Source organism: Methylomicrobium album BG8 (assembly GCF_000214275.2).
In the GTDB taxonomy this organism is placed as follows: Bacteria; Pseudomonadota; Gammaproteobacteria; order Methylococcales; family Methylomonadaceae; genus Methylomicrobium; species Methylomicrobium agile.
The window spans coordinates 3,340,452-3,454,568 of sequence record NZ_CM001475.1 but is presented as its reverse complement, the minus strand read 5'-3'; the positions used below and the strand labels follow the sequence as shown (position 1 = coordinate 3,454,568).

The following is a 114,117-nucleotide window of genomic DNA, read 5'->3' as shown; positions in this document are numbered from 1 at the left end:
TCCAGCGCTTTGGCGTCGTTGGCCGAGGTGTTCAGGGTCGGCATGCTGGCATAATTGTTGTTGCCGATGATCAAAGCGTAATAGCGGCCGAAATTGACCGACGGGTAGGTGCTTGAAATCGTGCTTTCCGGCGCTTCGTCGAACGTCTGTGCGGCTGTCTGGGTTGGGGAAAGCAGATTGAAGGCGATCAGGCTGCGGCGGTTTTGCCGGTCGGTCGCGAGGATCTTGACCGGGGTCGAGGCCGACGCGATCGCGATTTCGGATTTGAAGAGGCCGTCTTTGTCGGGCTGGACGGTCATTTGATTGATCTTCAGGCTCTTCAAACTGCCGGGTGCCGAAATCCGGCCGACAATTTCCTTGATCTTGGTCGCCGAGCGCAGACGGAAACTCGGCGCCGTGCCCCGGGTCAACTTGACCGGCGGATCGAGGATTTCGATTGCCGGCCCTCCCTGCGCGACCGTCAACGGCTGGGCCAGATTACGCTTTTCATTCGCGATCGCATTTTTCAGTTCCTTGATCTGCTGGCCTTGCGCGATCAGTTCGCTCTTCGAGCGGGACAATTTGCCGCGCCGCGCCTCGACCGCCAGCTTTTCCTGCGTCGTGCCGGCTTGTCCGGCCTTCTCCTCGATGGTACTGACTTCCATGTTGATATGCGCCGCATTGGCTTGGTACTCGGTTTCGAGCGATTTCATGCGGGCTTCCATTTCGGCCAGCCGGCTTTCCGAAGCCTGGGTTTGCGGTTCTTCGACCTGTCCGGGCTCTTCGGTATCGGGTGTGGCTACCGTTTCCTGGCGAGCGATCGTCTGGGTTTTCGGGCGGCTCTTGATTTGTCTTTCTTCTTCCTTCAACTGTTTTTCCAGTTGGGAAACCTGTTGCCGCTGGTTTTTAAGGTCTGACTGCCTGGTATCGACTTCCTGCTGCAGCGATTGGATCAGCGCCTCGTTGCGGCTGGCCTTGCCTTTTTCCTGTTTCAGTCGGCCGCGGGTTTCGTCGAGCTGCCGTTCGATCGTTCTCGACTGCTGTTTTTGCTCGGCAAGCTGCTGGCGGGTGGCATCCAGTTGGGCGCGCAGGTTTTCGGCTTCCGCTTTATAGCCTTGCGATTCTTCGCGCAGTTGGCTGAGTTGCTGCTGATAATTGGCCTCGATCACGCTCGAAAACTGCAGATCGGAACCGGCCAGCCCGGAAGCTTTGCGGTACCAGTTCAACGCGGTGGCTTTGTCCTGTTTGACGCCGAGGCCTTTTTCATACAGATAGCCCAGGTTGATCTGCGCCTGCGAATCGCCTTTCTCGGCCGCCTTCAAATACCATTCGGCGGCCAGCTTCGGATCGGCCATCCCGCCGAGGCCCTTTTCGTAGATTTCGCCGACCTTCACCATCGCTTCCGGATCGCCCTGCTGCGCCTGCGGCAGCCAGATCTTCAGCGACGTGGCCGCATTCGCGCGGTCGTAAGCGACATATTCGCCGCCGCGCATTTCGCAGTCGCCGGCGGTGGTCTGGATTGGCCGCCGCGCGGTCAGATACATCGCCTTCGCGCCAAGCTTGCGCACCTGTCCCGGCAACAGGCAGTCCACCACGAACAGCTTGTCGGTGTCTTTCGGATCGTAACCGGCCGTCGCTTTGGAGTCATTCAATTCCGAAACGCTGGTCGCCGCGCAGCCGACCAGCACCATTAGCGCCGCGGCCGGAATGAAAGGAGGAGTTTTCGAGGATTTGCGCGCCGTGGTGCCGGGTGCGCCCGGCTTATGAAAAGGTTTCATAGGGCTTGTCCTTCTTGAGATTCAGAAGCGGTTGGAGGCAGAGTTGCCTAAAGCGGGCATGTTAAACGAGCCTTTCCGGAACGGCAAGCGGGCGAGAAAAAAAGAGGGATCGTTCTTTTACGGCGCGCAACATGAACCGACGGTATCCTTAATTTAAAACTGTCTGGAAAACCCGCTTTCCGGATTCACTTTTTAGGATGTTCACTTTTGGCTGACCTGATACGGTGGTATGAGAAGGATAACGGGCGTAATGCCGTTACCTTTACCGTGGGAGCGACGACTTCGTGTCGACTTTCGAAGTTTGTCGATGTTCAAGTTTCAGCTGTGTAGGCCGGGTTGGAGCTTTGCGGAAACCCGGCATTGCCGGCGTTGGGAAAAGCCGGGTTTCGTACCTTCAGCCCAGCCTACGGCTCTGAATGCGCGGGATTTCCTTCAGGATGTCGGCGCCGTCGAAATGGTCGGCCACCTTACGAATGGCATTATTCTTCAGGCTGGCATCGATCAAATGGGCGAAGTTGCGTACGATGTTTTCAAGCGGATCGCCCAAACTGGCCGTGCCGCCTTTCAATCGCCGAATGCCGGAAGTCTGGTGCGTCAATCCGCGCCGTCCGCGCGGACCTTTCACGTTGTCCTCGATCACCCGGTAAAACGGAATGTAATCGCCGCTATCCCACATCACCCGCGACTTCGGGAGCGTAAAAGCCCTCGACGCCGCCGGCATCGATCGATTCGGCGGTTTGCGGTACGTCGGCGGCGGCTTGTTCCACGCGCAACTTGCCGGCATCGAGCAGCCGCTTGACGCGCTTGGGCAGCCAGGATTTAACGTCGGCGACGGTGCTGCCGGTGGTGGGTGGGGATTTGGAGAATAGGCGGTCGAGCCCGCCTTGTTTGACTAACTGACGCGACCCACGTAAAACGTGTTCCAGTATTCCAGATCTTTCTCCGCCCGCGCTTGATACAAGGGACTGGAGGAATGCGCCGCGACGAGTCGTTGTCGAACCTGCTCGCGCTGCTCGTCCAACTCCATACTCCTTTTGGTACTTATCGAACTTGGCCCAGTCCACGGGTTGTCCGTCAATGGATCGTACAAACTGTCTTTTTCCGAAGTCATACTGAATATCCTTATAATTCTGGAAATTGATTTTTGCAGATTAGCAAGGAAAGTCTGAATCAATGACTGTGTTTTGTCAACGTCACTGCCTTGCCACTTCAACGGCACAACGCCAATCTCTGGAATCCCACGCCTTTGCTCGATGCTTGGCTCCATAAAATCGGTCGTACCCAAACGTAAAGCCAGTGACAGCATATTAGCCGTACGCCGGATTACCGCGTCATCGCTCAGCCCTGCGGGGTCGCCAACAAACACTTTGTCAGCATTATGCGCGTAATTGCCCAGGGCGTGATAGATCGCCGCACCGCCCTCGCCCGTACTTAACCGACTGACATCAATCCAAATTTCATCACCACGTTCGTACACATAAAACGGCTTGCCTTTGTCGGTCTTAAACACAAAGCGCCGATCCGCGCCGGACTCGCTGCGTTCATCTTCCCGCGTATCCTCGCCAACAAATTCAAAGTCTGGCGCAATGTCTTTCATCACGCCATCAAGCGTGGTCTTTGGACTAACTGGAAACCGGAAGAACTCGTCAACCTCCGCCAGCTCATTCAGCACTTCTTGCGCAAAGGCGAGGTCGTCTTGGATGGCGCGGCTGAACTTGATCCCGCCCTCATTTTCGGCGCTGCTGGCAGCGTCCCTATGCAAGGGATTGCTTGGGTCTTCGGAGACCGGCGCCATCTTCTTCAACTTGTCGGCTACGGCCGCCAAATCCGGGTAGTCGTTCAACACCTCCCGCGACACCGGCTCTCCGTATTCCAATGCCCGCTTAACGTCATGATAATGCTCGCGCAGCATATGGCCCCGCAGCATATGCCTTTCGGCATCCATGGCATTGACGCCCCATTCCCCCAGCGGATTCTCCTTGATTCTTACCGCCCTGTCTCTCAGATCCTGTCAGTTGACGCCGATGAATTTCGGCGCGATGTAGCGGCGCATCCGGACTATTACCTGATGATTGCGGGACACGACTATTTAAAGGGATTTGCGAAAGACAACGTGGTCGGCGAGATGGCGAAGATCAAGATCGCGTTGAGCAAGGCCAAGTCGTCGGCGGATTTGGCGGCCGTGGCCGACAAGTTGAAGAAGATGGCGCCGGTCTCCGAAGACCCAAGCAATCCCTTGCATGGGGATGCTGTCAGCAGCGCCGAAAATAAGGGCGGGATCAAGTTCAGCCGATCTACTAAAAATACCCATCCAAAGACATTCGTTTCATCTCCTGACGGCTCTTTAGATTTTGGAGAGATCACTCAAGATATTTCGACAACAATAGGCCGGCAGCCGGCAAAAATTCGTTTACGTTATGGCGATGAAAAGGAAGGCTTGGTGCATATTGAACTTCGTCATCAGGACGACATTAAGGCGCTTGGGTTTGATAGTGCTATTGATTTCATTAATGAAATTACGCGCAATTTTACGCGCATTCACAAAAGCGATAAGCCAAACAGCAGAAGTTTGATTTTGGTTGAAGACAAAGGCAAATTAAAGTTTGCCGCTATTCAACTAGAGCCAAGCGAAGATGGGGAATTTTACGAGATTAAAAACGCAACCCCAGGAAGAGACGATCAGTTCAAAAATAAAAAACCGCTTTGGGAGCGCGCCGGGCCCAGCGCGTCATCTGATAAACAGACCCTCTTAATCCCAGAGGCCAAGGCGGATGAAACAAGTATAACGGATACAGACCAAAATACAAGCTTGTCGTCGAAAACCGATCGGCCGGTAAGCGGCAGCACCGTCGCCGACGTTAAATCCTGGCTGCCCAAGCGCGTCAAGCGGCTGCTCGATGCCGGCAAGTTGAAAGTAGTGCAATCGGTCGAAGATCTTCCGGCCTATCTACAGGAGCGCGGCACAGCGCTGTATCATGCGGCCTGGCATGGCACACCACACGATTTTGACCGGTTCAGTCTGGAACATATCGGCAAAGGTGAGGGCGCGCAGGCGTTCGGCTACGGGCTTTATTTTGCAGATAGTAAAGGGATTGCTGAGTATTACCGCAAGGGGCTCAGTGCCAGAGACTTCATTGACTTGGCGAGGGACTCATACGATGAGTATTCGACCCCCGGTGATGCAGTTGATGAAATGCTGACAAATCCCAATCTGAGTGATGCGCAGAAGGAGCTATTGATTGCCTTGCAGAATGATGATTGGCTGGGGTTTGACTACCCACACCAAGCTATTTCTGCGGCATTAAAACACCCCGATGATTATGACTTATCTGATGAGACAAAACAGGCCCTGGCCAATCAAGGTCGTCTATACCAAGTTGAACTTGCCCCCGAACAAGACGAGTATTTGCTTTGGGATAAGCCGCTGAGTGAGCAGAGCGATAAGATTAAGAAGGCTCTTAAAGTTTTGGGTATGTGGCCACGTAATCCCGATGACGTTATGGGTGGAGATGTTGCCGTCCGTCCTGGTGATGGCTCTTACGAGAAAGAGGACAGAGCCGATAGGATGCACAGAGCCGGCATTCGCGGAATCAAATACCTCGACGCCACAAGCCGATCCGGCGAAAGCGAAAATTACAACTATGTCATTTTCTCGGACGAAGATATCAGCATCACTGCGAAATATAGCAAGCTGGCCGGCGTCGAGGCGCTCTATGACGGGCGGCACGACCAGATGTATCTGGTTGCTGATATGCTCAATCAGGATAACCTGCCGTCCGTCCTGGCCCACGAACTCCTGCACCGGGCCGAAGCCGTCGACCCGCAACTGAAAGCCGCAATCAACCGCTTTGAAAACCAGCTCGACCGCAGTTTCAAACATGCGGCGGCCGGCCGTGGTAGCGCGATTGAAAAGGCCGCATACCGGCGCGTGATGGACGCTAAGACGCCAGCCGCCGACCAAGCCGAGGAATATCGCGCCTATCTGGTTTCGGAGTACAGCAAGCGTCCTGATTCACTGGGCGGCATGGTCCGGAAGGCGATCGAGGATTTCATTGCGGCAATCCGTGTGGCGCTGATTCGTTCCGGGCTCGACATGGGTTTTATCAAGTCGCTGACGCCGGCCGATCTGGCGGCGATGTCGCGATATGGGGCAAAGGTTGCAAGCTCAAACGTAAAGCAAACCGGTGAGAATGGTAAAGCGGACAGGATGGCGAGCCGCAGCCAGACGACCCGAGAGGCGTATGAGAAGCGAATCGATGAGTTGTTTGCCGATCCGCAAAACATCAATCGCAATAGTCTACGTGAAATCAAAATACTTGATCGTGGCGACGTGTTGGATTTGATTGGCTTTGGAGACCTCCCTGTTTATGTTCATGAAGCTCACGCCGTCGACGACGGCCATTACAACCATTCGCTGACCGCAGAACAATGGAAGAAGATCCCAGAATGGCTAGAAAATCCTAATCTTGTTTTGGAACGCCAGTCGGATGGACATCTGACGATTATTGCGCCAGAGAAATCGGCGGATGGTAAGGCAATTATCGTTGCACTTGAACCGCAGGCGGAAAGCAAAGGGCGTACTGAAGCCAAAAATCGCCATCTAGTGTTGACGGCTTACGCAAAAGACCGTGGCGTTATGCCAGTTGACAAATATATTGAGAGCGGCCATCACAAGCCCCTGTACGTCAACCAAAAAATAAGCCCTAAGTTTTACCTGGGGTCTGGCGTCCAATTCGCCAGCGAGCCAAGTAAAATTAGGGCTTGGAACAAAAGCTTAAAGACTGACCGTGATCTTGTCAAGTACCGGAAGCCGCCTGATTCGGACAAAAGTTCAAGCGGCATCAAATTCAGCCGGGCACAGAACGAAAATCAGTCCATTGATGAATTACTCGGTGATCACAGCGAATCATCACGACATGAGTTGAAGAATAGGGCAAAGCACTATCTTGACAACATCATTCATGCGCTGGACGGCATGGGTCCACTTAAAGACCTGCCCAATAAAGACGACTACCTCGTGAAGCGGTATTTGACGCTGGGGAAACTGGCCAAGGTCGACGAGGTGGCCAGAGGTATTTACGACGCCTTCAAAGACGCCGGAGAGGATCAGGCCAATGTGTTCGAGTACCTGACCAACAAGTATGCGAATCCCTCGATCATCAAGAACGAGGCCATACGGGCCAGTGCTGTCAAAACGAAGAAGACGATCATCGATGTGGGGCAGAAGCTGGTCGACCGCGGGCTTCTCGATGAAGAAACCTACGACCAGAACCTAGGCGGGTATTTGCCGAGGCTGTACCTCAAGCATTTACTAGACGACAACATCATTTCCGCTTTAGGAACCGGCAAGAAACCGTCCAACATGGGTTATTTGAAATCCCGCAAAGACATTCCGCCCGACGTGCGCCGGCTGATTCTTGGCGAAATTACCCATCCCGGTTATCTGGCTTCGAAAGGCTACGGCATTCAAATGCGCGATGTTGCGTTGCTCGACTGGCTGGAGCAGATTTCGGAAAACAAGGATTGGGTTTTGCAGCAATCGTTGGTTGACTGGAAAGGCCGGAAAGTGACGCCGCTTTATTTGAAGGCCGAGGCGCAGCGTATTCGCGCTCAAGCTCTTGTAGGGTGGATTCGCCGCCAGGCAATCCGCCTCGCTTTGAAGGCTGTTGGCGTTTTGCTATCGCGAAAACGCCCTACAACGCTGCTCTTCATAACGCTTGACGTGGATAACAGTATCTACGCATGGGAGGCGACGATCCCACGAATGGGGCGATCGCGTCTGGAACCAGCGAACTACTTGAATTTTGCCAGTATCTCCAACAGATATTCCATATCCTTTTCGGTATGGTGCGCGGAGATCTGCAAGCGGATTTCTTCCTCGCCTTTCGGAACCACCGGATAATTCAGGCCGGCGGCTAGAATTCCGTGCGCGAAGAAATGTTCGGCCAGCGCGGCGGTGGCGGCCGTGTCGCGGATCAGGATCGGCACGATCGGGTGTTCGCCGGGCAGGGTTTCGAAGCCCAGGCGTTTCAGGCCGGCCCGCAGGCCGAGGCTCAATCGGCGCAGTTTTTCCAGCAATTCGATGCCTTCCGGACTGTCCACGATTTGCAGGGCGGTCAGGGCCGCTGCCGCTTCGCCGGGCGTGATCGGGTTGGAATAGATATACAGCGGCGCGCTTTCGCGGAGATAGGCGATCACGGCGGCGCTGGAGACGACATAGCCGCCGTTCACTCCGAATGCCTTGCCGAGCGTGCCGACCAGCACGTCGGCCCTGCCGCCGACGACCTCTTCGGTGCCGCGGCCGGTCCGGCCGAAGGCGCCAATCCCGTGCGAATCGTCGACCAGTGTGAGGATGCCTTGTTCGTAAGCGTTTTCATGCCGTTTGCAGATCGCCTCGATCCGGTCGAGCGCTGCATGGTCGCCGCGCATGCTGAATACGCCGTCGGTGACCACGCAGACGCGTTTGAATCGGCCGCGATGGGAAGACAGAATGTCGTTCAGCGCGTCGAGGTCTCCGTGCGCAAACACTTCTTTCCGGGCCGGTTGGGCAAGGCGGATCGCGTTGATGATGCAGTTATGGTTCAGCGCATCGCTGACTACCAGCGTTTCCTGCTCGATCAGTTGCGGCAGCACGCCGAGCATCGTCGCGTAGGCCGCGCTGAACAGCATGGCGGCTTCGCGGCCGTGGAATTCGGCCAGTTTTTTTTCGAGCGCGACATGGGGTTGATACGTGCCGCTGATGAAGCGAACCGCGCCCGGCCCCGTGCCGAAGCGGTCGCACGCTTCGGATTCGCTCCGGATTACGCGCGGGTCGAGCCCGAGGCCCAGATACGCATTCGCATTCATCCTGAGATAAGCGGTATCGCCGCCGCCTTCCAGCCAATAGCGCGGCCCGAAACCGTTTGCCGCAGGCCGGATGCCGGTGATTACTTTCTCTTGCCCTTTGCCGATACCTTGCATCCGCAATTGGCGGACTTTGTCGTTCAACCGCGTTTCGATTTTTGCCAGCGACATCGTGATCTCCGATTAGTTCTTTTGCAGTTTGACCGCGATTTTTTGGAGCATATCCTCGACCATCGCGGCCAGATCGAAGCGCGGTTGCCAGTCCCATTCGGCGCGGGCGGCGCTGTCGTTCATGTGCCGCGGCCAGGAGGAGGCGATCGCCTGGCGAACCGGGTCGATCCGGTAATCGATCGTGAAATCGGGAATGCGTTTCCGGATTTCGGCCGCCAGTTCCGCCGGCGTGAAACTCATCGCGGTCACATTGAACGCATTGCGGTGGCGCAGTTTGTCGGGAGCCGTGTTCATCAGTTTGAGCGCGGCATCGATCGCATCGGGCATGTACATCATGTCGAGTTGCGTGTCGGCGCTCAAAAAACAATCGTAATGCCGGGCGGCTAGTGCGGCGTAGAAAATCTCGACCGCATAATCGGTCGAACCGCCGCCCGGCGGCGCCTCGCTCGAAATCAGTCCCGGATAGCGCAGGCCGCGCGTATCGACGCCGAAGTGGCGGTAATAATAGTCGCACAACAGCTCGCCGGACACTTTGGTGATGCCGTAGATCGTTGTCGGCCGCTGCAGAGTATCCTGCGGCGTGTCGATCGACGGCGTGCCGGGGCCGAAAGCGCCGATCGAACTCGGGAAAAATATCGCGCAACGGTGTTTCCGGGCGGTTTCGAGCACGTTGAGCAGGCCGTTCATGTTGATGTCCCAGGCTTCCTGCGGCCGGGTTTCCGCGACCGCGGACAACAGGGCGGCGAGATGGAAAATCGTATCGCAGCGGTGTTCGGCGACGAGGTGATCGAGGCGGTCGCCGGCGCGCACGTCGAGCAGGTAAAAAGGACCCGGTTCGGCAAAATCGGCGGAGGGTTTCCGGTTGGAAGCGGCAATCACGTTGTCCGCGCCGTATGATTGCCGCAAGACCCGCGTCAATTCCGAGCCGATCTGTCCGGTTGCTCCTGTGATCAATATCTTCTTCATTCCCGTCCGCCGGTGCCGTTTACGATGGTGCTTAAGTTTACAACAGGTTCCGGCAATTTCGGGCGCGCAAATTCGACCGCAACGGATTTTTCGAAGCGCAGCATTCGGAGGTAAATCTTTGCCTTTGGCAACCCTTTACGAAAACCAAGCCCGACGAAAATTCCGTCCTTACGGGGTTTACATTTGGGTTATCCGAGATTCTCGTCTAAAATCTGCCCGCTTTAAATAACCTTTCTTTTTTTGTGGGCTTGATGTTTCGTGCAATTCTTGGCATTGTAGCGGCCCATTTCGATCAACCTTATTTAACCGCATGTTTCAATTTATTCTCTCGCTGATCAATCGGCTGCACGCCAAGCAGGTTCCTGCGGCCGGCATCGGCCTGTTCCGGATTTTGTACGGCCTGGTTACCCTTCAGGAAGTCCTGTTTCTGATTTATTTCAATCATCTAATTTTCGATCCGATTCCGTTTATCGACGTCGAATTTCCGACGATTCCGTTTTTTCTGGGGCTGTGGGCGTTGGTCGCGTTTTTCGTCGTGATCGGCTACCGTTACCGATTTTCGCTGCTGGCGAATTACCTGTTCTGGATCGTGTTCGTCAATTTTACGCCGATGCAGCGCGATTTCGACGGCGGTTTCGATATGTTCATGACCGGCGCCAATTTTTTCCTGCTGTTCATGCCGGGCGACCGCGCGTTTGCGATCGATGCGTTGCGGCATAAGCTCGGCACGCCGTTCCGGCCTTACCGCAGCTATCCCGAGCCCAGGGTGTCGTCGCTGACTTATTATTTGCCGGTCCTGATCTGTCTCGGCTTTTTGTATTTCGATTCGGCGATCCATAAACTGTTTGCCGAACACTGGCGCAACGGCCTGGGCTCGTGGCTGCCTTCGACGCAGCCTTATTATGTCTCCGCGCTGGATATGTCGTTCCTGCTGAATCAGGAGTATCTGGTCAAGGCGTTCGGCTATACGATCATCGTCTTCCAGTTCACGTTTTTGTTTTTCTTCAATCGTCGGTGTTTGCGCCCTCTGTATCTGTTCATCGGTATTGGCCTGCATCTCGGGATTACGCTGTCGCTGAACATTTATCCGTTCGGGCTGGGAATGCTGAGCTTCTACACGCTGCTGGTGCCTTTCAGTTGGTGGCGCCGGATCGGCCGGTTTTTTACCGCGCGCGAGCCGTCGCTGACCGTGTTTTACGACCAGCTTTGCCCGCTCTGCAACCGGACCGTGCTGGTGCTGAACCATTTCGATATTTTCCGCCGGATCGATTTCAAAAGCGCGCAGGAATATGCCGGACAGTATTCCGCCTTGCGCGCGCTGAGCCAGGAGGAATTGCTGAAAGACCTGTATGCCCTGGACAGGGAAAACCGGCTTTATGCGGGGCTGGATACCTATATCCGGATTTTGATCGAGATGCGTTATCCGGCCCTCTTGGGCTTGATGCTGAAAGTACCCGGCATTTATCATCTGGCCGCAAGAAAATACCGGCAAATCGCCGATACCCGTGCTCGTGTGACTTGTACGGAAGCGTGCGTGATTTCGACCCCTTTACCGGACCGGACTTTCTACCATCAAATATTCGAAGAGTATGCCGGTCAGAAACCGAAGGCTTTTGCGCGGAAACTCGCGAAAGTTCTGGTTGCAATCGTGCTGCTGCAACTGAACAGCACGATCCACTATGGTTTTTTGTACCGCTTCAAATGGAACAAGCCCGAGAGCCCGGTGTTGGCGGCGATGGTCAAAGGCAGCAACGAGCTGATCTCGGTTTCCCAGCTGTTTCTCGGCATCGCGCCGCATGCCTTGTATCTGCACGATCATTTCGCCGGCTACGACCGGATCATTGGGATCACTTATACCGACGCGGAAGGCCGCGAGCACTGGCTGCCGTTCGTGAACGAGCAGGGCAGACTGCTGGCGCCGAACTGGGGACGGGTGCATTCGATGTGGGCGAATATTGCGGTGACGCCGACGATCAACGAGACGCGGCTGAAAAAATTCATCATGAAGGTGACCGCATTCTGGGGACAAAAGATCGGTTTGCCGCTCGATCGGACGGTTTTCCATCTGAAGATGAAAAAAATCGATGCGCCGACGGAGTGGGTCGAGGATCAGCTGCATAAAAATTTCGCTTCGCCCTGGTTTGAGATCGGAACGGCGAGATGGAACAACGGTGTAATCTCGATAGAGATGCCCGACAATATCAACGAACTATGAAGCATTTGTCGTGCCGGTCTATTTTTTATTGCGCGATTAGAACCGGCATGGTATAAATTACGCGCCTTTTATGGCGCACGAATAAAAATAATTTAAATTTTTTTGGAGGATATTTTATGAAAAAAGTTCTTTCAGTTCTGGCTGTAGCCCTGATGATTGTTGGCCTGACTGGCTGCCTTGATTCTCAAGATGATTTGAAACAAAGACCAGGCGCTACTTCTAGCGTTTCACTCTAATCGAGTGGCTGAAAGTTCGGTTTGTCTTATTGCATCAATTAAAAAGTCATGATATAAAGTGAACGTGCCGTTGAGCACACACTTATAAAAATAATTCAACTCTACTGTGGAGGATATTATTATGAAGAAAGCATTAGCACTTCTGGCTCTGACTCTAACAATTGTTGGTTTGACTGGCTGCCTGGATCCGCAAGACGGTGAAAAGCAAAGACCAGGAGCTTCTAGTTCAATCAGTTTGTAATAAAAACTGACCGGATATACCAAAAAACCCAGCTTAACGGCTGGGTTTTTTGTTTCTGCTCTCCATCTGCAACGCAGCGGATCTATTGCCTTTCGAAATCGAGCCGTCCCCGGGCCGTTCTGCTATCCGTCAAGCCGGTTCTTCGTTTGAGTTCAACGTAAAATTGCTCCATTCTACCGTCCCGGTTCTATTTGAAGCGGGCTTGATGCTCATGGAATCAAGGATGCGGTAAAACTGTGCGGATAAATAAAGCGGAAGACAGGCTGTAGCCTCATGCGAGGGCAGCCTGCCGAATTCATGGATTAAACGACTTTTACGTTTTCGGCTTGAGGGCCTTTGGGGCCGCGGCTTACGCTGAATTCCACCCTTTGGCCTTCATCGAGGGTTTTATAGCCGCCCGCATTGATGATGCTTCTGAAATGAACGAAAACATCGGGGCCGGATTGTTGTTGAATAAAGCCGAAGCCTTTCTCTGCATTGAACCATTTGACGGTACCGGTAGTAACTGTAGACATTAGCGAGTCCTGATAAATAATTGAGTGTAAAGCGCCCTGAACGGGCAGATGTAGCTGTAAAAGAGAACTTACTTAATGAAAAACAGGACGAGAAACTACGGGAGAGACGTCGAAATGGTAAACAGCGGGTAAATCTTTTTTCTAGCTGGGGCCAGTATGGGCTTCATATTTCACAAAGTCAAGCGATATCTGGCGATCGGGGGTAAGGCTAAAGGGCGCGATGGCCGAATCGGATTGTCAAAAGGGAAAATTTCTGTAGAAGATTTTGTCTGAGCGGCGCCCTGGCTGAACGTGCAAAGACGGTGATGAGCTTGGCTCGCATAATAAAAAGCCCGCGCTATTCATAAATAGCGCGGGCTTTCAACCTGCAAAAAATGAGAACCATTAATCTTGAACATACCGGCAAAAGCCCAGAGTTTCTGCAGTTTACGGTTTTTTCCGCTTAAAGACGCATACTCAAGCCTAAAATTACTGATTGCCGGCCTTGATGTGTTGAGCGGCTTCTTCTGCAGCTTTGGTTGCGGCTTTTGCATGTTCCTTGCCTTTCATTCTGCCGTGCTCGATCGCCGCTTCGAGCGATTTTACCGCGGCGTCCATATGCGTTTTGGATTCGCCGCTGGCCACTTCGGCAGCCGCTTTCGCATGAGTCAAGGCTTCTTTGGCATGGGTCGTCAGAATGGCGTTGTGCTCGGCCTTTCCATATTGGATGGCCATATTGGTATGCTTCAGAGCCGCATCGGCGTGCTCTTCCGCAAGAGCCGAAAAGCTTAAGAAACCCATTAAAGCGGCGCCGATCAAAGTGATTTTTTTCATAGTGTCCTCCGTCTATTTTTATTATGGATGGATGTTCCTGATCCGTAGCGATAACCAATTTGCTAAGTTCAGAAGCAGGAATCATAACACGTTCAGTAAAAAGTGAATGTTTTAATTCCGACAAGAACAATCGGAATTCATTTCGTTGACCGGAATTACCCAGTAGAGAGGCAAAAATCATGCATTCCCTTGACCCTGCAAGCATACGGCATCCAGCGTTTTATACGCATCGCTCGGCGCTTGCTCGGGTTTACCGGAATGACAGGCGCCAAAATGCTTCCGCAATCGGTTGGAGAAACGAATCGAATCGAGCAGGACGATTAAATTGCCGCACAGAGGGGATATGTCTTATAATCGGAGGTGTTTTTTGAACTTCACATGCTAAACTGCATGTCGATGATTCATTGATGTGAATGACTAAAGGCTAAGCTCGATCGCCGGCGGATTGCAGCGTCGCCTAAAATTTCAAGTCCCTTTTCTTCCTCTCCGGAGAAGGGGCGGTACGGGGATACCCTATCCCTGAGCCACTCCAGTCCGGAATTTTCGCTACGCTTGCCCAGAGGATTACAAGCAGACTGATGACTTGCTTTTTCTTGGGACGAATCCGTCAGCGCAGCGCCATCCTGTTGTATACCGGAGTAATGGGTTATGCCGGATACAACCTTTTTCACACCCCTTATTAAGGACCTCTATTGAAAAGATTATTTGTGGGAAATCTACCTAGTGACGCGACCGAAGCCAGTGTATCGGCTTTATTCTCGGAGTTTGGCAGAGTTCATTCCATTGAGATCGTTACCGATCTGTTCAGCGGCAAATGCAAGGGTTTCGGCTATATCGGCATGGAAGGTCATGAGGCCAGAGCCGCGATCGCCAAGCTTAGCGGCATGCTCTACGGCGGCAAGCCGCTCCGAGTCAACTTTGAAGAGACTTCAGGCAGAAAGGGCCGGCGTCGTTAGCAGGAAGTTCCTTTCTGCAATTTTAAACATACGGAGAGGGCCTCTGGCGTTGGAAACAAACCGCCATCAGGGTGCCCGAGATTCCTCCCCCATGCCGGGATTTTAATCCCCCTCTTATCGAGATTTTCTATGCCATTTTCTTCTCTCGGCCTGTCCGAGTCCCTGTTGCGCGCGATCGGCGATTCAGGCTATACCGTGCCCACGCCGATCCAGCAAAAGTCCATTCCGGCGGTTCTATCGGGCCGCGACCTGCTCGCCGCCGCCCAGACCGGCACCGGCAAGACCGCAGGCTTTACCTTGCCGATTCTCCAGCGGCTGGCGGATAAACATTTCGACCGCAACCGTCCGGTCAGGGCACTCATCTTGACTCCGACTCGCGAACTGGCGGCTCAGGTAGGCGAGTCGGTAACCAAATACGGTGCGCATCTCGTCCCGCTACTGAAATCGGATGTCGTATTCGGCGGCGTCAAGATCAACCCGCAGATGATCCGCCTGCGCGGCGGCGTCGATATTTTGACCGCTACGCCGGGGCGCCTGCTCGACCTGGTTGCGCAGAATGCGGTCAAATTGAATCAAGTCGAAGTTTTGGTTCTGGATGAAGCGGACCGCATGCTGGACATGGGATTTATCCGGGATATCCACAAAATTCTGGCGTTGCTGCCCAAAAAGCGGCAGAACCTGCTGTTTTCCGCGACTTATTCGCCGGAAATCCGCAAGCTGACGCAGAATCTGCTGATCGATCCGGTAAGGATCGAAGTTGCGGTTGAAAACGCGGCGGCCGATACGGTCGAACAGATTGCCTATTCGGTCAACAAGACCGCCAAGGCCGCTTTTTTGACACAACTGATCAAGCACAATGACTGGCGGCAGGTTTTGGTTTTTACCAGTACCAAACACGGCGCCAACAAGCTGACCGAGAAGCTGAATTCCGCCCAGATTTCCGCCAAGGCCATACACGGTAATAAAAGTCAGGGGGCGAGAACCAGTGCCTTGGCCGATTTCAAATCCGGAGGAATCCGGGTACTGGTGGCGACCGATGTCGCCGCGCGCGGGATCGACATCGTCCAATTGCCGCATGTGGTGAATTATGAATTGCCGCGCTCTTCCGCCGATTATGTACATCGTATCGGCCGCACCGGTCGGGCAGGCCGGGGCGGGCTTGCGGTCTCTTTGATTTCAGAGGAAGAAAGCAATGCGTTGCGGCTGGTCGAAAAGCTGATCGGCGCTAAAATCAAACGCGGCCAAGCCACGGGTTTCTAGTTCGGTAAGCCGAATTGATTCGATAAAGTCCGCTTCTTATTATCCGATATTCCCGGTTATCCGATATTCCCGGTTCAACTTAAAGGTCCTCGGGAAAAAGCGCAAAGGCGCGCGGCTTGAACGCCAAGTCGCGCGCGGCCTGGCTATGGTCGAACGCCATGTCCCGGTTCATCCGTTCGGCCATTGCGGACGACCAGTGCCGGTAGCGGGGAAACAGGCGGAATAGGGCGCAGGCTATCTGGAAAGCCAACAAAGGCACCGGCAAAAGCAGCGGAAACCGGCCCATGCAGGTGAACACGCGGATAAGCATGTCCCGGTAAGAAAGCGTCTCTCCGCCGGAAAGATTGTAGACGCGGTTGGCCGCCGCCGACGATTCCAGCGCCGCAAGACAGGCATGGGCGACGTCCTGCACATGAACGGGTTGGCGGAGCCCCTGTGCTTTACCGAACAAGGGAAAGAACCCGAATCGCCGGATGAAGCGGGCAATCTCGGCGATATTTCCGTCCCGCCCGAATCCGTAAATCAAGGTCGGCCTGAGGATCACCCATTCCACGCCGCCGCTTTCCGCCCATTGTTGCACCCTTGCCTCCGCTTCGGCCAAGCGGCGCGAAACGGCCTGCTCTTCCGGATCAGAAGAATCCTTTTTCGTAAAGCGGCTGGTTGACGACAGGGTTACCAGGCGCCGTATGCCCTGGGATTCGAGCAAGGCGAAATACTCGGGCAGAATCCAGATAGGGGCGGTGCAGATCCAGTATTTGGCCGCCGTTTCGCTTGGCGAATGGGGAGCGGCAGCGACGCCCGGTTGCGGTAGAGGCAGCCATTCTATTGCTTCGGACGCAGGCGCCGATTCGCCCCGGTAATAGGCGGTTACCTTCCATCCTGCCTTGGTTGAAAGCGCCAGCAAACATTCTCCAACCAGACCGGTCGCGCCAATGACGGCCAGATTTTTGCGGGCGGGTTCCGCATCGTTCGGCGATAAATGATGAGGAAACGATGTCATCGCATTATGCTTCACTTCCGAATCCTAACCTGCGTTCGACATTTTTGAACGAACGGTAACCGGCGATCAAACCGAATCGGGACCAGACCCCCAATGCGACCAGCCACATCAATATGCCGGGATACTGATGGCGGAAAAATTTGAGGTAAAACCGCATCATGCCCTTGTGTTTATGCCATTCGACGAAAATAGGCCGGCTGCGGCTGCACGAGCCCTGCGCGTGAATCACCCGTGCCGAAGGGACGAAGAGGATTTTCCAGCCTTTCTGACGAAAACGCATGCACCAGTCGAGGTCTTCGCAATGCAGGAAGTAGCCTTCGTCCCATAGGCCGACGTCGGCAATGGCTTCGCGTTTCACCAGCATGCAGGCGCCCGAAATCGCTTCCACTTCGGCAGGGCTTTCGGGCAGCGGCTGTTTGTGCAGATAAAAGTCGAAGAACAGCTTCGGCCAGCGCTTGTCGAAATAGTTCAAACCGAATGCCCGTACGAAGGAACGCCAGGGTGTCGGTACCGCGCGGCGGGCTCCGCCCTGCTCGGAACCGTCCGGATTGATCAGCAGGCCGCCCGCCATTCCGGCTTTGTCCTCCGCTTTCAACGCGGCCAATAATTCGGCCAGGGCGCCTTTTTCGAAACAGCAGTCGGGATTCAGAAACAGCAGATAATCGGTTGTCGCCAGGGCGGCACCCTGGTTGCAGGCGGAAGCAAAGCCGGTGTTGGCGGCGTTTCTGACGAGCGTAACCGCAGGTAAACCTTCGATTTGTTTGAGGCTTTCATCTACGGAGGCGTTGTCGATGACGATGATTTCGACAGGCAGGAAGCTAAGGGATAATAGGGACTCAACGCATGCGCGAAGTAAATTCCTCGAGTTGTGATTAACGATAACTGCAGAGAGGGTGAACGTCATTGATTACGCTCTCATCGCCGCAAGAGAAACAAATTTTTATCCAATATTCGCCAGATTTCGCGTATGGAGGCCTTTCTATATTGTGGGATATCCCTTCTCTTTTTCCACATCTTGGATACTCCCTGAATTGCATCCCATTTGGCCCGCGCAATGATTTTGCCTTTGCCCAGTCCGCTAAAATAAATAACGGAAACCGCGTTCAATAGTATATGAAAAGGGAGAAATAACCAAAACAAAATCCCCGGCATGTTTTTAACGTAAGCCCAGACCAGGTTTCGATGGCCGTAATAAATCGAGAAATCGCTATGACGGCCGCCTGTTGTCGCCGAGCCGACATGGCGTACCACCGCGCTGGGAACGTACATGGCTTTGTACCCGGCGAGTCGGAGGCGAAAACCTAAGTCGATGTCTTCGACATAGCAAAAATAATCCTCGTCGAAGCCGCCTACCGTTTGCAACGCTTCGCGTCGGTATAAAGCGGCGCAGGCGCAGGGTGAAAATATTTCATGCGGCAACTCTTCGAAATCCGATTGAGGGCACCTATGGCCACGGCGCCAGACCAAGCCCGAGCAGTGATAGACGTCGCCGATGCCGTCGATGAGGTCATCCGAACCGTAAATCAATTGCTTCGAACCGAAAGCCGAGACGTCGGGATAGGTTTTGGCCGCCGCCAACAGTTGTTCCAGCCATGCGGGTTCCGGAAATGCATCGGGATTGAGCAAGGCTAAAAATTCGGTATTGCAGACCGATAAAGCAAGGTTATTGGCAGCGGCAAATCCGATATTCTTAACGAGCTTTTGAATCGTAACCCCAGGGATAGCGGGGATAAAATCAACCGAACCGTCCGTGCTGGCATTATCAATGATCAGGATATGATCCGGTTTTAGGGATTGTTCAGCAAGTTGTGCTACACATCGATCCAACAGAACGCCGCTGTTCCAGTTGACGATAATGACTGTAACGGACGCCGGCCTGTTGAATATTTCGCCTGCCAGGGTTGCCATGTATTGAGCCGGCTTTTGAAGCTAACGGGAGATTAATGCTTACACTTTTCCATATTAAGCAATCTGGCTGCCGCTTATTGCTCTAAAGGCGTCATATAGCCTTTCATAATGGAGCGTGTCTCTATAATTATTTAGAAGTTCTTTCTGCCTCCTTCTGAGCGTGGGTAAGTATTTCAAATGCTGTTTTCTACGATCCAGTAAAACGGCCTCATTTTTGGGTATTCTGAACTCCGAGGTGGGTTTATTGAGAAAAACAAAGTCTCCCTCCGCTGTATACCTCATCCATAAGTCCCAGTCTTCAAGACAATCCAATTCCAGGCTAAAGCCGCCGTGTTTCGTATAGAGTTCTTTTCGGAATATTAACGATTGAATTGTGATGTAGTTATAGTTCCATAAGTTAGATAACGACCAGCTGGAGCATCCGAAAAGATACTTCTTCCCTTCATTATATTTTAATGGCGATAAACTCAACACTTCAGTGGGAACTTCCCATGAACCCGCATATGCGCCTACTGCGGAAGGATGTAAAAGCAAATGTCGGACCAGAGATTCAATATGATCGGGTAGAAATAAATCGTCATCATCCAGAAATCCTATCAATTGCCCGCGAGACATTTCCAGTCCGCAGTTGCCGGCATGGCAGCGCCCCCGTTTGGGCGTGGATACATAATCTATCGTAATTCCCGGCGGTGGCGTTATTGTACTCATTAAAGAGCGGGTTCTTTCGGAACCGTCTTCCACGATCACGATTTGAATCGGACGGTAGGTTTGCTGAAAAACCGAGGCCAGGGCTTGTTTTAAGAAATCTTGTCTTTCCCCATGGGTTCGCGTGATGATGGTTACCAGTGGTGAATGGGCTATGTTTCCGCTTTCGTGCCGTTTTATCCAAGGCCGGTTGACGCGGGGAGGGAATGCCAGTGCAAAGTTTTCGGAGTTTAGAGAAAGATTCGGATTGTAAGCCGGATCATCTTCGATATAGGCCTTCCATTTTATTGCAAAATAATCTTCTTCGCTTTGATGGGCCAACAAACCGCGGGTTTTCGATTCATGATGATACATTTCCGCATAAGGCGTATACAAGTTCCTATACCCTCTTTCATGGATACGCAGGCAAAGATCGACATCGTTGAAAGTTACGGAAAAATTTTCGTCAAATCCCTCAACTTCGTCAAAAACTTGTTTTCTCAATACCATACAGGCAGCGGTCACTGCCGTAAGATTTTGGATAAGAACCGAGCGCGCCCAATACCCGAGCCATTCGGGCGAAGAATGACGATGCATATGGCCGGCTTTTCCTTTATAGCCTAACAGAACGCCCGCATGCTGAACGGTGCCGTCCGGATAATACAGTCTGGCCCCTACGGCGCCGATTTCAGGGCGCATTGCATGACTGACCATTTCTCGAAGCCAATCGGCGTTAATGATTTCGATATCGTTGTTGAGTAAGGCCAGGAGAGTTCCGCTTGCCTTACCTGCCGCCATATTGTTAATTTTCGAGTAATTGAACGGCTCGTCAAAATCTATGATTTTAATTCTCGGGTCGATGGAAAGCGATTTAAGATACCGGTAGGTGGCGGGATCTTTGCTTTGGTTGTTGACTATGATTATTTCAATGTTTTTATAGATGGTCTCGTTTAACAGTCCATCTATGCATTTACTGAGTAAGTCTATACCGTCTTTGGTAGGAATGATAATACTCACTAACGGTTCTTCCGGTAATGAATAAACGACCCGGTGGATGGAAAGATGAGGGTAATGAGATGTGACTTCCGCTTGAATATCGAGTCTTTTCAGATGTTCCGCCAGGGCTTTGCGGGAAGTGGCGGGCGCATAATTCTTTGCTTCCGAGTCAGTCGCAAGCGAGCCGGGTACGGCACGCCAGTGATACAACACATAGGGAATGTGCTTGATCCGCAATGGCGATATTTGTTCGGTAACGCGCAATACCAGGTCATAATCCTGACTGCCGTCAAATTCCCTACGCCAGCCATTCAGTTTTCGAACAACGGAGGTCCGAAAAACGGCGAGATGATCTACAAAATTTTGAGACCTTAAAAGGTCCGGATTGAAGTCTGGCTTGAAATAGGGATCGTAGCGGATGTCGTGGATATCTATCTTATCCTGATCGCTATATAAAAAATCTACTTCGGGATTGCGGTTGATTTCTTCCGCAAATAAATAAAGCGCGTGCTCGGCAATCGCATCGTCATGGTCAAGCATCGCGAGAAACTCTCCTCGAGCCAAAGCCAACGCACTGTTGGACGCTTGGGAGATATGGCCGTTAGCGGTCCGGTAAACGACTTTGATCCGGGCATCTTGCCGGCAATGGCGGTCAATGATTTTGCGTATCGAGGGGTCGGTGGACGCGTCATCGGCAATGCATAGCTCCCAATGCGGGTATAGCTGATTGCGGACGGATTGAATGGCCTTTTCGAAGAAATCGAGAGGCGGATTGTAGACCGGCATTATCACCGAGAAAAGCGGCTTATATTGAAAGCCCTCGATATGAGATACAATCTTTTCCCGATCCGTATCGGTTAAAGTGTCATAAAGTTGTATCCATTGGGTATATTCGGCTTTATCCTCTTCTTCCGAGAATCGATTATGTGGATTCGTATGACTTGGGGAGCCTTTTCGTGCGGTATCCACCCAGACAATACGCCGCTTTATTCCAGCCCAGCCTTCGCGCGCATAGACTTTCCGAGTTTTATCGATAACTCCTCCGATACCGCCGCAAATATAAATTATATCGGGCAATATGCTTATTATACTTCCAAGAATTTTTGCCTTTGAAGATATCATGCGCAGAGGGTAAGTGATTCTCCAACTGGTACTGTCAAGAAGTTCATCAATGGATTGATTGAGATTACCGATCTGAGTATTGCGCTCGGTCAGAGCTTGATTCAGGCTGTCGATCCGGGCGTCGCGCTCGGCCAAAACCTGGTTCAGGCCGTCAATCCGAACATCGCGTTCGGCCAAAACCTGGTTCAGGCCGTCAATCCGAACATCGCGCTCGGCCAGAGTCTGATTCAGGTCGTCGGTCCGAGCATCGCGTTCGGCCAGAGTCTGATTCAGGCTGCCGATCCGAGCGTCGCGTTCGGCCAAAGTTTGGTTCAGGTCGTCGGTCCGAGCATCGCGTTCGGCCAGAGTCTGATTCAGGTTGTCGATCCGAGCGTCGCGTTCGGCTGAAGCTTGGTTCAGGCTGTCGATCCGGGTATCGCGCTCGGCCAGGGCCTGGTTCAGGCGGTCAGCCTCGGCAGTGCGGCCAACCAGTGTTTGATTGAGATTGGCAATCTCCTCGTTACGTGAGGCGAGTAATCGGTTAAGCGTGGATAAATGGATTTTTGCCTGATCAAATTCATAACGTTCCAACTGTTTGGCGCCTAAAGCCGAAAAGTAATTTTGAATCTGCCGTTGTTCAAAAGACGCGGGATTCAGCCAGGCAAATTTTTGTTCACTTGTCGAGGCTTCGTTTAACTGCAAAATACCTAGCCCATGCGAGTGTAAGAACTCCATGTGATTCGGATAGCGCTCTTGCAGCGCTTCCCATAATTTCCAGACGCCGAATTCATTTTCGCGCACATTGGTGTCATGCAGGAGGACGATAGCGTTGGGCGCGAGTTTGGGCAACCAGGCTTCAAAGTCGTGTTTAACTGCCTCGTAGGTATGTAGTCCGTCGATATGTAGCAGTTCAATCGATCCATCGGAAAAATAGCTCAAGGCCTCATCGAACTCCATGCGCAGCAAACGGGAAAACTGCGCATAGTGCGTTTTGTTGTGCTGATCGACTCGGTCAAATATTTCATTGCCATATAAGCCCGCATGTTTATCGCCTCTCCAGGTATCGACGGCATAACATTTTGTAGCGAGATTGTTTTCTTTTACCGACTGGCAGAAAGAAAAATAAGAGTTGCCCGAATGCGTACCCAATTCGACAAAAATTTTTGGATTAACGGTGTGTATCAACCAAGCCGCAAAAGGCATATGCCCACACCAAGCCTCTGGGGCCTGCAATGAGATAGGCGTAAATTTAGCCGATTCCAGTAAACTATCCGATAGACTCTTCATGCAATTTCTTAACTTTAAGTTTGATATTATTCATTGGAATGCCGATAAGGCCGCCCGCCACACTGGTCGATTCCGATCTGAAAAATATTGCGTCGTGCATCCAGTGGTGCTGGATATGGTCGTTCTGCGTGCCATTTGCAATCGCTACGGTAATGGAATAATCACCCGCAAACAATCGAGGCATTTGAAACGAAAAATCCGCTATTATGCACTGACCTTCGGTACAGACGACAGGGGAATCGATATAGCTGAGATAAGTATTGTCTCCAAATAAGTACTGTCCCAATTTATCTTTTATAAAAAAGCCGATAATGGGCGAATCGAGGGGCGAGTGCGCTCTGGCTTCGATTCTCAAGGCGACCTCTTCTCCACCGACAACCCAGGCCAGCGGGTTGCCTTCTTTATCGAGAAATTTGACCGAAACAATTTGAGCTTCGCCTTTTCCGAATGACGGCGCCTCCGGGTTGAATTCAAATAATCGGATGTCGTTACGCAAATTACTGGTATTGATAAACTCGCGACGCTGATCTTTGGCATGAGTCATCGAATGATCGACGGAATCGATTTTAGCGGGGATTGCGCTTTTTCCTTGCTGGGCTTCGTAGAATGCTTCCAGGTAGTTTTCACAAATTTCTTTGGGCGGACCTTGCCGTACAATAGACCCTTTTTCAAGCCAAATGGCATGGGTGCACAAATTTCTGACAGAACCGGTATCATGGCTGACAAAGAATACTGTTCCCGATTGCATGAAACGGCGTAAAAACCGCATGCACTTTTGGGTAAAGAAGGCATCCCCCACCGCGAGCGCTTCATCTATTATCAAAATATCCGCATCGATGTGGGCAATGACTGCAAACGCTAAACGCAGCATCATGCCACTGGAGTAAGTTTTGACGGGCTGCTCGATAAAGTCGCCGATATCGGCAAAAGCGATAATGTCGTCAAAGCGGGCATCGGTTTCTTTTTGGCTCAATCCCAGTACGGCGGCGTTGATATAGACGTTTTCGCGTCCGGTAAACTCCGGGTTAAAACCCGAGCCGAGTTCAAGCAAGGCCGCGATACGCCCATGAACTCGAAGGTTGCCGCTCGTCGGATTGAGCGTGCCGCAGATAAGCTGCAATAACGTCGATTTGCCGCTGCCGTTCCGGCCTATGATGCCGACCGTTTCGCCTTTTTTTATTTCGAAAGAGACGTTTCTTAGTGCCCAGAACTCGCGGAAATATTGTTTGGGCTTTTGTCCGGCCAGGTATTGCAAACGCGGATAGATCGATTGTTTGAGCCGGTCCTGCGGCTTATCGTAAATCTGGTAGCATTTGGACAGATTGTCCACTTGAATGGCGATTTCAGAGCACATCGGCAAATCCTTTGCGCGTCTTCTGGAACCAGACGAAGCCGGTCCACGCAATGATCAATCCCGCCGTTCCCATCAGGGTCCATTGCCGAATATCCGGCACTTTTCCGAAAATCAGCGTATTGCGTCCTTCTTCGATGATGAAGGTGAGCGGATTGATTTGCAGCCAGATCTGGTATTGATCGGGCAGGGCGCTGACCGGGTAAAACACCGGGGAAAGAAACATCAATATCGTCGTCACCATACCGGTGATTTGGCCGATGTCGCGCACGTAGACGCCGAGCCCGGCCAGAAACCAGGCGCAGCCCATCGTCGCGAAGACGAGCGGCAGCAAGATCAGCGGAAACAGCAGGGCCGTCCACATGATCTGCTGGCTGAGAAGCAATTGCGCGGCCAATAGGACGATCAGGCTGATCGAGCTATGGAAAAGCGCCGAACTCAAGGCGACCCAGGGCAGGATTTCCAGCGGAAAAATGACCTTTTTCACATAATTGACATTCGAGAGGATCAGGCCGGGCGCGCGGTTCAGGCATTCGGAGAACAAACCGTGGACGATCATGCCCACGAAAAGCACGATCGCGAATTCGGTTTGGCTTTCTTCCCCGCCGCTCCCCCAGCGCGACTTGAAAATCACCGAGAACACGAACGTGTAAATCAGCAGCATCAGGACCGGATTGAAAAAAGACCAGGCCATGCCCAGCAACGAACCGCGATAACGTCCTATCACTTCGCGTTTGGTCAGCGTATAGATCAGGCTGCGGTTGCGCCAGAAGCTGGCAATCATTTCGCGGGGAGAAATACTGAAGCGCAGCATCAGGCAAATGTTTCGGCTTGATGTAAAGGCAAACCGCCGGCGTCCTTGGCCGATAGAACGGGAGCATCCTGAATCAGCCAGTCGATCGCGAGCGTCGCGTCATCCCAGGCAATACAGCGTTCGTGGGTCGGCGCGTAATAATCGGTCGTCTTGTAAAGAAACTCGGCGTGGTCGGTCAGTACGACGAAACCGTGCGCGAACCCTTCGGGTACCCAAAGCTGGTGTTTATTTTCCGCGGAAAGCATGGCGCTGACCCAGCGGCCGAAAGTGGGCGAGGATCGGCGAATATCTACCGCAACATCGAGCACCTTGCCGCATGCCACGCGCACCAGCTTGCCCTGGGGCTGGTGAATTTGGTAATGCAATCCTCGCAGGACGTTTTTCGCGGAACGCGAATGGTTGTCCTGCACGAAATTCACTTTTCGGCCCACGATCTCTTCGAATTGGCGCAGATTGAAACTTTCAAAGAAAAAACCGCGCTCGTCGCCGAACATGGCGGGTTCGAGCAGGATAACGTCGGCTATCGCAAGGGGAGTCGCTTTCATCAGAATATATTCTCCTGCAGAATCCGCTGCAAATAGTGTCCATAACCGTTTTTGGCAAGCGTCCGCGCGAGCTTGTCGAGTTGATCGACACTGATCCACTGTTGTCTGAAAGCGATTTCTTCGGGGCAGGAGACTTTGAGTCCCTGGCGGTTTTCGATGGTGGCGATGAATTGACTGGCGTCCAGCAAGGACTCGTGGGTGCCGGTATCGAGCCAGGCATAGCCGCGGCCCATGATTTCGACGTTTAACTTGCGTTGCTCCAAATAAATGCGGTTCAGGTCGGTGATTTCCAGTTCGCCGCGCGCCGAAGGCTTGAGATTGCGGGCGAGTTCCACCACGTTCCGGTCATAGAAATACAGGCCGGTCACCGCGTAATTCGATTTGGGCAAGGGCGGTTTTTCTTCCAGCGAGAGGGCTTTGCCTTGCCGGTCGAATTCGACGACGCCGTAGCGTTCCGGATCGGTGACGTGGTAGGCGAATACGGTGGCGCCCTCGCCGCGCGCCATCGCATTACCGAGGAGTTCCTGCAGATCGTGGCCGTAAAAGAGGTTATCGCCCAGAATTAGGGCGGAAGGATCGCCGCCGATGAACGACTCGCCGATAATGAACGCCTGCGCCAGCCCGTCGGGGCTGGGCTGCACGGCATAGTGCAGGTCGAGTCCCCATTGTTCGCCGCTGCCCAGGAGCTGCTCGAAGCGCGGCACGTCCTGCGGCGTGGAAATGATCAGGATGTCGCGAATACCGGCCAGCATCAGGGTGCTGAGCGGGTAGTAGATCATCGGCTTGTCGAATACCGGCAATAACTGCTTGGAGATGGCGAGCGTGGCGGGATGTAAGCGGGTGCCCGAACCGCCGGCCAGGATGATTCCTTTACGTTGCATAGTTCTTTAGGAGAAAGGTGAAAGCGTCAATTGATCGATCGTGCGGTTGGCGTGCACGGTCCAGTCGGGCAACTGCAGTCCGAGCCCGGAAGACAACAGCGAAGTATCGAGCCGGGAATTTTTCGGGCGTCGGGCGGGAGCCGGATAGTCTTCGGCGGTGATTGCATTGATCTGCGACGCGTCCAGGTGCAGCGGGAGGCCGTTGGCCAGCGCGCGGTCGACGATGTGGCGGGCGAATCGGTGCCAGTTGGCTTCGCCGTTGGCGGTCAGGTGGTAAATGCCGCTGCCGATGCGGCCGGACCGATAACCTGCGATCGCCAGCGCGGTGACGTCGGCAATCAACTCGGCCGATGTCGGGGCGCCGAATTGGTCTGCGACGATATTCAGGCGATTTTTCTCTTTGGCCAGACGCAGAATCGTTTTGATGAAATTGCCGCCGTGCGCGGAAAACACCCAGCTGGTGCGAAAAATCAGCGCGTTGCACCGGCTTTGTTCAATCGCCTCCTCCCCCTTTCTCTTGGACAGGCCGTACACGCCGAGCGGGCGCGTGGCGTCGGTTTCCACGAAAGCCCCCGGTTTTTGCCCGTCGAACACGTAATCGGTCGAATAATGCACCAGTAAAATCTTTTGACGGAATGCATGGCCGGCCATCACTTCCACGGCTTCCGCATTGATCCGGAAGGCCGTTGCGGAGTCGGTTTCGGCCTTGTCCACCGCCGTGTAAGCGGCCGCGTTCACGATCAGCTCCGGTTTTACCGTCTGCAGTAGGCGGTCCAGTCCGGTAAGGTTTTGCAGGTCGGCGTCCTGCCGATTGAGCGCGAACACTTCCCCCAGCGGCAGCAATGTCCGCCGAAGTTCGCGTCCGACCTGGCCGTCTTTGCCGAATAAGAGAATTTTCATACCACGTAGTGCTTGTCGATCCAGTCCCGGTAGGCGCCGCTTGTCACATTGCGTACCCAGTCCGGATTGTCCAGATACCATTGAACCGTCTTGCGGATGCCGGATTCGAACGTTTCGGCAGGCTTCCAGCCCAGTTCTCTTTCCAGCTTCGTCGCGTCGATCGCGTAGCGGCGATCGTGTCCCGGGCGGTCTTTGACGAAAGTGATCTGCGTGCGGTACGGCCGGCCGTCAGACCGGGGCCGCAGTTCGTCCAGAATATCGCACAAGGCATGGACGACATCCAGGTTCGCTTTCTCGTTCCAGCCGCCGATATTATAGGTTTCTCCCGCTTTGCCGGCAGCCAGGACCCTTCGGATCGCGCTGCAATGGTCTTTCACATACAGCCAGTCGCGTATTTGCCGGCCGTCTCCGTAAATCGGCAGCGGCTTGCCGGCGAGCGCATGATGGATCACCAGCGGAATCAGTTTTTCGGGGAAATGGTAGGGGCCGTAATTGTTGGAACAATGGGTCGTCACTACGGGCAGCCCGTAGGTATGATGATAAGCGCGCACCAAGTGATCGCTGGCCGCCTTGCTGGCCGAATAAGGGCTGTTGGGTTCGTAGCGGTCGGTTTCGCAAAAGGCCGGATCTTCTTCGCTCAGCGATCCGTAGACCTCATCGGTGGAAACGTGCAGGAAACGAAAACCGGCTTTCCTCTCTTCCGGCAGCGTATTCCAGTAATGCCGCGCGGTTTCGAGAAGATGGAAAGTGCCGACAACATTGGTCCGGATGAAGTCTTCGGGACCGTGAATCGAACGGTCGACATGGCTTTCCGCCGCAAAATTCACGATCGCCCGCGGCCGGTGTTCCGTCAGCAAAGCATTGACCAGGTTTTTGTCGCCGATGTCTCCTCGGACGAAGCGGTGCCGCTCGTCCTCTTCAAGGCTTTGGAGATTTTCGATATTGCCGGCATAAGTCAGTTTGTCCAGGTTGATCAGCGTTTCCTCGTGCTGTTTGAACCAGTCAAGCACGAAATTGGAACCGATAAAACCTGCTCCGCCCGTTATAAGAATACTCATTTATCTGTTAGTCCTAAAAATGGGGTGACATATTCCGCTAATAAATCCTTTAGCCGTTTAATCGAATCTTTGCAAAAAGATCGATGACAGTCGCCATAATCGTCGCCGCAGAAGATCGCGGGCACTATAGGCGCCGCGTGCTCGGGCCGCTGGCGAGATAATCTCGAAACTTCATTCGGCGATTAAAGTGTATATCCGCGAGCGGTACAATGTAACGGATTAAATAATGATACCTTGCGGATAGGCAATGGTTAGTTTTCTTACCCATCCTCAAGCGCTCTTCCGTTTTCATATCCCTCATCGAAGGCTTCCGGTAAACCTAAATCGGGCCTAAATGCCGACCGACCCGGCAGGCTCTGAAAGACGCCGTCCATTTGAGTGCGCTGGCGATGCAGTACCCTGGCTAACGAACAGCAATTGGTCGGACAAGTCCGAGCTGTTTTTCAGGGCTTCGAGCAGCACCGTGTCGTGGCCGTAGATGTCGCGATAGAAAGCCACTTCGCCGTTCTGCTCGGCGAACGAGGTCGTATAAAAGAATAGAATGGGGATCGATCTTTTCAGCATCACGCGCTGCATTTTTGGGGCCTGCATCGCGAGCTGAATATTTTCTTTGGTCCATTCGGGCTGGTTTCTGAGCGCGAATTCGGCGAGTTCCTGCGGTTTTTCGATGCGCACGCAGCCATGGCTGAAGTCGCGAGTCGATCGGTTGAACAGCGATTTCGACGGCGTATCATGCAGATAGACGTCGTCCTTGTTGGGAAACATGAATTTGACTTTGCCGAGCGGATTTTTTTTACCCGGCCGCTGGCGGATCTTCAGAAGGCCCTGTTTGAGCATCAGCAGCGAATCGACGTTCAGCGGAACCGGTTTGGCCTGGTCGCTGAACGCGGCGACGATCTCCAGGTTTTCGGAATGCAGATAAGCCGGATTCGCGATCAGTTTGGGTACGATCTCGTTTTTGGTGATGCTGTAGGGGACATTCCAATAAGGCATGAAATCGATGAACCTCATTTCGGCCATCAGCACCGGGGTTTGGGTCTTCATCGCTTGGCCGACCACGACCCGCATGCTGAGAGGTGAAGGTTCGTTCTTGCTGATATCGTCATACACCCACATTTGAAACGCCGGAATGTTCACCAGAATATAAGGGCCGCCGCCGATTTCGGGGAGCCAGCGCAGTCTTTCCAGCGCCAGTTCGATTTGGGTTACCCGTTCGGACAGCGGTACGCCGAGGGCGGCGGCGGTGCCTCTGCCGAGCACGCCGTCTGCGGTCAGCCCGTGATGAGCCTGGAAATGCCTGACACCTTCGCTCAGCTCCTTGTCGTAAACCGGGCTGGCCGGCGTCTGGACCTTGTCCGCGCCGGCCTGAATTTCACCGGTTTGCACCAGGAAGCGCCGCAGTTCCTCCAACTGCGGATGCTTGTCGCCGATATGCACGGAGCGGGCGACATCGAGTTTAAGCGGCGCGACGCGCGCGGCCAATTCGCGGTAATGCGTCAATGCCTGTTTAAGTTTTCGGTATTGGTCCAGCTTCGGCTCGACCTCCGCGGGCAATGGCGCAATCCGGCCCCGGTCCCGGGCGGCGAGGATCAGCGCGGGTAAGTCGATGAGCTTCTTCTCGCGCAGTTTCAAGTTGAAGTTGATGCCTTGCGGGCTGACCCGCCCATAATGCAGGTCGTGCAGATAGCGCAGCAGGGACAAGCTGACGGCGGTATCGAACATGGCCCGTTTCCGGGCCGCAACCGGCGGGAGCTGGAGGGCCGCCGGCAGCATTTCCTTCAGCTTGCCGGCATCGTAATGTTGCGGATTCAGGCCTTCGCTGGCGGCATTCGATAACAGATCGAGCGTTTCCGCGATCAGCACTTCGGCATCGTTGCGGTTCAGCCAGACCGGTTCGTAATTCGCGGCTTTGTAAAGTGTCTGCATGTCCTCGGCGCGGCTGGCGAAACCGGTCTGGACCAAGTCAGGATGCTGTTTAGATTCGATCAGCGTAAAAATCTCTTTTCCGATGCCGGTCTGGGGAGGGGGGGCTTCTTGTGCGTGAAGCGGCGGCAACGGCCAGCCGAGAGAGAAACATAGCAGCAGGCGTGCGAGATAGTGGCGTTTGCTCGAACTGCTTGGAGCTTTCAATGTCGAAAGCGGCCGGCCGGCCGGGGCAACTCGATTTAATCCCATCGGAGTGGTCATTTTTGTTACTATAAACGGATTCATCGATTTATCGCGTTGGCAATAATTGTAAAGGCCAGGGCGGAGCTTTTTGAATGGGCTTGTCTCATACCAAATTTGTATTTAACCCTTCTTCATCAGTTACTTGCCGTAACCGATCCGGTTGTTCGTCCGCGCATTGCTTCCTGCAAATTTCGGTGTATCCGGGCCATTATAATGGATGATCGGGTTTGTGTTCAGTTCATTTCATCCTGCGGGCCGGACTGCCGGAGCCTGCCCGGAATAATCCGCTTCGGTGGTCCTTCAGGGCGGCAGTCAATTTCCAACGCGTTTTTATCATGATATTTTGCAGCTACCGATATTTTTTTACCGAAAAAATGAAAATTCATGGTGTTCTGATCATTTTTCTGCTGTTGAGTCTCGGATCCGGAGAGATGTGGGCCGGCACGGCGTTACCCGTCTCCAGCACGAACGATTCGGCGACCGAGTTCGGCAAGAAAGATCTGCAGAACAGGATTGATGCGCTGAACAAACGGCAGGGCGTCGATGAGGCCTTAAAAACCAAGGTGCTGGCGATTTACCAGGAGGCGGGAGACAATCTCGAAAATAAGGATAAATTTGCGGATCGCGAGGCGGATTACCGTGGGGCCTTAAAAACTGCGCCGCCAGAGACCCGGAGACTGCAGAAAGACATCGATGCGCTTCAGCAGAAAGCCTCCAGATCAAAGAATGAGGACTGGGACAGCATTCCGACCGAAGAGCTCGAACAGCGGTTGATCATTGAAAAAAGCAAGATGGCCGGCCTGATCGAACAGATCAAGAAGAAAGAAACAGAGTTTGTCGAGCAAAACAGCAGGCCGCAATTGATTCGGGAGGAGATCGTGGCGGCGAAACAGGCGATCGAAACCGATCAGTCGCATCTGACGGCGCCGGCAGCCGGTCTGACGTCCGCGCTGGAAAGCGATGCGAGACAGGCATTGCTGCGGACCGCCATCGCCAGACGTAATGCCGAGCTGAAAATGCTCGAAGCCGAAGCGCTCAGCAATCCGGTGCGGGTGGATTTGCTGAAAATCGAACTGCAATGGCTTGATCTCAAACAAAACGAATTGGGGGCCGTCCTCGAAACCGTAGAAGGATTGCTGGCGGAGCGCCGGCAAAAGGAAGCGCAGGAAATTCAGAATGCGCTGAGTCAGGCCGAAAAAGAGCTCGCCGGCAAGCATCCCTTGATCCAGCAGATTACGCGCGAGAATCTGCAATATACGCGCGACCTGCAGAACATCAACAGCAAAACCGAAAAATTTGCCGAGCGGAAAAACGCCATCGACGCTGCCGCCGTCAATATCGGCAACGATTTCCAATCCGCCGAAAAGAAAATCAGCCTCGCCGGGCTGAGCCCCGCGCTGGGAAGGATTTTGCGCGAGCAACGGCGTAATCTGGCTAACCAGGATCGTTACCTTTTGCTGACCGACAATCTGCAGGATGACACGGCGACGGCCAGCCTCGAGCAATTCAAGGTCGATGACCAGCTGCGGCGGCGCCTCGTGAATTTGGATGTCGAACTCAGCGAGTTGATGCGCACCCGGGTCGATGCGTCGCTGCCGGTCGATCAGCGCATGAGGGTCCAGGCGGAGCTGCGGGTGCTGCTGAACAGTAGGAAAGATCTGTTGAACCGGTTGTCTGTGGCTTATGCCGCCTATTTGCGGGCACTGGGAGACTTCGATTTCGCCCGTCAGCAGTTGGCGTCGCAGATCGATAAATTCGCCAGCTTTCTCGATCAGCGTTTGCTCTGGGTGCCCAGCTCAGAGCCGGTCAATCTGGTATTTTTCGCCGGCCTGTATGAATCGGCGCAATGGTTGCTGTCGTCTTCGCACTGGATGGAGGCAATCAAGGATCTGTGGAGTTCGGCGCTGAATCGTCCTTTCCTGGCCTTGTTGGCGGTGCTGGTTTTAAGTGGGTTGCCGTTGGGCAGAAACTGGGCGAAGCCGCGGCTGACTTTACTCCTGGAAAAGACTGAAAAGATTTATGCCGACAGTTTCAGCAACGGTCTGCAGGCCCTGGTCTATACCCTGCTGATGGTGTTGCCGGCGCCTGCCTTGATCTATTTGATCGGCTGGTTTCTGGAGAACGCCTGGCAGGCGGCCGATTTCAGCCAGGCGGTGGGGGTCGGGCTCAAAACGTCCGCCGTACCGCTCTGCCTGACGCAGTTCTTTTACCGTTTGTTTCGCGCCGACGGCGTGGCGGTCAAACATTTTCAATGGCAAAAAACCAATGCCCAACTGATGCGCAGGCATCTGGGCTGGGTGCGTTATGTGGTCGTGCCCGGCGTCTTTACGGTCTATTGCGCCAGTGCGTCGAAAAGCTCGATCTATGGCGATAGTCTGGGACGCTTGGCGCTGATTGCCGTAATGATTGCGATGGGGGTATTTTTCGGCCGGATTCTGCAGTTCGACAAGGGACTCTTGAGCAACCACATGCTGACTTATCCCGAAGGTTGGGTGGCGCGTTTGCGTTATATCTGGTATCCGGCGGTTTGCCTCTTGCCGTTGATCGTGGTCGGCTTCGCGGTGGCGGGTTACTATCTGAGCGCGGTCGAACTGCAACAAAAACTGGTCGTGACCCTGCGGTTCGCATTCGGCTTGATCGTGATTCACGAACTCGCGATGCGCTGGCTGACGCTGGCGAACCGCCAGCTGGCGATCAGGAATGCGCGACAAAAACGCAAGACGGCGATGCAGAGCGAAAAAGCGGCGGCCGCACCTGCGGGAGGCGAGGATCCGATGCTGCCGGTCGACGAACAGTTGGTCGACATTCCGAAGATCAATGCGCAGACGATTAAATTGATACACGTATCGATTGCCTTTGCCGCACTGGCCGGCGCCGGCATCGTCTGGCAGGATATTTTGCCGGCATTCTCGTTCCTGGATCGGGTCGCCTTGTGGCAGCATCTGGACAAAGTGGATGGGCAGGAGGTTTATTTGCCGATTACGCTGGCCAATTTGCTGTTGGCCGGTTTTTACGTCTTTATTACCGTGGTGGCGGTCAGAAATTTTTCCGGGGTGATGGAACTGCTGGTCTTCAGGCGTTTATCGGTCGAGGCGGGCGTGCGTTATGCAGTCAATCAGCTTGCCGGGTACGCGCTGATGGCGATCGGTTTTGTCGTTGTCGCCAATGAACTGGGCGGTAGCTGGTCGCAAGTGCAGTGGCTGGTCGCGGCGCTCGGTGTCGGCCTGGGTTTCGGCTTGCAGGAAATTTTTGCCAATTTGGTGTCCGGCATCATCTTGCTGTTCGAACGGCCGGTCCGGGTCGGCGATACGGTCACGATCGGGACGGTAACAGGCAAGGTCGCCCGTATCCAGATGCGGGCGACCACACTGATCGATTCGGATCAAAAAGAACTGATCGTGCCGAACAAGACTTTCATCACCAGTCAGCTGATCAACTGGTCGCTGACCGATACGACGACCCGGGTCGTGATTCCGGTCGGCATTGCGTACGGGTCGAATGTCGAAGAGGCGCATCAGTTGATGAGCGATACGGTCAAATCGACGCCGCTGGTGCTGGCCGAGCCGGAACCGAGCGTGCTGTTCGTCGGCTTCGGCGAGAACTCGCTCAATTTCTCGATACGGATTTTCGTCAGCGAACTGTCGCACCGCATGCAGGCGACCCACAATATCCACCTGCGGCTCGAAAAGGCTTTTCGCGAACACCGCATCAATATTCCGTTTCCGCAGCGGGAAGTGCATATTCGCTCGGCCGGCGCGGACTGCGGCGTGCCGATGCGGGAAAAGCCGGCTTGAAGCCGGCTCGCAAAACGAGAAATTCGCAACCGTTATTTATTGTTCGGACAGTCCCCGGTATTGGCTGCGGAAATACAAGAGAGGCTCGCCGTCGCGGCAGACCGTGTTCTCGACTTCTCCGATGATGATCCAGTGCGTGCCGGCGTGCACTTTTTCGACGACCCGGCAATCGAGCGACGCGATACTGTCGTTCAGCAGCGGCACGCCCTGAATGCCTGCGGTCCAGCCTGCCTGTTCGAAGCGTTCCTGCTGGCTCAGGCCGCCGGCAAAGTGACTCGAAACGTCCTGCTGCCGGCTGCTGAGTACATTCACCGAAAAACGCTCGCTTTCCTTGATGCCTTCGCCGGTGTCGGCGGATTCGTTGATGCAAACCAGAATCTGCGGCGGAGTCATCGAAACGCTTGCAAAAGCGGTTACCGTCATTCCCTGATTCCCGAGCTTCGCCGAGTGGGTGGCGACCACGGCGACGCCGCTTGCCCATTGTTGTAATGCTTTTTTGAATTCGTCGCCGGTGACAGCCATCAAGTTCTCCAGAGTGATTTGAAAAGCGCTGCGTCTTCCTGCCGATGGAGAAACAACGTCGAAAAGAGCGCCATATGTTACAACAGCGAGGCAGCCTTGTTAAATCCGCGCAGAGGGCGAAGAAATCCGGACAGACATGGCGGTTTTTACCGCAATCGTCTTGTTTTGAACTGGCCAGTCTTTATGAATCAATGCCTTAACGGTTTTGTACGAAATAATCCAGTAAATCAAGGATTTCTGTAGAATTTGCCAGGTTGAGAAAAGTGCGGTTTTGTGATGTAATGGGATGATTTTTTACCATAGTGTCTCCGGATGTTTGATTGCGGTCGGAATAAGGGGGACAATTTCGCGGCTACTTGCTTGGAGAGTAGGTTTCAACTATGCAATTTACAATAAAGAAAGGTTTGGATCTGCCGATTACCGGCGGCCCCGAACAGGTAATCGAGAAGGGCAACGAAGTCAGAACCGTCGCCGTTCTGGGAACGGACTATGTCGGCATGAAGCCGACCATGTTGGTCGGCGAAGGGGACTCCATCAAGCTGGGCCAGATCATCTTTACCGACAAAAAAAATCCCGGCGTCAACTTTACCGCGCCCGGAGCCGGCACGGTCAAGGCGATCAACCGCGGCGCGAAGCGTGCACTGCAGTCGGTCGTGATCGAACTGGCCGGCGACGAGCAGGTTGCGTTCGCGCAATATCCGGAAACCGAACTGGCGGGCCTGAGCGACGAGCAGGTCAGAGAGAACCTGCTGCAATCCGGCTTGTGGACCACGCTCCGTACCCGCCCGTACGGCAAGATTCCGGCCGTCGACACGAAGCCCCGCTCGATCTTCGTGACGGCGATCGATACCAGTCCGCTGGCGGCCGATCCGGCCGTGATCATCAAGGATCGCAGCGCCGATTTCGTGAACGGCCTCACCGTCATTTCCAAGCTGACCGACGGCAAGGTCCATGTCTGCAAGAAGACCGGCGCGGATGTGCCGGTCGGCAATACGCCTTCGGTTCAGGTCTCCGAGTTTTCCGGTCCGCATCCGGCCGGCCTGCCGAGCACGCACATCCATTTCATCGATCCGGTCAATGCCGAAAAATTCGTATGGCATCTGGATTATCAGGCGGTGATCGCGATCGGCGCGCTGTTTACGAACGGTAAATTGAATGTCGAGAAAGTCGTTTCATTGGCCGGTCCTACGGTCAAGAATCCTCGTCTGATCCGGACCCGCGTTGGCGCGAATACCGATGACCTGGTCAAGGGCGAACTCGAAGACATCGAGAATCGCGTCATTTGCGGTTCGGTGCTGTATGGCCATCAGGCTTCCGAATGGGCGGCCTACCTGGGCTGCTACAGCAACCAGGTTTCCGTACTGCAGGAAGGCCGCGCCCGCGAACTGTTCGGCTGGATCGTTCCCGGCAAGGACAAATACTCGGCGCTGGACGTCTACATCCACAGCCGTCAAGACAGAAAATCGGGCCGGCTGTTCCCGTTGACGACCAATAAAAACGGCAGTAACCGTGCGATCGTGCCGGTCGGCATTTACGAAACCGTGATGCCGCTGGATATTCTGCCGACGCCGCTGGTGAAGTCGCTGATCGTCGGCGACACCGATAATGCCCAGTTGCTCGGCTGCCTGGAACTCGATGAAGAAGACATGGCGCTGCTGACGTTTGTCGATCCCGGCAAACACGACTTCGGCCCCGTGCTCAGAGCGAATTTAACTAAGATTGAGAAGGAAGGATAATGTCGGCTAGAGAGTTTTTAGATAAGTTAGAGCCACATTTTACAAAAGGCGGCAGGTTTGAAAAGTATTACGGCCTCTACGAGATGGTCGATACTTTCATTTACACGCCACCGACAGTAACGCGCGGCACGACCCATGTTCGCGACGGCAACGACTTGAAACGCACGATGACCTTCGTCGTCATCGCCACCGCTTTCTGTATCCTGATGGCATTGTACAACACCGGCTATCAGGCGAACTTGGCGATCAATGCGCTGGGAAGAGAGGGCGCCGAAGGCTGGCGCGGCGTAATCATGAGCCTGTTCGGCTATAACACGATGAATCCGCTGTCCAATCTGCTGCACGGCGCCTTGTATTTCTTTCCGATCTACATCGTGACCCTGGCGGTCGGCGGTGTGTGGGAAGTTTTGTTCGCGACCGTGCGCGGCCATGAAGTCAACGAAGGCTTTTTGGTTTCCTCGATGCTGTATGCCCTGATCCTGCCGCCCGACATGCCGTTGTGGCAAGTCGCGCTCGGCATTTCGTTCGGTATCGTAATCGGCAAGGAAGTGTTCGGCGGTACCGGCAAGAATTTTCTGAATCCTGCATTGACCGGTCGCGCCTTCCTGTATTTCGCGTATCCGGCTTCGATCTCGGGCGATTCGGTCTGGGTTGCGGTCGACGGTTATACCGCCGCGACCCCGCTGGGTCTGGCTGCGAACGGCGGTATGGAAGCGGTCTATAAAGCCAATTATACCTGGATGCAAACGTTCTTCGGCTTTGAGCCGGGTTGTCTTGGCGAGACCTCGACGTTGGCGATCCTGATCGGCGCAGCCTTCCTGCTGTGGACGCGCGTCGCATCCTACAGGATCATGGCCGGCGTATTCCTGGGCATGGTGGCGACCTCGTCTCTGCTCAATTTTATCGGCAGCAACACCAATCCGATGTTTACTATGCCCTGGTACTGGCATTTGACCACCGGCGGCTTCGCTTTCGGCATGGTGTATATGGCGACCGATCCGGTTTCCGCGGCGATGACCGACGCCGGCCGCTGGATTTTCGGCGTATTGGTCGGCTTCATGACCGTAGTGGTGCGTGTCATCAATCCGGCTTTTCCGGAAGGCATCATGCTGGCGATTCTGTTCTCGAACATGTTTGCGCCGACGATCGACTATTTCGTAATTCAGGCCAATATCAGAAGAAGGATCAAACGCCATGCCTAATCAACAAAAGCCATGCAAACATCTGGAAAAGGTTTGCAATAAGCTGAATGAATACGAGTCTTATCGTAAGTTTTTAATTTATAAAGATAAAATTCTGGCGATGGGCAACGATAGTCTGGAGAAGACTATCGCGATCGCACTGTCGCTGTGCTTTGTCTGCGCGATTTTAGTGTCGTTCTCGGCGGTCGCGCTGAAGCCGTTCCAGATCTATAACAAGGATCTGGACATGAAGAAAAACATCCTCGACGTCGCCGGCCTGCTCGAAGAGGGCATGGATATCGACAAGGCATTCGCGGATAAGATCGAAGCGAAAGTCGTCGACCTGGAAACCGGCGATTATGTCGAAAACATCGACGCGAATGCTTACGATCAACGCAAGGCTGCGAAAGATCCGGCGCAAAGCGTCGCGATTCCGAAGGAGAAAGATATTGCGCATATCCGCGTCAAGGCAAAACTGGCCAAAGTCTTTTTGGTCAAGGAAGGCGGTACGCTGAAATCGGTCATCCTGCCGGTCAGCGGTTATGGTTTGTGGTCGACCCTGTACGGCTTCTTGTCGTTGGATCCGGACGGCCAAACGGTGCAAAGCATCAACTTTTATGACCAGGCAGAAACGCCGGGCCTGGGCGGCGAAGTGGTGAACCCGAATTGGCGCGCACTGTGGAAAGGCAAAAAGGTCTATGCGGTGACCAATCAGCCGTCGATGGAAAAAGGTCTGATTGCCGAAGCCGATGTCGGCGAGCCGGCGTTGAGCCTGATCAAAGGCACCGTCGATCCGAGCAAGCCGGGTTCCGAATATCAGGTTGACGGTTTGGCGGGGGCGACCCTGACAAGTACCGGCGTGACCAATCTGGTCAGGTACTGGATGAGCCAAGAAGGCTTTGCGAAGTACCTGAGCAAAGTGAGAGTGAATCAAGGGGCAAAATCATGAGTGCAGTATTAGATAAAGTCGGACTCAATTCCGAAACTCAAAAAGTGGTGACCACGCCGCTGGTCGAAAACAACCCGATCACTTTACAGGTCCTGGGGATCTGTTCGGCGCTGGCGGTCACTTCGAAAATGTCGACCTCGCTGATCATGGCGCTGGCCTTGACGCTGGTCACCGCGTTTTCGAGCGCGGCGATCAGCGCGATCCGGAACCATATTCCGAGCAGCATCCGGATCATCGTGCAAATGACGATCATCGCATCGCTCGTGATCGTGGTCGATCAGTTATTGAAAGCGTTTGCGTTCGATGTCAGCAAGCAGCTGTCGGTTTTCGTCGGCCTGATCATCACGAACTGTATCGTGATGGGCCGTGCCGAAGGTTATGCGATGAAGAATCCGCCGCTCGAAAGCTTTTGGGACGGCATCGGCAACGGCCTGGGCTATAGCCTGATCCTGGTCACCGTCGCGTTTTTCCGCGAAACCCTGGGTTCCGGCAAGCTGCTCGGTTTTGAAGTGCTCAAATTGACCAAAGACGGCGGCTGGTACGATCCAAACGGCCTCATGCTGCTGCCGCCCAGCGCGTTCTTCATCATCGGCCTGATCATCTGGGGCGTGCGCCAAGCGAAGCCGAACCAGCGCGAAACGGTCGATTACAAAATCATGTCGATAGCTCACGGTGAAGGAGGGCACCACTAATGGAAGCGTATATCAGTTTATTTATCAAATCGGTTTTCATTGAAAACCTGGCGCTGTCCTTCTTTCTGGGTATGTGCACCTTTATCGCGGTGTCGAAGAAAATTTCGACTGCGATAGGTCTCGGCGTCGCGGTGATGATCGTACAGGCGATCACCGTGCCGGCCAACAACCTGGTTTATCATGCGGTATTGAAGGAAAACGCCTTGGCTTCCATCGGAATCAACGGCGTTGATCTGAGCTTTTTGGCCTTATTGAGCTGTATTGGAATCATCGCGGGCCTGGTACAGATTCTCGAAATGATTCTGGATAAGTTTTTTCCGGCCCTTTACCATGCGCTGGGCGTGTTTTTGCCGTTGATTACGGTCAACTGCGCGATTCTGGGCGGCAGTTTGTTCATGATCGAGCGCGACTACAACTTCGGCGAAAGCGTGACCTACGGTGTCGGTAGCGGTCTGGGCTGGGCATTGGCGATTACGGTCATGGCCGGCGTGCGCGAAAAGCTCAAATACAGTGATATTCCCGCCGGTTTGCAGGGCCTGGGCATCACTTTCATTACTGCGGGTCTGATGTCTCTCGGCTTCATGGCTTTCTCCGGAATCCAACTGTAAGGGTAATCGAATGCTGGATATTTTATTAGGGATTTTCATCTTTACGGCGCTGGTGATTGCGCTCGTATTCATGATTCTCGGCGCAAAACGAAAACTGGTGGCCGAAGGCGATGTTGAGATCCTGATCAATGATGAAAAGAAAATTCATGTGCCGGTCGGCGCCAAATTACTGACCGCGCTGGCGGACAATGGTTTGTTCGTGTCCTCGGCCTGCGGCGGCGGCGGAACCTGCGGTCAGTGCAAGGTCATAGTCAAATCCGGTGGCGGCGAAATCCTGCCGACCGAATTGACCCATATCACCAAGCGCGAAGCGGCCTGCGGCGAACGTCTCTCCTGCCAGGTCAGCGTCAAGCACGACATGGACATCGAAGTCGAAGATTCGGTTTTTGGTGTCAAAAAATGGGAGTGTACGGTCAAATCGAACGATAACGTTGCGACTTTCATTAAGGAACTGGTGCTGGAGTTGCCGCCCGGTGAATCGATCAATTATCGCGCCGGCGGTTATATTCAGATCGAATGTCCGCCGCATGTGGTCAATTATAAGGACTACGATATCGAAGAACGTTTCCATGAAGATTGGGATAAATATAATCTGTGGCGCTATGTCTCCGACGTGAAGGAGCCGGTCCTGCGCGCCTATTCAATGGCGAGCTACCCGGAAGAAAAAGAAATCATGCTGAACGTGCGTATCGCGACCCCTCCGCCAAGAGCGGACGAAAGCGTGCCCCCGGGCAAGATGTCTTCGTACATCTTCAGTTTGGAACCGGGCGACAAATGTATCATATCGGGACCTTATGGCGAATTCTTCGCGAAGGATACCGATGCCGACATGGTCTTCGTCGGCGGCGGCGCGGGGATGGCGCCGATGCGTTCGCACATCTTCGACCAATTGCGCCGGCTGAAATCGAAACGCAAGATGACGTTCTGGTACGGCGCGCGCAGCAAGCGCGAAATGTTCTATGTGGAAGATTTCGACATGCTCGCGAGAGAAAATCCCAATTTCACCTGGCATGTCGCCTTGTCCGATCCATTGCCGGAAGACAACTGGACCGGTTATACCGGCTTCATTCATAACGTGCTGTATGAAAACTATCTGAAAAATCATCCGGCACCGGAAGACTGCGAGTTCTATATGTGCGGTCCGCCGATGATGAACGCAGCGGTGATCAAGATGCTGCTCGATATCGGTGTCGAGCCGGAAAACATCATGCTCGACGATTTCGGCGGCTAAAGACCTGCCGGCCCTCTTCCGCGCACGACCTGTCTTGCGGAGGAGGGCTTCGCTGTTTTTAACGCTTTCCCGAAAACCATCGCTACAAGAATGTATGCGTCAGCCGCTCATTCCTTTTATCCTTATCGGAGTCGTTTGGTGCTATGTTCATGACTGATTGGCTTTCCTCTGCAAATGAATCATCTCAAGCAAAACGGAAGCGATTGCGTTTGAATCTGCTCTTGATGATCTTGCTGACGTATGCCGGTACCGCATTCGGCATTTCCACGATGCGCTGCGGCCACAATCTGATCGAGCTTCAGGACGATAAATACACTGTGCTGGAAATCTGCGGCGAGCCGGAATACATCTCCTACCGGACCAAGATTGTCGGCAGTATCCTGCACCATCCCCGCCGTACTCTCGATATTCAACAGTTCGAGGAGGTCCAGGTCGAAGAATGGGTCTATAATTTCGGGAGAAACCGGATCAAACAATTACTTCGTTTCGAGAATGGGATACTGGTAGAAATATCGGATCTGCAGCGGGGGCGATAAAAAATGAAGGAGAAGCTTTCGACCGCTTTCGAAAATCTCCGCCGAGAATAAACTTTTGGGCTTGTTACCGGTCCTTTGATTGACCGATTTATTTTGATGGCGGCAAACTCCGGTAAAGGGTATTATTCGTCCAATACAATCTTGAGATTGTCCGTTCCTGAAAAACGGGATTTTTTTCTTTCTTAGAGATTTATCATGACTTATTTTTTAGTGACATTTGCGATCATGCTCGCAGTAATCGTCTTGATGGCGATCGGCGTGATGTTCGGACGGCGCGCGATTAAAGGTTCGTGCGGCGGATTGAATTCCGGCTCATGCGTCTGTGTTGAGAAATGCGATAAAAGAAAAAAACTCGAGGCCGAACAAGCGTCGCTGCAGCAGCCTTAACTCTTAATTTATACAAAGCGTCGGTATTGGTCTCGGTTCGGTAACTGCTTTAATTGATAACAATTTAATGCGTTAAGGAGTTTGTTATGCTGAATAAAATATCAACAGCAGACTATATGACCAAACACTTAGTCACATTGACGCAGGATCACAGTGTCATCGATGCGATAAAGATCATGCTCGGCCATAAGATCACGTGTGCGCCCGTTCTCGATGATAAAGGCCAACTGCTGGGCATGTTTTCCGAAATGGACGGCATGAAGGCGTTTCTGGACACGGTCTATAATCAGGGCATGAGCGGTAAAGTCTGCGATTACATGACCAGAAACCCGATTACCGTGAATGCCGATATCAGTATCGTCGATCTGGCCGAGAAATTCATGAAATTGTCGGTCAGAAGTTTTCCCGTGTACGAAGACGGCGAACTGGTCGGGATCATCAGCCGGACCGATCTGTTCAAAGCGCTTGCCGCGACGCAATAACCCAGTCGTAGGTTGTGACGGATCACTCGCTTTATTGGCACGACTACGAAACGTTCGGTACGGACGCGCGTCGGGACCGTCCCGTCCAGTTTGCGGGCGTCCGTACCGATCTGCAATTCAATCCGATCGGCGAGCCGCTGGTCGTTTATCTGAAGCCGGCGGACGATTGCCTGCCGCACCCCGATGCCTGCTTGATTACCGGCATCACCCCGCAACTGGCCGAACAGAAAGGCGTCTGCGAAGCCGAATTCATTCGTTTGATTCATCGGGAAATCTCGACGCCGAACACCTGCGCCTTGGGCTACAACACGCTGCGCTTCGATGACGAGGTCACGCGCAATTGCCTTTACCGCAATTTTTACGATCCCTATGCGCGCGAGTGGCAACACGGGAACAGCCGCTGGGATCTGATCGATGTGGTCAGGGCGGCGCGCGCGTTGCGTCCGGACGGGCTCGCATGGCCGTTCAATGACGACGGCACGCCGACGTTGCGCCTCGACCGCCTGACCGTAGCCAACGGGCTTGTGCATGAAGCTGCGCACGACGCCTTGTCCGATGTCAAGGCGACGATTGCGCTCGCGCAGCTGCTCAGCCGGGCGCAGCCGAAACTGTACCCGTTCCTGTTTCGGCATCGCGTCAAGGCCGAAGCGCTGAAACTGCTGCAAATCGGCAGCTTCGAGCCGGTCGTCCATGTTTCGGGGAAATATCCTGCTTCTCGCCATTGTCTGGCGGTCGTGCTGCCGGTTGCCTGGCACCCCTCTAACGGCAACGGTGTGATCGTTTACGACGTATCGATCGATCCCGGACCGATGCTCGAATTGTCTGCCGCGGAAATCCGCCGGCGTATTTTTACCGCGGCGGAAGATTTACCCGAAGGGGAGACAAGAATTCCGCTCAAGACCGTTCATTTGAACAAATGTCCGGTGCTGGCGCCGGTGTCGGTCATTCGCGGGCAGGACGCCGAGCGCTTGGCGATCGATCTGGCCGCGTGCCGAGCGCATATTGCCAAAATCAAAGCCGCCGCCGGGCTGGCGGAAAAAATCGTGCAGGTGTTCGATGCGGAGAACGATTTCGAGACCGAGACCGACCCCGATCTGGCGATTTACCAGGGCGGTTTTTTTACGGATGAAGACAAGCGCAAAATGGCCAAGCTTCGTTCGATGTCGCCCGGCCAACTCGCCGAGACGACATTGACGTTTACCGACAGGCGCCTCTCCGAAATGCTGTTCCGTTACCGCGCGAGAAATTATCCGGACTCGCTGAACGCCGAAGAAACGGCGCGCTGGCAGCAGTTCTGCGCCGACCGCCTGAGCGGCCGCATACCGGGCGCCGGGATCACGTTCGACCGGTATTTTGCCCGTCTCGAAGCGCTGAGAAATGACGTGTCGGCCGATCGATCGATCGTCGCCGCCCTCCAATCCTATGCGCTTCAAAAAATGCGGCGTTTGGGCATCGAGCGCAGTCGGGCCGATCTGCCGGCCGCTTTGCCGGTTTAGCGGTCCGCCGGTTTGCCGAAGAGTTTACAGCGTGCTTTTCAATTCCTATGCGTTTATTTTCGGATTTCTTCCGATCACGTTGATTTTATTTTTCCTGATCGGAAAGCGCAGTCAATTTCTGGCCGCCGCCTGGCTGACGCTCGCTTCCCTGGCGTTTTACGGCTGGTGGAACCCGAACTACCTTTTGCTGTTGTTGCTTTCGATCGGCTTCAACTTCCGGATCGGCAAACAGATCGCCCTGATGAAACTCCGTTCTTCCAGATGGACCAAAGCGGTCTTCATACTCGGCGTTGCGGTTAACCTCGGCTTGCTCGGCTACTATAAATATCTTGGGTTTCTGATCGGCAACCTGAATCATTTCGTCGAGCGGTCGTTGCCGGTTCCCGAGATCGTGCTGCCGCTCGGCATCTCGTTCTTCACGTTCACCCAGTTGGCTTTTCTCGCCGACGCTTACCAGGGCCATGCGAAAGAATTCCGCCCTGTGCATTACGCTTTGTTCGTGACTTATTTCCCGCATTTGATCGCCGGGCCGGTGCTGCACCACAAGGAGATGATGTCGCAATTCGCCAAGCCCGCCATCTACCGGATCGATTGGGAAAATCTGGCGGTCGGCTTGTCGGTTTTTTTCATCGGCCTGTTCAAGAAGATGTTGCTTGCGGACGAGATGGCGCAGTATGCCCGGCCCGCGTTCGATGCGGCGGCCGAAGGAGAGGCATTGGGAATGCTCGACGCCTGGGGCGGGGCCTTGGCGTACAGTTTCCAGCTTTATTTCGATTTTTCCGCCTATTCGGACATGGCGATCGGCATCTCGCTCCTGTTCGGGATCAAGCTGCCGCTGAATTTCGATTCGCCGTACAAGGCCGCCAGCATCATCGATTTCTGGCGGCGCTGGCATATGACCCTGTCGCGCTTCCTGCGCGATTACCTTTACATTCCGCTGGGCGGAAACCGGCGCGGGCCGTTCCGACGGTATCTGAACCTGTTGGTCACGATGGTGCTCGGCGGCGCTTGGCATGGGGCGAACTGGACCTACATTCTGTGGGGCGCTCTGCACGGCCTGTACCTGGTCGTCAACCACCAGTGGCAGAGCAGCGTCTTGCGCCGGTGGGTGACGGCTTGCGTGCCCGCGCCGGTGTACCACAAAATCGCATTGCTGACGACTTTTCTCGCCGTCGTGGTGGCGTGGGTGTTTTTCCGCGCCGAGAATGTCGATGCGGCGCGGCTCCTGCTGGAAGGCATGGCCGGACAGCACGGCGTCGCACTGCCTTTGAAATGGCGGCAGGGGATGGGGGGAGCGGCCGAAATCCTGGCTCGGCACGGCATCGAGTTCCGCAACACCGACACCTTCAACGCCGCCAAGGCGCCGGTCCGGATTCTGATTTGCCTGGGCATCGTCTGGTTTCTTCCGAATACCCAGCAAATCATGGCGCGCTATCGTCCCGCGCTGGGCCTGGACGTTCCCGGCGAAATCCCGCAAGTCTGGTGGCATTGGCGGCCCAGCGGCGCATGGCTGGGCTTCGCCGTGACCGCCGCGACGCTCGGCATCCTGTCGCTGAACGAGATCAGCGAGTTCATCTATTTCCAATTCTGATAATGCGGCCGAAACGTTTTGCCCTGTCGCTGCTGATCGGCATCGGCCTGATTCTCGCCGCGGTCGCCGCACTCAACCGGATGGTGGATCCTTTCTGGTATTACCGCGATTTCGAGATCGACGGCCTGAACAAGGTCAAAACCAAAATGCGGCGTTTCGAACGCCATGTGAAGCCGATGGTCGTCGCGCGGGAGCAGCCGGAGGCGTTGATTTTCGGCAGTTCGTTCGCGGAAATCGGTTTCGACCCGACCCATGCCGGATTTACCGGCGGCGGCAAATTGGCCGGCTACAATTTCGGGATTGCCGGCGCGGATTGGGGGCGGGTGCTTTGCTATTTCGATTATGCGGTTGCTGCGACCGGAATGAAGCGGGCCTTCATCGGAATCACGCCGGGCGCCATGCCGCGCGTCGACTGCAAAGGCCGGTTGCCCGAAATCGACGGGTTTTCGGAAAGCAAATTGCTGTTGTCCCTGAAAGCGGTCTCCGCCTCGATCGGCACGATCAGGGAGCAGCGCAAGAACAGCCCGAGCCATACCCGCGAAGGCATGTATTATTACATCCGGGGCTTGCCGGGCGTGGAAGGCCAATTCCGCCAGTTTTTCGGCGAGCGGCTGAAAAAACAGCATTGCGACCTGACCTCCTTGCAACAGTCCGTGCCCGCGCCGCCCATACTGGACGCGGCCTTGCCCGGTGCCGATCCGGGACTCGATCTGGAAGGCTTGCGGCATATCGTCCGCCTCGCAAAACGGAAAGGCATCGAACTGACTTTGCTCGCCTACCCAAAACATGCGCTTTGGCTGGAGTTCGACGCGGTGTGCGGCGCCTACAAAGCTTATTGGTCGGGGCTCACCGCGGTCGCCGCGCTTCTCGAAGAGGAGGGCGGCCGTGCGGCGCTGTGGGAGTTTAGCCGCTACAACGGGATTACCGGCGAGCCAATCACTCAAAACAGCGCCGTTTATTGGCAGGATCCCGAACATTTCAATTACGAGTTCGGGAATCGGATTTTCGATGCGATTTATAAGCATCGGGACGAGGATCATCTCGGCAGCCGGATCACCTCAGGGAATATCTCGCGGGTTTACCGAAGCTATCTTGACAACAGAATTTCTTATCTCGGCTCCCATCCGGAGATTCTGGCGGCGCTGCGGAAGCAGCTGCTGTTGCCGGGGCGCGATTGACGGCGGTTTGCAAGCCGGGGCCTGGATTCCTCCATGCTGGCTCGTAGGCCGGATAAGCGAAGCGCATCCGGCGATCATAGAGTGGATGCGCTTCGCTTATCCGGCCTACGAGATATCTTGACTTGACGGCAAGAGGGGGACTTATTCGGAGTTTCCTTAAGCGCAAAATAGGCTGACGAGGGGCGTTCCGGCGGATTGGTCGTGACTGCGATTTTTTCGCTTCGAGAATGCCTCGGCCGTTATTTCGCTCCCAGATGGTCGGAAATCTTCAGGGTGAAACAGCTTCCGGTCCCCGGCGTGCTGACGACGCTGACATCTCCCGAGAGCAAATCGACCGCAATTTTTCGCGTCAGATACAATCCCAAGCCGGTACCCGAGGTTCTTAAGCGCAAAAAAGAGTCCAGGCGCTCGAAAGGAATGAATAGCTTCTGCATCTGCTCCGTTTCGATGCCGATGCCGGTATCCCTGATCTCGATCGATACCTTTCCGTCGGCCGCGCGCGCGGAAATCGCGACACTGCCTTGTTCGGTGTATTTGATCGCGTTGCTCAACAAGTTGATGACGCACTGCAGCACCCGTTTTTGGTCGGAATGGACAGGAAAAGGCTCGGCATCCATCGTCAGCACTAAGCCTTTTTCCTGCGCCTGAGCCTTTACCGTATCGGTTGCCTGGGAGACGAGGGCGTGCAGGTCGAAATCGCTCGGAAAGACATCGATGCGTCCGGCTTCGATCTTGGAAATATCGATGATGTCGGTGATCAGGTCGAGCAGATGCCGTGCAGACCGGGCGACGCGGCTCAATTGATCGCGCTGGCGTTCGTTCAGGTCGCCGGACAAGCCTTGCAATAAAATGCCGGTGAAGCCGATGATCGCATTGAGCGGCGTGCGCAGTTCATGCGACATGGTGGCGATGAACATCGATTTGGTGCGGTCGGCCGATACGGCGGCTTCCTTGGCTTGAAGCAGTTGCCTTTCTATTTCCTTTTGCTGGGACATGTCGGTAACGATATTGGCGACGTATTGTGGGTTGCCGCCTTCATCGCATACCGCAAAGAAGTTGTCGAGCGTCGGGATGCGTTTTCCGTGGCTCTTGCCCAGTTCGAGTTCGCCGATCCATTGGCCGTGGCCGAGCAGTTTCGGCAGGACTTCGGAGCTGAGCCTGCGGGCGGCCTCTTCGGTGTAATAGTCGGTCAATACTTTGGAAGGATCGAAAGGAATCCCGAGCGAAGCCAGCGTTTTTTTCAGGGCAGGATTCATATAGATGACTTCGCCCTGCATTTTGGCCATCCCCATGCCCTGGCCGGCGCTTTCCGAAAACCAGCGGAATGCCCGCAGCGTTTCTTCGGTTTGTTTCAGTTGGGTAATGTCGACATGGCAGCCCAGAATGCGGGTGGGCCGCCCCTCCTGATCCCAGGCGACCGCTTCGCCGCGCGAACGGATCCAGAGATAGGAACCGTTTTTGTGCCGTAAACGGAATTCCGATTCATAGGCGGATTTTTTCCTTTCGATATATTCGAAGTTGTCCGCAATGGCGCGATCCTTGTCCTCCGGGTGCAGCCGGCTTTCCCATTCCAGATAATGCCCTGCTATTTCATGGTCTTCGTAGCCGATCTGGCGTTTGTATTCGGGAGTAAACATGACGCTGTCATCCACGATATTCCAGTCCCATACGCCGATATCCGCCGCTTTCGTCGCCAGGCGCAAACGCAGTTCGCTTTCCCTCAAAGTGGCTTCGGCCTGCCGGCGGTCGGCCGCTTCCGCAAGCAACTCGGCGTTCAATTTGATCAGTTCGACAGTGCGTTCCCTGACCTTGGCTTCCAGTTCCAGATTGGCGGCGCGCAGTTTGTCTTCGGCTTCTTTTCTTTTGACGACTTCGAAGGCGAGGGAGGCGAGGTCGGCAATCGAACCGGCGAAGTTTTGTTCGTCCAGCGTCCAATGCCTTTTTGTCCCTACATGCTCATGACAGATGACGCCGATCATTTCGTTGCCGAACTGGATGGGGGCGTCCAGCAGGGAGGTAATGCTGAATTGAGGCAGGTAATGGTCGCGGAACTCCTGCGTGACCGGATCTGCGAACGTATCGTCGACCGCGATATTGCGGGCGCCCAGCAAGGCGGCGAAATAGGAAGGATAGTCGGCGGTCGACAGCTTCCCGCCGGAAAGGTGGCGGTTGCTGCCCAGTTCGTAAAGGTCGGCGCAGCAAAGCGCGGTACGGTCGTCGTTGAACAGCCAGATGCTCGCCCGTTCGACTTCCAGCGTCGCCGCGGACGTTTCGGTCATGATTTTCAGCGTGGCGTAAAGATCGCCGGAACTGATCGAATCGCCGAGCGCGATGCGGGACAGTGCGAGATTTTGCCTTTTCAGCCGTTTTTCGTTGCTCCGCAGGGCATTTTGCTCGCGGCGGTGCACTTCCAGATAGTCGGCCAGAATCAACGTCAGCGTTATTCCTGCCAGCAATACGTTCCAGGACAACCAGTTGCGGGACAGCCCGGAATAAGCCGCAACGGATGCCTTGACCGGCGCGGAATGGCTCTGCGTCAGGCGGGTTTCGAATTGATGGACGATAAAAAATCCGCACATTGTCAGGCCGATGCAGGGCGCGACGAGCGGAAACAGCAGTCCTCTGCGGCTTTCCTTCCGGTTCCAGACCAGCAGCAGCGGCGTCATGACAAGCATGCCCGCCGCATCCCCAACCCACCAGGTGAACGCCGCTTCGGAATAATGCCCGAAGTCCATTTGCCGCGACAGCAACAGGCCGAGGCAACCGGCGGCGGCGCCGACGGTCCCGGAGCCGAAGCAGATCAGAGTAAAACGTTTGATATCCCGCAACGTTTCCGGCGCCAGTCCGGAAAAGCTGAGTTTGAACAGATAGCCGGCAAGGGCGAATTCAAGCATCGAGCCGAACGCCATGATGGCCGCTCCCGAAACGGCCGGCATCGCCATGCCGCCCTGCTGGCTTAAATAGAGCAGGTTATAGGCGAACGATCCGAGCCCTGCGCCGATGACGAGCCGGTAACCGCAAACCAGCACGGCGGCAAGCGAAATTCCCGACGCCGGCCAAATAGCCATCGCGTTGCCGGCAAATTCGGAGGCATTGAAAGCGGCAAGCCGGGCGGCCAGATAATAAACCAGCGCCATCAGCAAAATGGCGCCCGTCTCTCTGACTAAAGGCTGGGTCGGCAAAACTTTGCGAAGAGACAACATGATCGGCTTTTAGCGGGTTCCGGCGGAAAGGGGGCACGTTGAAAGCAAATGCCTCGACAGGAAAGCGGGTTTCTCCGAAGCCTTGAACAAACCCTGCTGGATTCTATTCTTGAATCGGCAAAACTACAAGGCGGGAATCGGGCGATAATAAGGCATAATCCGACAAGACGAGGCGGATAAACCACTATCCTTCCGGTTAATTCGCAATTTTTGAGGGCAGGTGCTACACTTGCCGCATATTCAGTATTGCGGCGGCGGGAGATGGGAATGGCCTCGGTTCTGGTTATTGAGGACAATGAAGATAATCTGGAATTGATCCGGTTCATTCTTGAGGCGCACGGTTACCGTGTCGACCATGCCGCTTCCGGCCTTGAAGGCGTTGCACGCGCGTTGACGCTGATTCCAGACTTCATTCTGCTCGATATTCAGCTTCCCGACATCGACGGCGAGGAAGTGCTCAGGCGCATTCGCGAGCAGGAGGCCGGCCGGCACATTCCGATCATCGCGGTGACTTCCTATGCCATGTCCGGCGACCGGGAACGTTTGCTGGCGGCCGGATGCAACGGTTATATCGAGAAACCCATCGATCCTTATACGATCATCGGGCAGATCATGATGGTTGTTAGCCAGTCCTATGATAAATCATGAATCGATTGTATTGATCGCGGAAGACGAGGAGAACTCCCGCGTATTGCTGGAGAATACCCTGTCGGCGGTCGGTTATCGGGTGCTTTCCGCGTCGAATGGGCAAGAGGCGATCGCTCTGGCGAAAACCTGCACGCCCGACATTATCGTGTCCGACATTCTGATGCCGGTCATGGACGGCTACGCGCTTTGCCGTTGCATCAAAAAGGATGAGGCCCTCAAACAGGTGCCGTTCATTTTCTATACGGCCACTTATACGGATCGCGAAGACGAAGTCCTGGCGCTGTCGCTGGGAGCCGACCGGTTTATCGTAAAACCGGTCGAAATGCAGGAACTGCTCCGGATCATGGAAGAAACGATCGAATCTTCTTCCAAAGGCAAAGCGTCGGTGCGCGAGCCCCAGCTGCCGGACGAGCAACTCGAACAGATGCATAACGAACGGTTGCAGTCCAAACTCAATAATAAACTGGCCGAACTGGATAGCGAGCGCAAGCGCCTGCTGGAGAGCGAACAACGCTTCCGCGATTATGCGGAAGCCTCTTCGGACTGGTTTTGGGAGTCGGATCGCGATATGGTGATCACCAAGATAACCAGCGGCCCGCCGGAGCTTTTGTTTTTCGGATTGTCCGGGCTGGCGAAGCGGATCGAATGCGCTACGGACCCGGTCGACGATCCCCATCAGGGCTATCTGGAGTCCTTGCGGCAGAAGAAAGCGTTTCAGGATGTGATCCTGGAATTCGAAGGCAGCAATCAGCGCTTGCTGACCATCCGTTTTTCGGGAAAACCGTATTATGACAGTCACGGCGAATTTCAAGGCTACCGCGGCGTGGGCCGCGACATGACCGAAACGGTCGCGCTGATCCATCAAATCGAATATCTCGCCACTCACGACGAACTGACCGGCCTGCCGAACCGCTCGCATTTCTGGGAGTGTTTGAACCTGGCCTTGAGCCGCGCCCGGCTCAACGTGTGCCGGCTGAGCCTGCTGTTCATCGATGTCGATCATTTTAAACGCATCAACGACACGTTGGGACACGATGCCGGCGATCAGTTGCTGCAGGAGATCGCGGCCCGGATTCGGCGAACGATCCGGGAGCATGACACCATTGCCCGCATCGGCAGCGACGAGTTCGTTCTGCTGATCGAAGAAGAATATCCCAGCGGCGCCCACCGGGTGGCGCTCGATATTCTGAAGCAATTCGAAGCGCCGATACTGGTGCGCGAACAGCGAATTTTCGTGACGGTCAGCATCGGGCTCAGCGTCTATCCCGACGATACGCAGCAGGCGAAGATGCTGCTTTCCTACGCGGATCTCGCCATGTACCGCGCCAAGGAACAAGGCCGCAACAGCTTCCAGTACTTTACCGACGAACTGAATCTGGCGGCGCACGAATGGCTGTCGATCGAAAACGGTTTGCATCAGGCGCTGGAACGGAACGAGCTGTTCCTGCTTTACCAGCCGCAAATCGACCTCAAGAGCCGGCGTCTCATCGGCGTGGAAGCATTGATCCGGTGGCGGCATCCGGAGCGGGGGCTGATCATGCCGGATAAATTCATTCCGATTGCTGAACAATCCGGCCTGATCGTGAACCTCGGGCGATGGTGTCTGGACACCGCATGCCGGCAAATACGCGCTTGGGACAGCGAAAATTTTTACGTGCCGCGCGTAGCGGTCAATATTTCCGCCCGGCATGTGCGCAACAGCCGAATTTCCGAAGATGTGTGTGCGGCGCTAGCCGCTCACGGCGTCGAACCGGGCAGGATCGGCATCGAAATCACCGAGCATACCCTGCTTGAGAATGTCGATACCATCAGCCATACGCTGAACGACATGCATCGGCGCGGCACCTATCTGGCGCTGGACGATTTCGGTACCGGTTATTCCTCGCTGGGCTATCTCAAACTTTTACCCGTGGACGAACTCAAGATCGATCGCAGCTTCATCCGCGGCGTTGCTGAGCGGGACGACGACATCGCCATCGTCAAGGCCGTGATAGCGCTCGGCAAAACCCTCGGCAAGAAAGTGCTTGCCGAGGGCGTGGAAAATTTCGAGCAAGCCGGCGTACTGGAGGCACTGGGCTGCGACGCCATTCAGGGTTATCTGGTCGCCAAGCCTCTGTCCTCGGTAGAGGTGAAGTCGTGGACTGCACCGCCGCTGCCTTTCGAAGAACCCGGGCAAGCCGGCACTGTCATCGATACGGCCTGAGGCCGGCAGCGTACACCACGCGCTGACGCCGCCGCTGTCTTTTCAATAAAATCCGCTTCGTCCTGACTGATTCGATATAATGGGCGCCTTTCGAATCAATCTGATGCTGAAGGGCGGCCATGGCGGAGAGGAATAACGAAAAACACAAGATCGTGATCGTCGGCGGCGGCGCATCCGGACTGGAGTTGGCGACCCGACTGGGCCGCAAGCTCGGCAAAAAAGGGCTGGCGGAAGTGACGCTGTTCGACGCCGCTTCGACCCATATCTGGAAGCCTTTATTGCACGAAGTCGCGGCCGGCACGCTGGACGAATCCGAACAGGTCGAATATCTGGCCCAGGGTTATCGGAACCGTTTCCGCTTCCGGCTCGGCCGGATGGAAGGGCTGAATCGCGCCAAAAAGGAAATCACGATCGCGCCGACCTTGAGCGACAGTGGCGAGGAACTGATTCCGCGGCGGACGTTCGGTTACGACACGCTGGTGATGGCGGTCGGCAGCGTCAGCAATTCTTTCAATATCCGGGGCGTTACCGAGCATTGCCTGTTCCTCGACACGACGCAGCAGGCTTTCCGCTTTCAACGGCAGTTGGTCGAGACTTATATCAAGACCTTTGCGGATGAGCGACGCATCCATGAGAAGCCGCTGTCGATCGTGATCATCGGCGCCGGGGCAACCGGCGTGGAACTGGTCGCGCAACTGCACGAAGTGACCAATCTGCTGGCGGTGTACGGGCTTCGCGAATCCACCAACGTCCGGCTGACGATTATCGAGGCCGCGCCGCAGCTCTTGCCGGCGCTGCCGGGCAAACTTGCCGAGGCGACCAAGCAGCAGTTGCTCAAGCTGGGCGTCGACCTTAAACTCGGCTGCCGGGTCACCGAAGTGACCGAGGAACACATCAAGACCCACGACGGCGAAATCATCCCGGCCGATCTGAAGGTCTGGGCCGCCGGCATCAAGGGGCCGGACTGGCTGAAGCAAGTGGACGGTCTCGAAACCAATCATCTGAACCAGCTGGTCGTCGACGAATGCCTGCAGACCTCCGATCCGTCGATCTTCGCGATGGGCGACTGCGCGGCCTGCGCCTGGCCGGGGCATCCCGGCAATATCCCGCCGCGCGCGCAGGCCGCGCACCAGCAGGCGTCGGCATTGTACAAAACGCTGCGTAACCGGCTGGCCGGCAAGCCGCCGGTCAAGTTCGTCTACTACGATTACGGTTCGCTGGTGTCGCTCGGCAAATATACGACCGTCGGCAATCTGATGGGCAACCTGATGGGCACGGTCAGCGTCGGCGGGTTCATTGCCCGGGTCGTGTACCTGTCCTTATACAAGATGCACCAGGTCGCGATCCACGGCTATTTCCGGACCGCCATGCTGACGCTCTCCAATTTATTCAGACGCACGGTGCACGCGATGATCAAGCTGCACTGATTTTTTCTTCAATATTATTAAAACAAGAACATGCTGGAAATAGAATACGAGTTCAGAGAAGAAGATCTGGTCAATTTCAACGAAGCGCAATACCTGAATTCGAAAGACGTTCAAAACCAAATCAACAAAAATCGCTGGATCGTGCCGAGCATCATGGTGCTGATCGGCATGTTTTATTATTACTATTACGGAGACGCCAAGTCGGCGGGTTACGTCGGGCTGGTCGCGGCGCTGTGGGCGCTGCTGTCGCCGAAAGTGATGATGTACGACATGCGCCGGCAAATTCTGAAGCATTACACGCCGCAGGAAAAGAAAGCGATGTTCGGCACCTATACGTTGACGATCGATCCGGCCAATCCGGCTTATCTGTTCGAGCAATCGCCGAGCGGCAAGAACAAAATGCTTTGGAAAGACCTGGTTCGGGTCGAATACGGCAAGCGCTATGTCTACATCTACATTACCCTGAATACCGCGCTGGTGATACCGGTCGAGACGGTCAAGAAAGGGGAGCTGGAGAAATTCGCCGAGCAGGCCGAGAAAATGATCGAGCGCTATGCAGGCTAGAGCAGCTAGGGAATCATCCTGATGAATATGCGATCGACCAATCCCCGCATCGTGGTGCTCGACACCGAAACGACCGGCCTGAGCCCGGAACAGGGCCACCGGGTCATCGAAATCGGCTGCGTCGAACTGGTTAACCGGCGCCTGACCGGCAACCGGTTTCATGTTTACATCAACCCGGAACGGGTGATCGACGCCGGAGCGATCGAAGTGCACGGGATCACCAACGAGTTTCTGGAAGACAAGCCGCGCTTCGCCGGCGTTGCGGAGGATTTTCTGGCGTTTGTGCAGGGCGCCGAACTGGTCATTCACAATGCGCCGTTCGATGTCGGCTTCATCAACCACGAATTCGCTCTGCTCGACGATCCGCTGGCGTCGATAACCGAGTACTGCCAAGTCTTCGACACGCTCGCCTTCGCGCGCCAGAAACATCCGGGCCAGCGTAACAGCCTGGATGCGCTCTGCAAGCGTTACGGCGTCGACAACAGCCAGCGCGAACTGCACGGCGCATTGCTCGACGCGGAAATTCTCGCCGACGTTTATCTGTTGATGACCGGCGGGCAGTTTTCGCTGCTCGATGAAGCCTCCGAGGTCCAGGCGGCGGTAGCGGTCGAATCCGGCCTGGTCCAGCGCATTGCGTCCGACCGGCCGCGTTTGAAGGTGATTGCCTGCGATCCGGGGGAACTGGAAGCGCACCGGCAGCGTCTGGCCGCGATCGAGAAAGCGGGCGGCGTGTGTTTATGGAACCGTTGATTCGATTGCAACCCACGCCGCCTGGTAGCCCTGTAGGTCGGGCAACCGCTTTATCGTTGCCCGACGTTCATGTGGCGATCCTGCTTCGGAATATGGCGCGGGTCTGAAACCCTGCCACCTTTCAAGGCATTGGAAATGTCGGGCGCAAAAAGCGCGTGCCCGACCTACGCGACTGATGAAAAACATGAGATTATGCCTCAATCCGCTGTATTTCTTTTGCCATTTTAACCAATTCAAAAGATTCTCCATTTGACAAGCCCTGCCTGAATCTCTCCAATTCAGAAAAGCCGCATTTTTTGTAAAAAGGCTCGCCAGAAAGTGTAGCGGTCAGATATAAAGTCTGAATACCTTTATGCAAACATTCATTTTCGCAGGCCGCAAGGAGGCGCGTGGCAACACCTCTTCGGGCACAATCCGGATGTACGAAAAAGCCCCTTATTTCCGCTTTCTGAGCGTCGGAAGCGTCGATTGTCCAACCTCCACAGCCGATGAAGCTATTTTGATACTCGGCGACAAAAAAACTGCCGGCGGAAATCAATTCTTCGATGCCGCTTACTAACTCCAATGCTGTTTCAATCTCCGACTGTTTATAGTATGGCGATTGAAGTATTCGGGCTGATTTTGAAATTAACGCCCGAATACGAGCAAGATTTTTCAAACTGGCTTTATAGATATTTGGATCCATAATCTAACGCTGCAAATCAACGGTAGACAAAGCGCAGCGAAGCGACGCTTTTGACTGTCCCGGTGCATTTCCCTTGTTAGACATCATTTTCCACCCGCCAAATCGATAAATGTGCCGGTTGTATAGGATGCCTCTTCAGATAGCAGCCAGAGGATTGCATTCGCGACTTCGGCTGGCTGCCCGCCCCGCTTCATCGGCAACGATTCTTTTATACGATCTACCCGCCCTGGCTCACCGCCATCAGCATGCATGTCCGTATAGATAAATGCAGGACGTACCGCGTTAACGCGAATTCCTTCTTCCGCAACCTCTTGGGACAAACCTATAGTAAGCGTGTCGATCGCGCCCTTTGATGCCGCATAGTCAACATATTCGCCCGCTGAACCGAGTCTCGATGCGGCAGACGATACATTTACGATGGCTCCGCCATGGCCCCCATGTTTTGTTGACATGCGCCTCACTGCCTCCCTTGCACATAGAAAAGAGCCGACCACGTTCGCCGCGAAAATCCGATGTAGTCGCGCCGCATCGATATCCTCGACTCGCATTTGCTTCTCAAGAATACCGGCATTATTAACTAGCGCCGATATTGGCCCGAGTTGCTCATCTATGACTTTAAACAGATTTTTGACTTCCGATTCCAGTGAAACATCTGCCGCGACAGCAATGGCATTGCCGCCTTTCGATTTGATCTCATCAACGACTGCTTCAGCGGCTGCCTGATTCTTTCGATAGTTGATGCAAACGGTATATTCGCGCGCTGCCGCAAGCAGTGCGGTTGCAGCGCCAATTCCACGACTGCCGCCAGTAATGACTAGCACTTTATTCATAAGTAATGCTCATAGACGTATCTGTTCCTTCGAACTGTGGTTCTTGCCGCTCAACGCCAAGCTAAGGGCCGTAGGGCGTTTTCGCGATAGCAGAACGCCAACCGGCTTCAAAGCGATGGCGGATTGCCTATCGGCGAATCCGCCTTACCGGGTTTTCGCTGCGATGACTGCGGGCATACGCAATGCCGCGACCTGAACGCGGCAATCAATATCGAGTGGGAAGGCCTTCGCCTTGCCGCCGAAGGGGCGGGTAACGCCCTGTGTGGCACTATAAAACCGAAGGTTAATCCGCGGATAGTTGAACTTTTACGACGCCTTGGACGGAACAAGCCGAGGAAAAGTAAGGGATCATTCCAATCAACCGAGCACACACCCAAGAAACCGCCGAACAACAGCCATCTGGCTCGGTTTTTCCAACGAACTTAATCGAAGGCAACGCTTTTCACTTGACATTATGCCAAAAGAAACCATAATGAAACCTTATTGGTTCTCAGCGAGATTATAATATGGCTACTTTGACACTTAAAAACATACCAGACAATCTTTATAACCAATTAAAGGAAGCGGCCAAATTACATCACAGAAGCATTAACAGTGAAATTCTGTATTGCGTGGAACGCACCATCAACCCTCACAAAATTAATGTTAACGAACATTTGGCAATGGCGAAGCAGTTGAGGGCTAAAACCGCAAATTACTTATTAACAGACGAAAAAATCGATAAAGCTAAGTCTGAAGGCAGACCATGATTGTTGCCGATACTAACACAATTGCCTATCTCTACTTCAACAGCGAGAAATCCGCTCAAGCGGAACAACTGTTGATACTTGAACCGAAATGGATTGCCCCCAATCTTTGGAAAAGTGAGTTTCGTAACGTGTTAACGCTCTATTTGCGAAAAAACATTTTAACTTTTGATGAAATTCTGTTGATTACCCAACAGGCTGAAAACTTGATGCTTGAAAATGAGTACGAGGTTTCATCCGCTCACATTTTACAATTGGTAAACGCCAGTAATTGCTCTGCATACGACTGTGAATTTGTTGCTTTGGCAAAGCTCTTAAGTATTCCGCTAATCACGGCGGATAAAAAAATTATTAACGAGTTTCCCGATATTGCTAGAACGATTGATAGCTTTATTGCCTAACGTTGGAGGTAACCGGACTGCCGTTTGCGGCAGGTCCGGTTAACCGAGTTGTTAGCCTGATGACAGCGAAGTGGTGTTTTATTTTTTGTCATTTTTCTCGAAAGTTAATGGGGCTGGAGCCTTAATTCCACCGCGTTTACTCCAAACCGAAGACGAGTCGGCACGACTGGCATTTACACAATTGGGTTTAGCTGCCAACTCACCAGGATTTGAGTTGCATTTGGCAAGCTGAGCTTTGCGCTCAGCAGGATGCTCTTTAAACCATTCGACAGTTTGGACAACCTCTTGTGCATTTCCTTCCTTGCAGCCTACCAAGACTGCAACCAACGCGAGCATCATTACTACATCTTGCTTCATGTGGAACTTCCCTTCTAACAAGGATAACGTAAAGGTAAGGCGCGCGCCGTGGACAAGCCTTAAACGAAACCGCCGAACCCGATTAAAAAGCAATCCTTCAAAACCGCCTTAGGGCGGCGCGTCCCTTTGACCGTTTTGTTAGGCTGTAGAGAACGGTTAAAGCCAAGAACTCATAAATCGCTCGGATTAAGCCCAGTATGTTTGGCTATTCGAGTCAGCATACGAGGCCCGATTTCTTCGCCGTCATGAAAGGCGAACACAAAATCAGGCCAACCATCACGGGATAAGGTACGATGAGAGCCGGATTGACGCTTAATGCTCCAGCCAATGTAAAGTAGAGCAGCAAGAACACGTTTAGCCTTTGTAGAAGGCCATTGGCTCATGCCGCTACGAACTCAATACTGATTGGCACAGGCTGACTTTCCCCTATTTCAATTCGTTCTGCGAGCACTCGCAGAGCCAATGTTTCCGCCTTAGCCATTGCTTCATTGGCGGAAACACCGTAAGTAAGCACGCCAGGAAGTTCTGGCACTTCGGCTAACCAGCGACCATCAGCTTCGCGTTCATACTCAATATGAAAATTCATGCTGCCCCCATTGTAAGGAAATTAGTGGCTTATTGTACGCCTGCTATGCAAAGAAACCTAGCAACGCCTAACGTTACGGTAAGGGGCGCGCCGTTCACAGAGCTTAAACGAAGCCGCCGAACCTTGATAAAAAACCAAACTTCAAAACCGCCAACGGGCGGCGCGTCGCCTTGACCGACTTGTTGGGCCGAATTATGAAAACCAGACCAACAAGTAACTAACCAAAAAACACAAATATGACTATTGAAACTGAAAACTATGTTATTGAAACACCAGAAACGTACTTTGAAATAAGCACAGATGCCGGAAAACTAGCCTTGCTCGAATAGCTTGAAAAACTTAAGGCACAAAATAAAGAGCTTGTTTGTATGCTACCAGAAGGTAGTGCCTTATTAAAAAAGATTTACTATTACACAAGTACACCAAGAGCTTGAAATAATAACCCAAGAGCAATTAAAAACATACCGCGCTTAAAGCTTTCATGTTCAGCTTTTTGACGCTTGAACTCAATTGCTCCGCCGTCACAAAACAACCCGTAGTATGGCGGTTTTAATGATGCGATTGTAACACCGACAATATCAATGTTGAGACCGAGCAAGGATAGAAATTTGTTAAATGCAGTTTCGCCAGAAAATCCGTGACTAACAAAGAACCAAACCCATATAAGCAATGTTGTGAATATGAGTATCATTTTATGAAAAGTTGTCCACTCAACTTTAATCTCGTTGTCAGGAGGGTATTTTGGGTTTTCTAGATCACTCATATTTGGCCGCCCAACGTTAAGTAGACACCTATACAGGTGTATATTAATCTACGATTATCGGTGTATAACGCCACTCTGATAATCTGCTAAACTGGATACTACAATATTTAATTATTGATAGCAACCTCTTTATGCTAACGAAAAATACACCTCCAAAGCTCCTAGATCAAGTCCGTGACCGGATTCGCGTCAAGCACTATAGTATCCGTACCGAGAAGCTTTACGTGCAGTGGATCAAGCGGTTTATTTTGTTTCACGGTAAACGCCATCCGTTAGAAATGGGTGCAATGGAAATTGAAACTTTTTTGACGCATCTCGCAGTGGAAGGCCAGGTATCGGCTTCAACACAAAACCAAGCATTGTCCGCTTTACTATTTTTGTACAAAGAAATCCTTTTAATCGATTTGCCCTGGCTGGATAATATCGTGCGTGCCAAGCAACCGCAATGTTTACCCAGTGTGTTGACGCGAACCGAGGTGAGCACCGTGCTGGCGCGGATGAGCGGAGTCTATGGATTGATGGCAAATCTCCTTTACGGCACGGGCATGCGCTTGATGGAGTGTGTACGCCTCAGAGTGAATGTTCTCAACAAGGGCGGAAGAGGAGTTGTAAGCCCATTAGATCGGTTATGACGCTGTTTTTCCTAAAAAAACGATCGAATGCAGCCCTTCGCCGGACGGGTTTGGTAAACCCGTCCGGATCTTTTCTCCGAAGTTCAGGCAATGACTGAAACGTTGAAGACGGAACTACAAACTCCGTTTTGCCGTAATACTGCCGGAGCGGATTTCTTCCGGGTGTTGCTATAATGGGCCGGTTGAGTTTTCAATCGGAAAGCGATTCCCTTCCCGTAGCCGAAACAGTAGCCTTTGATGCGTGCGCTCTATACCGTTCTGTTCTATCTTTTAACGCCGTTTATTTTGCTGCGGTTACTCTGGCGCAGCCTTAAGGCTTCGGCCTACCGCCGCCGCTGGAACGAGCGTTTCGGCTTTTACGATAAAATCTATTCCCAAAACGTTGTCTGGTTCCATGCGGTGTCGGTCGGCGAGGCCGAGGCGCTGTTTCCGCTGCTGAAGGTGTTGCAGGCGCGGCGGCCCGAATGGCGCCTGCTGATCACGACCACCACTCCGACCGGTTCGGCCAGGGTGCAGGCGGTGTTCGGCGGCAAAGCGGAGCATGCGTATCTACCCTACGACATGCCGTTCGTGATCGGACGGTTTCTGAGTACCTTCAAGCCGTGCTTTGCGGTAATCATGGAAACCGAGATCTGGCCGAACCTGTACGCGGCCTGCGGCCGGCAGCAAATTCCACTGTTTTTGATCAACGCCCGCCTGTCCGAAAAATCCGCGCGCGGCTATCGAAAGATTCCTTCGCTGATTCGTCCGGCGCTGAAACACGTCAGCCTGATCGCCGCGCAAACCGCGGATGATGCGGAACGGTTTGTGCAGATCGGCGCGAAGCCGGATTCGGTCAAGGTAATGGGCAACATGAAGTTCGACATCGAGATCGCCGAAGAGACGCTGGCGCAGGGCAGGCGGCTCAAAGCTTCGATCTTTGGCGACCGTTTCGTCTGGATTCTCGCCAGCACGCACAAAAACGAGGAAGCGCCGTTTCTGGACCTTTATCCTGAAATCAAGGCAAAAATCCCGAATCTGCTGCTGGCGATCGTGCCCCGGCATCCCGAGCGTTTCAGCGAGGTCAAGAATCTGTGCGAGGAACGCGGGCTGAAAGCCGTGATGCGCACGTCGGGGAGTCACTGTACGGCCGAAACCGATGGGTATATCGCCGATACGATGGGCGAGCTCAAGATGCTTTACGCGGCGGCTGACGTGGCTTTCATCGGCGGCAGCCTGGTGCCGGTCGGGGGGCACAATCTGCTGGAAGCGGCTGCGGCCGGGGTGCCGCTGATGTTCGGACCCTACATGGCCAACTTCAAGGAGATTGCCGCCGGCGTATTGGCGCGCCAGGCCGCGCTGCAGTGCCGGTCTCCGGAAGAAATTACCGCGATACTCCTTTCGTTATATGCCGACCCGGAGCGGCGGGAGGAGCTGGCTGATCGGGCCAGGGCGTTTTTAAACGAAAACCGGGGCGCGATCGCGGCGATTGCCGAGCTGATAGAAGCTGCGATGCTGAAAGGCCGGTAATTCAGCAATATGTATTTGGGCGTTACTCTGGGGAATGAAAATGTAGGGCGGAACGCGATAGCGGTTCCGCCATATGCAATTCCCAATTGGCGGAACCGCTATCGCGTTCCGCCCTACGGGTTTTATCAATCCGACATTTTTTCCGAAAACCCGACCTCCGCATTATAATTTTCTTTTCTCCACTTACACATGCCAAGGAACATCCCCCCGCATGGATAAACCGCGTCAAAGCAAAGTGATCATCATCGGCGCAGGCCCTTCCGGCAGTATCGCGGGGGCCTTGCTCAGAAAACAAGGCTATCAGGTGATCATCCTGGAGCGCCAGCGTTTTCCCCGCTTCAGCATCGGCGAAAGCCTGCTGCCGCAGTGCATGGAGTTCATTAAGGAAGCCGGGATGCTCGACGCGGTCAAGGGCGCCGGCTTCCAGTTCAAGGACGGCGCCGCGTTCGCCTTCGGCGACCATTACACCGAATTCGATTTCGAAGACAAGTTTACCCCCGGCATCGGCACGACCTTTCAGGTCCAGCGCGGCCGCTTCGACGCGCTGCTGGCCGACGAAGCGGCGCGGATGGGCGTCGACATCCACTGGGAGATGGAGGTGAAGTCGGTCGATTTTTCCGGCGATCAGGCCTGTCTGACTGTCGCCGACACGGACGGCCGGATTTACGATTACGCGGCCGACTTCGTGCTCGATGCGAGCGGTTTCGGGCGGATACTGCCGCGCCTGCTCGGTCTGGAGTCTCCGTCGGGATTTCCGGTCCGGCAGGCCCTGTTCGGGCATATCGAAGACCGGATCGACGATCCTGCGTTCGACCGGAACAAAATCCGGATCACCGTGCATCCGGAGCACAAGGACGTCTGGTTCTGGCTGATCCCGTTCAGCAACGGACGCAGCAGCGTCGGCGTAGTGGCCGAACGAACTTTTTATGCGCCGGGCGAGGATTACGGCGCGCAATTGCAGGCATTGATCCATCAGGATGAGGGGCTCGGCCGGATTTTGAAAAACGCGGTATTCGATGACAAGATCAATACATTGGTCGGTTATTCGGCCAACGTCAAAAGCCTTTACGGTCAGAGCTACGCGCTGCTCGGCAACGCGGGCGAGTTTCTCGACCCGATTTTTTCCTCGGGCGTGACGATTGCGATGAAGTCCGCAATGCTGGCCACGGCGGCGCTGGACCGGCAATTCAGGGGCGAGCCGGTCGATTGGGAGCAGGATTATGCGCAGCCGTTGAAACGCGGCGTCGATACGTTCCGGGTATTTGTCGATGCGTGGTACGACGGCCGTTTTCAGGACGTGATCTTCCATTCGCACCAGCAGCCCGAGGTCAAGGCGATGATCTGCTCGATTTTGGCCGGTTACGCCTGGGACGAAAACAATCCTTACGTGAAGAACGCCCGCTCGCGGCTGGATACGCTCGCCGAATTATGCCGCGACGACAGTTAAGCTTGGTTGCCTTGATCATTGGTTTGGCCGGTTGCGCGTCGATTCATCCTCAAGACGGAAGCCTGCCCGAAGCGGCCCGGCAAGCCGGGGTGCGCCCGCAGCCTTTGTTTCCGCTCGCGCCGCCTTTGGGTCCGGAGCGGCGCATCGTGCAGCAGTTGACCGCGCACTGGCCGGAAAGCGAGGAAACGCTGCTCTGCGTGCTGGAACTGGACAGCCGGCGTATCGCGATGGCCGGCCTTACCCAGGATGGGCTGAGCCTGTTCAACTTGACCTATGACGGGAAGACCCTGGAAGCGGACAAAAATCCTCTGGTTCCCGAGACGCTCGTTCCCGAGCTGATCGTTGCGGATTTGCAACTGGTTTACTGGCCGCTCGACAGCGTGCGGAAGCAGTTGCCGAAAGGCTTGACGCTGGAGGCCGGACCGGGCTTCCGCCGCTTATCCGTGGATGGCAAGCCTCTGGTCGAAATACACTATCCGAACACCGACGGCACATGGCCGGAAGCGGCCGAACTGGTCAACCTGCAGTATCATTACCGGCTTGCGATCCGGACGGTCAGCTATGAAGTTGTATCTGAATGACGTCGGCATGCTTTGCGCGGCCGGAAACGGTAAGCGAGAGGTACTGGCGAGGCTGCTGGCCGGAGACCGTTCGGGCCTGGTCTTTACCGACCGGTTCAGCCCCGGCCGGCCGTTCGCGGTGGGCCGGATCGATGCCGAACTGCCGGAAATCGGCGACCGTTTCGGGTATTACCGCTGCCGCAATAACCGCCTGTTGCTGGCCGCACTGGAACAAATCCGCGATACGGTCGAGCGAATGGTCGCCTGCTTTGGGAAGGACCGTATCGGTTGCGTGTTGGGCACGAGTACGTCCGGGGTTCGGAACACCGAGCTGGCGCTGGCTCACCAGGCCCAAAACGGCAGCTTGCCGGACGGTTTCCATTACAAGCAGCAGCAAATGGGGTCGGGCGCCGATTTTCTGGCCGCCTGCCTGAATCTCGGCGGACCGGCCTATACCTTGTCGACCGCCTGTTCTTCGAGCGGACGGGCGATCGCGTCCGCGCGCCGCCTGCTGCGCTTAGGGCTATGCGATGCGGTAATCGTCGGCGGCGCCGATACGCTCTGCAATCTGACGGTCAACGGTTTCGCGGCCCTGGAGTCGTTGAGCGGCGGTTTGTGCAAGCCGTTCGGCGCGCACCGGGACGGGATCAACATCGGCGAGGCGGTCAGTCTGTTCGTGTTGAGTAGGGTGCAGGGTCCTGTCGAACTGCTCGGGATCGGTGCCACCAGCGACGCCTACCATTTTTCCGCGCCCGATCCGGACGGGCTGGCGGTGGGTCGGGCCATGCACTTGGCTCTGGAAGATGCCGGCAAGCGTTCCGAGGAAATCGATTATCTGAATCTGCACGGCACCGCGACCGTGCTGAACGACAGCATGGAAAGCAAGGCGGTCAACGCGTTGTTCGGCGACGCAGTGCCGGCCAGTTCGAGCAAGGGCATGACCGGCCATACGCTGGGCGCGGCAGCCGCGCTCGAACTCGGTTTTTGCTGGCTGCTGCTGAACAGAGGCGACGAAAGGGGCCGGCCGATTCCGAACGTCAGCGACGACACGGATGATCCGCTACTGGCCCCATTGAATCTCGCGCGTCCGGGCGACGAACTGAAGCGCCGGATCGACACCTGCCAAAGCAATTCGTTCGCGTTCGGCGGCAATAACATCTCGATCGTGGTCGGGCGGGCATGAACGATTTTCCGCTGTTCGAGGTCGCCGAACTGCTGCCGCATACCGGCGGGATGATCTGGCTCGACAAAGTGCTTGCCTGGGATGAGGAGACGGCCACTGCCGAGCTGACCGTCCGGACCGGCCCGCTGTTCGGCGGCGGCGATACGGTTCCGGCCTGGGCCGGCATCGAATACATGGCGCAGACGATCGGCCTGTATGCCGGCCTGCATGCCAAGCGGGCCGGCGAGCCGATCAGGCTGGGCTTTTTACTCGGCACCCGGCGTTTCGAGAGCAGCGCGCCCGGCTTCCGGATCGGTTCCGTATTGACGGTACGGGTCGAAAAAATCATGCAGGACGGGCACTTGTCGGTGTTCGACTGCCGGCTAACCGGCGATCATGTTAAAGTAAGCGCCGTGCTGAATGTCTACCAGGCACCCCTCGATACGATAATGCATTATGAAAAATAAGACCGTTTTAGTGACCGGCTCGAGCCGCGGTATCGGCAAGGCGATCGCCTTGTATCTGGCGGCCCAGGGCTACGATCCGGTGTTGCATTGCCGCAGCCGGCGCGATCAAGCCGCGGAGGTCGCGGCGGAAATCGAAACACTCGGCCGCAACGCCCGGATCCTGCAATTCGATATCGGCGACCGCATTCAATGCGCGCAGCACTTGGCCGAGGACATCGATGCGAACGGCGCCTATTACGGCGTGGTCTGCAATGCCGGCATCGCCGCCGACAATGCGTTTCCGTCGCTGACCGGGGAAGAGTGGGACAGCGTGATCCATACCAACCTCGACAGTTTTTATAATGTCTTGCAGCCCATCATCATGCCGATGGTGCGCAGGCGTAAACCGGGCCGCATCGTGACTCTGTCGTCCGTCTCCGGTCTGATCGGCAACCGAGGCCAGGTCAATTACAGCGCCGCCAAGGCCGGCATCATCGGCGCGACCAAGGCGCTGGCGCTGGAACTGGCCAAGCGGGACATCACGGTCAATTGCGTCGCGCCCGGCCTGATCGAAACCGAAATGGTCGAAGCGCTGCCGCTGGACGAGATCAAAAAGATGATTCCGGCGCGCCGTGTCGGGCAGCCGAAAGAGGTCGCCGCAGCGGTCGCTTTTCTGCTGTCCAAGGACGCCGCCTACATTACCCGCCAAGTGATCGCGGTCAACGGAGGCTTGTGCTGATGAAGCGCGTCGTGGTGACCGGGATGGCCGGGCTGTCTCCGCTCGGCAATGACTGGCGGACCGTCTCGGAACGTTTAAAGACGCAGGCGACCGGCATTCGCGCCATGCCCGAATGGGACAAATACCAGGGGCTGAATACGCGGCTCGCAGGCCCGGTCGATTTCGCGCGGCCCGCGCATTATTCCCGCAAGCAGACGCGCAGCATGGGCAAGGTCGCTCTGATGGCGGCCTATGCGACCGAACTGGCGCTGCAGGATGCCGGATTGATCGACGATCCGGTACTGAAAAGCGGGCGTATGGGTGTCGCATACGGCAGCTGTTCTGGCAGTTTCGACGCGATCGCGGATTTCGGCAACATGCTGCTGAACCACCGGACCGACGGGCTGAATGCGACCTCCTATATCCGGATGATGAGCCATACCGCGGCGGTCAACATCGGCCTGTTTTTCGGAATCAACGGCCGCGTTTATACGACGTCCAGCGCCTGCACGTCGGGCAGTCAGGGCATCGGCTACGCCTACGAAGCGATCAAGTACGGCCGGCAGACGCTGATGGCGGCCGGCGGCGCGGACGAGCTTTCGGCCAGCCAGGCGGCCGTGTTCGATACGCTCTATGCGACCAGCCTGAAAAACGACGCGCCCGAAACCACGCCGCGGCCGTTCGATCTGCACCGCGACGGACTGGTGATCGGGGAGGGGGCGGGCACGCTGATTCTCGAAGAGCTTGAGCATGCCAGGTCGCGCGGCGCGGCGATTCACGCCGAAGTGGTCGGCTACGGCACCAATTCGGACGGCCTGCACGTGACCCAGCCCGACAGCCGCAGCATGCAGGTCGCGATGCGGCTCGCGCTCGACGACGCGGGCCTGCCACCGGGGGCGATCGGCTATATCAGCGCACACGGCACCGCGACCCAGCATGGCGACGTCGCCGAGAGCCATGCCACTCGGGCGATCTTCGGCGCCCATACGCCGATCAGCGCGATGAAAAGCTATACCGGGCATACGCTCGGCGCCTGCGGCGCGCTGGAGGCCTGGACCGCGATCCGGATGATGCGCGGAGGCTGGTTTCATCCGACCGCGAATCTGGAAACGATCGATCCGGATTGTGCGGAACTGGACTATATTGTCGGCGCGGTCCGCCGGCTCGACTGCGGTTATGTGATGAGCAACAACTTCGCTTTCGGAGGCATCAACACCTCCCTGATTTTTAAACGCTGGGATTGAACGATCCCGAATCAACCCGAGGAAATGAGCATGATAAAAAAAACCAGTTTGCTGTTGGCGTCGTTGATTTTGGTGACCGGTTGTACGACGACCGGGACCTTCAAAGTGCCGGAAGGCTCCAAGTTGTATATTTATGAACGGCCGCAACCGGTGCAGGTCGATGCGGGCGGCAAGGTCACGACCAAGCCGTTCTTCTGGACCGCGGCCGGTATGCCGCCGGGCGGCGGGATTCCTTACCGATTGGAAAAAGATGGGCAAACGGTCAAGGAAGGCAGATTGCGGACCAAATTTCGCGTCGTGTCTATCTTCTGGCCGCCATTCGCTGCCATCTATTGGCCGATGGGCTTTAATCCCAACGTCACTTATGATTTAGTCAACGACACCCAGGAGTGAGTCCGGCAGGAGAAGAATCAAGAAAGTGTCAGATGTTGGGTTCTTCCGCCCTGAGTTAAGCACCGTTTCAACCGTATTTATTTAAGTTTCACTACGGTTGAAACGGTTCGGATCGGCTTTATTGCAACATTTCCAACGCTTTTTCCGCCATTTTTTGCTTCGCCTTGTGCTTCGCCGTCTTGGCCGCCTGTTTTGAAGATTCCGGCAGATTGCCGGCTTGTGCTTTCAGTCGTTTGGCGGTTTCCGTGCCTTTTTTGACAGCGTCGGCGCCTTGCTTCAGTTGTTCCGGCGTCGCGGCTTCCAGTTTTTCCTTCGCGGTTGCTTTGAGCGTTTCTACGGCTTGGCTTTTTGCCGCTTCAGGCGCATTTTGTACGGCTTCCTTCACTTGCTTGGCATCCTGCAAGGCCTGATTAGCTGCCTCGGCGCGTTCTACCGCGCCGGGAGCTACCGTTGTCGCGGTATTTTTAGCCGCCTGTTTCGCAATGCTTTCGAGCAGGCTCTGCTCCGCCATGGCTGCGCCAGCGATGGCCAATAATGGGACAAATAAGAACGCTTTTCTTGACATGGTGAATCCTTACAGTTGTGGGTAAATGAAGCGATAGCATATTGGTGTGAAGCTGAATTTAGGATGAATTAAATTTTTAAATTGCGATGTTCAGGATAATCAATTCAGTGCAATAACCTTACATCGGTTATTTGTATTTAGTTATAATCGGCAGTCAATATGAACCATCGGCAGAGGCGGGCGAAATGACGACGATACAGGACCAGAAATTTAAAAAGATACAAGGATTTTTGGAGGCCCAGGTAGTCAAGGCGATGGCCAGCCCTTATTATCGGAAATTGATGGCGTTGCCGCCGACAGAACGCTGGGCCACGATCGCCGGTTTGTTTCTGTTGTCGCAGTTGATCATTTTCGGCGCTTTGTACCTGATCTTCGGCAAAGTCGTGGTGATCGGCTTCCTGGCCAGCATTCTAGCCGGATTGGCGACCGGCGTCGGCGCGTTGCCGGCGCTGTTTTTCCGGAATATCTCGAACAATCTGTTCAACGGCATGCTCGGAGCCGCAGCCGGCGTGATGCTCGCCGCCACCGCGTTTTCGCTGCTGGTTCCCGGCATCGGCTTCGGCAACGCGGTCTGGGCCGGCAAGGGCATTTATCTGGTTTCGTTCGGGATGCTGATCGGCGCGCTGTTTCTGCATTATGCCGACCGTCAGTTGCCGCATGTGCATTTCGATCAGGTGTCCGATCTGCGCAAAACGTCTTTCGGCAAAATCTGGCTGTTTATCGTCGCGATCACGATTCACAACTTTCCGGAAGGCATGTCGGTCGGGGTCAGTTTCGGCACCGGCGAAATGAAAACCGGCATTGTTCTGGCGATCGCGATCGGCTTGCAGAACATTCCCGAAGGCCTGGCCGTCGCGCTGCCGCTGGTCGGATTGGGCTACGACAAATGGCGTGCGGTTGCGATTGCCACCCTGACCGGGCTGGTCGAGCCGGTCGGCGGCTTGCTCGGGATTACGATGGTGACGGTCTTCCAGCCGATTCTTCCGGTGGCGATGGGCTTTGCGGCCGGTGCGATGCTGTTCGTGATCAGCGAAGAGATTATCCCGGAGACGCATGGCGGCGCGGGCGAACGCTCCCGCTATGCCACCTTTGCGCTGATGTTCGGCTTCATCCTGATGATGATTCTGGACAATATGCTGGGTTGAGCCGAACGGCATGCGCCGCGCGAACTCTCTTCTTTCCCGCTTTACACTCTACCGATCTTTCCATTCAGCCATTGCATGGACAAAGCCGAACAATTACTGACGCACCTGACCGCCTGGCTCCATAGTCTTCCTGCCGAGTCCTATTTACAGGTTTTCCTGCACAAGTTTGCTGCCTTGCTGACCGGCGGCAATTGGCGCGAAACCGGGCTTGCCGCCGCCACCAGTTTCGCTTTGATCGTCACTGCCGAAATCGGCGACAAAAGCCAACTGGTCTGTATGACGTTGGCTTCCAGGCACAAAGCCTGGCCGGTGGTGTTGGGGGCGAGCGCGGCGTTCGCCTTGTTGAACACGCTGGCGGTCGTATTCGGCGCCGCGATTGCAAGCTGGCTGCCCGAGTACATCGTCGCGGCGACGGTCGCCTTTCTGTTCGGCGCGTTCGGGATTCACGCCCTGCGCGCAGGCGGCGATGAAGACGAGGAAATCCGCGAAAAAAGCGGGCACGGCATCTTCTTTACCACGTTTTTATTGATTACGGTCGCCGAGTTCGGCGACAAAACGCAGCTTGCGGTCGTGGCGCTGAGCAGCACTTCGATGCCTGCCGCGGTCTGGATCGGATCGACCGCGGCGCTGGTCACGACTTCGGCGCTGGGCGTGCTGGCCGGACGCACGATCCTGCAGAAATTTCCGTTGGCGTTGCTGCACCGGATCAGCGGAACGATTTTTTTGATCTTGTCCCTCGTTGCGGCTTACCGGGCATATGGCGCTTATGCTTCCCGGCTCGCGTAGGGTACGCTGCGCGTACCTTTTCCAAAGCTATCCGGGAGTTCTCCCGAGCAAGGTACGCGCAGCGTACCCTACGAGATGAACCGTCGCCGCTTTCTTCAATACCTCGCTTTGTCGCCTGCCGCCGTTTACGGCTGTTCGGCGGCGCGCCGCGATTATTACCGCCAGCCGGAGTTCGGCGACGTCACGATCCTGCACATGACCGACTGCCATGCGCAGTTGCTGCCGGTGTATTACCGTGAGCCGGCGGTCAATCTAGGTATCGGCGCCGGCAAAAATGCGCCGCCCCACCTGAGCGGCGAGCAGTTCCTGCGCCGTTTCGGCATTCGTCCGCACAGCCGCGAGGCTTACGCCTTGACTCATCTCGATTTTGACAACGCCGCGCACCGTTATGGAAAAATGGGCGGCTTCGCGCACCTGGCGACATTGATCAAAACGATCAGGGCTTTACGCGGGCCTGACAAGACCTTGCTGCTCGACGGCGGCGACAGTTGGCAAGGTTCGGCGACCGCGTTATGGACGCGCGGGCAGGATATGGTCGACGCCTGCAATCTGCTGGGCGTCGACGCGATGACCGGGCATTGGGAGTTTACCTACGGCAAGGAGCGGCTTTTCGAGAATCTGAAACGCTTCAAAGGCGTTTTTCTCGCGCAGAATGCGGCACAGGCCGAGGAAGCGGTTTTTGAGTTTGGCACGGACAATGACGAGCTGTTCAAGCCTTACCTGATCAAACAGTTCGGCAAAATCCGGATTGCGGTGATCGGCCAGGCTTATCCTTATACGCCGATCGCGAACCCGCCGCGTTTCGTCAAGGGTTGGCGGTTCGGGATCGAGGAACGGCGCCTGCAGTCGCTCGTCGGCCGGATACGCGCCGCCGAACGGCCCGACGCGATTATTTTACTGTCCCACAACGGCATGGGTGTCGATCTGAAACTGGCTTCGCGCGTCGCCGGAATCGATCTGATCCTGGGAGGCCATACCCACGATGCGGTTCCCGAACCGATCCCGGTCGCGAATCCGCAAGGCAGGACCTGGGTCACCAACGCGGGCAGCCACGGCAAGTTTCTGGCGGTGATCGACCTGCAAGCCGGAGGCGGTCGGCTGCAGGCGATACGCTATCGTTTGCTGCCGGTCTTTGCGGAGCTATTGGAACCCGATCCGGAAATGCAGAGTCTGATCGATAGCTTGAGAATGCCGTATCTGCCTGTCTTGCGGCAGCCATTGGCCGAGGCGAACGAGCTGCTGTACCGCCGCGATAATTTTTATGGAACTTTCGACGGCCTGATTCTGGATGCGCTGCTGGCCGAGTACGGCGCGGACATCGCGTTGACGCCCGGTTTCCGCTGGGGTACGGCCGTATTGCCTGGCCGGACGATCGCGATGGAAGATGTGATGAATCATACCGCGGTCACTTATCCCGAAACCTATGCCGCCACGATGACGGGCGCACAATTGAAAAACATGCTGGAAGACGTGGCCGATAATCTGTTCAATCCCGATCCTTACTATCGGCAGGGCGGCGACATGGTCAGGACGGGCGGCATGCGGTTCGATTGCGATCCCGCGGCCGAAGGGGGCAAACGCATCGGTGCGATGCGGCTGCAGGGCGGCAAGCCGATCGAGGCCGGGAAACGCTATAAGGTCGCAGGCTGGGCGGCCGTTTCGGCACCGGTGGCCGGAAGGCCGGTTTTCGAGATCGTCGGAGAGCATTTAAAAGCGTCAGTTCGGCATAGGCCGGGGCGAGCAATGAGCGTATGATGGGTTTGCAATCGTTTTTCTTTGATCACACCGCCAGTGTCCGGACGTTTCGATGTTTTTCATAGGTGAAAGAGCCGAGCCTGCGCTGGACGCAATCGAGCGGGACGGAAAACTGTATGGCGTCAGATTGTCCGGAGAATGGAATTTGCGTAATCTGTGCGAGATGCCGGCGCTGCGCCGCCAACTCAGAAAGTATGCGCGAAGCAAGTCCGGGCTGCACTGGGATTTGGAGACGATCGATGTGCTCGACAATGCGGCCGCGCTGATCCTTTGGCAGGAGTGGGGCCGGACCTTGCCCGAGGGGCTGGCGATACGTCCCGAACATCTGCGTATGCTGGAGCGCTGGCAGGCGCAGGAAGTTTCCGAAACCGCGCCGCCCAAACGCGATCTCGGCGCGATATTGCTCTTTCTTTACGGCTTTATAGCCGATTTTTACCGGCAAACATTGGATCTGGTGACCTTGCTGGGCCAGTTACTGCTGGATGTGGGCTACTTGCTGCGCCATCCGGGCCAGGTGCCGTGGACCGAAATTTCGATCACTATCTACGAGTCGGGCGTACGCGCCCTCGGAATCACCGCGCTGGTCGGTTTTCTGATCGGTATCGTGCTGAGCTATCTGTCCGCCCTGCAGCTCAAGCTGTTCGGCGCGGAAATCTACATTATCGACATCCTGGGGCTCAGTATCATTCGCGAACTGGGTCCATTGCTCGCGGCGATCCTGGTCGCGGGACGCTCCGGTTCCGCGATGACCGCGCAGATCGGCATCATGCGGGTCACCGAAGAACTCGATGCGCTGTCCGCGATGGGCATTTCGCATTCGTTGCGGCTGGTGTTGCCGAAGGTCGCGGCCCTGGCGGTCGTGCTGCCGTTGATCGGCGTGTGGACCAGCGGTTCGGCGCTGCTCGGGGGGATGTTTTCGGCGCAGAACACGCTCGACATCGGCTATATGCAGTTCTTTTTGAAGCTGCCCGATGCGGTGCCGTTGTTGAATGTGTTTATCGGCCTGTTGAAAAGCGCGGTGTTCGGCTTTCTGATCGCGCTGGTCGCCTGCCATTTCGGCTTCAAGATCAAGCCGAATACCGAAAGCCTGGGCAATGAAACCACCAATTCGGTTGTCTCTTCGATCACGATCGTGATCATGGTCGATGCGGTGTTCGCGATCCTGTTCATGGGCATCGGGATGCCGATATGAAGGACTCGGCGATCTGTCTCGAACATATCTGGACCCGCTTCGGCGACAAAATTGTGCACAGGGACATCAATCTGAGCCTTGAGCACGGCGAGATCCTCGGACTGGTCGGTGCTTCCGGCAGCGGCAAGACTACGCTGCTGCGCGAAATCATCGGCCTGCAGGCGCCGAGCGAAGGCGAAATCTTCGTAATGGGACAGTCGCTGCATCAAATCGGCCGGCATCTGCAGAGTAACTGCGGGGTACTGTTTCAGAAAGGCGCGTTGTTCAGCGTGCTCAATGTGTTCGACAATATCGCCTTTCCGTTGCGCGAGCTCGGTTTCGACGATGAGGAGATCATCAGGCGGCTGGTGTTCATGAAACTGTCCCGGGTCGGCTTGTCGGTGCGCGACGCCTGGCTGAAGCCGGCGGATTTGTCGGGCGGCATGACCAAGCGGGTGGCGCTCGCGCGTACTCTGATCCTCGAACCGGATTTGTTGCTGTTGGACGAGCCGACCTCCGGCCTCGATCCGATTTCGAGCGAGGATTTCGTCAGTCTTTTGTCCGAATTGCACCGCGATCTGGAGTTTACGGTGGTGATGGTGACGCACGACCTCGACATTCTGCGCGATCTGTGTACCCGGATCGCGGTATTGGCGGACGGCCAACTGGTTGCCTTCGGTCCCCTCGAATCGGTGTTAAGCTGTCCGCATCCGTTCGTCGAGCGTTTTTTTCACAACAACCGCGCCGAGCGGGTTTTTCAAAATCTGGATACGACGCATGGGCAAAAATAAATATGCGCTGATTACCGGCGTCTTCCTGATCGTCCTGACGGCGGCCACCGCCGTGGTTGTGTACTGGATCGGCCATTTCGAGCGCGAACGCAACGTCTACTATGTTTCGACCCGCCAGTCGGTGACCGGCCTGAATCCCGAGTCGACCGTGTTCTACCGCGGCATTGCGGTCGGCAAAGTTCTCGACATCCATTTCGATCCGAACGATTCCGGGGCGATCCTGGTTCCGATCGAGGTCGACAAGGAGATCGTGCTGAGTAAAGGCGTGTTCGCGACCTTGCAGTTAAAAGGCGTGACCGGTCTGACTCAAATTCAGCTCGAAGATCCCGAACACCCCGGCGGGCCGCTGCCGCCGGGAAGCGATCCGGCCGATCGGATACCGCTGCAGCCGTCTTTGGCCGACCGATTGATGAACACCGGCGAGGATATTCTGAAAAAAGCCGAGCATATCATGGTGCGGCTCAGCGTATTTCTGAGCGATGAAAACGAAAAGAACGTCACCGACATCCTGAACAATCTGAAAAGCCTCTCGAATAAGTTGAATCAACTCGAAAAAGGCGTGGACAAGGCGCTGGCCGAGGTGCCGAAGCTCGGGAATCGGGCCGGAAAAACATTGGACAATATCGATCGGCTGGCGAACGACTTGCAGAGCTTGAGCAAGGATGTCAGAGCGTTGGAGCAAAAGGCCGAGAGACTGGCCGAGACCGGGTTCGAAGTGAGCGACCAGGTCACTCAGACTACGCTTCCGAAAGTCAACGAGCTGATGAGCGAGTTGCAGTCGGCAGCGCAGCAGGTGAACAAAATCGCGAATTTGCTCGAAAATAACCCGCAGTCGCTGATTTTTGGCCTCCCCGATCAGGAACCCGCACCGGGCGAGCCGGGCTATAAGGAGCCTCGATGAAAAAATACCGCTTACTTTATGCCGCCGGCGTTCTGTTGCTGGGTTGTTCGGAAACCGTGCGGGTACCGGCGCTGCACGATTTCGGCGTTGGCCCGCTTCCGCCGGCGGCGGCCGGCCCGCAAAATGCCGCGACCGCGGAAATTCGCGTCATTGCGCCGAAATGGCTGAGCGATAACCGGATCCGTTACCGGCTGCTTTACGACCAGCCGACCCGGGTGCGTTTCTATAATCTGGATCAGTGGATTGCGCCTCCGCCGGATCTGCTCAGGCTGCATTTCAGTTCGGGGCGCTTAGGTCCGAACTATTCTCTGGTGATTCGCCTGGTGAATTTCGAGCAGCAATTCGAGGCGCCGGGAAGTGCTTTTGTACTGATGCACTTTTCGGTCGAAGCGTTTGCGGCCGATAGCAAAAAGAAGCTGGGTGCGCGGGAGTTCGTTTTGCGCAGCGGCAAGATCAGTCCCGATGCACAGGGGGCGGTACAAGGCTTTGCCGAGCTGGCGGAGCGCGCAAGGCAACAGGTATTGGACTGGCTGCCGGAATCGGCGGGTTCGCCGTAACGGGAAAATCAACGGGGGAAATGCAAAAAAATACTCCCGGTGCCTACTACGGGCGCCGGGAGACAAACGCTTCGGATTGTGGAGGTTCCGAATTTTTTCACACTTCGAGGAGGTGTATGAAAAAGGCTGAAAATAGAAGCTATGCCGCGCTGAAACTCTTGGCAGGCGAGAGGCCGGCCTCTCGGGGACACTGGCTGTTCGAAAAACCTGGCATGGAGTTTGCTAAAGCAATGGCATTAGTATATTAGTTTTTGCCGAACTATCAAGCGGAATTGAATTAATTCATTGTTTCTTTTATGTTGATAATCAATCAAAACTTCCGATAACTCGCTAATATTGTATTTACAAATATTGACCCCCTTGCTGAGGAAAATTCCTATGATCCGTTTATTATTCGCGTTGTTTGCCGCTGCTGTCGCTGTATCGGGCTTTACATCGACGGCGCTAGCCGACACTTATACTGTCGATCCGCGTCATACCTTTCCGAGCTTTGAAATCGATCACCTCGGTTTTTCGATACAGCGGGGTCGTTTCAATCAGACCGAAGGCAAAATAGCGCTCGCGCCCGCATCGCCTGCCGGCGGCTCGATCGATGTCGCGATCGATGCGGCTTCGATCAGCACAGGCCTCCCGGAACTGGAAAAGCATCTGCGGGGAGAGGATTTCCTCGATGTCGCGCGTTTTCCGAAAATCCTGTTCAAATCGAAACAGTTGATCTTCGACAAGCAGGGACAATTAACCGGCGCAAAGGGAGAACTTACGCTGCACGGCGTGACCAAGCCGGTGCATTTGACCGTGGACCGCTTCCACTGCGGAATGAATCTGATCTCGATGAAAAATGTCTGCGGGGCGAACGCGACCGCGACGATCGAACGCTCCGATTTTGGCGTGGACAAATATGCGCCGGCGTTGGCCGACGAGGTCAAAGTGATCATTCAGATCGAAGCGGTCAGGGATTGAAGCCGTTCGATGCGCAAGAAAATCTCGCAATGAGCCGGTAGTTTAAAAATAGTAAATAGTCTTGTAACAATTGAACTAAAATTATTACAGTTTTAAAGCGTTATCGGAGTTTTTGTGACGGCATTGCTTTGGCTGCAAACCGGCTCTTGCGGGGGGGACACCATGTCGATGCTCTGCGCGGACAGTCCCTCTCTGGAAGACCTTGTCGACGAGTATGGCATCGAAGTACTCTGGCAGCCATCTTTATCCATGGAGCCGATGAAAAAACTGGATGTCTTGATCGAGGCCATTCTGGCGGATCGGCAAGCACTGGATGTTTTATGCATCGAAGGCAGCATCATAACCGGGCCCGACGGCTCAGGCATGTACGATCCCTATCGCGGACGCTCCAAAATGAGCCTGGTCCGGGAGTTGGTCGAGAAAGCCGAATACGTGGTGGCGATGGGCACTTGCGCCGCTTACGGCGGCGTTCATGCCGCGCCGCCCAATCCTACCGATTGCCTCGGCCTGCAATTCGATAAGAAAAATCCCGGTGGACTTTTGCCGATCGAATGGCGGTCGCGCAAGGGACTTCCCGTCATCAATATTTCGGGCTGTCCCGCCCATCCCAATGCAATGACCAAAACGCTGGCCATGCTGGCTTCCGGGCTGCCGGTCGAACTCGACCATTTGAATCGTCCGAAAGCTTTTTTCAATACCATGGTGCACCAGGGCTGCACCCGCATCGAGTATCACGAATACGATGTCGAGGACGCCGAGTTCGGCAATAAGGCCTGCCTGTTTTTCAATTTGGGCTGTCAGGGGCCGATGACGGTGGCGATATGCAATACGGAACTCTGGAACGGCCGCAGCAGCAAGACCCGGGCTGGCGTACCGTGTTTCGGCTGCACTTCCCCCGATTTTCCTCTGGACCACGATTTGTTCCGCACCGAAAAAATCGGCGAGGTACCGGTACACCTGCCGTTGGATGTGGCGCGCTCCAATTATATGGCGTACAAAAGCTTGGCGCACGAAGCGGCGCCTTTGCGGGTATTGAATAAAAAGATGGATCCTTAAGTTATGTCGAGAAAGATCATCCAAATCGACATGAACCGCGTCGAGGGGGACGTGGATTTCCAACTCGAATTGGAGGGTAGCCGGATTGTCGACGCCCGCTGTGTGGGTTCCCTCTACAGAGGATTCGAACAGATCCTCCTGGGCCGTAAACCCATGGATGCTTTGGTCATGACTCCGCGTATCTGCGGTATTTGCGGCACCGCGCAATTGAATGCCGCCGTGCTCGCGCTGGAGCATCTCGCCCGCCTGCCGGTTCCGCCCGCCGCCATGCGCATCCGCAATTTGTGCCTGATGGCCGAGACGGTGCAAAGCGATCTTAGGCAATCCTTTTTGTTTTTCACCGCCGATTTTTGCCATCCTAAATACCGGTCGTTGCCCTTGTATGACAAGGCGCGGGCGGCATTCTTACCGTTTCAGGGAGAGATTTACCGCGGCGCTTTGGAACATTCGAGGCATATCGTCGAGATCATCGCCCTGTTCGGCGGCCAATGGCCGCATTCCTCTTACATGGTGCCGGGCGGCGTGACGACGCCGGCAAGCAGCCGCCACCTCATCGACGGCCTGTCGCTGCTCAACAAGCTGACGCGGTGGTTCGAGAAATCCGTGATCGGGACGCCCCTGGACGATTGGCTGGCGCTGCAATCCGCCGATGAATTTTTCGACTGGCTGGAGGCGGGAGAAGCCCATGCCGACAGCGCCATTGGATTGCTGACCCGGATGAGCCGCGAGATCGGCCTGCACCGGCTGGGTTGCGGAACTCCGCACATGATCAGTTATGGGGCTTACGACGATCCGGAAGATGTGGAAAATTTCTCTCCTTACCGCAAACGCTTGTTTAAAGCCGGTTTCCTGAATGGCGATGCCGGGAGTATCGAACCGTTCGACCAGAACGAAATCACCGAACATGTGCGTTATTCCTGGTTTCTTCCTTATCCGGGCGGGCGCCATCCGTTTCAGGGGCAGACCGTCCCCGATTATCAGCCCCATTCCGATCGTTATACCTGGTGCAAGGCGCCGCGCTATCGGGACAAGGTGGTGCAAACCGGGCCCCTGGCCGATGCGCTGATCGACGGCGAACCCCTGATTCATGCGCTCTATCGGGCCGAAGGCGGCAATGCCTGGCTGCGCCAGTTCGCCCGTCTGCACCGTACGGCGCGGCTGCTCAAGGCAATGTCGCAACTATTGCACGAGTTGGCCGCGCATCCCGGCGAGCCGCATATCCTTCCGCCTGCCGACAAAGAAATTCCCGACGGCGAAGGCTTTGGGTTGGTTACCGCCGCTCGCGGCGCACTGGGGCATTGGCTGCAGGTCAGGGACGGTGTCATTAGCCGCTATCAGGTCATCACGCCGACAGCTTGGAATGCCTCGCCGAAAGACAGCGAAGGACGGCACGGGCATTGGGAAAGCAGTTTGATCGGTTTGACGGTCGAGGATCCGGACGATCCTGTGGAAATCGGCCATATCATTCGCTCCCACGATCCCTGCCTGGTTTGTACCGTGCATCTTCTCGACACCGGCAAGCGCCTCACCGTATGGCCTTAAAATGAACATGTGCCATATTGTTTGCTTCGGTAACGAATTGCACGGGGACGACGGATTCGGCATGCGCGTTTATGAGATGCTTTGCCGTCAGGTATGGCCGAACGATGTGAAGGTGTTCAACGCCGGCGTCGCCGGGCTCAACGCGCTCCGCTTTCTGGAAAATTGCAGCCGGGTGATTTTGGTCGATGCATTGGCCAATTTCGGGAGTCCGGGCCAAATTTATGTATTAAAATCCGAAGATCTGGCTGAAGGAAGGCAGGAGCTGAGCGGTCACGGCCTAGGCATTCCCTACTTACTGGAGGCGCTTAAGGCGATCCGGGAACCTTTGCCGGATATTCGGATTGTGGGGGTTGAAATAGAGGGCGTCAGACCGTTCTTTATCGGTTTATCGGAGAAAACCGAGCGTGCCGTCATTGAAACGGTTCGGTTGATACGGGGCCTCGTTATCGTATGAGTCCTCATAGCCCGAAATTGTCAATTATTCCCGTTCAATCGGCCTCTTTTATCTCTTCGGCCGATCCGCCGCGCTGGACAGGGCGAATCCAGTTGCCGGGCAACCGGCATGTCGTCGATATTCTTATTTTCGAGATTCTCGGGGAGTTCAAGGCCTTTCCCGCTTTCTGCCCCCATCAGGGCATCAATCTGACGCATTGCCCATTGGTCGGCGAAAAAATGCTGGTTTGCCCCGGGCACCAACTGTGCATTGAAGCACTGAATGACACGCACAGCTATCACGTGGAAAAAGTCGAGGGCCGGTTCGTGGTGATCCTGATCGAGGAAGGCCCTGTCGATCAAAACGCCCAGATTTTCGGCGACCAGCATTCCTTGGCGCTGGAACGGATGCGTGAAGAGATCGAACAACTGCGGATGGCCAATTTGAAGCAAGAGAGGCAAATCCTTGTCATCACCCGCAGCATGGATGCCATGCTCAGCGAATCGGAGCTGCAAAAGCTGAACTTCAAGGAAAGGGCCGAGCAGGAGAAAGCGTTTGCACGCTTCGTCAACCGCATTCTGGATACCATGGACGATCTGATGTTCTTTTTTGATAAAAAAGGCCGAATTCGCCGGGTCAATACGGCCGTGGAGCGCGAGTTGGGGTTTACCGAGGCCGATTTAGTGACGAGCTGCATCGATGATTTGCTGCCTGTCGCCGATCGCCAATATCTTGCCGATCGTCTTCCCATACTGCCATGGCCGGTGCATTCGGTCGTGATGGAAACCATTCGGTTGAATGGCTGTTACAGCGGCGAACATGAACTGTTGAGCAAACATCTCGATAATGCCCAAGCCGTCTATTGGCTAAAAAGCAGCGTATTGCACTCGGAACAAGGAAAATTGGAAGGCGCTGTCATCACCGCGCTGAATATCACCGAGCTGAAAGTGCGGGAAATGCGGCTGCGGCTGAGCAGCAAAGTTTTCGACAATTGCAGCGAGGCGATTTTTATCACCGATCCCCAGGGTACTATCCAGGAAGTTAATGACTCATTCTGCGAAATTACCGGCTATGAGCGGGGAGAAGTCCTGGGTAAGAATACTCGCTTGCTGAAATCGAACATGCATGATCAGGCATTTTACAAACAGCTGTGGCACTCTTTATTGAATCACGGATCCTGGAGGGGAGAAATCTGGGATCGCCGAAAAAACGGTGAATTATGTCCGATGCTTGCGAGCATCAATGCCGTTTATGACGATCAGGATCAGCTCATGCATTATGTGGCGGTTTGCTCCGACATCAGCCAGCAAAAACAGACAGAGCAACAGCTTCAGCAACTCGCCTATTACGATGCCCTGACTCAGCTTCCCAACCGGGCCTTATTCAAGGACAGGCTGGAGCATGAAATTCGGGTAGCCCAGCGTAGCCATACCCGTTTGGCGGTTTTTTTTCTCGATCTTGACCATTTCAAAAATGTTAACGATACGCTTGGGCATTGGGTAGGCGATTATCTGCTGAAAATTGTCGCCAGCCGGATACAACGCTGCCTGAGGGAGTCGGATACGATCTCGCGTTTGGGGGGGGATGAGTTCACCATCATTCTTCCCGGCTTGATAGGAATCGCCGATTCGACAGAATTGGCCCAGCGTTTGAACGACGAGGTGCAAAAGCCGATAGAGATTGCCGAACACGCCATACATGTCACAACCAGTATCGGCATTGCCGTTTTTCCCGATGACGGCAATGATTTTCATACTTTAACCAAGCATGCGGATACCGCCATGTACGCTTCCAAAGCCAAAGGCCGCGGACAATTTCAATATTTCGAAGCGGGCATGAATGAAGCGGCTCACCAAAGGCTGCTATTGGAAAATGCGTTGAGGCTGGCGATCGAACAGGAAGATTTTCAACTGCATTACCAGCTTAAAGTGGGAGGCTCCCTTGAACGTATTGCCGGTGCGGAAGCATTAATTCGCTGGAAACGGCCCGGTTTCGGGATGATGCCTCCGGATCGTTTTATTTCTATTGCAGAGGAAACGGGACTGATTATTCCGCTGGGAGCCTGGATACTCAGAATGGCCTGTCTTCAAGCCAAAGCATGGAAAGACAAAATTGCGGAGTTCAGGATCGCTGTCAATCTCTCTCCGCGGCAATTGCTGGATGATGACTTTGTTTCGATTCTGGACCGCATACTGGCGGAAACCGGCACGAGTCCCGAATGGATCGAGCTGGAAGTCACCGAAAGCCTGGTCATGCACGACATCGATAAGGCGTGCGAACGATTATGCCAAATTCGCAGCCGCGGCATTCGTATTGCGATGGACGATTTCGGGACGGGTTATTCGTCTTTGTCCTATTTGCAAAAATTGCCTCTCCAAGTACTCAAAATAGACCGCTCGTTCGTTCAGGCCTATACCGGCGACCCGACTTCGAGCGAGGCGATATTTATCAAGACCATCATCGCTTTAGGGCATAGCCTGAATATGACGGTGGTTGCCGAAGGGGTGGAAAACGAATCCCAATTGGCTGTGCTTAAAGCACACGGCTGCGACGAGTTTCAAGGTTACTATTTCTCGCCCCCGCTTTCGGCGGATGAGTTCGAAAGGCTCTGGCTTGACCCGAATAAACACGCGGTGGATTTCACCGCGTCTTTAAATAACGATTAGGTCTTTGATTTTCATGCCAATCCCTTGGACAAGTTCAACATGCAGGCTGCCGCAATGCGTGCAGGGGATGTAGAGTGATTCCATCTCCGAGCGTTCGCCGCACTGCCGGCAAATCCCCACTCCCTTGATTTCCAAAATCACCAGCTCGGCATTTTCCGCCAGCGAATCTTTCATGACGGTATCGAAACAGAAACGAAGGGCGGCCGTTTCCACGCAGGCTAACCGGCCTATTTCCAAGGTGACTTGGACGACCTTGCTGAATTTGTGTTCCAGCGCTTGTTCTTCGAGCGTTTCCCGTACGCTCCATAGGAGGGACAGTTCGTGCATAACGGGTGCTGTGGCATGCTTCGGCGATTTTAATCGAGCGGGTCAAGGCATGGCGTAAAAACCGGCATGCCTGGCCCAGGCGTTTCGATGTGCCGCTCGGCCGGGATTTCTGCGTATGATTCGGAAAAACGGATGTCAGGCTTTTGGTTTCTGTTTCAGTTCGAACGTCGCCAACTGTTCAGGAGTCGCCTCTTTCTGGTATTTTTCGCGCCATTCCGGATAAGGCATGCCGTAGACGATTCGGCGCGCTTGCTCGTAATCGACCGATTCGCCGCGCTCCCGGGCGGCTGCCGCATACCATTTGGCCAGGCAGTTTCGGCAAAAGTCCGCCAGAATCATCAGCTCGATATTCTGCACTTCGGTGTGTTGTTGAAAATGGTCGAGCAAGCGCCTGAAAACGGCGGCTTCGATTTCTGTCTGAATTTGTTTGTCCATGGTGGTTCCCGCAAAATCCGCTTCCCATTTTATCAGAAGCAAAAGCCGAATGATGTACATTTGACGGAGTCATCATTATAATACCGGCACAATTCCTGATGGACTGAACAGTCCACTTCAACGGAACCTGCAAGTTCCTGCTTCAACAGCACAGGTTGCCGCGGCGGCTTACGCTGTTTTAACAATTTTCCGGCAGCGGATACGACGACTACAAAAAGCCGAAAGCTGAGGGAACCGTTTTACACCGGCGAGAATCCATCCCGAGACCGGGCTTGAATTTTTCGGCAGCGCCCCCATTACAAAGCCATTGGAGGCTTGTCCGGAGATGGACGAATCATCAGAGATTACCCACAATAACAACTATTATATTGCGCCCTCCATCGCATCAGACGCATGAATCCGATACTCGAATTTTTTCCGATCGTTTTATTTTTCATTGCCTATAAATTTTACGATATCTATGTCGCGACCGGCGTCGTGATTGTCGCGACGATTCTCCAGGTTGCCTACAGCTGGTTCAAGACCCGCAAGGTCAGCACGATGCAGTTGATAACCTTAGGCTTAATCCTAGTGATGGGCGGCGCGACGATCATCCTGCAAAACGAGCAATTCATCAAATGGAAACTGTCGATCGTCGAGTGGCTGTTCGGCCTGGTGTTTCTCGGCAGTCAGTTTATCGGCAAAAAGCCGGTGATCGAACGGATGCTGTCGGCCAATTTGACCTTGCCCGATGCGGTCTGGCGGCGCCTGAACACATTGTGGGGGGGCTTCTTTCTCGGCGTCGGTTTCGTCAATGTGTATGTGATGTACCATTACAGCACCGACGATTGGGTCACTTTCAAGACCTTCGTGGTGCCCGGACTGATGGTCGTCTTTCTGCTCGGCCAGGTCGCACTGATTTATAAACATTTGCCGGAAACCGAGGAATAAACCGTGCTGTACGCGATCATCAGCGAAGACGTGGAAAACAGCCTGGCCAAAAGAGCCGTTGCCCGTCCGAAACACTTGCAGAGGCTGCAGGTGCTTCAGGACGCGGGACGGCTCGTGCTGGCCGGTCCGCATCCTGCCGTCGATACCGAAAATCCGGGCGACGCCGGCTTCACTGGCAGCCTCGTTGTCGCCGAATTCCCCGGTCTTGAAGAGGCCCGGCAGTGGGCCGATAGCGATCCCTATATCGAAGCCGGCGTTTACGCCAGGGTTACCGTCAAACCGTTCAAGAAGGTTTTTCCTCAATGACAGCGCAATTGATCAAACGACTGCTCACCGAAGCTCTCCATCCCGAAAAGCTCGAAATCATCGATAACAGCGCCGCCCATGCCGGACACGCGGGCAATCAAGGCGGCGGTCATTATCATGTCACCATCGTTTCGCCGCTGTTCGAAGGCAAGTCGCTGGTGCAGCGGCACCAGCTGGTTTATAAGGCGCTCGGCGATCTGATGAAGCAACAAATTCATGCCTTGGGCATCAATGCTCTTACCCCCTCAGAAGAAACCAAAGGAAATTAATCGATGAATAAAAAAATCATCCCATTGCTCGTTGCAGGCGCCGGACTGGTCGCCGGCTGTCAACCTCAATCCGGCGGCAGCACCGATGCTTCATCGGCGCCGGTTACGGCGATCGTCAAAAAAGAAGACGCGGTCGCTTCCGTCAATGGCAAATACATCGGCAAGGAGCAGCTGGAAAACCTGGAAAAAGAAATTGCGGCGCGCGCGCACGGCGCCACTTTCCCGAAGGAAAAGCTGGTCGAGGAACTGATTCAGCGTGAATTGCTCGTGCAGGATGCGCTGCAAAAACAATTGGACAAATCGCCGGAATATCTGGAACAGCTCGAAGAAGCCAAAAAATCGATCCTGACGCAGACGTCCCTGAAAAACTTCTTCAAGACCAACCCAGTTACCGATGCGGAAATCAAGGCCGAGTACGACAGCAAGATCGTCGCCGAAACCGGCACCGAATACAAGGCGCGCCATATTCTGGTGAAGACCGAAGAAGAAGCGAAAAAGATCATCGCCGAACTCGACAAAGGTGGCGATTTCGCGAAGCTGGCCAATAAGTATTCCATTGACGCGAAAGAGTCGCAAAACGGCGGCGATCTGGGCTGGTTTGTGGCCGATCAAATGGTGAAGCCTTTCTCCGAGGCGGTCGCCAAACTCGAAAAAGGCAAATACACCAAGGCGCCGGTGCAAACCCAGTTCGGCTGGCACGTGATTCTGCGCGAAGACTCGCGTGCGCAGACCCCGCCTCCGCTGGAAGCCGTCAAAGATCAGTTGACGCCTTATCTGCAGCGTCAAAAATTCCAAAAAATGATCGAGGGGATGCGCCAGCAGGCGAAGGTCGAGATTCTGGTGCCGCTGACCGAAGAAAAACCGAAGGCTGAAGCAACTGCACCGGCTCCGGAACAAAAACCGGCGGCTGAAGGTGCTGCAGCGAAAGAAGCGGCGCCTGCGGAAGAAAAAGCGCCGGCAGCCGAAGCCGCTCCTGCACCCGCCGAACCTGTCAAGGAAGAAGCGGCAAAACCTGCAGCCGAACCGGCAAAGGAAGAAGCCAAGCCGGCTGGATCCGTAGTACCGGCTCCAGCGCCCGAAAAGAAATAAGCGGGATTATTTTCCCGATCCGCTCGAAGGACGGGGCTAATGCCCCGTCTTCTTTCCTACTCAGAAAAAGCCCGGTTTTGGCTCCGCCGTGTACCCGGATTTATCCTTCCAGATATTTTTTCAGCTCCGCAGCAACCAAGCTCTCTCTCATGGTCTCATAATGGCGGCGCAGCATCGAATCGGTCGGCCGCGGAGGTAGCGACAGATGCGACTCGATTTTCGACTGCAATGTCGTTATAAAATGCCGTTTGAGCATCGAGTCTTCGGGAGTTTTTGTCTGTTGGCTTTCCTTGGATGACGACTTTGCCGTCTCGGGAGCGGGCGTTTTCTCCGGTTGGGAGGAAATTGCCGACGCCAGGGCCGCCACTGTCGCATCGTAATGGCGCCGAAGCATCGAGTCGGTGGGCCGAACGGGTTCATAGGATTTGACCGTCGCGGCCAAATGCGTCATAAAATGCCGGCGCAGCATCGAATCCTGAGGAAATACATGCGTCGGGTCGGGTTTCGGATAGGGTGAAGGCTTGGTTTCCGTGTTGGCTGCCGGCTCCGGTTCCGCAGGCGGTTCAGGCGGGAGGATCGGCGCCGGTTCATGGATGGGCGGCTCGTCGGCAACGGAGACTGTTTCTTTAACCGCAGGTGCCGGCGCCGGGGGCGCTGCTTCTTCAGGGGCCTTTTGGCGAAGTGCGGGTTCCTGGCTGTGCTGTTCGGCTTGTTTAATGGCTGCGGCCGTCTCCTTGCGGGTTTTCCAGACGACGCTCCAGACGACAAACGGCATGATCGCCGCGATAAAGGCCGAAACGCCTGCGACCCCGGCCAGGACCGGCATTTCTCTGTCGATCAGATACCTCATCCAGAAAACGAACAGCGCAAAAGCGGAGAAGCCGAAAATGAACTGTAAAATCAGGCTGAAAGGCGAGATCAGCCGTTTGTTCCGGGCCGGCTCCGCGTTATGGGCGATTGCGTGTAAAGACTTGCGGTGCTGCCTGCGCGCACGCCGCAAATCGATGATTTCCAGTAACGTAATGATTAGCAGGATCAGCACCCCGGCAACCGTGGCCTGAATTTCTATCGCGATCGAATCTAATACAGCCATAACTCCTCCTCTTTTTATTATTAAAAATCGTCACCTTATTCGGCAATTTCTTGCCAAAAGCCCAGGATAATTCAGTTAGGCGAAATATTTTGCAACGAGAATGAGGTCGCAGGGTTTAATGGCTGAAATTTATCAGAAACCCAAACGATTTTCTAATAAATTCTTTCCGGTTGGCGAATGGTTCGTTCGGTTCCTGAAGCCAGTCCGGATGCGAAATTGGGCCGCCATTCGGCGCATTTTCCCCTTCATGGCCGGGTGGCGGGTGGGCTGGCATCGGATTAAAGCAATTGCCGAGGAGGCGGCAGAAAAATCGCGGACAAAAAAAATGCGGCTCATCGGGCCGCATTAGAGAAGGATATCTAACTCCCGATTCCGCTTGGGAATCATGCATCTCAAGGAGTTGAATATATTCTAACCGGATTTGTCAAGGTGGGAATGTGGCATATTGTCGCATCATTTCCGAGCCTATTCCTTTTCGGCAGGGCCTGAGTTTTCGCCCAGCAGATGGCTCAATTTGGCGAAGTCCTGCAGTGTCAGATTTTCGGCTCTCAGCTTCGGATCGATCGACAGCGCATCCAGATCGCTGTCCGAAAGCAGATTTTTCAACGAATTGCGCAGGGTCTTCCGGCGCTGTGAAAAGGCTTGCGTGACGATCCGGTTCAGCTTGTCGGTGCTGCCGATCCGAACCGGCGGCCGGCGATGCGGCGTCAGACGAACGATCGAGGACATCACCTTAGGCACCGGATCGAAACTTTCCGGCGGCACGTCGAACAGGTGTTCGGTTTCGCAGTAATATCGCATCATCACGCTGAGCCGGCCGTATTGTTTGTTTCCCGGTTCCGCGCACAAGCGGTCGACGACTTCCTTTTGCAGCATGAAATGCATGTCTTCGATGCAGTCTGCGCTGTTCAATAAATGGAACATCAACGGCGTCGAAATATTGTAGGGAAGATTGCCGACGATGCGCAGCCGTTCGCCCTGTTCGGCCAGCGACGAAAAATCGAATTTCAACGCATCGGCGCTATGAATGCCGAGATGCGGTCGGCCTGCGAATTTTTTCTTCAATAAGGCGACGAGATTGCGGTCCAGTTCGATCACATCGAGGCGTGCGCCGGCCTGGAGGAGCGGTTCGGTCAATGCTCCCTGGCCGGGGCCGATCTCGACCCAGTGCTGGCCGGAACGGATGTCGAGACAAGCGATGATATGCCGGATGACCGACGAGTCGTGCAGAAAATTCTGCCCGAAGCGTTTGCGTGCAATATGTGCCATTTATGGTAGATTTCCTTGCGCCATTTGCGCCGCGATGGCCAGCGCGTAAAGCAGGCTGCCGGTCTCGGCCTTGCCGGTGCCGGCCAAATCGAGCGCCGTGCCGTGGTCGACCGAGGTTCGGATGATCGGCAAGCCGAGCGTGATATTGACCGCCTGGCCGAAACCCATGTGCTTCAGGACCGGCAGTCCCTGGTCGTGATACATCGCCAGCACCGCGTCCGCATCGGCAAGGTATTTCGGGGTGAACAGCGTATCGGCGGGCAGAGGGCCTTGCAGATTCATGCCCTGTAGCCTCAGGTTGACCAAGACCGGCTCGATCACTTCGATCTCTTCGGTGCCGAGGTGGCCGTTTTCGCCCGCATGCGGATTCAGTCCGCAGACCAGAATTCTGGGTCTGTCGATGCCGAACCGGGTGCGTAAATCGTGGTCCAGTACGGAAAGAATCTGGCGCAGGCGGCTGCGGGTGATCGCCCGGCTGACTTCGCTCAGCGGTAGATGCGTGGTGACCAGCGCCACGCGCAAGCCGGGCGTCGCCAGCATCATTACCGGTGTGCCGCCGGTAATAGCCGCAATGTATTCGGTATGGCCGGTAAAAGGATGGCCCGCATCGTTGATGATGCCTTTGTGTACCGGGCCTGTCACCATCGCATCGAAAACGCCCTCCATACAGCCTTTGACCGCCTTGTTCAAGGTTTTCAGCACATAGCGGCTATTGGCCGGATTGAGCAGTCCGCACTGGGCGGGCGCGTTCAGATTTACCGGCACGATCGATAATTCACCGTGCCGATGCGGCGAAGGCGGCAAAGTGCCGTCGAAACGGTTCAGCTTGATTTCGATGCCCAAACGCTCTGCGCGTTCGAGCAAGAGTTCCTCGCTGGCGATCACGACCGCTTCGCAAGGCAGATCGTGCCGGGCGATTTGTATGCAAAGATCGGGACCGATGCCGGCCGGTTCTCCCGGTGTCAAGGCAATCCGCGGGATGCGAGTCAGTGACGGCATGGGCATTGAGCTAACGGGCGCCGCAGGCTTCTTGTATGAAAAAGACTGCGCTATGGAACCGGATAAGGGAAAAAACCGGCGGCATCCCCTCTGCCGTCGTCGATAAGCCGATGATTTGCGTCATGCGCCGGTTAACCCTTTAGCCCGTCGATGCGGGGGGTCGCCAGAATTGGGGAATAGACATACACGAACAGCGCGAAGGCGGCCAGCCAGAACAGCATCGACAAATAAACCAGCGTGCCGTACCAGTCGGGCAGAGCGATCGGCAGCAGTACGCGGATCAGGGCCGCAATATTCAGCAAAATGAAGCCGATCGCCATTGCGTTGGAAGCGCGCAGCGCCCGGCCGGTATGGCCCAGGGAAACCCGCGCCATCATGCCGAGCGTCAGCACGCCGATGCCGCCGACCGTAAAGGCATGTAATGACAGAGACGGCTGCACCAAGCCGTACGCCGACAGCGCGGTCAGCCCGAAACCCAGAATGATCCAGCCGTAACCCGCGTACAAGACCCACAGTAAGGGCACATACCAGACGCGCTGCACATACCAGCCCCAGACCCGCACCAAATTGCACAGCGCCGCGAGGCCCGACGCCACCGCCAGCGGCAGGCCGTTGACGCCGGCCAGCAGCAGGCCGTATGCCAGCACCGCGCTGCCGACCGCGCCGTATTCATAAGCGGGGCTGCTGTGAACTTTGACGCCGGGCAGGCCGCGCTCGGTAAAAAACGGAAATACGCGGCCGGCGATCACCAGGATTAACAGTACGATCGTGGCGACCGCCAGTTGAAGGCCCAGCCAGGCCAGGTGCGGAAGCGACGCCAGAATGCCGGCGTGGATCAGACCGTTGGCGCACGCCAATATCAGCAGGATGCCGATAAAGATCAGGTTTCGATATTGTCGGACGGCTACGATGGGCTTGGCGACCTGATAGGCCAGCATGGGCAAGAACGCAAAATCGATGGCTGCGATTACCGCATCGGGCAGCAATCCGGCATAAAACGGCGCAATTCGCCCGTACACCCAGACCAGGCACAAGGTGGCCAGTTGATCTCCTGTCAGGGTCTGTTTGCCGGTCCAGTTTTTGACCGCCGTCAACAGAAAACCGGCAATCACCGCGACCGAATAACCGAGCAGCATTTCGTGCGCATGCCAATTGACATTCCCGAAATAATTGGCTCCGCTCAGTTTGCCGTTATAGATCGCATTCCAAAGCACGATCAACAGCAGCGCCGAAAGGCCTGCCAGGACAAAGAAGGCTCTAAATCCCAAGGCGAAAAGCGGATAATCGAAAAGTTTGGGTGAGGTCATAAATTAAGTGCTCCATCCGGTCCGGTTCGGCTCCATAAACCTTGCTATTATACGCAATTCTGTTTAAAAGGGTTCAGGGATTGACTTCCCGGCGGCGCTTCCGCGGCGGCAAACGGCGGTTTCCCGGCACGGCGGATTCTTTTATAATCGGAAGAATCCAACAACGTTCAAAGGAGGATTTACCCATGGCGGAAACTTTATCCCAAATGATGCCGCTCGGCACCACCGCACCGGATTTTTCATTGCCCGATACGGTGACCGGTGCGGCATTCAGCCTGCAGGACCTGAAAGGTGAAAAAGGCACGATCGTGATGTTCATCTGCAACCATTGCCCTTATGTGCTGCATGTGAAGGCGCAATTGATCGCGATTGCGAAAGAATACAAAGACAAAGGCATCGCGACGATCGCGATCAGTTCGAACGACGTGAAAAATTATCCGGAGGATGAGCCGGACAAGATGAAGGCGATGATGGAAGCATGGGACCGGCCTTTTGCGGCCTATCTATACGACGAAAGCCAGGAAACCGCGAGAGCCTACCAGGCCGCCTGCACCCCCGATATTTATTTGTTCGATGCCGGCTTGGCCTGCGTCTACCGCGGCCGGCTCGACGGCGCCATGCCGAAGAACGAGGTGCCGGTGACCGGGTCGGATTTGCGTGCCGCGCTCGACAATCTGCTGGCGGGCCGGCCGATCGATCCGCAGCAGATTCCGAGCATGGGCTGCAATATCAAATGGAAGACGTAGGGTACGCTGCGTGTACCTTGCCGACTCAACGAAAGGAAAGATCCGAAATCATCAGAAACGGTACGCGCAGCGTACCCTACGCAGTTGAATAAGATGCGCGGCGCGCCTTCTTTTAGAGGAAAGGTCCGGCCTTAATCGATAAAACGCCGGGTCAGGTCGCCGAATGCTTCGATCCGGCGGTCGCGCAGGAACGGCCAGATCTGGCGGATGCGCTTGCTGCGCGCCGGATCGAGCGCGGCGGTCAGGACTTTGACTTCGCTCTCGTCCGCATTGTCCAGAATCTCGCCTTGCGGACCCGCGATGAAACTGTTGCCCCAGAAATTGATCCCGACGCCGGCCTCCTGATCGGGCGCCTGTTCGAAGCCGATCCGGTTGCAGGAAATTACCGGGATGCCATTGGCGACCGCATGCGCGCGCTGGACCGTGATCCAGGCGTTCAGCTGGCGCTGGTGTTCTTCCGGCGTGTCGTTAGGGTCCCAGCCGATCGCGGTCGGGTAAATCAGAATGTCCGCACCGGCCAGCGCCATCAACCGGGCGCCTTCCGGATACCATTGGTCCCAGCAGACCTGGACGCCCAGTTTGCCGATCGAGGTTTCGATCGGCGTGAAACCGAGGTCGCCGGGCGTGAAGTAATACTTTTCGTAAAACCCCGGATCGTCCGGAATATGCATTTTCCGGTATTTGCCGGCGATCCGTCCATCCTTGTCGAACACGACGGCGGTGTTGTGGTACAGGCCGGGCGCTCTTTCTTCGAAAATCGTCGAGACGATCACGATGCCCAGTTTTTTTGCAACCGCGGACAGCGTTTCGGTCGCAGGACCGGGAATCGGCTGGGCCAGCGCGAAATGGTTGTAGTCTTCGTTCTGGCAGAAATAAGGTCCCAGATGCAGCTCGGGCAGGACCACCAGATCGGCCTTGGCTGCGGCGGCTTGGTGAATTTTTTCGATCGAGAAGTCGAGATTGCTTTGCCTGTCCAGATGGCAGGGCTGTTGTACGGCAGTAGCGATGATCGGAGATTTCATAACGGTAAAAGTGGATTCAATCCGGGTATTTTATAACGGATTACATGAAGGTGTGCAGTAGAGGGCTGGAGCCGGATTTTGGTTCCGGCCCTGTTAGGAGACCTTCGACGATAGGCTCCGGGAAGGAGTATTCCTACTTCCCACGCGCAACAGGCGGCAAGGGCTGGGTCAAACATTGCTTATCGAAAAGACCTGCCAGGTTTTTAAAACCTGGCAGGTCTGACATTATCCAATCAGCGCATTTTATCCAAATGTTTGAACAGCAGCACGATGATGGCAGCCGGGATAATTGCGGCGGTGATTTCCCAGTAACCCATCGCGACCAGCACGAGCTGATTAGCGATCAGCAGGACCGTGTAAAACAGGGCCGCCCAACGCTTCAGCAGCCACAGGCCGGCGATGCAGATCAGGCTTAATATGACCGAAAACGAAAAATAGACCGGGTAGATCGCGCCGACCTGTTTGGACATCGGCGAGAAGACCAGGTTGATCATTTGTATCGCATTGATGAGTCCGACCACGCAGATGGCGGTGATGACGGCCGGTTTTTCCGGATTCCAGCGTATCTCGTTCATAAGTATCCTCAAGCGAATTGAAGAGGACTTCATTACTGCGGAGGTATGCTCGCCGCGGTTGCCGAAGCCCCTGTTTGCAAATTGAGCGGGACGATCAGGACGTGCCGCGTAGATCGAGGGCCGCCCGGGCTTCGATAGGGCCCGGCGTGAAATATTTTTTGAACACCGGCATGAAACTGCCGGTGATCGGGATCGAGTAAAAGCAATAAATCGCGGCCGCTTCGCCGGTCGAAACGCCGAAGAGCCATTGCGGCACGAACAGGGTCAGCAGCGCCATCACGCCGTGATAGAGGCCGATCCGCCAATTGTTGGGCCAGACGAAGGCGCTGAGAGCGAGCGCGAACAACGATCCCCAAGTCACCAACAGGCCAAGCGCGCTCTGAATCGCATAGGCGATATGGTAGGTGCCCATGTACAGGCAGGAAATCATGTTGCCGATGAAGTTCGGCTCGACGTTGAACAGCTGGATCTCTTTCGGCAGAAAGCTGAACAGGATGAACGAACCGCTCATCGCCGCGCCTGCGATCGTGGCGCGTTTCAGCGCGCCGGGATCGGTCGAATAGGTGGCCAGCGCCGGCATGATCGCGAAAGACTGCAGGGCGATATGGTAAGTCGACAATTCGCTGAGCAGCTGATTGGTTCCGTAACCGCATTGCCCCGCGACCGGATAGGCGAAATACTGGATCAGCTCCATCAGCGAAAAATGGAAAATCGCGAAGGCCCGCGCGGCGCGCACCGGCAATGTTTCGCTCTTGTCCATGAACGTGATGCCCGACGCGGCGAAGCCGACGATGCCCAACCCCAATGACATATTTGCACTAAAACACATAACGATCCCAATTAATTAGATAGTGAAAAAAAACACACGGGCGAAAGGGCGGACGGGAACGGCGTCCGCTCGCGTGATATTGCCGTTTTGTTGCGCCCAATAAAAAAGGCGTGGCGGACTTCTCCGTCACGCCTTTTTATTTCCCCGGGCGCGGGGTGAAAAATTAGGCTTTTACCGAATTTACGATCGCATTGAAGGCTTCGACCTTGGCTTTGCCGATTTTGACCAGATCCACGCCGGTTTCGATAATCATCGGGCACAGGCCGGGCGTCCGATAGACGATCAATCCCAGATAAGCCACGGCCGGAATCGCAATCGCCGCGCCGATGAAGCCATGCAGGCCGACCAGACCGAACAGTTTGACCAGCAGGGTCACCGCATCCAGAGGCAGTAAAATCATCGCCCCGAAATAGGTGATGACCACGAAGATGAATACGACGAACACCACGAACTGGAGCAACCTGACCAGGGCAACATTAATTTTTTTCATATAATTTCGTAATTTCCTGATTCCAACTTAAATGAGCTTTAGTCAAAAAGAACCCGCACCCGAAACTGATGCTCTTTTCTTTTTTTAACCGCGGATTATATCTTAAAGCTGCCGGAATCTTCCATTTTTATTCCGTGCGGCGGTTTTTTAAGAAAAAACCGGTATATCAGAAAGCCGGCGATAAAACCGCCCAGATGTGCCCACCAGGCCATTTTGGCGGCGCCGCCCTCGAATAGGATCGACGTCGTCGCTTCGTTCAATTGATAGATGACCCAGAGGCCTAAGAAAGCGATCGCCGGCACATGCACGACGACCGGCAGAAAAAATATCGGCACCCAGAGGATGATGCGCGCCATGGGATAAAGAAAAAAATACGCGGCCAAAACGCCCGCAATCGGCCCGGAGGCGCCGACGACCGGGATCGCCAGGTAAGGATCGAAATACCATTGCAAGGCCGTCGCGACCAGGCCGCACAGCAGATAAAACGCCAAAAACGACAGATGCCCCATTCTATCCTCGACGTTGTCGCCGAAAATCCACAGGAACCACATATTGATGATCAGATGGAACCAGCTTCCGTGCAGGAACAGGTTGGTCAGAAACGAAAGATAAGCATCGAACGGCAGCCCCGCACGACTCGCCCATTCCGGGTTCGAATAACGCAGCGGCACCATCCCGAAACGGGCGATCAGGGGATTGCTGACTTCGTAAGGCAAAAACTGCATCCCGACAAAAATGCTTGTGCAGACTGCGATCAGTCCCCAGGTGATGACGGGACGGGTATTGCAAGGCGCGGTATCTCGGATGGGAATCATGGTGCTTGCTCCGTGTTTGCTGATGAATCATATAGTAATTCAAATGGCTCTTGGCGAGGCGAGAAAGTTCCTGTTTTGACGGGGAACAGATGAAGCGGACGGGCCATGCCTTTGAAAACGCGGCTTTCCCGGATGTACTGCGGCCGTGGGCGTAGCGTAGGGTTATTTGCGGAAGAACAGATTGGCCAGCAGCGTGAAGAGCAGGCTGATTATGATCATCGATGTGATCGGAATGAAAATGGATTTTTTGTCGTCCTGGATATGAATGTCGCCCGGCAATTTGCCGAACCAGCCGAAAAGGCCGGGCAGATAGGTCAGGACAAGTCCGATAATGGCGATCGCGATACCGAGCATCGTCAATAATTTTCCAACCGACATCGAAACCTCCAGATAAATCGGGTGCGGAATAAATGGCCCGGCAAAGAAAACAGCCAGCGGAAAAAAGCCGGCTGTTTTTGTAGAAAAGTAAGCGTTACCTTACTTCAACACCTGCCTGAGTCGAATCTCGATCATCCTGTCATGCCGCTTCCGGGCAGGCGGCAGCTTTTTCCGTTAGCCTTTGTCGGCCACGGTCACGCACAGGTTGGTCGGTTTTTGCTGGGCGTCCAGTACCGGTTTCAACGTAAACGAAACGATCGTATCGACGCCCGCATCCCCTAAATCCTTGACCGGCACGTTTTCGACCGAAATCTTGCTGCCTTTGACCTTCCACGGGTAATCGGCGTCGAAGGCGGCATTTTTGGCCGAATTTTCCAAGTCCACTTCGAAGTTGGCGCCCGCGCAGGCGGCGGTTGGCTCTTTCAGATCGAGGACATGGGTATGAAAGCCGTTGGTAGCATCTTCGTGCGAACTGTCGTCGATCTGCAAATGGGTTACCAACACCAGCAGATTATTGGCGTTGTCGGTCAGCGCCGCATAGCCGAAGGCGCCGGATTTGCCGTCGACCGGAATCGGTTTTGCGGTCTGGATGTCCATCGCCAGTGTTTTTTTGTCGCCTTTTCCGGTGACTTTAACCGTAGAACTCCAGATCGATAGGTAACCTTCGGTTTCGGCTATCGTCGCGCCGCTTGCCAAAGATAAACCGGCTGCCGCCGACAGCAGGGTGAGGATTTTGCGCAATTTCATAAAAGGCCTCCGTCAGTAATTTAAGTATCGAATCGATATTATAGTCGGCGCCGTCCAGAATTCAACCTTTTTACCTTGCCGATTAGACAAGTCTTTGACGATCGGTTCTTCGATTTCCCGCATTACACCGCGGAGATAAGGCTTCAAGCAGGCGTCTGGCGCCGGGTATAGCGGTGCTTGACGCCGACGGGAAAATATTCCGGATCGCCGAACGGCCTGAGCTCGATCCGGGGCATCTGCCGGGGCGGCGGCACATAGTTGGCGAACTCGCTGTTCAGCCTGAGTAACTGCGTATGCACAGCGGACGCCGCGGCCGCTTCTATGCCGGCGTCGGCCATGACGCCGGGCAGGAGTTCGACCGCGATGCACAGGAATTCGGAGCCGTTCCGGTCGTTTTTGACCTCCATGACGAATTTGCCGCTGACCCGGTTCGCCAATTCCGGCTGCTCCAGGCCCACCACTACGTTTTCCGGGTAGATATTGGCGCCGTAAAAGGACACGGTGAAATCGGCGCGGCCGAATATCCAAACGAAGGGCAGGGGGAAGGCTTCGCCTTGGAAGCCGTAATTCTCGAGCGCAGCCAGACCCCGCGCCTGAAGAAAAGCGATCAGCTCGTCATGGCCGATCAGTCCGCCCCGGTCGGCGATGTGGTAGCGGATCAGCGGCACGCCGTTATCGCCGGTTACCGCCAGCGTATTCTCGTCGATCAACTCGAAGTAGCGGCTGACCGGATCGTATTGAACCAGAGTCGGCAGGCGCGATTCGCCGAACAGTTCGCGGGCGACGTCCGGGTGCTCGGATAGAAAGCGCCGGATCGCGATGCTGAGCGGGGTCTCGTTGCCGAGCACGCCGCCGTCCGCGGTGCCGTAGAGCGACGCGGAGCCGTGGCAGGGCGCGGCCGATCCGACCCGCTGCAGCATCAGGCTGCGCCATTCTTCGCTGAACACTTCGCCGGCGAAGACAAACTTGATGTGGAGCGTGGACCAGTCGAGCCCTTGGGCCGCGCCGGTATCGATGACGTCCTTCACGAAAGGCGGATAGCCGAGCAGCACCGTCTGTTCGAAAAAGGGGCCCAGTTCGCGCACCACGCGCAGGATTTCGTCCGGCTTGTTGCCCGGGGTGGCGACGGTTAGCGGATAGCCTTTCTGCGCCAGATGCCAGCAGCATGAAGCCGTAAACACGCCGCCGACCCAATTGCCGAGCGGGAAACAGACGACGGCCAGCGTAGCGCGCCGGTCGGCGCGGAAGCTGTGGCGAAACACATGCTCGAAGTGCGAGGCGATGTCCAGTTCGTCCGTCATTGCGCGCGGCCAGAAAGTCGGGATTCCGGTCGATCCCGAAGATACCGCGAGCCGGTCGCAGGCGGCGAGCAGGCCGTCTTTGCAGCGCGCCGGCAACGGGTATTTATGCATGTAGTTGGCTTTGTCCATGAGCGGGAGCGAAGCAAATCCGCCGCCAGCGACGATCGAGTCCGGATCGATGCCGCGCTCCTGCAGAAATAGCCGGTAAGCCGGTACCTCGGCGGCGGCCGTTTTGAACAGTTGCAGCGCATGGCGAGATGGATCGGCGGCTATGCGGCGGCGCAAAATCGTTTCCAGCGGCGTGGTGAGAAAAGCCGACAATTTTTCGACGACAAGAGGGGGACGGTCGGTATTCATGGAATTCTCCTGATGAGAAACGGGAAAAATGTCAGCGAAGAGCATTTCCGGTTTGGCTTCCGGATCCGCTGCGTTCGATAAAAGTCGAAATTTTTCAACGAAACCGGCCAAAATGGAAGCCGGTTCGTTTTTTGATGGACAACAGCATTCAGGATTGGCCGAGTTTGCTTGCGATCGTGGACGCCCGCTCGCGACTGCGTCTACAATAAGCTTACTTTTAAAGCGTTTATTCCTTGCCGGGACCCATTTTCTTCTCCATGGATCAATCAATCATTTTCGACCTGAACCTGATCAACCGCTACGATAAGGCCGGGCCGCGTTATACCTCCTACCCGACCGCACTCGAACTGCACGAGGGGTTCACCGATACCGATTACCGCTGGCATATCGCCAAATCGAACCGGGCGGGCGGCCCGTTGTCCTTGTATTTTCATCTGCCGTTTTGCGATACGGTCTGCTTTTATTGCGCCTGCAACAAGATCGTGACCAAAAATCGCGGGCATGCGGTGCCGTATCTGGATAATCTCTGCAAGGAGATCGCCATGCAGGGCGCGTTGTTCGATAAAAGCCGGGTTGTCGATCAACTGCACTGGGGCGGGGGAACCCCAACTTTTTTGAGCGACGACCAGATGCAGCGGCTGATGGCGGTCACGCGCGCCCATTTTTCGCTGCGGGACGACGACCGCGGCGAATATTCGATCGAGATCGACCCCCGGGAAACGCATGAAGGTACCATCGAACAGCTGCGCGGGCTGGGCTTCAACCGGATCAGCCTGGGCGTGCAGGATTTCGATCCGAAAGTGCAGCGGGCGGTGAACCGGCTGCAAAGTGAGGAACAGACCTTCAGCGTGATGGAAGCTGCGCGCAGGCACGGCTTTCGCTCGACCAATATCGATCTGATCTACGGCCTGCCGCTGCAAACGGTCGAAACTTTTTCCAAAACGCTCGACAGGATTCTGGCCGCGCGGCCGGACCGGCTGTCGGTGTTCAATTATGCGCACTTGCCGACGCGGTTCAAGACCCAACGTCAAATCCATGAAGCCGACTTGCCGGCCCCGGACGTGAAGCTGGCCATCCTGCAAATGGTCGGCTTGCGGCTGACCGAGGCCGGCTATGCGTATATCGGCATGGACCATTTTGCAAGGCCCGACGACGAGCTCGCGATCGCGCAGCGCGAAGGCAAGCTGTACCGTAATTTCCAGGGTTATTCCACGCATTCGGATTGCGACCTGGTCGGGTTCGGGATTACGTCGATCGGCCGGGTGGGGGATGCGTATATCCAGAACGTGAAAGACCTCGAAACCTACGACAAATTGATCCGCCACCATAAACTGCCGGTGTTCAAAGGCGTCGATCTCGATCAGGACGACAAACTGCGCCGGGCGGTGATTACCCAATTGATCTGCCATTTCGAATTGAGTTTCGCGGTAATCGAAAAAAAATTTGCGATCGATTTCGCCGACTATTTCGCTCGCGAAATCGAAGTTTTGAAGCCGATGCAGGCCGACGGCTTATTGGCATTGTCGGCCGAAGGAATTGCGGTCTCTCCGGCGGGCCGTTTGCTGATCCGCAATATCTGCATGGTATTCGACCGCTATCTGGCGCAAAAAAACCGGCAGCAGTTTTCGAAAGTTATTTAAGAAGCAAGCAATGAACGAAGAAAGGATCATAGAACTCGAAATCAAGGCCGCCTATCAGGAAGATTTACTGCAGGCCTTGAATCGGGTCGTCAGTCAGCAGCAACAGCAAATAGACCGGCTCGAAGGCATCTGCCGCCTTTTGAACGAGCGGATGCAGAATCTGTTGGCCGAAACCGGCAATACCGGCGAAACGGTTCACGAGATTCCTCCCCATTACTGATTCGAGGAGTCGCCTCCAGTCTTGCGGCAGTTTGTAACCGATGCGCAAGCAGTGCCTCCCGCGTGCGTTTCCAATCCGGAATCCATCGCCGTTTTTGCGGCTCCGTTTCGGTTTAAAACATGTAATTGATTAATATTGATTGACTTTTTTGGTGGTGCTTGTTATCAATGCGCTGGTCCGGTCAACCATAAACTATAACAATAACATCATCAAAAGGGGGAATGCATGGAATCGAATAGCGACACGGTCCAAAGCGATTTGTTGATCAAGCTGAATCGGCTGGAAGATCAGGTTTCGACATTAACGATGCAGTTGGAGTTGAACAAAGAGACCATTGCGTTTTTGAAAACGACCTTGGCCGAGCGCGATACCTATATCGGCGATTTGGAAACGAAACTGGCGGCAGCACAGAAAGAGCTCGAGAAATCGACGCTGGACAAGATTTACGAGTTGCGCTACCAGATCAAAAATGGAATCGACGAGAGAATGGTCAGGCCGGTATTAGGCGAGATTCGGCGCAACATCGGCTTGTTGCAGGGCTTCGTCGACCACAGCCGGGAGGTCATCAAACAAAAACAACGGCTGCTGCGGGAAAATACCCAGGCGACGGTCAGCCTGATTCAACGCAGCCCCGACAAGGCGATGCACTATTTCGAACAGGCGATCCTTGAGCCCACGCGTTTCGCGATGCATCACATCTCCCAGCAGACGGCGATCCGCTACGCCGCCGTCATTCAGCAGCTGCAGGAAGAGGTGTTAAAGCCGGGCGCGCGAAACTACGACCGCCTCGCGCATTTTGCGAAAGAGTTGCCGTCGGATATTTCCGTGCTGTTTCAGATGCGGGTGGTCGATCCTTTGCGGTCCTTCATCAACGCGATTCCCCGCGCCACGGAGGATCTCGGCGGCGCCTCCAAGACCCGGATAAAACAATTGATCGGCTACAACCGCAAGCTGATCCGGAAATTTATCGGGTTTTTGTCGAACGAAATCAAGAAGTCGCCGTTCTGGGACGGGAAAAATCGGGCGGCGTCGGCCTGATCATTCTGGCCGTTCTTGTTCACTGTATACTCGCGGGAGAGAGCAGCCATTTTCTCTGAGTTTCCCTCTCTCCGCTACGCATACGCGCCGGGGAACGGTAAATACCGCCAGGATGTCACGCTAGCTCGGGCTGGGCTATTCTTCGTGTTCGACGATTTGGTCCAGACGGGTCACGATTTCGCTGGAAGAGAGCTCCAGCGCGGATTTATAGCTCTCGCAAGCCTTGTCCTTTTCGTTCTGACCAAAGTACAAATCGCCCAGTAGTTGATAGGCGTCTACGCTCGGGTCGAGCGTAATGCTTCGGTTCAGATAGCTTTCGGCTTTTTCGCCACCGCCCAACTGCAGGGAGAGCTTGCCGAGAGTCGATAACAGCACCGCGTTGCCGGGACCTGCGGTCAGCCATTGTTCGGCGGTCGCCAATTGTCCGGCCGCGTCGTTCGATTGTATGCTGCCGTACAGAACCAGCAAAGTGTCGTCCAGATTGACCGACAGCGTATGCGCAAGCTCTTCTTCGATCCGGGCGCCGGCGCCGGCTTCGATCATCGCGGCAAAATAGATCGCCGACATGCCGTGCATTTTTTTAATGTGCGCCGGCGTTTCGCTCCAGAGCAGAGCGATCTGGCTCGCATCGCCGAGTTCGGCGGCCTGTTTCAGCAGCCGGCTGAAGGTTTCGGTTTCGAGCAGTTTGACCTCGGCTTCCATCAATACCTTGTTGTGATGAAGCGAAGGCAGCAGTTTCCGTATCGCTTCCCAATCACCGACCTGTTGATAGGTTTGATGCAGCAATTTCAATACGCTCGCATGCGTCGGATTGATCGAGTGCAGTTTGGCCAGCGTTTCGAGCGCCTGGTCGAACTGGTTGCCGGACAGATGCAGTTCGGCCTGGGTCAGACCGATTGCGATATTCGAACCGGGCGCCTGATCGGCGGCTTTCTGCAGATATTCGTCGCGTTTATCGAACGCACCGCGCGACTGAGCCGCGCGGGCGGCGGTCAAGTAATGGATCAACGGCGCGCCGCTATGGGAGGCATGCTTGATCAGAATTTTTTCCGCCTGTTCCCAGTTGCCTTCCGCCGAATCGACCAGCCCCGCGATCAACGCTTCCTGCGAACGGTTGAATTTGATGTGGCTGCCGCGTTTCTTAAGCTGGCCCGGCAACCGGAACAGCCAGCCGAGCAAGCGGAAGAAGATATAAAGCAAAAAAAACGCGAGGATCAAAGCGACCACGAAAGCGGCCAGCGTCGTCTCGATCGACCAGTGGCCGATTCCTACCAGGACATAGCCGGGCGTTTCCAGACTCTTGAATCCGTAATAGGCCCCCAGTGCCGCGGCAATCGTGATAAATACCGGCCCCAGGAAATAAAGAATCTTTTTCATTTTTTATTCGGTTCCGGTTGGATGGGGGCAATCTGAACAGGTTGTTGCGGCTGAGCGGCAGGCGGAGGGACCTGTGCCGGTGCCGGTTCCGATGGCAGCGGTTTTTGTTCGGGTGCCGGTTTTGCGGCCGGCGCAGCCTGCAGAGCCTTATCGGTTTCGACCCGTAATTTGGTAATGTTTCTGAGCAGTTTCAACGATTCGCTGATGTCGGGGAAATGGCTCCGGATATTGATGGCCTTGAACCGGTCGATTTCAGTGATGAATTTGCGCGTTTCCGGGTTCGGCGTGAAGTTCTCTTCGGTCCATTTTTTCGCATCGTCCAGGGCGGCTTTGTATAGCGCTTCGTTCTGCTGCACCAGCGCGACCTTGACCGTTTCCAGTTTCGCGCGCAGTTGTTCGCGGATGAATTGAGCTTCTTCCGGAGTCAGGGTTTCCTTGACTGGTTGATCGGTATGGCGGATTGTCACGATGCCGTGCAGCCTTTCAATTGCCGAGTCCAGCAGTTCATGAGAAGGCTCATTGCTGTCGGCATGGCTGTGGATTTCGGTCGAAGGGCTCAGCGCCTTGCCGGCGTAGGGCAACAGCAGGGTAAGATTCCCGGAGGTTTCCTGAAGGCTTTGCAACGAAGCGTAGAGTCCGACGATGTCGGCTGCCTCCACGTTTTTCAACGAGGCGATTTCTTTGGCGATTTCCTCGCGCACCTTGAATACGGCCGCGTCGCCGCTTTCGTGAAGGCGCTCGTCGGCGGCTTCGAGCGCTTCCCGCGCCGTATTCACGTCGCCGACCAGCTGCAGTCTTTCATTGGCGGTGCCGAGCAGGTATTCGGCGTCCGCAATCAGCAAGTCGCCGCGTGTCTTGCCGAGCTGGCGCTGCAGGCGGGTAATTTCCTCGTTCAGTTCTTTACGCGCCGTATCCAGCTTTTCGCTGTGTAACCGGGAGACTTCGTCGAGCCTTTTGGTAAAGTGATCGTCCCGGTTCGTGACCGTTGTTTCGAGCGTGGACAATTGTTCCTGAATCGCGGTCAACTGGGCCTGGTAATCGGAAATTTTCTTGGCCATCTCTTGCTGGACTTCGCCGCCCAGACTGGTTTGCCGCTCCCTGAGTTGCGACAGTAAATAGTAACCGGCGCCGGCGATGGCGAGAATGGTCAGAATGATAACGATGCCGAACCAGAATCCGCTGCGGGATCGCCGTGTTTTCACCAGATTTTCCGCATTCCCTTCTATTTGTTCATTCAGTTCGGCCACTTTTTTCACCTGTTGCCCAAGTTATTATTTTTTCGAGAATTACTGTATCCGAAGGGCTATCCGTTACATAAATTCGTTCAAACCCGCTGTCTTCTGCCAGTTGGCGGATACGGCCGCTGACGACTATCAGAGAAGTGGCCAACGCCAGGTTTCGCCCTTTTTCGCCCAGCATGATCAATAGGTTTTTTAAGGCTTCGCCGCTGGTCGCTACGATCAGTTCGAGCCGCTTTTGTTCCAGCAAATCCAGTACCGGCGCCGGATCCGCAAGCGGGCGCTTTCTTCGATAAACATCCAGATAATCGACCGCCGCGCCGCGATTGACGAGTCCCTCGCGCAACGTGTCGAGGCCGCCTGCGCCGCGCACGATCAGGATGCGCTGGCCCGAAACCTGCTGCATTGCCGGCATCGCGAGCAGTGTCCGGCTGTCCGAGCCGCCTGCGGGTTCAAGATCGGCCGTTAGACCGGCGGCGGCAAGCGCCTTCGCTGTCGCGGCCCCGATTACGGCAATCCGTACATTGCTAAATTGTTCTATTTTGCCATCATTCGCGAGCAGTGCAAAATTTACTGCATTTGCGCTAATGAAAACAACCCATTGGAAGCGATGCAGGTTTGCCAGCACTTCGGCGATCCGGTCGCGGCCGTTCGCGGCAACGATTTCGATAGTCGGGAAGGCGACCGCGATGCCTTGCTGACGTTCGATCAGGCGGCATAGATTGTGGGCCTGATGTTGCGGGCGAGTCACCAGGACGTGCGCCCCGTTCAGTGAACTCATCCCGGATACAATGCGGCGAGGATTCGATCGGCGCCTTGCGCCAGAAGATCTTCGGCGATGTGTCTGCCCAAGTCTTCCGCCCGGTCCAGGTCATCCCGGCTCTCGCTGCGGTAAATCACCGAGCCGTCCGGCGCGCCGACCAGTCCGCGCATGAACAGGCGTTCGCCGTGTTTCTCGGCGAATCCCGCGATCGGCACCTGGCAGCCGCCTTGCAGCCGGGCATTCATTGCGCGTTCCGCGCGGACGCAAACGGCGGTATCGCTGTCGTGCAGGACGCCGAACAGGGCATTGATTTCCGCGTCGTCGCGGCGGCATTCGATACCGATCGCGCCCTGGCCGATCGCGGGCAGGCTGATCGCCGGATCGAGGCGCTCCCGGATCCTGCCCGCCATTTCCAGGCGTATCAGGCCGGCCGAGGCCAGGATCACCGCATCGAAATCGCCGGCGTCGAGTTTGGCGAGCCGAGTGTTCACGTTGCCCCGGAGCTGAAGGATTTCGGCATTCGGGAAACGCTGTTTGATCTGGCATTGCCGGCGCAGGCTCGAAGTGCCGATCCGGGCGTTGGCAGGCAATTCGTCGAGGCCTGCGAAGCGGTTCGACACCAGCGCGTCGGTAGGATCCTCGCGCTTGAGTATCGCCGCCAGATGCAGCCCATCCGGAAATTCGACCGGTACGTCCTTCATCGAGTGCACCGCGATGTCGGCCTCGCCTTCGAGCATGCCCTGTTCGAGTTCCTTTACGAACAGGCCCTTGCCACCGACTTTGGCGAGCGGCGCGTCGAGCATCTTGTCGCCCCGCGTCGTCATTTGCACCAGTTCGGTCCGGATACCCGGAAAATGTCGTTCCAGCAGGGCGGCGACATGGTTTGCCTGCCACAGTGCGAGCGGGCTTTTGCGCGTTGCGATGCGGATCGGTTTCATGGTTGGGATCGGACTATAAAATTAGGGTTGAAAAAATGTGTAGGGCGGAACGCGATAGCGGTTCCGCCAACTGGGAGTTGCCTATGGCGGAACCGCTACCGTGTTCCGCCCCTTACAATGTTATTAGCGTAATTCTGCCAATAATCCGGCATAAATGCCGCCAAAACTGCCGTTGCTCATCAACACGAAATGGCCGCCGTAGCGCGCTTCCAGTTTTAGCCGGGCGATGATCTGGTCGAGGCTTTCGCAAATCTCGATGTTCGAGGCATGGCGTTTCAGCTGGCTCAGATCCCAGTTTAATTCTTTGGGCTGATAGATCAGCGCCCGATCGGCCTGGTTCAATGATTTTGCCAAAGTTTCGGTATGAACGCCGAGGCGCATCGTGTTCGAACGCGGTTCGACGACCGCGATGATGCGTTCCGGGCCGACCTGTTTGCGCAGGCCGTCCAGCGTGGTCGCGATCGCGGTCGGGTGATGCGCGAAATCGTCATAGACAGTCACGTTGTCGAGTTTCGCAATCACTTCCATCCGCCGTTTCACGTTCCGGAACCGGGCCAGAGCGTCGATCGCGTCCGTGGAGCGGATGCCGGCATGATGCGCGGCGGCGATTGCAGCCAGTGCGTTCGACACGTTGTGCTCGCCGGTCAGCGGCCAATCGACCTCGCCTTGCCCGATTCCCTCATGATAAACCGTAAAGCGGCTGCCGTCGGCTTTGACGAGCTGGGCATTCCATCCGGCCGCGCCGTTGATCGAGGTCCGCTCGACCGGCGTCCAGCAGCCCATGTTGAGCACGTCTCGAATATTCGGTTCGTTTTCCGGGGCGATGATCAGACCTTCGCCCGGAATCGTCCGGACCAGGTGGTGAAACTGTTTCTTGATCGCGTCGAGATCCGGAAAAATGTCCGCATGGTCGTATTCGAGATTGTTCAAGATCACGGTTCGGGGCCGGTAGTGCACGAATTTCGAGCGTTTGTCGAAAAACGCCGAGTCGTATTCGTCCGCCTCGACGACAAAGAAAGACGATTCCCCAAGCCGTGCCGATACGCCGAAATTAAGCGGAATGCCGCCGATCAGAAAGCCGGGCTTGAAACCCTGATGTTCGAGTATCCAGCTCAGCATGCTCGTTGTAGTCGTCTTGCCGTGCGTGCCCGCCACGCCGAGCACCCAGCGGTCCCGCAGCACATGCCTGGCGAGCCATTCGGGTCCGGAGACATAATCCAGGCCCCGGTTCAGCACGGCCTCGACCTCCGGATTGCCGCGCGACAGCGCATTGCCGATGACCACCAGATCCGGCTTCGGATCGAGATTTTCGGCCCGGTAGCCTTCCATTAAAAGAATCCCCTGAGATTCCAGTTGCGTGCTCATCGGCGGATAGACGTTCCGGTCGGAGCCGGTGACATGGTGCCCCATTTGCCTGGCGATCACCGCCAGGCCGCCCATGAAGGTGCCGCAGATGCCGAGTATGTGAATATGCAAAGTCTTTTTCCGAATGAGAGTGGAACGGAGCCGCCTGGCGCATTAAGCCGCTGCGAATCCTCTTATGATACTGTAGGGAAGCCGGATTGGTAAAACCCGCTGATCTCTTTAATCCCGTACCGCTTGCGCCGGCGGTCAAGTTAGGATGAAATAACCCTGCTCCGATCGTAGCCGCTTGCCGGCGATGTTTACAAAGATTTGTTTATTGAATGATGAGTGAAAAAAATAAAATTCTGATTGAAACGGCTCCGCATTATGTCGAAGCGCAGTCCGTGCCGGAGGAAGGCCGGTATGTGTTTTCCTATACGATCACGATCACCAACCTGGGGGCGGCGGGAGCGAGGCTCTTGTCCCGGCACTGGCTGATCACCGATGCGAACGGCAAGATCCAGGAAGTCCGCGGCGACGGAGTGGTCGGCGAACAACCATATCTGAAGCCGGGCGACTTTTTCCGTTATACCAGCGGCGCGATGATCGAGACGCCGGTCGGCACGATGCAGGGCGAGTACACGATGCGCACCGACGACGGCAGTCACTTCAACGCGGCAATCCCGCGTTTTACGCTGTCGATTCCCCGGACTCTGCATTAAGCCGATGGCGATTTATGCAATCGGCGACGTGCAGGGGTGCTATGACGACCTGCTGAAACTGCTCGACACGATCGCCTTCGATCCCGATTCCGACCGGCTCTGGTTTGCCGGCGATCTGGTCAACCGGGGGCCGAAATCGCTGGAAGTGCTGCGCTTCGTCAAGTCTTTGGGCGATACGGCGGTCGTCGTGCTCGGCAACCACGACCTGCATCTTTTGGCGGCCTATGACTCCGGCATCGTGCATAAAAAGGATACCCTCCGCCCGGTTCTGGAGGCCGAGGATGCGGACGATCTGATCGACTGGCTCCGGTTCCGCCCGCTGCTCCACGCCGACGGCGAATTCTGCCTGCTGCATGCGGGACTGCCGCCGCAATGGGGCCTGGAAAAAGCGCAGGAAATGGCGAGGCTGGCCGAAAGCGTCCTGCGAAGCGGCGATTACCGGCGGTTTTTGGGCCAGATGTACGGCAACCAGCCCGATCTCTGGTCGGAAGATCTGGAAGGCGTGCAACTGTTGCGTTTCATCGTCAATTGCTTCACGCGGATGCGCTACGTGGACGCGGAAGGCCGGCTCGACTTCGAGAACGACGGCCCGCCCGGCTCGCAGCCGGGCCATTTGGCGCCCTGGTTCGCCGCGCCGAACCGGCGGAATGCCGATTTGCGGATCGTCTTCGGGCATTGGTCGCAGCTCGGCTATTACGAGGGGCACAATTGCTATGCGATCGATACGGGTTGTTTGTGGGGCGGGCAGTTGACGGCGTTGCGCCTTGGCGAGCCCGTCGAAAGGGTCAGTATCGACTGTCCCGGTTACCGGCGTCCCGGCAAAGCTTATACCGATGCGCGAGGCCTTCTTTGACTTCCAACACGGGCGTTTGCCCTCGTTCGCGCTTTGAGCCTAATCTCCGAAAGATCGTTAGGGCATAGCGTGTAGATGGGTGCGACTATAAGGACGTAGATACTGTTATCCACGTCAAGCGTTATGAAGAGCAGCGTTGTAGGGCGTTTTCGCGATAGCAAAACGCCAATCCTCTTCAAAGCGCGGCGGATTGCCTGGCGGCGAATCCGCCCTACGTGTTTTCGCTTCTCTGGGGCAATCTCTCTGTCCATGGCCTCTCTCGTGGCCGCATCGATCCAGCCGTGACGGCATCCGCCTTGCGCATGATAGAATAGCTATTTTGTGCTTCAACGGCCCTATCTCGTTTATTTTGGCTTATTCGAAAAATTATGAAATTAGAAAAATCTTCCCGCTTTGCTCCTTGTCCCGGTCCCATCGTTACGATCGTGCTCGATGGCGTGGGTATTTCTCCGCGCGAGGACGGTGATGCGGTCAAAACCGCGCGCACGCCCATGCTGGATAAGCTGATGGCGAATTTCCCCATGACCGCTCTGCGCGCGCACGGCACCGCGGTCGGAATGCCCAGCGATGAAGACATGGGTAACAGCGAAGTCGGCCATAATGCGATTGGTGCGGGCCGTGTGTTCGCCCAGGGCGCCAAGCTGGTTGCGGAATCGATCGCCAGCGGCAATTTGTGGCAAGGTCGGGCATGGCACGAAATCGTCGCTGCCGCCAAACAAGGCGGCACGCTGCATTTCATCGGCCTGTTTTCCGACGGTAACGTGCACTCGCATATCGACCATCTGCGCGCGATGCTGGAGCAAGCCCGGAAAGAAGGCGTATCGAAGGTGCGCATCCACATTCTGCTGGACGGCCGCGATGTAGGCGAAACTTCGGCGCTGGATTACGTCGATCCGTTCGAAGCCTTTCTGGACGGCTTGCGCAGCCCCGCGTTCGACGTGGCGATCGCCTCCGGCGGCGGCCGCATGACCATCACGATGGACCGTTACGAGGCGCACTGGGCGATGGTGCAGCGCGGTTGGGACATCCACGTGCGCGGCGAGGGCCGGCAGTTCGCCAGCGCCCATGAAGCCATCGTCACCTACCGCAACGAGTTGAAGGTGATCGACCAGGATCTGCCCGGTTTCGTGATCGCCAAAGACGGCAAGCCGCTGGGACCGATCGTCGACGGCGACGCGGTGGTGTTCTTCAATTTCCGCGGCGACCGTGCGATCGAGATTTCCCGCGCTTTTACCGAAGAGAACTTTACCGCCTTTCCGCGCGGCCCCTTGTCGAAAGTTACCTATGCCGGCATGATGCAGTACGACGGCGATACCAAACTGCCGCCGCGCTTTCTGGTCCAGCCGCCGGCGATCGACAGAACGATGGGCGAATACTTGGCCAAAAACGGCATTGCGCAATACGCGATCAGCGAGACGCAGAAATACGGCCACGTCACCTATTTCTGGAACGGCAACCGCACCGGCAAGTTCGACGACACGCTGGAAACCTATGTTGAAATCCCGAGCGATGTGGTGCCGTTCGAGCAGCGTCCGTGGATGAAATGCGCCGAAATCACCGATACCTTGATCGACGCGGTTCGAAGCGGCAAATACCGCTATTTGCGCGTCAACTACGCCAACGGCGACATGGTCGGGCATACCGGCAATTTCGAGGCGGCAGTGACCGCGATGCAGGGGCTCGATCTGCAATTGGCCCGTTTGATTCCGGTGATTCTGGAAGCGAAAGGCACCGCGATCATCACCGCCGACCACGGTAATGCCGACGAAATGTACGAACTGGATAAAAAGGGCAACGTGAGCCGGGATGCGGAAGGGCGAGCCAAGGCCAAGACCTCTCATACGCTGAATCCGGTGCCGTTCGTGCTGATTTCCGGGGAGCCGGAGCCGGCGTTCAAATTGCGCGAGGATTTAGCGACGCCGGGCTTGTCGAATATGGCGGCGACCGTGCTGAATCTGCTCGGCTTCGAAGCCCCGGCCGATTACGATCCGAGCCTGATCGAACCGGCTTAGTCCGTAAGGCGGAACCGGTTTACCGGGTTCCGCCATTCGGAACGGGGCAGGATATCGAACGGGTTTCCGGAACCTCGGATTGGCGGATCGCCTATCGCGGCATCCGCCCGACAAATCAACCGGCGGCCGTCAATTCGCCGATCGGCCAGCGCGGCCTGGCCTTGATCGCAAGCGGTTCCTGCTGGCCGGCCAATAAGCGCTGGCAGCCTGCATAGGCGATCATCGCGCCGTTGTCGGTGCAGAAGGCGGGCCGGGGAAAATAAATCGCGGCATTTTCCTTTTCCGCCATTGCGCGGAGCGAGGCGCGGATTTGGATATTGGCGCTGACGCCGCCTGCGACCACCAGCGTTTTAAGCCCGGTCTGCCGGAGCGCGCGCCGGGATTTGATCGTCAGCGTGTCGGCGACCGCGCCCTGAAAGGCGAGGGCGATGTCGGCCTTGTCCTGCTCGCTTCGGGCGGTTGCCTGCAAAGTATTCAGCGTGAAAGTTTTCAGTCCGCTGAAGCTGAAATCCAGGCCGGGACGGTCGGTCATCGGGCGCGGAAAGGCGAATCGCGGCTTTCCGGTCCCGGCCAGGGCCGACAGTTTGGGGCCGCCCGGATAGCTCAGGCCGAGCATCTTGGCGGTCTTGTCGAAGGCTTCGCCGGCGGCGTCGTCGAGCGATTCGCCGAGGATCCGGTAGCGGCCGATGCCTTCGACTTCGACCAGTTGCGTATGGCCGCCGGAAATCAAGAGGGCGACGAACGGGAATTTCGGCGGCTCCGGCTCCAGCATCGGCGCCAGCAGATGGCCTTCCATGTGATGCACGGCGACCGCCGGCACTTGCCAGGCCCAGGCCAGGCTGCGCGCGGTCGCGGCGCCGACCAGTAGGGCGCCGATCAGGCCGGGGCCTGCGGTATAGGCGATGCCGCCGATATCGTGGTGTGCCAGTCCGCTGTCCCGAAGCGCCTGCCGGATCATCGGCGCCAGTTTGCGGATATGATCGCGCGATGCCAGTTCCGGTACGACGCCGCCGTACTCGCGGTGCAGGTCGATCTGGCTGTAGAGGAGATCGGACAACAGTCCCTGTTCGGAATGGTAAAGCGCGACGCCGGTCTCGTCGCAAGAGGTTTCTATGCCTAAAACGATCATCAGGTTTTGAAAATGAGCCAAAAGAAAGGTATAATTAGGAGTTTACTAGAGTGGGTGCAGTAATGCCCTTGTTTTTTAAATCTTAACACAACCGGAAATTTGGAACCCTAATAATGCCGTCAGTCAAAATTAAAGAAAACGAACCTTTCGATATCGCCATTCGCCGCTTTAAACGCGCCTGTGAAAAAGCCGGCGTCTTGGCCGAAGTCCGTCGCCGCGAGTTTTACGAAAAACCGACCACGGAACGCAAGCGTAAAGGGGCTGCGGCGGTCAAACGGCATTTGAAGAAACTGGCACGCGAGCGTTATGCGTTGAAAAATCTGCGCCGCGGCCGGCCTACGACTTAATTTCCGGTTCGGGCGATGGAATTATTGACGGATCGTATCAAGGACGAAATGAAAGCCGCCATGAAAGGCGGAGACAAATTCAAACTGGGCGTGATCCGTTTGATTCTGGCGGCTTTCAAACAGGTCGAAGTCGACGAGCGCATTACGCTCGATAACGACCGGGCCATCCAGGTGCTGGACAAAATGCTGAAACAGCGGCGCGAATCGATCAAGCAGTACGGCGATGCGGGCCGCAACGATTTGGCCGAGGCGGAAGAGGCCGAAGTCAGAATCATTCAGGAGTTTCTGCCGGCGGCGCTGAGCGATGCCGAAATCGAGGCGATGGTGAGGGAAGCGATCGCCGAATCCGGCGCCGCGTCGATCAAAGACATGGGTAAAGTCATGGGTCTCTTGAAGCCGAAAATGCAGGGACGTGCCGATATGGCGTTAGTCAGCCAAAAAATCAAGGCCGCTTTGGGAGGATAAACCTCCCTGCGAATCGCTTTAACCTATGTCCGAGGGACGCATACCTCGTCAGTTTATCGATGACCTTCTGGTGCGGGTCGATATCGTCGATCTTATCGATGCGCATCTTCCTCTCAAAAAAACGGGGGCGAATTTTATCGCCCGCTGTCCTTTTCATACCGAAAAGACGCCGAGCTTTTCGGTCAACCGCAACAAGCAGTTCTATTACTGCTTCGGCTGCGGAGCGAGCGGCAATGCGATCACATTTTTAATGGAATTCAATCGGCTCGACTTTGTCGAAGCGGTTGAGGATTTGGCGGCGTTCGTTGGGGTCGACGTTCCAAAGGAATCCGTTTCCGCCCGAGGTTCGCCGCAGAAAAAAGACGATCTCGGTAATCTGTATCAATTGATGGAGCAGGCGACGGCTTTCTATACGGATCAATTGTACGCGAAAGCGGGTGCCGCGGCGCTCGATTATTTGCGGGGCCGGGGTGTAGACGATCAGCTGATGAGGGAATACCGGCTCGGTTACGCGCCCGATGCGTGGCAGTCTTTATCGGGGCGGTTTAATTCGCAAGCTTTGCTGGATACCGGTCTGGCGGTCAGAAATGACGCGGGCCATGCGTACGACCGGTTTCGCGGCCGCGTGATGTTTCCGATTCGCGACAAGCGCGGCCGGATCATCGGCTTCGGCGGCCGAGTACTGGACGATTCTACCCCAAAATATTTGAATTCTCCAGAAACATCCCTATTTCATAAAGGCAGGGAGGTTTACGGCCTCTACGAATTGCTGAAAAAAAATGCCAAGCCGGAACGGATTTTGCTGGTCGAGGGTTACATGGATGTGATCGCGCTGGCGGGATCCGGTATCGATAATGCCGTAGCCGCTTTGGGTACCGCCGCATCGCAGGCTCATGCCGAACTGTTGTTCCGTTTTTCGGCGGAACTGGTGTTTTGTTTTGACGGCGATCGCGCGGGAAGGGAAGCGGCATGGCGCGCGATGGAGGCGGTGTTTCCCTGCCTTAAGGACGGGCGTCAGGTGCGCATTATGTTATTGCCCGAGGCCGAGGATCCCGATTCGCTGGTGCGCAAGGAGGGCGTCGAGCGGTTTCAGGCCCGGGTGCGGGAGTCCGAGGTGTTATCCGATTATTTTTTTGCCCAGATCGCCAGAGGTTTGCAGTTGTCCAGTCTCGAAGGGCGTGCGCAACTGGTCGGCAAGGCCCGCCCTTACCTTGAAAAATTGCCGGCAGGTGTTTTTAGGGAAATGATGTTTACTAGACTCAAGACTTTGTCCGAGTTTAATACACTGGATGTTTCGAAGAATGAGTCTACACTTAATCGAAACGCCCGTCTTCAAAGCCAGCGAGATAAAACCCGAATGACTGCCGCGCGGATGGCGGCTGCCTTGTTGGTGCAGAATCCCTGTTTGGCCGAGCGTTCCGAATTGCGGGAAATCGATTGGAGCACGCTGATATTTTCCGGCGTCGAACTGTTCAAGAATATTGTAGAAGTGATTTGGGCGCAGAAACCTGCAACTACTGCCGTGCTGCTCGAGTCATACCGCGGTTCGGACGATGAAAAGCCGGTCAAGGGGCTCGCGTTTCTGGAACTGTTGATCGCGCCGGAAAATATCGAAAACGTTTTTCTCGATGCGCTCGCCGGTTTGCTCAAACAGTCCGCGGAAAATGAATTGGAGCGGCTTTTGTCTAAAAAAGTACTGACTCTCGAAGAAAAAGAGTCCCTGCGCAAGTTGTTGGCGCTCAAAAAGTAAGTGCCAAATCATAAGTTTATATAGTAGAATTGCCTGTTACGTGTAATTCTGCTGAATTGCATATCCGGTGAGTGAATGATGAATCAAGAACAGCAACAGTCTCAGATTAAACAATTGATTGCCAGAGGCAAAATTCAGGGCTTCCTGACTTATGCCGAAATTAATGACCACTTGCCGAGTGACATTGTCGATCCCGAGCAAATTGATGATTTCATCGGCATGATCAATGACATGGGGATCCAGGTCTACGAAGTTGCACCCGATGAAGACTCATTGATTACCGACGCGGCCGCGGTCACGACCGATGACGAAGACGCGGAAGAAGTTGCCGCGCTGGCCTCGGTC

108 protein-coding genes and 2 pseudogenes (2 of these 110 running past the window's edge) are annotated in these 114,117 nt (G+C 55.3%); 61 read left to right on the top strand and 49 right to left on the bottom strand.

Going from position 1 to position 114,117, the window contains the following annotated elements; translation table 11 throughout:
* From METAL_RS14900 to METAL_RS22205, 4 genes and pseudogenes are all read right to left on the bottom strand, one after another.
* Window positions 1-1,757, bottom strand: partial view of a caspase family protein gene (locus tag METAL_RS14900; RefSeq protein WP_005373558.1) — the 5' portion only. 649 nt of this gene lie to the left of the window's left edge; only the first 1,757 of its 2,406 coding nucleotides appear in the window; the start codon lies at window positions 1,755-1,757; the stop codon falls past the left edge of the window.
* Window positions 1,758-2,151: 394 nt separating this feature from the next.
* Complete coding sequence (locus METAL_RS14895; RefSeq protein WP_031429647.1) at window positions 2,152-2,433, bottom strand: hypothetical protein; 282 nt, start codon at window positions 2,431-2,433, stop codon at window positions 2,152-2,154.
* Window positions 2,434-2,767: 334 nt separating this feature from the next.
* Window positions 2,768-2,836: pseudogene (locus tag METAL_RS22210) on the bottom strand (hypothetical protein); the annotation flags it as partial.
* 143 nt (window positions 2,837-2,979) lie between these two features.
* Window positions 2,980-3,552: pseudogene (locus METAL_RS22205) on the bottom strand (hypothetical protein); the annotation flags it as partial.
* Between the two features lie 102 nt (window positions 3,553-3,654).
* Between METAL_RS22205 and METAL_RS21095 the strand changes: the two are divergent.
* Window positions 3,655-7,659 (top strand): MuF-C-terminal domain-containing protein, encoded by a 4,005-nt coding sequence (locus METAL_RS21095; protein WP_169740939.1) that lies wholly within the window; start codon window positions 3,655-3,657, stop codon window positions 7,657-7,659.
* Here METAL_RS21095 and METAL_RS14875 read toward each other — a convergent pair.
* Together METAL_RS14875 and METAL_RS14870 are read right to left on the bottom strand one after the other, a co-directional pair.
* A complete protein-coding gene (locus METAL_RS14875) occupies window positions 7,551-8,771 on the bottom strand; it encodes an aminotransferase class I/II-fold pyridoxal phosphate-dependent enzyme (RefSeq protein ID WP_005373554.1) in 1,221 nt (406 codons plus the stop codon). The two genes, METAL_RS21095 and METAL_RS14875, sit on opposite strands and share 109 nt — an antisense overlap.
* A 12-nt stretch (window positions 8,772-8,783) precedes the next feature.
* Entirely contained in the window at window positions 8,784-9,737 is a 954-nt protein-coding gene (locus METAL_RS14870) for an NAD-dependent epimerase/dehydratase family protein (protein WP_005373552.1), read from the bottom strand.
* 310 nt (window positions 9,738-10,047) lie between these two features.
* Between METAL_RS14870 and METAL_RS14865 the strand changes: the two genes are divergently transcribed.
* A complete protein-coding gene (locus METAL_RS14865) occupies window positions 10,048-11,952 on the top strand; it encodes a DCC1-like thiol-disulfide oxidoreductase family protein (RefSeq protein ID WP_005373551.1) in 1,905 nt (634 codons plus the stop codon).
* A 779-nt stretch (window positions 11,953-12,731) separates the two neighbouring features.
* Here METAL_RS14865 and METAL_RS14860 read toward each other — a convergent pair.
* Window positions 12,732-12,944, bottom strand: a complete 213-nt coding sequence (locus METAL_RS14860) for a cold-shock protein (RefSeq protein ID WP_005373549.1) — start codon at window positions 12,942-12,944, stop codon at window positions 12,732-12,734.
* Window positions 12,945-13,412: 468 nt separating this feature from the next.
* Complete coding sequence (smbP, locus tag METAL_RS14855; protein WP_005373547.1) at window positions 13,413-13,757, bottom strand: small metal-binding protein SmbP; 345 nt, start codon at window positions 13,755-13,757, stop codon at window positions 13,413-13,415.
* A gap of 692 nt (window positions 13,758-14,449) precedes the next feature.
* Here smbP and METAL_RS14850 point away from each other — a divergent pair.
* Together METAL_RS14850 and METAL_RS14845 are read left to right on the top strand one after the other, a co-directional pair.
* Window positions 14,450-14,713 (top strand): RNA recognition motif domain-containing protein, encoded by a 264-nt coding sequence (locus tag METAL_RS14850; RefSeq protein ID WP_005373545.1) that lies wholly within the window; start codon window positions 14,450-14,452, stop codon window positions 14,711-14,713.
* A 129-nt stretch (window positions 14,714-14,842) separates the two neighbouring features.
* Window positions 14,843-15,973, top strand: coding sequence for a DEAD/DEAH box helicase (locus tag METAL_RS14845; protein ID WP_005373544.1), 1,131 nt, complete (start codon window positions 14,843-14,845; stop codon window positions 15,971-15,973).
* 79 nt (window positions 15,974-16,052) lie between these two features.
* Here the strand turns inward: METAL_RS14845 and METAL_RS14840 are convergent, their stop codons facing one another.
* The 12 genes from METAL_RS14840 to METAL_RS21090 form a co-directional block, all read right to left on the bottom strand.
* Window positions 16,053-16,973, bottom strand: coding sequence for an NAD-dependent epimerase/dehydratase family protein (locus tag METAL_RS14840; RefSeq protein WP_051040405.1), 921 nt, complete (start codon window positions 16,971-16,973; stop codon window positions 16,053-16,055).
* Window positions 16,974-16,977: 4 nt separating this feature from the next.
* Complete coding sequence (locus METAL_RS14835) at window positions 16,978-17,877, bottom strand: glycosyltransferase family 2 protein (RefSeq protein ID WP_005373541.1); 900 nt, start codon at window positions 17,875-17,877, stop codon at window positions 16,978-16,980.
* Window positions 17,878-17,888: 11 nt separating this feature from the next.
* Window positions 17,889-18,881, bottom strand: coding sequence for a glycosyltransferase family 2 protein (locus tag METAL_RS14830; protein ID WP_005373540.1), 993 nt, complete (start codon window positions 18,879-18,881; stop codon window positions 17,889-17,891).
* Window positions 18,882-18,935: 54 nt separating this feature from the next.
* Entirely contained in the window at window positions 18,936-22,949 is a 4,014-nt protein-coding gene (locus tag METAL_RS20100) for a glycosyltransferase (RefSeq protein ID WP_005373538.1), read from the bottom strand.
* Entirely contained in the window at window positions 22,930-24,303 is a 1,374-nt protein-coding gene (locus METAL_RS14820) for an ABC transporter ATP-binding protein (protein WP_005373536.1), read from the bottom strand. The genes METAL_RS20100 and METAL_RS14820 overlap by 20 nt, the downstream gene beginning before the upstream one ends.
* Window positions 24,293-25,114 (bottom strand): ABC transporter permease, encoded by an 822-nt coding sequence (locus tag METAL_RS14815; protein ID WP_005373534.1) that lies wholly within the window; start codon window positions 25,112-25,114, stop codon window positions 24,293-24,295. The genes METAL_RS14820 and METAL_RS14815 overlap by 11 nt, the downstream gene beginning before the upstream one ends.
* Complete coding sequence (gene rfbC / locus METAL_RS14810) at window positions 25,114-25,659, bottom strand: dTDP-4-dehydrorhamnose 3,5-epimerase (RefSeq protein WP_005373533.1); 546 nt, start codon at window positions 25,657-25,659, stop codon at window positions 25,114-25,116. Before rfbC ends, METAL_RS14815 begins: the two co-directional genes overlap by 1 nt.
* Complete coding sequence (rfbA, locus tag METAL_RS14805; protein ID WP_005373532.1) at window positions 25,659-26,540, bottom strand: glucose-1-phosphate thymidylyltransferase RfbA; 882 nt, start codon at window positions 26,538-26,540, stop codon at window positions 25,659-25,661. Before rfbA ends, rfbC begins: the two co-directional genes overlap by 1 nt.
* Before the next feature lie 6 nt (window positions 26,541-26,546).
* Complete coding sequence (rfbD, locus tag METAL_RS14800) at window positions 26,547-27,440, bottom strand: dTDP-4-dehydrorhamnose reductase (RefSeq protein ID WP_005373531.1); 894 nt, start codon at window positions 27,438-27,440, stop codon at window positions 26,547-26,549.
* Entirely contained in the window at window positions 27,437-28,498 is a 1,062-nt protein-coding gene (gene rfbB, locus METAL_RS14795) for a dTDP-glucose 4,6-dehydratase (protein ID WP_005373530.1), read from the bottom strand. Before rfbB ends, rfbD begins: the two co-directional genes overlap by 4 nt.
* Before the next feature lie 330 nt (window positions 28,499-28,828).
* Entirely contained in the window at window positions 28,829-30,673 is a 1,845-nt protein-coding gene (locus tag METAL_RS14790) for a L,D-transpeptidase family protein (RefSeq protein ID WP_005373528.1), read from the bottom strand.
* Window positions 30,674-30,900: 227 nt separating this feature from the next.
* Window positions 30,901-31,053 carry a hypothetical protein gene (locus METAL_RS21090; RefSeq protein WP_157203353.1) on the bottom strand — a complete coding sequence of 51 codons (153 nt, stop codon included), beginning with the start codon at window positions 31,051-31,053 and terminating at the stop codon, window positions 30,901-30,903.
* On the opposite strand from METAL_RS21090, the gene METAL_RS14785 reads away from it, so the two are divergent.
* Window positions 31,042-34,461 (top strand): mechanosensitive ion channel domain-containing protein, encoded by a 3,420-nt coding sequence (locus tag METAL_RS14785; protein ID WP_005373526.1) that lies wholly within the window; start codon window positions 31,042-31,044, stop codon window positions 34,459-34,461. The two genes, METAL_RS21090 and METAL_RS14785, sit on opposite strands and share 12 nt — an antisense overlap.
* Window positions 34,462-34,497: 36 nt before the next feature.
* Here the strand turns inward: METAL_RS14785 and METAL_RS14780 are convergent, their stop codons facing one another.
* On the bottom strand, window positions 34,498-34,983 hold the full coding sequence (locus tag METAL_RS14780; RefSeq protein ID WP_005373523.1) for a flavin reductase family protein: 486 nt from the start codon (window positions 34,981-34,983) through the stop codon (window positions 34,498-34,500).
* A gap of 380 nt (window positions 34,984-35,363) precedes the next feature.
* Here METAL_RS14780 and METAL_RS14775 point away from each other — a divergent pair, with 380 nt between their 5' ends.
* From METAL_RS14775 to METAL_RS14720, 12 genes are all read left to right on the top strand, one after another.
* Entirely contained in the window at window positions 35,364-36,719 is a 1,356-nt protein-coding gene (locus METAL_RS14775) for a Na(+)-translocating NADH-quinone reductase subunit A (RefSeq protein ID WP_005373522.1), read from the top strand.
* The gene (locus tag METAL_RS14770; protein ID WP_005373521.1) at window positions 36,719-37,921 is read left to right on the top strand and encodes an NADH:ubiquinone reductase (Na(+)-transporting) subunit B; all 1,203 of its coding nucleotides are present in this window, start codon (window positions 36,719-36,721) and stop codon (window positions 37,919-37,921) included. The genes METAL_RS14775 and METAL_RS14770 overlap by 1 nt, the downstream gene beginning before the upstream one ends.
* Window positions 37,914-38,849 (top strand): Na(+)-translocating NADH-quinone reductase subunit C, encoded by a 936-nt coding sequence (locus METAL_RS14765; RefSeq protein WP_005373520.1) that lies wholly within the window; start codon window positions 37,914-37,916, stop codon window positions 38,847-38,849. Before METAL_RS14770 ends, METAL_RS14765 begins: the two co-directional genes overlap by 8 nt.
* On the top strand, window positions 38,846-39,541 hold the full coding sequence (locus METAL_RS14760; RefSeq protein WP_005373518.1) for an NADH:ubiquinone reductase (Na(+)-transporting) subunit D: 696 nt from the start codon (window positions 38,846-38,848) through the stop codon (window positions 39,539-39,541). Before METAL_RS14765 ends, METAL_RS14760 begins: the two co-directional genes overlap by 4 nt.
* Window positions 39,541-40,149, top strand: a complete 609-nt coding sequence (gene nqrE / locus METAL_RS14755; protein ID WP_005373516.1) for an NADH:ubiquinone reductase (Na(+)-transporting) subunit E — start codon at window positions 39,541-39,543, stop codon at window positions 40,147-40,149. The genes METAL_RS14760 and nqrE overlap by 1 nt, the downstream gene beginning before the upstream one ends.
* 10 nt (window positions 40,150-40,159) lie before the next feature.
* A complete protein-coding gene (gene nqrF, locus METAL_RS14750) occupies window positions 40,160-41,380 on the top strand; it encodes an NADH:ubiquinone reductase (Na(+)-transporting) subunit F (RefSeq protein ID WP_005373514.1) in 1,221 nt (406 codons plus the stop codon).
* Between the two features lie 209 nt (window positions 41,381-41,589).
* Window positions 41,590-41,916 carry a DUF2845 domain-containing protein gene (locus METAL_RS14745; RefSeq protein ID WP_245549390.1) on the top strand — a complete coding sequence of 109 codons (327 nt, stop codon included), beginning with the start codon at window positions 41,590-41,592 and terminating at the stop codon, window positions 41,914-41,916.
* 195 nt (window positions 41,917-42,111) lie between these two features.
* Window positions 42,112-42,303, top strand: coding sequence for a (Na+)-NQR maturation NqrM (gene nqrM / locus METAL_RS14740; RefSeq protein ID WP_005373512.1), 192 nt, complete (start codon window positions 42,112-42,114; stop codon window positions 42,301-42,303).
* Window positions 42,304-42,419: 116 nt separating this feature from the next.
* Complete coding sequence (locus METAL_RS14735) at window positions 42,420-42,785, top strand: CBS domain-containing protein (RefSeq protein ID WP_342633112.1); 366 nt, start codon at window positions 42,420-42,422, stop codon at window positions 42,783-42,785.
* Between the two features lie 14 nt (window positions 42,786-42,799).
* Window positions 42,800-44,281 (top strand): exodeoxyribonuclease I, encoded by a 1,482-nt coding sequence (sbcB, locus tag METAL_RS14730; protein ID WP_005373510.1) that lies wholly within the window; start codon window positions 42,800-42,802, stop codon window positions 44,279-44,281.
* Between the two features lie 31 nt (window positions 44,282-44,312).
* Window positions 44,313-45,872: an MBOAT family O-acyltransferase gene (locus METAL_RS14725; RefSeq protein ID WP_005373508.1), complete on the top strand. Its 1,560-nt coding sequence runs from the start codon at window positions 44,313-44,315 to the stop codon at window positions 45,870-45,872.
* 2 nt (window positions 45,873-45,874) lie between these two features.
* A complete protein-coding gene (locus METAL_RS14720; protein WP_005373506.1) occupies window positions 45,875-47,050 on the top strand; it encodes a hypothetical protein in 1,176 nt (391 codons plus the stop codon).
* 239 nt (window positions 47,051-47,289) lie between these two features.
* Here the strand turns inward: METAL_RS14720 and METAL_RS14715 are convergent, their stop codons facing one another.
* Window positions 47,290-50,253: an ATP-binding protein gene (locus METAL_RS14715; RefSeq protein ID WP_005373504.1), complete on the bottom strand. Its 2,964-nt coding sequence runs from the start codon at window positions 50,251-50,253 to the stop codon at window positions 47,290-47,292.
* Window positions 50,254-50,520: 267 nt separating this feature from the next.
* Between METAL_RS14715 and METAL_RS14710 the strand changes: the two genes are divergently transcribed.
* The 5 genes from METAL_RS14710 (at window position 50,521) to dnaQ (ending at window position 55,845) form a co-directional block, all read left to right on the top strand.
* Window positions 50,521-50,901 carry a response regulator gene (locus tag METAL_RS14710; RefSeq protein ID WP_005373502.1) on the top strand — a complete coding sequence of 127 codons (381 nt, stop codon included), beginning with the start codon at window positions 50,521-50,523 and terminating at the stop codon, window positions 50,899-50,901.
* Entirely contained in the window at window positions 50,888-53,104 is a 2,217-nt protein-coding gene (locus METAL_RS14705; protein WP_005373501.1) for a two-component system response regulator, read from the top strand. The genes METAL_RS14710 and METAL_RS14705 overlap by 14 nt, the downstream gene beginning before the upstream one ends.
* 119 nt (window positions 53,105-53,223) lie before the next feature.
* Window positions 53,224-54,531, top strand: coding sequence for an NAD(P)/FAD-dependent oxidoreductase (locus tag METAL_RS14700; protein WP_005373498.1), 1,308 nt, complete (start codon window positions 53,224-53,226; stop codon window positions 54,529-54,531).
* Between the two features lie 30 nt (window positions 54,532-54,561).
* Complete coding sequence (locus tag METAL_RS14695) at window positions 54,562-55,095, top strand: YcxB family protein (protein WP_005373497.1); 534 nt, start codon at window positions 54,562-54,564, stop codon at window positions 55,093-55,095.
* Between the two features lie 21 nt (window positions 55,096-55,116).
* The gene (gene dnaQ, locus METAL_RS14690) at window positions 55,117-55,845 is read left to right on the top strand and encodes a DNA polymerase III subunit epsilon (RefSeq protein ID WP_005373496.1); all 729 of its coding nucleotides are present in this window, start codon (window positions 55,117-55,119) and stop codon (window positions 55,843-55,845) included.
* Between the two features lie 190 nt (window positions 55,846-56,035).
* On the opposite strand, the gene METAL_RS21085 is transcribed toward dnaQ, so the two are convergent.
* Window positions 56,036-56,530: a GNAT family N-acetyltransferase gene (locus tag METAL_RS21085; RefSeq protein WP_005373495.1), complete on the bottom strand. Its 495-nt coding sequence runs from the start codon at window positions 56,528-56,530 to the stop codon at window positions 56,036-56,038.
* An 83-nt stretch (window positions 56,531-56,613) separates the two neighbouring features.
* Window positions 56,614-57,360, bottom strand: coding sequence for an SDR family oxidoreductase (locus METAL_RS14680; protein ID WP_005373494.1), 747 nt, complete (start codon window positions 57,358-57,360; stop codon window positions 56,614-56,616).
* Between the two features lie 506 nt (window positions 57,361-57,866).
* Here METAL_RS14680 and METAL_RS14675 point away from each other — a divergent pair.
* Window positions 57,867-58,109, top strand: coding sequence for a FitA-like ribbon-helix-helix domain-containing protein (locus METAL_RS14675; RefSeq protein ID WP_005373492.1), 243 nt, complete (start codon window positions 57,867-57,869; stop codon window positions 58,107-58,109).
* Window positions 58,106-58,507 (top strand): type II toxin-antitoxin system VapC family toxin, encoded by a 402-nt coding sequence (locus METAL_RS14670; RefSeq protein ID WP_005373479.1) that lies wholly within the window; start codon window positions 58,106-58,108, stop codon window positions 58,505-58,507. The genes METAL_RS14675 and METAL_RS14670 overlap by 4 nt, the downstream gene beginning before the upstream one ends.
* Window positions 58,508-58,585: 78 nt before the next feature.
* Here the strand turns inward: METAL_RS14670 and METAL_RS14665 are convergent, their stop codons facing one another.
* The 4 genes from METAL_RS14665 to METAL_RS14655 all read right to left on the bottom strand — a co-directional run bounded on the left by METAL_RS14665 (window position 58,586) and on the right by METAL_RS14655 (window position 60,213).
* On the bottom strand, window positions 58,586-58,864 hold the full coding sequence (locus tag METAL_RS14665) for an EexN family lipoprotein (RefSeq protein ID WP_031429630.1): 279 nt from the start codon (window positions 58,862-58,864) through the stop codon (window positions 58,586-58,588).
* 170 nt (window positions 58,865-59,034) lie between these two features.
* Window positions 59,035-59,247 carry a type II toxin-antitoxin system HicA family toxin gene (locus METAL_RS21080; protein ID WP_005373476.1) on the bottom strand — a complete coding sequence of 71 codons (213 nt, stop codon included), beginning with the start codon at window positions 59,245-59,247 and terminating at the stop codon, window positions 59,035-59,037.
* The gene (locus METAL_RS14660; RefSeq protein ID WP_005373474.1) at window positions 59,244-59,450 is read right to left on the bottom strand and encodes a type II toxin-antitoxin system HicB family antitoxin; all 207 of its coding nucleotides are present in this window, start codon (window positions 59,448-59,450) and stop codon (window positions 59,244-59,246) included. Before METAL_RS14660 ends, METAL_RS21080 begins: the two co-directional genes overlap by 4 nt.
* Window positions 59,451-59,859: 409 nt before the next feature.
* Complete coding sequence (locus METAL_RS14655) at window positions 59,860-60,213, bottom strand: hypothetical protein (protein ID WP_031429629.1); 354 nt, start codon at window positions 60,211-60,213, stop codon at window positions 59,860-59,862.
* 131 nt (window positions 60,214-60,344) lie between these two features.
* Between METAL_RS14655 and METAL_RS14650 the strand changes: the two genes are divergently transcribed.
* From METAL_RS14650 to METAL_RS14610, 9 genes are all read left to right on the top strand, one after another.
* Window positions 60,345-60,845, top strand: coding sequence for a phage integrase N-terminal SAM-like domain-containing protein (locus METAL_RS14650; protein ID WP_005373471.1), 501 nt, complete (start codon window positions 60,345-60,347; stop codon window positions 60,843-60,845).
* Window positions 60,846-61,082: 237 nt separating this feature from the next.
* Complete coding sequence (waaA, locus tag METAL_RS14645) at window positions 61,083-62,354, top strand: lipid IV(A) 3-deoxy-D-manno-octulosonic acid transferase (protein WP_005373469.1); 1,272 nt, start codon at window positions 61,083-61,085, stop codon at window positions 62,352-62,354.
* Window positions 62,355-62,565: 211 nt separating this feature from the next.
* Window positions 62,566-63,801: an NAD(P)/FAD-dependent oxidoreductase gene (locus tag METAL_RS14640; RefSeq protein WP_005373467.1), complete on the top strand. Its 1,236-nt coding sequence runs from the start codon at window positions 62,566-62,568 to the stop codon at window positions 63,799-63,801.
* Complete coding sequence (locus tag METAL_RS14635; RefSeq protein WP_005373465.1) at window positions 63,783-64,382, top strand: DUF3261 domain-containing protein; 600 nt, start codon at window positions 63,783-63,785, stop codon at window positions 64,380-64,382. The genes METAL_RS14640 and METAL_RS14635 overlap by 19 nt, the downstream gene beginning before the upstream one ends.
* A complete protein-coding gene (locus METAL_RS14630; RefSeq protein WP_005373464.1) occupies window positions 64,363-65,544 on the top strand; it encodes a beta-ketoacyl-[acyl-carrier-protein] synthase family protein in 1,182 nt (393 codons plus the stop codon). Before METAL_RS14635 ends, METAL_RS14630 begins: the two co-directional genes overlap by 20 nt.
* A complete protein-coding gene (locus METAL_RS14625; protein WP_005373462.1) occupies window positions 65,541-65,990 on the top strand; it encodes a hotdog family protein in 450 nt (149 codons plus the stop codon). The genes METAL_RS14630 and METAL_RS14625 overlap by 4 nt, the downstream gene beginning before the upstream one ends.
* Window positions 65,980-66,708, top strand: coding sequence for a 3-oxoacyl-ACP reductase FabG (gene fabG / locus METAL_RS14620; protein WP_005373460.1), 729 nt, complete (start codon window positions 65,980-65,982; stop codon window positions 66,706-66,708). Before METAL_RS14625 ends, fabG begins: the two co-directional genes overlap by 11 nt.
* Complete coding sequence (locus METAL_RS14615; protein WP_005373459.1) at window positions 66,708-67,931, top strand: beta-ketoacyl-ACP synthase; 1,224 nt, start codon at window positions 66,708-66,710, stop codon at window positions 67,929-67,931. The genes fabG and METAL_RS14615 overlap by 1 nt, the downstream gene beginning before the upstream one ends.
* Window positions 67,932-67,961: 30 nt before the next feature.
* Window positions 67,962-68,324: a hypothetical protein gene (locus METAL_RS14610; protein ID WP_005373457.1), complete on the top strand. Its 363-nt coding sequence runs from the start codon at window positions 67,962-67,964 to the stop codon at window positions 68,322-68,324.
* A gap of 118 nt (window positions 68,325-68,442) precedes the next feature.
* On the opposite strand, the gene METAL_RS14605 is transcribed toward METAL_RS14610, so the two are convergent.
* On the bottom strand, window positions 68,443-68,835 hold the full coding sequence (locus METAL_RS14605; RefSeq protein ID WP_245549389.1) for a hypothetical protein: 393 nt from the start codon (window positions 68,833-68,835) through the stop codon (window positions 68,443-68,445).
* A gap of 239 nt (window positions 68,836-69,074) precedes the next feature.
* Between METAL_RS14605 and METAL_RS14600 the strand changes: the two genes are divergently transcribed.
* From METAL_RS14600 to METAL_RS14545, 12 genes are all read left to right on the top strand, one after another.
* On the top strand, window positions 69,075-70,034 hold the full coding sequence (locus METAL_RS14600) for a ZIP family metal transporter (protein ID WP_005373453.1): 960 nt from the start codon (window positions 69,075-69,077) through the stop codon (window positions 70,032-70,034).
* Between the two features lie 75 nt (window positions 70,035-70,109).
* Window positions 70,110-70,820 (top strand): TMEM165/GDT1 family protein, encoded by a 711-nt coding sequence (locus tag METAL_RS14595; RefSeq protein ID WP_005373451.1) that lies wholly within the window; start codon window positions 70,110-70,112, stop codon window positions 70,818-70,820.
* Between the two features lie 75 nt (window positions 70,821-70,895).
* The gene (soxB, locus tag METAL_RS14590; RefSeq protein ID WP_005373449.1) at window positions 70,896-72,575 is read left to right on the top strand and encodes a thiosulfohydrolase SoxB; all 1,680 of its coding nucleotides are present in this window, start codon (window positions 70,896-70,898) and stop codon (window positions 72,573-72,575) included.
* A gap of 52 nt (window positions 72,576-72,627) precedes the next feature.
* Complete coding sequence (locus METAL_RS14585; protein WP_005373447.1) at window positions 72,628-73,767, top strand: MlaE family ABC transporter permease; 1,140 nt, start codon at window positions 72,628-72,630, stop codon at window positions 73,765-73,767.
* Window positions 73,764-74,537 (top strand): ABC transporter ATP-binding protein, encoded by a 774-nt coding sequence (locus METAL_RS14580; RefSeq protein ID WP_005373445.1) that lies wholly within the window; start codon window positions 73,764-73,766, stop codon window positions 74,535-74,537. Before METAL_RS14585 ends, METAL_RS14580 begins: the two co-directional genes overlap by 4 nt.
* Window positions 74,524-75,438 (top strand): MlaD family protein, encoded by a 915-nt coding sequence (locus METAL_RS14575; protein ID WP_005373443.1) that lies wholly within the window; start codon window positions 74,524-74,526, stop codon window positions 75,436-75,438. Before METAL_RS14580 ends, METAL_RS14575 begins: the two co-directional genes overlap by 14 nt.
* Window positions 75,435-75,995, top strand: coding sequence for an ABC-type transport auxiliary lipoprotein family protein (locus tag METAL_RS14570; RefSeq protein WP_005373441.1), 561 nt, complete (start codon window positions 75,435-75,437; stop codon window positions 75,993-75,995). The genes METAL_RS14575 and METAL_RS14570 overlap by 4 nt, the downstream gene beginning before the upstream one ends.
* 378 nt (window positions 75,996-76,373) lie before the next feature.
* Entirely contained in the window at window positions 76,374-76,955 is a 582-nt protein-coding gene (locus METAL_RS14565; RefSeq protein WP_005373438.1) for a YceI family protein, read from the top strand.
* A gap of 114 nt (window positions 76,956-77,069) precedes the next feature.
* On the top strand, window positions 77,070-78,011 hold the full coding sequence (locus METAL_RS14560) for an NADH-quinone oxidoreductase subunit B family protein (RefSeq protein ID WP_005373436.1): 942 nt from the start codon (window positions 77,070-77,072) through the stop codon (window positions 78,009-78,011).
* Window positions 78,012-78,014: 3 nt separating this feature from the next.
* A complete protein-coding gene (locus METAL_RS14555) occupies window positions 78,015-79,553 on the top strand; it encodes a nickel-dependent hydrogenase large subunit (protein WP_005373434.1) in 1,539 nt (512 codons plus the stop codon).
* 7 nt (window positions 79,554-79,560) lie between these two features.
* Complete coding sequence (locus METAL_RS14550; RefSeq protein WP_245549388.1) at window positions 79,561-80,007, top strand: hydrogenase maturation protease; 447 nt, start codon at window positions 79,561-79,563, stop codon at window positions 80,005-80,007.
* A gap of 17 nt (window positions 80,008-80,024) precedes the next feature.
* Complete coding sequence (locus METAL_RS14545) at window positions 80,025-82,652, top strand: EAL domain-containing protein (RefSeq protein WP_245549387.1); 2,628 nt, start codon at window positions 80,025-80,027, stop codon at window positions 82,650-82,652.
* Here METAL_RS14545 and METAL_RS14540 read toward each other — a convergent pair.
* Together METAL_RS14540 and METAL_RS14535 are read right to left on the bottom strand one after the other, a co-directional pair.
* A complete protein-coding gene (locus METAL_RS14540) occupies window positions 82,638-82,925 on the bottom strand; it encodes a hydrogenase maturation nickel metallochaperone HypA/HybF (RefSeq protein ID WP_425357673.1) in 288 nt (95 codons plus the stop codon). The genes METAL_RS14545 and METAL_RS14540 overlap by 15 nt on opposite strands.
* A gap of 189 nt (window positions 82,926-83,114) precedes the next feature.
* Window positions 83,115-83,414 (bottom strand): DUF1244 domain-containing protein, encoded by a 300-nt coding sequence (locus METAL_RS14535; protein ID WP_031429625.1) that lies wholly within the window; start codon window positions 83,412-83,414, stop codon window positions 83,115-83,117.
* 393 nt (window positions 83,415-83,807) lie between these two features.
* On the opposite strand from METAL_RS14535, the gene METAL_RS14530 reads away from it, so the two are divergent.
* From METAL_RS14530 to METAL_RS14515, 4 genes are read left to right on the top strand one after another with little or no spacing between them, the layout of a single operon-like run.
* Window positions 83,808-84,344, top strand: coding sequence for a septation protein A (locus tag METAL_RS14530; protein WP_005373426.1), 537 nt, complete (start codon window positions 83,808-83,810; stop codon window positions 84,342-84,344).
* 3 nt (window positions 84,345-84,347) lie between these two features.
* The gene (locus tag METAL_RS14525) at window positions 84,348-84,650 is read left to right on the top strand and encodes a YciI family protein (protein WP_005373424.1); all 303 of its coding nucleotides are present in this window, start codon (window positions 84,348-84,350) and stop codon (window positions 84,648-84,650) included.
* On the top strand, window positions 84,647-84,919 hold the full coding sequence (locus tag METAL_RS14520; protein ID WP_005373422.1) for a BolA family protein: 273 nt from the start codon (window positions 84,647-84,649) through the stop codon (window positions 84,917-84,919). Before METAL_RS14525 ends, METAL_RS14520 begins: the two co-directional genes overlap by 4 nt.
* Before the next feature lie 3 nt (window positions 84,920-84,922).
* Window positions 84,923-86,008 carry a peptidylprolyl isomerase gene (locus tag METAL_RS14515; RefSeq protein ID WP_005373421.1) on the top strand — a complete coding sequence of 362 codons (1,086 nt, stop codon included), beginning with the start codon at window positions 84,923-84,925 and terminating at the stop codon, window positions 86,006-86,008.
* 100 nt (window positions 86,009-86,108) lie between these two features.
* Here the strand turns inward: METAL_RS14515 and METAL_RS14510 are convergent, their stop codons facing one another.
* Window positions 86,109-87,101, bottom strand: a complete 993-nt coding sequence (locus METAL_RS14510) for a hypothetical protein (RefSeq protein ID WP_005373419.1) — start codon at window positions 87,099-87,101, stop codon at window positions 86,109-86,111.
* A gap of 118 nt (window positions 87,102-87,219) precedes the next feature.
* Between METAL_RS14510 and METAL_RS14505 the strand changes: the two genes are divergently transcribed.
* On the top strand, window positions 87,220-87,450 hold the full coding sequence (locus METAL_RS14505; RefSeq protein ID WP_157203351.1) for a hypothetical protein: 231 nt from the start codon (window positions 87,220-87,222) through the stop codon (window positions 87,448-87,450).
* 116 nt (window positions 87,451-87,566) lie between these two features.
* Here METAL_RS14505 and rsmA read toward each other — a convergent pair whose 3' ends face one another.
* The 3 genes from rsmA to METAL_RS14490 form a co-directional block, all read right to left on the bottom strand.
* Entirely contained in the window at window positions 87,567-88,370 is an 804-nt protein-coding gene (gene rsmA, locus METAL_RS14500) for a 16S rRNA (adenine(1518)-N(6)/adenine(1519)-N(6))-dimethyltransferase RsmA (protein WP_005373416.1), read from the bottom strand.
* Window positions 88,371-89,375 carry a 4-hydroxythreonine-4-phosphate dehydrogenase PdxA gene (pdxA, locus tag METAL_RS14495; protein ID WP_005373414.1) on the bottom strand — a complete coding sequence of 335 codons (1,005 nt, stop codon included), beginning with the start codon at window positions 89,373-89,375 and terminating at the stop codon, window positions 88,371-88,373.
* A gap of 125 nt (window positions 89,376-89,500) precedes the next feature.
* Entirely contained in the window at window positions 89,501-90,676 is a 1,176-nt protein-coding gene (locus METAL_RS14490; RefSeq protein ID WP_005373413.1) for an NnrS family protein, read from the bottom strand.
* A gap of 185 nt (window positions 90,677-90,861) precedes the next feature.
* Between METAL_RS14490 and METAL_RS14485 the strand changes: the two genes are divergently transcribed.
* Window positions 90,862-91,422: a thioredoxin family protein gene (locus METAL_RS14485; RefSeq protein ID WP_005373411.1), complete on the top strand. Its 561-nt coding sequence runs from the start codon at window positions 90,862-90,864 to the stop codon at window positions 91,420-91,422.
* Between the two features lie 131 nt (window positions 91,423-91,553).
* Here the strand turns inward: METAL_RS14485 and METAL_RS14480 are convergent, their stop codons facing one another.
* From METAL_RS14480 to METAL_RS14445, 8 genes are all read right to left on the bottom strand, one after another.
* Entirely contained in the window at window positions 91,554-92,444 is an 891-nt protein-coding gene (locus METAL_RS14480; RefSeq protein WP_005373410.1) for a carbon-nitrogen hydrolase, read from the bottom strand.
* Window positions 92,445-92,677: 233 nt separating this feature from the next.
* Window positions 92,678-93,019 carry a hypothetical protein gene (locus tag METAL_RS14475; RefSeq protein WP_005373408.1) on the bottom strand — a complete coding sequence of 114 codons (342 nt, stop codon included), beginning with the start codon at window positions 93,017-93,019 and terminating at the stop codon, window positions 92,678-92,680.
* A 94-nt stretch (window positions 93,020-93,113) separates the two neighbouring features.
* Window positions 93,114-93,848: a DUF5765 domain-containing protein gene (locus METAL_RS14470; protein WP_005373406.1), complete on the bottom strand. Its 735-nt coding sequence runs from the start codon at window positions 93,846-93,848 to the stop codon at window positions 93,114-93,116.
* A 163-nt stretch (window positions 93,849-94,011) separates the two neighbouring features.
* A complete protein-coding gene (locus METAL_RS14465) occupies window positions 94,012-94,338 on the bottom strand; it encodes a hypothetical protein (protein WP_005373405.1) in 327 nt (108 codons plus the stop codon).
* A 95-nt stretch (window positions 94,339-94,433) separates the two neighbouring features.
* Window positions 94,434-95,153, bottom strand: a complete 720-nt coding sequence (locus METAL_RS14460; protein WP_005373404.1) for a rhomboid family intramembrane serine protease — start codon at window positions 95,151-95,153, stop codon at window positions 94,434-94,436.
* 162 nt (window positions 95,154-95,315) lie between these two features.
* The gene (locus METAL_RS14455) at window positions 95,316-95,531 is read right to left on the bottom strand and encodes a DUF2905 domain-containing protein (RefSeq protein WP_005373403.1); all 216 of its coding nucleotides are present in this window, start codon (window positions 95,529-95,531) and stop codon (window positions 95,316-95,318) included.
* A gap of 174 nt (window positions 95,532-95,705) precedes the next feature.
* Window positions 95,706-96,278, bottom strand: coding sequence for a hypothetical protein (locus tag METAL_RS14450; RefSeq protein ID WP_005373402.1), 573 nt, complete (start codon window positions 96,276-96,278; stop codon window positions 95,706-95,708).
* A 143-nt stretch (window positions 96,279-96,421) separates the two neighbouring features.
* On the bottom strand, window positions 96,422-97,936 hold the full coding sequence (locus tag METAL_RS14445; RefSeq protein ID WP_005373401.1) for a phenylacetate--CoA ligase family protein: 1,515 nt from the start codon (window positions 97,934-97,936) through the stop codon (window positions 96,422-96,424).
* Between the two features lie 257 nt (window positions 97,937-98,193).
* Here METAL_RS14445 and hemN point away from each other — a divergent pair, with 257 nt between their 5' ends.
* The 3 genes from hemN to METAL_RS14430 all read left to right on the top strand — a co-directional run bounded on the left by hemN (window position 98,194) and on the right by METAL_RS14430 (window position 100,834).
* Window positions 98,194-99,576 (top strand): oxygen-independent coproporphyrinogen III oxidase, encoded by a 1,383-nt coding sequence (hemN, locus tag METAL_RS14440; protein WP_005373400.1) that lies wholly within the window; start codon window positions 98,194-98,196, stop codon window positions 99,574-99,576.
* 10 nt (window positions 99,577-99,586) lie between these two features.
* Window positions 99,587-99,796 (top strand): SlyX family protein, encoded by a 210-nt coding sequence (locus METAL_RS14435; protein WP_005373399.1) that lies wholly within the window; start codon window positions 99,587-99,589, stop codon window positions 99,794-99,796.
* A gap of 225 nt (window positions 99,797-100,021) precedes the next feature.
* Window positions 100,022-100,834, top strand: coding sequence for a hypothetical protein (locus METAL_RS14430; protein ID WP_005373397.1), 813 nt, complete (start codon window positions 100,022-100,024; stop codon window positions 100,832-100,834).
* A 135-nt stretch (window positions 100,835-100,969) separates the two neighbouring features.
* Here the strand turns inward: METAL_RS14430 and METAL_RS14425 are convergent, their stop codons facing one another.
* From METAL_RS14425 to mpl, 5 genes are all read right to left on the bottom strand, one after another.
* Complete coding sequence (locus METAL_RS14425) at window positions 100,970-102,211, bottom strand: heme biosynthesis protein HemY (protein ID WP_005373396.1); 1,242 nt, start codon at window positions 102,209-102,211, stop codon at window positions 100,970-100,972.
* Window positions 102,208-103,458 carry a uroporphyrinogen-III C-methyltransferase gene (locus tag METAL_RS14420; RefSeq protein WP_005373395.1) on the bottom strand — a complete coding sequence of 417 codons (1,251 nt, stop codon included), beginning with the start codon at window positions 103,456-103,458 and terminating at the stop codon, window positions 102,208-102,210. The genes METAL_RS14425 and METAL_RS14420 overlap by 4 nt, the downstream gene beginning before the upstream one ends.
* Window positions 103,442-104,230 (bottom strand): uroporphyrinogen-III synthase, encoded by a 789-nt coding sequence (locus METAL_RS14415; RefSeq protein WP_005373394.1) that lies wholly within the window; start codon window positions 104,228-104,230, stop codon window positions 103,442-103,444. Before METAL_RS14415 ends, METAL_RS14420 begins: the two co-directional genes overlap by 17 nt.
* The gene (gene hemC, locus METAL_RS14410) at window positions 104,227-105,150 is read right to left on the bottom strand and encodes a hydroxymethylbilane synthase (protein WP_005373393.1); all 924 of its coding nucleotides are present in this window, start codon (window positions 105,148-105,150) and stop codon (window positions 104,227-104,229) included. The genes METAL_RS14415 and hemC overlap by 4 nt, the downstream gene beginning before the upstream one ends.
* Window positions 105,151-105,273: 123 nt before the next feature.
* Window positions 105,274-106,626 (bottom strand): UDP-N-acetylmuramate:L-alanyl-gamma-D-glutamyl-meso-diaminopimelate ligase, encoded by a 1,353-nt coding sequence (gene mpl, locus METAL_RS14405; RefSeq protein WP_005373392.1) that lies wholly within the window; start codon window positions 106,624-106,626, stop codon window positions 105,274-105,276.
* 209 nt (window positions 106,627-106,835) lie between these two features.
* Here mpl and apaG point away from each other — a divergent pair, with 209 nt between their 5' ends.
* The 3 genes from apaG (at window position 106,836) to gpmI (ending at window position 110,081) form a co-directional block, all read left to right on the top strand.
* Window positions 106,836-107,216: a Co2+/Mg2+ efflux protein ApaG gene (gene apaG / locus METAL_RS14400; RefSeq protein ID WP_425357659.1), complete on the top strand. Its 381-nt coding sequence runs from the start codon at window positions 106,836-106,838 to the stop codon at window positions 107,214-107,216.
* A gap of 4 nt (window positions 107,217-107,220) precedes the next feature.
* Window positions 107,221-108,069: a symmetrical bis(5'-nucleosyl)-tetraphosphatase gene (locus METAL_RS14395; RefSeq protein WP_005373390.1), complete on the top strand. Its 849-nt coding sequence runs from the start codon at window positions 107,221-107,223 to the stop codon at window positions 108,067-108,069.
* A 368-nt stretch (window positions 108,070-108,437) separates the two neighbouring features.
* Window positions 108,438-110,081, top strand: coding sequence for a 2,3-bisphosphoglycerate-independent phosphoglycerate mutase (gene gpmI / locus METAL_RS14390; RefSeq protein ID WP_005373389.1), 1,644 nt, complete (start codon window positions 108,438-108,440; stop codon window positions 110,079-110,081).
* 115 nt (window positions 110,082-110,196) lie between these two features.
* On the opposite strand, the gene tsaD is transcribed toward gpmI, so the two are convergent.
* Window positions 110,197-111,210 carry a tRNA (adenosine(37)-N6)-threonylcarbamoyltransferase complex transferase subunit TsaD gene (gene tsaD, locus METAL_RS14385; protein ID WP_005373387.1) on the bottom strand — a complete coding sequence of 338 codons (1,014 nt, stop codon included), beginning with the start codon at window positions 111,208-111,210 and terminating at the stop codon, window positions 110,197-110,199.
* Window positions 111,211-111,323: 113 nt separating this feature from the next.
* Between tsaD and rpsU the strand changes: the two genes are divergently transcribed.
* The 4 genes from rpsU to rpoD all read left to right on the top strand — a co-directional run.
* Entirely contained in the window at window positions 111,324-111,557 is a 234-nt protein-coding gene (rpsU, locus tag METAL_RS14380) for a 30S ribosomal protein S21 (RefSeq protein WP_005373386.1), read from the top strand.
* A gap of 15 nt (window positions 111,558-111,572) precedes the next feature.
* Window positions 111,573-112,022 carry a GatB/YqeY domain-containing protein gene (locus METAL_RS14375; RefSeq protein ID WP_005373384.1) on the top strand — a complete coding sequence of 150 codons (450 nt, stop codon included), beginning with the start codon at window positions 111,573-111,575 and terminating at the stop codon, window positions 112,020-112,022.
* A gap of 25 nt (window positions 112,023-112,047) precedes the next feature.
* Entirely contained in the window at window positions 112,048-113,772 is a 1,725-nt protein-coding gene (gene dnaG, locus METAL_RS14370) for a DNA primase (RefSeq protein ID WP_005373382.1), read from the top strand.
* A gap of 78 nt (window positions 113,773-113,850) precedes the next feature.
* On the top strand, window positions 113,851-114,117 hold the start of the coding sequence (rpoD, locus tag METAL_RS14365; RefSeq protein ID WP_005373380.1) for an RNA polymerase sigma factor RpoD. The gene runs 1,545 nt beyond the window's last position; only the first 267 of its 1,812 coding nucleotides appear in the window; its start codon is at window positions 113,851-113,853; its stop codon lies off the right edge, out of view.

What these genes read in the sequence shown, in the direction of transcription:
- METAL_RS14435 (WP_005373399.1), top strand. Translation starts at nt 99,587, where the DNA reads ATGAACGAAGAAAGGATCATAGAACTCGAAATCAAGGCCGCCTATCAG.
- METAL_RS14485 (WP_005373411.1), top strand. Translation starts at nt 90,862, where the DNA reads ATGGCGGAAACTTTATCCCAAATGATGCCGCTCGGCACCACCGCACCG.
- METAL_RS14615 (WP_005373459.1), top strand. Translation starts at nt 66,708, where the DNA reads ATGAAGCGCGTCGTGGTGACCGGGATGGCCGGGCTGTCTCCGCTCGGC.
- METAL_RS14550 (WP_245549388.1), top strand. Translation starts at nt 79,561, where the DNA reads ATGTGCCATATTGTTTGCTTCGGTAACGAATTGCACGGGGACGACGGA.
- METAL_RS14630 (WP_005373464.1), top strand. Translation starts at nt 64,363, where the DNA reads ATGAAGTTGTATCTGAATGACGTCGGCATGCTTTGCGCGGCCGGAAAC.
- METAL_RS14475 (WP_005373408.1), bottom strand. Translation starts at nt 93,019, where the DNA reads ATGAACGAGATACGCTGGAATCCGGAAAAACCGGCCGTCATCACCGCC.
- METAL_RS14555 (WP_005373434.1), top strand. Translation starts at nt 78,015, where the DNA reads ATGTCGAGAAAGATCATCCAAATCGACATGAACCGCGTCGAGGGGGAC.
- METAL_RS14675 (WP_005373492.1), top strand. Translation starts at nt 57,867, where the DNA reads ATGGCTACTTTGACACTTAAAAACATACCAGACAATCTTTATAACCAA.
- rfbC (WP_005373533.1), bottom strand. Translation starts at nt 25,659, where the DNA reads ATGAAAGCGACTCCCCTTGCGATAGCCGACGTTATCCTGCTCGAACCC.
- METAL_RS21080 (WP_005373476.1), bottom strand. Translation starts at nt 59,247, where the DNA reads ATGAGCCAATGGCCTTCTACAAAGGCTAAACGTGTTCTTGCTGCTCTA.
- dnaQ (WP_005373496.1), top strand. Translation starts at nt 55,117, where the DNA reads ATGAATATGCGATCGACCAATCCCCGCATCGTGGTGCTCGACACCGAA.
- METAL_RS21095 (WP_169740939.1), top strand. Translation starts at nt 3,655, where the DNA reads ATGCTCGCGCAGCATATGGCCCCGCAGCATATGCCTTTCGGCATCCAT.
- gpmI (WP_005373389.1), top strand. Translation starts at nt 108,438, where the DNA reads ATGAAATTAGAAAAATCTTCCCGCTTTGCTCCTTGTCCCGGTCCCATC.
- METAL_RS14790 (WP_005373528.1), bottom strand. Translation starts at nt 30,673, where the DNA reads ATGGGATTAAATCGAGTTGCCCCGGCCGGCCGGCCGCTTTCGACATTG.
- METAL_RS14655 (WP_031429629.1), bottom strand. Translation starts at nt 60,213, where the DNA reads ATGAGTGATCTAGAAAACCCAAAATACCCTCCTGACAACGAGATTAAA.
- METAL_RS14470 (WP_005373406.1), bottom strand. Translation starts at nt 93,848, where the DNA reads ATGTGTTTTAGTGCAAATATGTCATTGGGGTTGGGCATCGTCGGCTTC.
- METAL_RS14845 (WP_005373544.1), top strand. Translation starts at nt 14,843, where the DNA reads ATGCCATTTTCTTCTCTCGGCCTGTCCGAGTCCCTGTTGCGCGCGATC.
- METAL_RS14695 (WP_005373497.1), top strand. Translation starts at nt 54,562, where the DNA reads ATGCTGGAAATAGAATACGAGTTCAGAGAAGAAGATCTGGTCAATTTC.
- METAL_RS14705 (WP_005373501.1), top strand. Translation starts at nt 50,888, where the DNA reads ATGATAAATCATGAATCGATTGTATTGATCGCGGAAGACGAGGAGAAC.
- METAL_RS14640 (WP_005373467.1), top strand. Translation starts at nt 62,566, where the DNA reads ATGGATAAACCGCGTCAAAGCAAAGTGATCATCATCGGCGCAGGCCCT.
- METAL_RS14700 (WP_005373498.1), top strand. Translation starts at nt 53,224, where the DNA reads ATGGCGGAGAGGAATAACGAAAAACACAAGATCGTGATCGTCGGCGGC.
- METAL_RS14715 (WP_005373504.1), bottom strand. Translation starts at nt 50,253, where the DNA reads ATGTTGTCTCTTCGCAAAGTTTTGCCGACCCAGCCTTTAGTCAGAGAG.
- METAL_RS14610 (WP_005373457.1), top strand. Translation starts at nt 67,962, where the DNA reads ATGATAAAAAAAACCAGTTTGCTGTTGGCGTCGTTGATTTTGGTGACC.
- METAL_RS14465 (WP_005373405.1), bottom strand. Translation starts at nt 94,338, where the DNA reads ATGAAAAAAATTAATGTTGCCCTGGTCAGGTTGCTCCAGTTCGTGGTG.
- METAL_RS14565 (WP_005373438.1), top strand. Translation starts at nt 76,374, where the DNA reads ATGATCCGTTTATTATTCGCGTTGTTTGCCGCTGCTGTCGCTGTATCG.
- dnaG (WP_005373382.1), top strand. Translation starts at nt 112,048, where the DNA reads ATGTCCGAGGGACGCATACCTCGTCAGTTTATCGATGACCTTCTGGTG.
- METAL_RS14585 (WP_005373447.1), top strand. Translation starts at nt 72,628, where the DNA reads ATGTTTTTCATAGGTGAAAGAGCCGAGCCTGCGCTGGACGCAATCGAG.
- METAL_RS14760 (WP_005373518.1), top strand. Translation starts at nt 38,846, where the DNA reads ATGAGTGCAGTATTAGATAAAGTCGGACTCAATTCCGAAACTCAAAAA.
- METAL_RS14660 (WP_005373474.1), bottom strand. Translation starts at nt 59,450, where the DNA reads ATGAATTTTCATATTGAGTATGAACGCGAAGCTGATGGTCGCTGGTTA.
- METAL_RS14860 (WP_005373549.1), bottom strand. Translation starts at nt 12,944, where the DNA reads ATGTCTACAGTTACTACCGGTACCGTCAAATGGTTCAATGCAGAGAAA.
- METAL_RS20100 (WP_005373538.1), bottom strand. Translation starts at nt 22,949, where the DNA reads ATGAAGAGTCTATCGGATAGTTTACTGGAATCGGCTAAATTTACGCCT.
- METAL_RS14520 (WP_005373422.1), top strand. Translation starts at nt 84,647, where the DNA reads ATGACAGCGCAATTGATCAAACGACTGCTCACCGAAGCTCTCCATCCC.
- METAL_RS14515 (WP_005373421.1), top strand. Translation starts at nt 84,923, where the DNA reads ATGAATAAAAAAATCATCCCATTGCTCGTTGCAGGCGCCGGACTGGTC.
- METAL_RS14425 (WP_005373396.1), bottom strand. Translation starts at nt 102,211, where the DNA reads ATGAAAAAGATTCTTTATTTCCTGGGGCCGGTATTTATCACGATTGCC.
- METAL_RS14840 (WP_051040405.1), bottom strand. Translation starts at nt 16,973, where the DNA reads ATGACATCGTTTCCTCATCATTTATCGCCGAACGATGCGGAACCCGCC.
- METAL_RS14595 (WP_005373451.1), top strand. Translation starts at nt 70,110, where the DNA reads ATGGACAAAGCCGAACAATTACTGACGCACCTGACCGCCTGGCTCCAT.
- METAL_RS14765 (WP_005373520.1), top strand. Translation starts at nt 37,914, where the DNA reads ATGCCTAATCAACAAAAGCCATGCAAACATCTGGAAAAGGTTTGCAAT.
- METAL_RS14625 (WP_005373462.1), top strand. Translation starts at nt 65,541, where the DNA reads ATGAACGATTTTCCGCTGTTCGAGGTCGCCGAACTGCTGCCGCATACC.
- METAL_RS14580 (WP_005373445.1), top strand. Translation starts at nt 73,764, where the DNA reads ATGAAGGACTCGGCGATCTGTCTCGAACATATCTGGACCCGCTTCGGC.
- nqrF (WP_005373514.1), top strand. Translation starts at nt 40,160, where the DNA reads ATGCTGGATATTTTATTAGGGATTTTCATCTTTACGGCGCTGGTGATT.
- METAL_RS14530 (WP_005373426.1), top strand. Translation starts at nt 83,808, where the DNA reads ATGAATCCGATACTCGAATTTTTTCCGATCGTTTTATTTTTCATTGCC.
- METAL_RS14480 (WP_005373410.1), bottom strand. Translation starts at nt 92,444, where the DNA reads ATGAAATCTCCGATCATCGCTACTGCCGTACAACAGCCCTGCCATCTG.
- METAL_RS14665 (WP_031429630.1), bottom strand. Translation starts at nt 58,864, where the DNA reads ATGAAGCAAGATGTAGTAATGATGCTCGCGTTGGTTGCAGTCTTGGTA.
- tsaD (WP_005373387.1), bottom strand. Translation starts at nt 111,210, where the DNA reads ATGATCGTTTTAGGCATAGAAACCTCTTGCGACGAGACCGGCGTCGCG.
- rfbD (WP_005373531.1), bottom strand. Translation starts at nt 27,440, where the DNA reads ATGAAAATTCTCTTATTCGGCAAAGACGGCCAGGTCGGACGCGAACTT.
- nqrE (WP_005373516.1), top strand. Translation starts at nt 39,541, where the DNA reads ATGGAAGCGTATATCAGTTTATTTATCAAATCGGTTTTCATTGAAAAC.
- rsmA (WP_005373416.1), bottom strand. Translation starts at nt 88,370, where the DNA reads ATGGCACATATTGCACGCAAACGCTTCGGGCAGAATTTTCTGCACGAC.
- METAL_RS14710 (WP_005373502.1), top strand. Translation starts at nt 50,521, where the DNA reads ATGGCCTCGGTTCTGGTTATTGAGGACAATGAAGATAATCTGGAATTG.
- apaG (WP_425357659.1), top strand. Translation starts at nt 106,836, where the DNA reads ATGATGAGTGAAAAAAATAAAATTCTGATTGAAACGGCTCCGCATTAT.
- smbP (WP_005373547.1), bottom strand. Translation starts at nt 13,757, where the DNA reads ATGAAAAAAATCACTTTGATCGGCGCCGCTTTAATGGGTTTCTTAAGC.
- METAL_RS14775 (WP_005373522.1), top strand. Translation starts at nt 35,364, where the DNA reads ATGCAATTTACAATAAAGAAAGGTTTGGATCTGCCGATTACCGGCGGC.
- METAL_RS14450 (WP_005373402.1), bottom strand. Translation starts at nt 96,278, where the DNA reads ATGAAATTGCGCAAAATCCTCACCCTGCTGTCGGCGGCAGCCGGTTTA.
- waaA (WP_005373469.1), top strand. Translation starts at nt 61,083, where the DNA reads ATGCGTGCGCTCTATACCGTTCTGTTCTATCTTTTAACGCCGTTTATT.
- hemC (WP_005373393.1), bottom strand. Translation starts at nt 105,150, where the DNA reads ATGAAACCGATCCGCATCGCAACGCGCAAAAGCCCGCTCGCACTGTGG.
- METAL_RS21085 (WP_005373495.1), bottom strand. Translation starts at nt 56,530, where the DNA reads ATGGATCCAAATATCTATAAAGCCAGTTTGAAAAATCTTGCTCGTATT.
- METAL_RS14870 (WP_005373552.1), bottom strand. Translation starts at nt 9,737, where the DNA reads ATGAAGAAGATATTGATCACAGGAGCAACCGGACAGATCGGCTCGGAA.
- METAL_RS14670 (WP_005373479.1), top strand. Translation starts at nt 58,106, where the DNA reads ATGATTGTTGCCGATACTAACACAATTGCCTATCTCTACTTCAACAGC.
- METAL_RS14830 (WP_005373540.1), bottom strand. Translation starts at nt 18,881, where the DNA reads ATGGCAACCCTGGCAGGCGAAATATTCAACAGGCCGGCGTCCGTTACA.
- METAL_RS14535 (WP_031429625.1), bottom strand. Translation starts at nt 83,414, where the DNA reads ATGGACAAACAAATTCAGACAGAAATCGAAGCCGCCGTTTTCAGGCGC.
- METAL_RS14770 (WP_005373521.1), top strand. Translation starts at nt 36,719, where the DNA reads ATGTCGGCTAGAGAGTTTTTAGATAAGTTAGAGCCACATTTTACAAAA.
- rfbB (WP_005373530.1), bottom strand. Translation starts at nt 28,498, where the DNA reads ATGAGTATTCTTATAACGGGCGGAGCAGGTTTTATCGGTTCCAATTTC.
- METAL_RS14780 (WP_005373523.1), bottom strand. Translation starts at nt 34,983, where the DNA reads ATGGCTGTCACCGGCGACGAATTCAAAAAAGCATTACAACAATGGGCA.
- METAL_RS14510 (WP_005373419.1), bottom strand. Translation starts at nt 87,101, where the DNA reads ATGGCTGTATTAGATTCGATCGCGATAGAAATTCAGGCCACGGTTGCC.
- rfbA (WP_005373532.1), bottom strand. Translation starts at nt 26,540, where the DNA reads ATGCAACGTAAAGGAATCATCCTGGCCGGCGGTTCGGGCACCCGCTTA.
- METAL_RS14460 (WP_005373404.1), bottom strand. Translation starts at nt 95,153, where the DNA reads ATGATTCCCATCCGAGATACCGCGCCTTGCAATACCCGTCCCGTCATC.
- METAL_RS14445 (WP_005373401.1), bottom strand. Translation starts at nt 97,936, where the DNA reads ATGAATACCGACCGTCCCCCTCTTGTCGTCGAAAAATTGTCGGCTTTT.
- METAL_RS14895 (WP_031429647.1), bottom strand. Translation starts at nt 2,433, where the DNA reads ATGTGGGATAGCGGCGATTACATTCCGTTTTACCGGGTGATCGAGGAC.
- fabG (WP_005373460.1), top strand. Translation starts at nt 65,980, where the DNA reads ATGAAAAATAAGACCGTTTTAGTGACCGGCTCGAGCCGCGGTATCGGC.
- METAL_RS14720 (WP_005373506.1), top strand. Translation starts at nt 45,875, where the DNA reads ATGCGGCCGAAACGTTTTGCCCTGTCGCTGCTGATCGGCATCGGCCTG.
- METAL_RS14680 (WP_005373494.1), bottom strand. Translation starts at nt 57,360, where the DNA reads ATGAATAAAGTGCTAGTCATTACTGGCGGCAGTCGTGGAATTGGCGCT.
- hemN (WP_005373400.1), top strand. Translation starts at nt 98,194, where the DNA reads ATGGATCAATCAATCATTTTCGACCTGAACCTGATCAACCGCTACGAT.
- METAL_RS14735 (WP_342633112.1), top strand. Translation starts at nt 42,420, where the DNA reads ATGACCAAACACTTAGTCACATTGACGCAGGATCACAGTGTCATCGAT.
- pdxA (WP_005373414.1), bottom strand. Translation starts at nt 89,375, where the DNA reads ATGCCCATGCCGTCACTGACTCGCATCCCGCGGATTGCCTTGACACCG.
- METAL_RS14415 (WP_005373394.1), bottom strand. Translation starts at nt 104,230, where the DNA reads ATGAGTTCACTGAACGGGGCGCACGTCCTGGTGACTCGCCCGCAACAT.
- nqrM (WP_005373512.1), top strand. Translation starts at nt 42,112, where the DNA reads ATGACTTATTTTTTAGTGACATTTGCGATCATGCTCGCAGTAATCGTC.
- METAL_RS14570 (WP_005373441.1), top strand. Translation starts at nt 75,435, where the DNA reads ATGAAAAAATACCGCTTACTTTATGCCGCCGGCGTTCTGTTGCTGGGT.
- METAL_RS14375 (WP_005373384.1), top strand. Translation starts at nt 111,573, where the DNA reads ATGGAATTATTGACGGATCGTATCAAGGACGAAATGAAAGCCGCCATG.
- soxB (WP_005373449.1), top strand. Translation starts at nt 70,896, where the DNA reads ATGAACCGTCGCCGCTTTCTTCAATACCTCGCTTTGTCGCCTGCCGCC.
- METAL_RS14875 (WP_005373554.1), bottom strand. Translation starts at nt 8,771, where the DNA reads ATGTCGCTGGCAAAAATCGAAACGCGGTTGAACGACAAAGTCCGCCAA.
- METAL_RS21090 (WP_157203353.1), bottom strand. Translation starts at nt 31,053, where the DNA reads ATGAATTTTCATTTTTTCGGTAAAAAAATATCGGTAGCTGCAAAATAT.
- METAL_RS14605 (WP_245549389.1), bottom strand. Translation starts at nt 68,835, where the DNA reads ATGGCGGAGCAGAGCCTGCTCGAAAGCATTGCGAAACAGGCGGCTAAA.
- METAL_RS14505 (WP_157203351.1), top strand. Translation starts at nt 87,220, where the DNA reads ATGGCTGAAATTTATCAGAAACCCAAACGATTTTCTAATAAATTCTTT.
- METAL_RS14490 (WP_005373413.1), bottom strand. Translation starts at nt 90,676, where the DNA reads ATGACCTCACCCAAACTTTTCGATTATCCGCTTTTCGCCTTGGGATTT.
- METAL_RS14785 (WP_005373526.1), top strand. Translation starts at nt 31,042, where the DNA reads ATGAAAATTCATGGTGTTCTGATCATTTTTCTGCTGTTGAGTCTCGGA.
- METAL_RS14635 (WP_005373465.1), top strand. Translation starts at nt 63,783, where the DNA reads ATGCCGCGACGACAGTTAAGCTTGGTTGCCTTGATCATTGGTTTGGCC.
- rpsU (WP_005373386.1), top strand. Translation starts at nt 111,324, where the DNA reads ATGCCGTCAGTCAAAATTAAAGAAAACGAACCTTTCGATATCGCCATT.
- METAL_RS14650 (WP_005373471.1), top strand. Translation starts at nt 60,345, where the DNA reads ATGCTAACGAAAAATACACCTCCAAAGCTCCTAGATCAAGTCCGTGAC.
- METAL_RS14815 (WP_005373534.1), bottom strand. Translation starts at nt 25,114, where the DNA reads ATGCTGCGCTTCAGTATTTCTCCCCGCGAAATGATTGCCAGCTTCTGG.
- METAL_RS14600 (WP_005373453.1), top strand. Translation starts at nt 69,075, where the DNA reads ATGACGACGATACAGGACCAGAAATTTAAAAAGATACAAGGATTTTTG.
- METAL_RS14820 (WP_005373536.1), bottom strand. Translation starts at nt 24,303, where the DNA reads ATGTGCTCTGAAATCGCCATTCAAGTGGACAATCTGTCCAAATGCTAC.
- METAL_RS14835 (WP_005373541.1), bottom strand. Translation starts at nt 17,877, where the DNA reads ATGACGTTCACCCTCTCTGCAGTTATCGTTAATCACAACTCGAGGAAT.
- METAL_RS14395 (WP_005373390.1), top strand. Translation starts at nt 107,221, where the DNA reads ATGGCGATTTATGCAATCGGCGACGTGCAGGGGTGCTATGACGACCTG.
- METAL_RS14430 (WP_005373397.1), top strand. Translation starts at nt 100,022, where the DNA reads ATGGAATCGAATAGCGACACGGTCCAAAGCGATTTGTTGATCAAGCTG.
- METAL_RS14575 (WP_005373443.1), top strand. Translation starts at nt 74,524, where the DNA reads ATGGGCAAAAATAAATATGCGCTGATTACCGGCGTCTTCCTGATCGTC.
- METAL_RS14865 (WP_005373551.1), top strand. Translation starts at nt 10,048, where the DNA reads ATGTTTCAATTTATTCTCTCGCTGATCAATCGGCTGCACGCCAAGCAG.
- METAL_RS14455 (WP_005373403.1), bottom strand. Translation starts at nt 95,531, where the DNA reads ATGTCGGTTGGAAAATTATTGACGATGCTCGGTATCGCGATCGCCATT.